Below are 83,324 nucleotides of genomic sequence, written 5' to 3'. Positions count from 1 at the left end.
CTCCAGCTAATTTCAACTCATCATCGATCCGGGAACGTTTAACGGGGAATTCTCCTGTTAAAACAGCCGGATCACCCCAAATGCTCAGTTCTAGTGCAAATTAACGGGAAAATTTCCAGTTATTTGGTTGAAATCCTGGCTGATGCTAACGAATAACTTGAGTTTCTCCAGTTATTCCAGCATCAAGGGAAATCTTCCTACTAATCCAAGTAATCCAGGACGCAGCGGAGAAAGGTACCGGTTGATTATCGGAAAGTGCTATGTAAAGAATAGCAAACCCGGGAACTCGTGCTGCAAACAGCAACCGCAAACTAGCCGTATTTTTTCACAAGATGTGCGTACATTTGGCAAAGTAATCCTGATAAGCTTGATCCAATAAGCCAAAGGAGGAATTTGCATGCTGAAGGTAGCTATTATCGGGTCGGGGGCGATTTCGAACGCGCATATCGAAGCGTATTTACAATTTCCGGATCGCTGCCAAATTGTGGCGATTAGCGATATTTATGTGGAGAAGGCTCAGGAGAGAATTGACCATTACGGGCTGAATGCCAAAGCTGTAAAAGATTATAAAGAGCTGCTCACGGAGGAGATCGATCTCATTTCCATCTGTACGCCGCCGTATACCCATGCCTCGTTGGCGGTTGAATGCATGGAGGCAAACATGCATGTGATGGTGGAAAAGCCGATGGCGTCTTCGCTCGAAGAATGCGATTTGATGAATGAAGCTGCGCGGCGCACGGGGAAACTGTTGTCCATCGTAGCGCAAAACCGCTTCAAAACGCCGATGATGAAAATGAAATCGGTTCTGGAAAGCGGGCTCATCGGGAACATCCTGCATGTGCAGGTCGATTCGTTCTGGTGGCGAGGCCATTCGTACTATGATCTATGGTGGCGCGGTACGTGGGAAAAAGAAGGGGGAGGCCCGACGCTGAACCATGCGGTGCATCATATCGATGCTTTGCTGTGGATGATGGGCAGTCCGAGCGAAGTACAGGCATTGATGAGCAATGTCGCTCACGATAATGCCGAGGTTGAAGATATTTCGATCGGAATTCTGCGCTATCCGAACGGATCGCTGGGTCAACTGACCTCTTCTGTCGTTCATCATGGGGAAGAGCAGCAGTTGATTTTCCAAGGCGCCAAAGCGCGCGTGTCCGCACCGTGGAAGGTGAAGGCCTCGCTTTCCAAAGCGAATGGCTTCCCTGAGCCTAATCCGGAGCTGGAGTCGCAGCTGCAAAATTACTATGACGCGCTGCCGGAAGTCGCGTATGAAGGTCATGCGGGCCAAATTGACAATGTGCTTACAGCGATTGAAACAGGTTCGCCGCTCTTGATCGATGGCATTAGCGGCCGACAAACGCTTGAACTAATTACCGCCATCTATAAATCGGCGAGTACGGGACAAACGGTGAAGTTCCCGATCGGTCCGGAGGATGCCTTCTATACACGAGCAGGCGTGCAAGCGAATGCGACCCATTTCTATGAAAAAAAGAAGTCGATCGAAAACTTCGAAGCGGCGGCCATTACGACTGGAAGCACTTACAAATAGGGACGTCGAGGCAGACCAAGTCAACGCTGTTTCTGCCACTGCAGACGGAATTGATGAGGCGTGCTGCCCATTCGGCTTTTGAACATTTTGCAGAAGTAGGAACAGTTCGTAATCCCGATCGTTTCGCCGATTTGGGCAATCGACTGTTCGCTTGAAGTAAGCAGCAAGACCGCCTGCTGCATTCTGCGTGCTGTCACATAATCGGAAATAGAGCTTCCTGTGCATTCTGTGAACAAGTGAGACAGATGGTAGGGAGACAGGTGAAGTTCGCTGGCCATATGCTCAAGGCGAAGTGGCTCCGTGTAATGTGCTTCCAGCCAGCGCATGATGCGCTCTGCCTGATGCTTGTGGCGGGTGGGTCCGGAGTCGAACTGCACTTCGCTGCGTTCCCAAATTTGCCGAAAAGCCCGAAAAAAAGCAACCAGAAATAAGGAGAACTCCTCGACATAATCTTTCTTGGAGAGGCTCGGTATTTTCTCGTCCAAGCTTGGAAAGAGGGAAAGCAGCGACTCCGGCTCGCCGATATTGTAAATGCATGGCGCAGGCAGCTTGCTATTGTGCATTTGCTTAAAGAAAGCGAGCAGACTCGGCCATCTTTCAAAATAAGGCTCATATAAAAACGGCTCAAAATGCACAATCGAGCGGATGAACGGCGTATCCGGATTCACCTGAATATGGTGAAGCTGATAAGGCTGGAAGACGCACAGCATACCTGCTTTTACTTCATAGCTCTTCTGATCGACGATCAGCGTGCCGTGTCCTTCATGCACGAAGAGAATTTCAACGCCTTGATGAGCGTGAAAGGTGCCGTGAAACTGTTCGTTGCCGATCGTTTGGCGGCGATAGGCAAAGTAGAGCGGGCTGTCGCTGAAGCTAAGATTTTCAATGTATGCCATAGGAAACACGTCCCTCTGCTGCTCCGGCAGCGTTAAAAGAGCTTAATCCCAGCATAAGCATGCTGACGGATTAAGCTTTTTTGAATGAGGCAAGGCGGGTTACTCCGCCGTTACCTTTTGTAATTTAGCAGGATTGTTGATCTTGTACGGTACAGGATGCTTACTAAGCTTCTTGGCTACAATTTTGCATTCGAAGGTGACCGTATCACCGATTGTGAGCTCCAGCTTTTTCAGTGTGTTGCTGTGGCTGGACCAAGCTGTGCCGATCTCCATCGCGGGATCCGTAATGGAAACTGCCTCATAGATGACAACTTCATCGTCATTGTCGGAGAAATTGTTCGGTACGGTCGTAAATTCCTGAACCGTCGCAATCATTTTCACTTTATCCTCAGGCAGCTCAAGCTTAGGGGCTTTTTCTTTTTTCGTTTTTTCTTTCGGCTGTTTGGTTTTCGGTGCTTTAGCTTCCTCGGCTTCTTGTACGGCAGGGAGGTGGTCTTCTGTAGCGGATTCCACGGCTGCCGGAGCTTCGATGTCTGACCCTGCGGCCTCGGCTCCAGCAGTATCGTCATCCGTTGCTGCCGTAAGTCTTTGGCTGTAATTGGCCGCCTGCATCTCTTTCAAATAGGAAGGATGAATGCAGTGCAGCTGCTTATTGTCGAATTCAATGACAGCGGTCATTTTATCTACGAAGCCGACGATGCCGCACGGCAGATTCATGCCGTTTCCTTTATAGAAAAATGCTTTTGTTTTGGCCGCTTTCTCGGAAAGCAAGCCCCATTCCTTACACTGTTCCAGCTGCTCGGTTTCATCTTCGAAGCTGGTATACGTTTGGGGCTGAATAGTGAATGCATGAACCATGTTCGGTGCCGCCTTTCTATGTATTTATGTCATAAAATGCAATTATTCTTCTAACCGGTAGTCATCGGTTTTCTCGCCGTCTTCCCAAATCTCCACGAATAGAGCTTCGCAGTTATCGAAGTCGGCTGGCTTTAGCGACAGCGCTTTTTCCTCGTCCGGTCCTACATAAACATTTTCCATTTCTTCGCCGTCGAAAGAGAGGATGACGTATATTTTCATGTCAAATTGCCTCCAAATAAGTTGATATGGATCATTATAACACAATCGCAGAAATGTTCGTATGCGGCGACTTCTCTCCTCATATACATCAATACAAGCCGGATTTCCGATGAATAAACGGGGATTTCAATCATAGCGATAGAGGAGGTTTCTGGGATGGTGATTGCGATGATTTGCGTAATCGGGTGTCTCTCCGGTTTTGTGCTGTTTAGGAAAAATGTCCTCCGAGCAGGTTATGTGCCAGGAGCGGATAAAGTCAAGGTGTCCGTCATTATTCCGGCGAGGAATGAAGCATGCAATTTGCCGCATCTGCTCCATGCGCTCAAGATACAAACCCTGGAACCGTATGAAATTATCGTGGTGGATGATTTTTCGGAGGATGACACGAAGGAGATTGCGGAAAGTTACGGGGTCACGGTCATTTCCAATCCCAGTCTTCCCCCAGGCTGGACAGGGAAAAATTGGGCCGTATGGAACGGCTATTTGCATGCCACCGGGGATATGATCGCTTTTCTTGATGCTGACATCCGAATGGTGCCGAGAGCGCTTGAGTCGCTGATCAAAGCACGGCATCAAGCAGGGGGCGTTATCTCCGTCGTACCTTATCACTACACGGTGAAGTTTACGGAAAGGCTTGCTCTTATTTTTAATTTCCTGGGGGTATTTGCTTTCACGTCCCCTTTTGAGAAAAATAACCCCAATAAGGGGCTTTACGGCTCCTGTATTTTAACGACTAGAGAAGATTACGAGAAAATTAAGGGACATGAAAGTATTAAAGCGGAGATGCTGGACGACCTGAATCTCGGAGCCGCCTTCCGTAAAGCGGGTATCGAAGTAACGAATTTCATCGGCTATGGGCTTGTTTCCTTTCGCATGTATGCGCAGGGGATCAAGAGCCAAATTCAAGGCTTCGGCAAAGGAGCCGTGCTGGGCACATCCAAGATGAAGAGCGGGACCATCCTCCTTATTGCTTGTTGGGTTGTCGGCTTGATTGTATCGGAAACATTCTTTTTCTTTATCCATACATCCTGGTGGCTGCCGTTGTTCATGGGCTATTTGATTTACATGCTTCAACTCTTTTACTTTGTCAGGTATGTAGGTGTATTTGGATTCATTATGCCTGTGCTGCATATATGCTCGACGTTATTTTTTATCATTGTTATGCTGTACTCGGTTTATCAGGTTGTGTTTCTGGGCCATGTGGCATGGAAGGGAAGGCAGGTCAAGGTAGGAAGCAGGCGGGAGCTATGACCATCCTTTGGACGGCTTGCGCTTTTTTGTCCGGTTCTTTGATGTTTTCCTATTGGCTTGGACGCATGGGCAGGCACAACCTCAAATACGTTGGAGATGGAAATCCGGGTGCCTTAAATTTGTGGAAAGCAGCGGGGTATCAACTAGGGCTTGCAGGCATAATTCTTGACTTTTTAAAAGGATATCTGATTCTCGGTTGGATCTTCGGATTTAACTTGGAACATACCCGTGTTCAGGGCTATGCAATCATTCCCATTGCTCTGGCGCCTGTATTCGGGCATGCGTTCTCGCCATTTCTAAAGGGAAAGGGCGGCAAAGCAATCGCGGTCACGTTCGGTGTTTGGAGCGCGCTGACGCGTTTCGAGGCTTCGCTCGCATTGGCGATTATCTTGGCTGTAGGCATGGCGGCCGCGAAGCTACTGGCCAGAGGCCGGCCCACATCCCCTGAAGCAGACGGTTTGCAGGTGGCGTTCGGCATGCTGCTTTTAGGCATATATTTGTACTTGGGCGGATATCGAAATGCGATTCTGTGGGTATGGCTAGGGAATTTTGCGTTGATATCGTTTAAGCATCGAAAAGAGCTCGCCTTCTTTCTCAAAAAGAAGCACGCTGAGCCCGGCGGCGAATAACGAACGAAGGCCGTGGCCTCAGCCGCAAACATAAGGGGTCGCTTCGATCTGATTACATACTAGTCCCGACCAAGGGAAAAACTAGGGATAATCAGAAAGGAGTGACCCCTTCGCATGGATAACAGCCTTCACTTAAAAGAGGAACGGTTAAATGCCTTGAGCCATGGAATCGGTGCGGCGCTCAGCGCTTTCGGACTCGTACTGCTGCTTCAGCGCGCCGCCATGTTTGGCGATATTGCTTATACGTTAAGCAATACGATTTACGGCCTATCCTTTTGCATGGTGTATTTATCATCGACACTCCTGCATTGTTCCCGCTCGCGCAAGTGGGGAGCGCGCTTTGAGGTGCTGGATCATGCCGCAATTTTTATCGCCATTGCCGGCTCATACACGCCTTTCCTTATGATTACGCTGCAAGGAACATTGGGTTACTCCATGCTGCTGCTGATCTGGGCGCTCGCTTCGGTGGGCGTTCGCTATATTCATTTTATTATTCGGCGTTTTATCCCTTGGGGACTGTGTCTGTATTTGCTGCTTGCAGGATTGATGGCTTCGTTAATTGCACCACTGCAGGAAAGGCTTCCTGTGATTGCTATCCAATGGATCGTAGCCGGCGTCATTTTGTACAGCATAGGACTCTTGTTTTTTCTATGGCGGAAATTACGCTATCATCATGCCATTTGGCATGTGTTCGTCGTTGCCGGCAGCGGCTGCCATTTTATCGTCGTATACGCGTACGTGATGCCGGCTGTCCTTTAATCTATAAGCTCGGTCCGATCCGGTTAATGCTGAATTCTTGATGGCCGAGAATTTCCGATTTCGTCAGTTTGCCTTCTGCCACATCGTAGATTTCCTGCCAAATGCGGGCTCCGGCTTGCTCTAACTGCAAGGTGCCGGCAAGCATTTCGCTCACATCCACATCCATATTATCTTCCATGTTCGAATAAGTGAATTTGTTCGCTGTAATTTTGACCACCGGGACGACGGCTGCGCCCGTAGGCGTTCCACGGCCCGTCGTGAAACAGACGATGTGCGCGCCGCCGGCCGCCATACCGGATACGCATTCAATGTCGTTGCCCGGCGAGTCCATAAAATACAATCCGTGCTCGGGGATTTGCTCCGCATAGCCGATCACGTCCTCGATCGGGTGCGTCCCGCATTTGCTGATGCAGCCAAGCGATTTCTCCTCGATCGTGGAGAGTCCTCCGGCGATATTGCCAGGGCTTGGATTGCCTCCGCGCATATCTGCTCCCATCCGTTCAATCTCCCGTTCAAAGCGCTCGATCGCATGGTAAAGCTTATCGCTCGTCGCTTTGGACGAGCACCTGCCGGCCAGGATGTGCTCGGCGCCGATAATTTCCGTTGTTTCCCCGATCACGACGCTGCCTCCGGCATCCATCAACTTATCTGCAGCGACACCTAAAGCAGGGTTGGAGGCCAAGCCCGAAGTGGCATCCGAGCCGCCGCATTTCACAGCTACTTTCAATTTATTGAGCGGTACCGGAGATTTGGGCTGCTGAGCCAACTGAGCCAGCATGCGTTTGGCCAGTTCCGTGCCATGCTGTATCGCTTTGACAGAACCCCCGACGGATTGAATATCAAACACCTCTACCGGTTTGCCAGTCGCCCCGATGGCTTCGGCCAATGCAGCAGGGTCGATGACCTCGCAGCCCAAACTGATAATGATGGCTGCGCCCACATTCGGGTTTTTCCCGGTTCCGGCCAGCACCTCAAAGGTTCTGTTTTTGTCGTCCCCAATTTGGCTGCATCCGTGTTGATGCGGAATAACAACAGCGCCTGGAATCATTTGCGCGATCCGATTACACACATGATTGGCGCAAATCACCGTCGGGATAATGATTAAATGATTGCGGATGCCGATATCGCCATTCGCTCTTGGATAACCCATGATTGTCGTCATTTCGCACGCTCCTTGACCTGTTTAAGAAACATCCGCTCTCGCCATATCGCCGCGGCCGCGCGTGCCCTCGATATTATGAACATGAACATGCTCACCTGCTTGAATATCGCGGGTTGCTCTGCCAATGATTTCTCCATATTTATATACCTCGGTGCCTTGCTTAATGAGACGGATGGCCACTTTATGCCCGAAGGGGACGGAGTCCTTCAATGGCAGCGTTTGCAAGTCGGTATCCTTTAAAAAATGAATGGACTCGCCGCGGCTGACATCGCGGAGCACGGTTGCGACATCGTCTTTTTCGTTCATTACCAGACTATCTGTTCCTTGACTAAAGTCATGCGCCATAGTGAGCCTCCTTCTAGCCTTGAATCTCTGTACAACTTTCAGTTTAAGGAACGGGATAGCCTTAGATAAGTACTTTTCTCATGCATGTTAGCACAAGATTAAGATGATTGCCTCGTTAAAAATGTTGGCATGATGTTATCTTAGTTTTGTGCTAGCTCTGATTAAGAATGTCTATTAAGTATCTTCATCGTCTTTTTTATAATAGGGGTATGTTACAGCATTCCATACACGCCACAAGGAGGCAGAAAATATGCAGGAGCAACAACCTTTATTATTGACTGACGAGCAAATGAGAGAGTTTATTACAAACGGGTGTCTCATTCTTAAAACCGATTTTTCCCGTGCGTTTCACGCCAATCTGCTTGAGCAATTAAACACGGTGTACGCGGAAGAGGGGAATCCCGGCAACAATTTATTACCCCGCATCCGGGAACTGCAAAAAGTATTCGATCATCCCGTTGTTACCGGTGCGTTAACCAGCGTATTAGGTCCGAACTATATGATGCATGCGCATAGACATGGACATTTCAATGCGCTGCCTACTGCGGGCGGTTGGCATAAAGATAGCTATTGGGGATATGACCGCGTGCGCAATCATCACCCGAACTGGGCTATGATTATGTATTTCCCGCAGGATACGCCTGTGGACTTGGGGCCGACGGGGATCATGCCGGGTACGCAAAATCATCAGAAACGGGCATTCGAATCGAATGAGCACCCGGGGGAGGTTTTGGCGAGCGGAGAGGCCGGCACGTTCGCGCTGATCCATTACGATATTTGGCACCGTTCTACGCCGAACATTTTGGGAGAGCCGCGCTACATGCTGAAGTTCGAGTTCATGCGAACCGAGATGCCGAAGCAGCCGAGCTGGAACAATCAAGAACGCGAATGGAAGCGGCCTGCCAACTTGCTCGCTCCGCTTGCTGAGCACGATCTCATGTGGGAAGAGACATGGAACTGGTTATTCGGGGAAGTCGGCAGCCTGACCGGAAAAGCGGCGTCAGATCCGCAGCAAATTCAGGAATTGGCGGGCAAACTGGGCGGTCCTGAGCCTGTTGCCATCAATGCCGCCTATGATCTCGCGCGCAGAGGGCAGTCCGGCGTCCATGCTTTGCTGGAAGGGCTGCTTAGCGATGATGCGAATGTATCCCGAATATCCGCTTACGGCCTGTCGGTTTCAGGAAGCGAGGCGGTCGATGGATTGATGGCTGCGCTGAACCATGAGAATGCCGATACGGTAACGCATGCGGTTTTTGCGCTGGGCGAATTGAGAGAGAGCGCCGCCAAAGCGGTTCCTTCGTTAACGAGGCTGCTCGATCATCCCGAGGATAAAATCCGCTGCGCCGTGGTGGACTCGCTCGGATTTATGACCTCACCGCTAGATAGCGTAGTCTCCAGTTTGGCCCGAGGCCTTCAGGATGCCAACGCGCAGGTTCGCTTCATGGCCAGCTTGTCTTTGTCCCGCTTAGGAGCTGAGGCTGAGGCTGCCGTACCGCAATTGGAAATCGCGCTGGACGACGAGAACCGGTATGTCCGCGCGCATGCTGCGGAATCATTGAACTACATTGGCACGGAGCGGGCTAAAAAGTCGCTTATCAGGTTCCTGTTAAACAACCGCTGGTGCTCCACAACGACGAAGGCTAACGCTTTTTATCCGTAAAATCATCTTTGCAACCGGCAAACGCAAGGATACGAAAGAGACCGTCTCTCAGCCATTCTTCATGGCTTGGAGACGGCCTTATTTTTTTATAAGGACTCGTTCATTTCAATGGTTTTTGGCTTCAAATCACGGAATGCCGTTGGTTTAAAACCGGTTTGCTCCCGGAACATGCGGGAAAAATACGACAATTCCATCCCGAGCGCATCGGCGATTTGCGAAACGTTCATTTCCGTCGTCATGAGCAAATCTTTGGCTTTTTCGGAACGCAGATGATTCATGTATTGAATGGGCGAATAGCCCGTAAACTGCTTGAAGGCGTTAATGAAATAATTGGGATGATAATGCGCAAGCCGGGATAGCGTGTCCACGGACACATTATCGGCAATATGCTCCTCCATGTAGAGCAGAACTTTGTTCATTTTCTCAAACGTAGGCGTGGAGGTCAGGTTTAGCTTGACAGATGGATTCTGCTCGATAAAATCCGCAATAAAAGTCATCAGAATCGAGTAGGCCCGGAATTCGGAGGTTAAACTGTCGCTCTGGCTGTAAGCGATCAACTGTTCAAAAGTTTGCTCCAATTCGTCCGGATTTTGAACTTTCATGCAAGGAGAAGTTTGCAAGAGCTGGAACAGATCCAAATCCCCGATTTTTGCCGTAAAATGGCACCAGTATTTCCCAAAGGTATGATCGCTTACTGTCCCATAGGCTTGGTCGCTGCCGGCTGGAAGCAGGTACAGCTCTCCCGGTTTCGGATAATAAGTGGTATTCCCGATCTTCACATAACCTTCACCCTCGCGTATAAAATAAAGCCGGTTAAACGGACAAGTGGGGTTCTCGTCCTGCCATGACTTTTGGACTTTGGTGTAAGCCGCGTAGGACAAATCCAGCTTCGCCTTGGCGAGATATTTCTTCCAGAATGTGCGCTCGCTTGCGTTCATGCCTGTCTTCATGCTTTATATTCCTTTCACGAAAATCCGGCAAATGCCCTCAGCAAACTGCTCCTTCGTATAGCCCAGAACTTCTCTGTGATATAAGTAATTATCCGGAATGAGGGAAGTTAGAATTGTATTGACGGTCAATGTCACATCGATAGGCTGAATTTCTCCTTGCTCGACAGCCAGGTTTAGCAAAGGAGCGAGAAGACTGCGCAGCCTCACAAAAAGCGGTTTTTTATGCAGACTGAAGCTGCGTTTATCCGTGTGCATCGAAACGATCGTCGCAAGCAGGGAGGCCTTATCATCGACAAAATCGATCATTTGATAAATAAAATCGGACAGTTGTTTCATAGCGGTCACATCAGGTTTGGGTTCAGCCAATTCCGCTTCAAGAGCAGCAAGGAACTGGGTTGTGGTGGAACGCATCAAATCACTGCATACATCCCCGATATGAGCGTAGCGGCGGTACAGCGTGCCTTGGCCAACGCCGGCCTCTTTTGCAATTTGATGCATGGTGACGTTTTCAATATTATGGGTTTTAAAAAGGGTGCGAGCTGACGAAAGGATGCGCTGGCGATATTCCGAATCGCGCTCCTCGCGTCGTCCGCAAATTGGATTTGCCTCTATGTTGTCTTCATTTAACGAGTTTTCATGGTCTTCCGGATGCTTCATGCCTACTCCTCCTGAACAAACGATTCTTCTTCATAAAAGAAACATTTGACTTTGCGGACAATTGTCCGTATTATGATGTAGCGGACAATTGTCCCGTTTATAATTGTAACACGATTATGTGTTATTGTCGAAGGAGGAGCTAGTCATGAGTCAACCATCAATATCCGGTGCAGCGGAGCCGGTATTTAAGATTACAAGCATTTTAGTTCCACTCATCGCCATCATCTCAGGTATTTTCATGGTCATCCTTGATTCGACGGCGATGAACGTCGCATTATCGAAGCTTGTGATCGATTTTAAAACCGATTTGCCGACGATTCAGTGGACCGTCACAGGCTACATGCTGGCAACTGCTGCGGTTATTCCGCTTGCCGGATGGTTATCCGACCGATTTGGCGCAAAACAGGTGTTTTTGACTTCCGTCGTTCTGTTCACAGTGGCTTCCGTCCTCTGCGCAACACCGAACAGCGCGGAAATGCTGATTGTATTCCGTATTTTGCAAGGCTTGGGCGGCGGTTTCGTGATGCCTGTCGCTATGGCGTACGTCTTCCGTTTGAGCCCTCCGAATAAAATCGGGCAAGTGATGGGGATGCTCGGCGTGCCGATTTTGCTTGCCCCTGCGATTGGCCCGATCCTCGCAGGTTGGCTCGTTGAGTATCATTCGTGGCATTGGATTTTCCTAATTAATTTGCCTGTCGGTATTTTCAGTTTCATCTTTGGATTATGGAAGCTTCCATCCGTTGGACGCAAAGCAGTTCCCGGTTTCGATTTGCCCGGTATGATCCTCGGGCCGATCGCTTTCGCCGCGCTATCCTATGGGATTACCCAAGGCGCGGAGAGCTGGACGTCAGAGAAAGCGCTGGGCGGAATGATCATCGGCGCAGTCGCATTGATTGCTTTTATCATTGTTGAGCTGAAAGCCAAAACTCCTTTGCTGGAGCTGCGAGTTTTCAAATCTGTGGATTTCTCCTTTAGTATTTTCGTGCAGTGGGTGCTGCAATTCAGCTTGTTCGGAGCGATCTTCCTGCTGCCGCAATTTCTGCAGCAAGCCCGCGGATACGGGGCGTTTGATACAGGACTGACACTGTTCCCGCAAGCGATTGCCTCCGGGATCATGATGCCGATCGGCGGTTACTTGTTCGATAAAATCGGTGTCCGTTGGTTGGTGGTTGTCGGGCTTACGCTGGTTTCAGGCGCGATCTATCAATATTCGCATGTCGATTTAACGACAGAAGGCAAGGACCTGCTTCTGCCGCTGATTATGGCTGGTGCCGGTATGGGGTTAATGATGATGCCGCTCAATTCGCATTTGATCAAGAAAGCCCCGCAAGATTTGGTAAGCCGCGTTACTTCTCTTACTAGCGCGATGCAGCAGGTTATCAACTCATTTGCTGTGGCTACGCTGGTTACGGTTCTCTCTTCACGCGTTACGACGCTGATCAGTGAACAGAAAATTGCGATCAACGGTCCTGCCGATATGCAAAAAGCGATGCTGGCCGTGGCCCCTGAAGCGTTCGGCTACACGTTCCGCGTCATGCTTTTCATCGCTGTCGGCGGCATTTTCCTCGGCCTGTTCCTGCGGCGCGGTCAACAGCAGCCGGATGCTAAGGAAGGCAAACGCGAAGTTGCTTTAGAAGCTTTGCACTAATCAAAAAAAGCTGCCTCGTGTCTCTTGAGACAACGGGGCAGCCTTTTTGTTTATTACCACTCCTTGCGCAGAGCAAATAAATCATGAAGCTCTTCGTTCGAGAGTTCGGTGATCCACGCTTCCGATGTGGAAATAACGTTTTCGCTCAGACTCATTTTGCTCTCCAGCATTTCGTCGATTTTCTCCTCTAAAGTGCCCAAAGAGATAAATTTGTGCACCTGCACATTCCTTTTTTGCCCCATCCGGTAGGCGCGGTCTGTGGCTTGGTTTTCCACTGCGGGGTTCCACCAACGGTCAAAATGGAACACATGGTTCGCGGCGGTTAAATTGAGACCGACACCGCCTGCTTTCAGCGACAAAATAAAGATCCCGGGTCCGTCTGCAGCCTGGAACGTGTCAATCATTTTGTCGCGTTCTTGTTTAGGCGTGCTGCCGTTCAGGTACAGAACGGGTTCGGCCCGTTCGGCCTGCAAAATCTCAGCCAACAGCTTGCCCATGCTGACATACTGCGTGAAGATCAGGCAGGAGTCGCCTTCATCCCGCAGCTCGCCAACCATGGCAACGAGCCGTTCCAGCTTCGCCGAACGCGTGATGAAAGCTTCCCGGCTGTCTTCGGCGTGCAGACTGTCCTCGGAGAGAGGAGTCTCCTTGGTTAGCAAAACCGGATGGTCGCACAGCTGCTTAAGCTGGGTTAACGCAGACAGGATTGCACCTTTGCGCTCCATGCCCTCCAGCTTTTGCATGCGTTCCATAAGGTGTTTGACCGCTTGCTCGTAGAGTGCTCCTTGCTCCGCGGTCAAGTTCAGGTAGACTTTCGTCTCCAGCTTCTCCGGCAAATCGAGCTGGATCGCAGGATCGTTCTTTTTCCGGCGCAGCATGAAAGGCTTAACGAGCTTCTGGAGCTGAAGCGTTCGCTCTTCGTCCTGATGCTTTTCGATCGGATTTGCGAAACGATGCTGAAAGCCGCGCTGGTTCCCAAGATAGCCGGGGTTCAGGAAATCGTAGATCGACCAAAGCTCTGACAGCCGATTTTCGATTGGCGTACCTGTCAGGGCGATCCGGTGCTTTGCTTTTAGGGAGCGGACAGCTGCGGATTGCTTGTTTTGAGCGTTTTTAATATTTTGCGCTTCATCTAAACAAAGGGAGCTCCATACCGTTTCCTGCAGCGTTTCTTGCTCCATCAATGCGGTCGTATAAGAGGTCAGCACGATATCGGTGTTTTGCAGAACCTCTGCAAGCGCCTCGCCGCTCAACCGCCCTTTTCCGTAGTAGAGCAAGACCTTAAGATCCGGGGCAAAACGCGTCAGCTCTTTCTGCCAGTTGCCCAGTACCGAGGTTGGGCAAATGAGCAGAGCGGGCTGCTCGGATTCCGCTTGGTGATGCAGCAAATACGTAATAAATTGAATGGTTTTGCCAAGGCCCATATCATCCGCTAAACAGGCGCCCAGCCCGAATTTTCGGAGATAGGTCAGCCATGTAAAGCCTTCCTGCTGATAGCTGCGCAGTTCAGCCCGCAATACCGCTGGTACTGGAATTGCCTGCAGTTCCGAGGGTTGTCCGAGCTGTCGCAGGAGCGCCATGAGATGCCCGTTCAACTCAACTTCCAGTTTGATTCGTTCTTCATGTTCAGCATCGTCTTCGGCTGTTTGGCTTCCCTTCGGCGAGTCCGCTTGCTCCGATTCGCTGAGCAGATGGAGTTGGAAAATATCGAGTAAGGACAACCCTTCTTGCGGGTCAACGCTGTCCATCAGCCTGCGAATCTGCTCAAGCAGAGCCGGGTCCAAATAGACCCATTGGCCGCGGAAGCGGATCAGACGCTCGTTGCGCGAAAGCAGCGCGGCGAATTCCGCTTCGGTCAAGTCGGCTTCGCCAATGGCAATCCGCCAGTCGAAGTCGACTAAGGCGTTCAGCCCGAATAGCGACTGGCCCTTGCCTCCCGCCTCGGAGGACACCTTCGCGCGCAGCCGCGGCTTGCGTTTGGAAGCGGCTTCCCACCAGCCGGGCAGCATGACATTCCAGCCGCCGTCAAGTAGGTACCGGCTGTCTGTCGTTAAGAATGTCCAAGCCGCTTCATCGCTTAGTGGCTCAGCCAAAAGCTCTGTGCCGCTGCTTCCGCTAGGCAGAGCTTCGGCCAGCCGTGCCGCCCAGCCGGCAGAGCGTTCCTGCACATAGGGGGTCCAGCTGCTATCCCATGTGCCTGCTGCCGTTCCGTCTGCCGAGAGGCGAATCGGCGTCAGCACGGAATTATCCTGTTTGTCTTGAAGCACTAGGCGGAGACGCCAAGTGTCGTCTTCTTCATCCGGCTCCAGCAGCTGCAGCGCAGGGCGGAAAGGGGCCGTATCCGGCCGCCAGCCAAGGGAGGCGAGCCATTCTTCTTCCGTCAGCGCGGAGGGTGAAGCCGATCTTTGAAACAGAGCGGGATAATCCCGGCGAAGATCGGAGAGCGCGGCCTCGCTTGCATAGTGCTCCGCAGCGACTGCGGCGGAAAACGCCGCTCGAAGGCCGGAAAACCCCTGGCCAAGGGGATCAAGACTCTCGAATGCCGCCCAATCCAATGTTTTCAGCGCTTCTGACTCTGCATCCCAAGTCCACCCGAGAGCTCCTCTGCGGAAATCGTGCAAACTGGGCACATAATGCCCTGCTTTTGCTTCTTGGTAGAGAAGAGGTGCGGCTTCAAGCATAGCTTTCATAGCGGTATTCCCATTATCTAAATGCAGAATGTCCATAAATTCCGGCTCTGCAAAGAAGGGCAGCACCCAATCCGCGGGCAGAACGACTACCGAGATGTCTCCAGCCTGCTGCAGCTCCAGAACGGTACCGTAAAAAGACGGCTCATGCCATGCGAATAAGAGGTTTCGCAACTTGTCGCCAGGCACTTCCCGCTCGTCAAGCTCCCCCCAGAATAAAGCGTCGCCGCTTTCTGTAAGTGTCATATTTACTGTTAAATCATGCAATATAGCGTTCATCCGAGCAGCTTTCCTTTCCTGAGTTCCTCTTGCAGAGCACGCAGTCTGCTGTGCCGTTCTACAAAACCGGCCAAAAATGTATCCCAATGGCCCGGCTGCTTCATTTTTTTGTACACTTTTTCCAATCTTTTGAGCAGCCGGACAGCGGCCTTGTAGTCTTGGCGGTTTTTTAGACCTACGTAATGGTTCACGGCTTGATGGTAATAGGGCAGGAGCAGCTGCGGCGCTTCTTTCTCAATGGGCTGCAGCACGCTGACCCGGTGAAAGAGGGGATCGTGTCCTAAAACAATTTGCATCTCCAACCATGCCTTCCATTTGCCCTGCTTATAGAGAACATCTTCGATGAGATAGTAAGAGCGGGGGAGAAGCTGCTCGAATGTTTTCCACATGAGCTCCTCCGCTTCCGGCAGGTGAGCAATAGCTTTCTGCCAATAAGTCGCGTAGGTGTCAAGCTCCCGTGTTCGCGGATTATTGAAGAAAATCAAGGTTTTGTTCAACCAATTTACGAGTTCCTCCCATTGAAGGGTATTCTGCAAATAGTCAAAGAAAGCGATGAAAAAATAGGCCGGCGTTTCTTTGAAGGATGGGCCGTCTTCCAATGCCGCCCAAGCTTCTTTTGGTTTTGACAGGATGAGGAGCAAGTAAGCTTTAGCCGCAGAGAGAGAAGGCGTTAACTTATCGTTATCCTGTGTGTCTTGCTTTATGGCTTCAATTTCTCTCGTGGCGTAAGACTTGGCTGCTGTCTCGTCTTCAGCTATCCATTCCGTCCAGAGTGCCGAATATACGCCAAAATCATGATAACTGTGCCCTTGTTGCTGAGTCATCTGGCCTCTGAGATAAGCGAAGGTCGTCTCAAGGCGCTCGCTGGACTCGGGATGAACGAATTGTGAAGCATGCTCCTTCAATAAGCTCAAAATATCATCGTAAATTTTGTAAGTGGCGGAAGACGTAAAGTAGCCGGTACTGCTTTGCGCCTTCTGTTCTTGTATTTTTCGCTGGAGAAAGAGTTCCTGATGCAAGTTAAAAAAGGCCCGGTCCTGATCGGAAAAAGGGATAGCATAGTTGTTCAGCCTTCTTAGTTGACTGCGCAGCTCCTGAACGTACACGCCATGGTCGTACGTCGGTGTAACCGGGGAAGTAAATTGGTCCAGAACCGAGTGCCACTCAAGGACGGATATCGTTGCCAGTTGAAGAATGGCAGAGACGGAAGTAGGAAGTGAAGCTGCGCGTTTGAGCTGCATTTTCGCATTCATAATTTGGGTTGCCGGGTATCCAAGACGATCCGCAAGCTCCATCATGACCGCGGCCTGGTGCTTGCAAGTGCTGTGAACCGGGCATGTGCAGCTGCCATCTTTAAGTTTGTTCAGGTTGAGCGAAACACGATAAGAATCTGACCCATTCACTTTTGCTTGGACCAGACGGGCGTCAGTAATGTTTAGAGAGACGACTTGTCCCTGTTTAAAATAAGTAAACCCTCGGCTGAGAGTTACATCCGTGTAAGATTCAGCAACATATTTGAGCAGCTTTAACCACTCTTCATCATTTAAAACGGTGGAAGAACTCATAGGCTGGCTCCTTGCTCATAAATAAAGTATCTAATAACCTTATTAGTATAAATAGTGATGGGCATATTGTAAATTTTGTTTGTTGAATAAATGAGAAAAAGAATAGTTATAATTGGAATAGAGCCGCATTGACAAATGATACTGTAATAATTATAATTACAGTATAGCAAGTGAATAAAATGACGCTAAAGGCGGTGCTGGATGATGAACTATCAAATTAGTGATTGGGTTACGGCCACTACGAATCAAGATGAAATGTTGCATGGGTATGTAGAATCCATGGATGTACTGGGAGGTTTGACTCGTATTTACGTAATTGCATCCGACCGTGAATCAGCGATCGGTAAAGTTATGGAAGTCAGCAACCAGGATGTCAGGAAATTGCCGGTTAGCTCGCTCGATATAGAAGAACAAGTAAAAAGCTTGATCGATGTTGCCCTAGCTGTACGAGATGAGATGTGGTTCCTTGAGTTGACAGGAAAACTGCTTGCTATTCAGCAAAGTGAATCAAGACGCAGCGAGCGGAACGTCCTTCCGACGCTAGCTTTCAGAAACCGCTTAGGCGTTGATCAGATATAAGGAAAGCCAATCCTACAAGACATGATGGCCATGTCGAGTGGATTGGCTTTTTTTTGATGCGTTAAGACGTTCGGGCCGCCGCCGCGCTTTACTGCGCAGGTTCTTTTTTCACAACCTGCGGCCCCTTGGCCATCTCGGCTTCAAACAGAGCTTGCAGCTCTGTGATTTTTCTTGGATCGGTGAGCGCCATTTTATCCGTAAAATACTTCTCGACAATGAGCTCCCACGTAGGGACGATTTTCTGCGCCGTTATAGAGCGGATAGCTGTCTTTAGCAGTCGTCTTTCCTTAGCGTTGCTATACACGTCTACATATTGTTGTGTCCGATCGAAATCGAGCTCATGGAAGATGGCTTTAAACACGAGCGCCGTCATCCGCGCATCGTCCAATGCCCTGTGGGCGGAGCCTTCCGCTTCGATTTGCAGATCGAGCAGGGCCGCCTCGACACTGACATCATTCGTTACATTTTTGTACCGGATAAAGCCCTTCAACAAATCAAAATAGTTGGCATTCATCCAGTACGCATCCTCTAATTTATGCATCCGCGTATCGAAGACAATGCGCTTCAAATCCTCGCCGCCCCACGTTACGAGCAGAAAAGCCTCGCTCCGGTTCAGCCAGCTGATGAAGTTCGCAATCACACTGCGAAAGCCAGCGGCGGCATCGATATCCTCTTGGGGAATCCCAGTTTTCTTCTTTATAAATCCGTTCAATTTGGAGAAATAAACCGGCTTGATCAATGATGAGAACTCATCGACAGGCTGGAGCGAGTCATTGAGACGCACAGCCCCGATCTCAATAACCTCCATGGGCAAATCACTCGCAAATTTACGGCCGTTAAATTCAATATCCAAAATAATGTAGTCCATGATGGGACCCCCGTTCTTTCTATTCCTTTCATTGTAACAAATCATGCTTAGGCGGCCATCTTCTTTTTTCCATAGATTGCGCTAAGTACCAGACTGAATATCAGCCCGATAAAGGACATGATGGAAATCCAGAAGTATAGCGTTTTTCCGCCAAAGCTTTCATAGAACCATCCGCCCAGATAAGAGGCAACAATGCCGGACACCCCGAAAAACAGCAGGGCAAGCACGGTCTGACCGGTCGCTCTCCACTCTTCTGGTACGATGCGGTATAGATATTGGATCGCTGCGGAATAAAAGATCGGAAAAGTGAAAGTTTGGAGCAGCTGCAAGTAGACCAGCGCATGTGGCTCCGTGATCCATGAGGACAGGATAAACCGGATGAAATAAAAGAATGACGAGAAAGCAATGATGGCAAGCTCTTTCCCTTTTCGCAGCCACCAAAAGCTTAAGGCGAAAACGAGAATTTCACTTCCTGCGGCCAGAAACCACGCTTGCCCGACGAGCTCGGGACTACCGCCCAATTTGCGTAGGTAAACGCCTAAAAAGGTATCATTAATTCTTTGGGGAACGGCAACAATAAAGATTAACGCCATAAACCAAATTGTTTCTTTATTTCCTAGGAAATTACGCAAACTTTTTAATGTAATGGGTTTCCCTGTGACGGGAGCATCCGGCAGTGCTAAACAGATCAGGAAGCTAATCGCGCCGATTCCCCCGAAAAGAAAGCCCAAGCTGTTGAGGCCTAAATACTGTATCGCATAGCCGACTGCCAGCGACATAACGGCATAGCCAACCGCGCCAAATGTCCGAATGGAACCATAGCTGACTCGATTGGCCTCCGCTGTCTGGAAGTTCAGACTTTCCGTCAATGGATCAAGCGGCATTAAGAAAAAGTACAAAAACATCGTAAACAGAAGCAGCACAATGAAGCTGTTGGATGTGTACAACAAATACCCAACAACGCTTGAACACGCCAATAGGAGCAGCATAACCTTTTTAATGGTTTTGGTTTTGTCGCTAATCATGCCCCACAAGGGCTGTGAGAAGATGGTAATGATTCCTCCAGTACCGATGATCAGGCCAATCTTGGTCGCAGGAAGTCCTTGGGCATCTAAATAAACAGGCAGAAATGAAACGAACATGGCAAGCATGGCAAAATACAAGAAATTAAACGAACGTAAAAAATTTGCTGCGCGCATAATGACCTTAACCTTCCTAAGTAAAATAAAAGCTATTTGCTGTAAAACTACATTCTATCACGATGTACGAAAGATTCCAAAAAGAAAATAGTTCTAGAACGGAAGATGACACTCGAAATCAATCGTGCTTGTCTTCTTTTCCGTGGAAAGGATTGATTTCATGCCAATATGCGTTTAAAATGCTCAGTAATCTGTTGGTGAGGTGTTCGCAATGCGCAAAGTGCTCGAACGTTCTTGGAAACGCTTTTTTCAGCATAAAACGTTTTTTCGCAATATGGTGACCTTAGCTTTATTCGCGACAATCGTCCCCGTGCTTGCCGTGGGCTTCGGAAGTTATTTATTTTCAGCATCGGCGATGCAAAAGGAAGTCAATCAATCGAATGTCCGGATATTGAATAACGTGTCCTCCAGCATCGATTCGACGCTGGACCGGATACAAAACAACGCCATTCAAATGATGCTCGGCAGTTTTTTTAGCTCGAATTTGACAGAATTAAAGAATACGAACTATACCGGCTTTTATTCAAGCATGTCAAGAGAAATGTCTGCCCTGCAAAACGGGAACAAAGAAGTCAGCGATGTTGCGATGTACGTCCCGGACGAAGGCTATTTGATCTCTTCATTTTACGGCGGCAGAAGAATAGAAAGTGACCAACAACGAGAGTCTTTGCGGAAAGAGATTGATTCCGAGGATCAGATCAAATGGGTCACCGGTCCTTACCCGAATTTGCCTGGTTACAACGTAAACGGCGTTACATTCATCAGTAAAGTGCCGCTGCTGGCCAAAGAGCCGGCAGGACTTTTATTTATTCATATTGACGAAGCGCTATTTAAAGATATTATGGAGCGATTCGTAAGTTACAATGGTGAGCAAATGTATATCCTCAATGCGCAGGGAGATCTCATTACTTCAACAGGCGGAGAGCTTGTTCCGGAAGGGTTGTTAGATCTCGTCGCGCAGAAACGGTCGGAGCCGCGTTTTACATTCGAAGTAAATGGTACCGATTACATGATTACGCCGATCACCTCCGCTTATAACAAGTGGCAGTATATAAACCTTGTACCCGTGAAGGAATTGAGTGCCAAATCAAACGGTATCGCACTCATTACGCTGGTCATTGTCGCCATCTGTCTCGTTCTCGGTTCTCTCATCGCATTCTGGGGAACACGGCGTGTCTACCGCCCGATCCAGAATCTCGTCTCTCAAGTAAAAGCCGGACAAGTCTATGACACGGAAACGGATGAAGTTGGTTTTATGCGCAGGCGTTGGATGGAGCTCAGCAGTGAGGCGAGTGAATTGCAGCAGCAATTGAGAGATCAACTGCCGTTAATTCGGGAGATTTTTGCTCTGCAACTCCTGCAGGGAAGGTTTCTTCATTACTCCGAGGAGCAGTTGGACGTTATGCTGCGGAGATACGACGTGCCTGCGGGATTAGAGAACTGTATCTTTGTACTTGCTTACGATTTACAGCCGGAGCGTCCTGCGCGCTTTCAGGAAAGTGATCATGACTTAATTGTTTTCGCTGTGAAAAATATTGTGGATGATTTGCTCCGGTCTCATAACAGAAAAGGGATTATCATCAATTTGCTCAACGACCAAGTTGCCGTTTGGCTGTTCTATGAACAAGAGTCTGCAGAATCCGGATCGTCTGGCGTCAAAGCTTTCATTGAACGGCTTCGCGGGCTCGTGTCCGATTATTTGCATCTTCCGGTGACGATTGGGATGAGCGGACAAAGCGATCTTATTTCGGATGTGCCTGAACTTTATGAAGAAGCGGTAATGGCCGTCCGTTCCCGTATTCTTGTGGGGGATAATCAGGTGATCGCACATACGGGCGGCAGCGAATCGGAACTTCATTACCGTTATCCGCTCGAAATCGAGACGCATTTTGAAAATTCCTTGCAAATTGGTGATAAACAAGAAGCGGAGCGCATGCTGGACGAGTTCGCTAGATCGATGCAGGAAGCCGTTCACAAGCCTGAACTTATTCAAATTTCGTATTACAGGCTGCTGACAGCCGCGATTCGCACAGCCTACTTGCTCGGAGCCGATTCGGCGAGATTGCTTGATGAAGCGGAATCCGATCCTTACACGCAGATCCGCAAGATCAGCACAATTCGCGAATTGAATGAATGGTTCAAAGCGGAGCTGGTAACGCCGATCACAACGTATGTGCTCGGCAAGCAGCATCAGGAGCATGAGCTGTTAATCCATAAAGTTGTCCGGTTTATCGAGGACAATTATCATTTCGATTTGTCGCTCGATCAATGCGCGCAGATATGCGGGTTAAGTCCCCACTATTTAAGCAAACAGTTTAAGAAGACTATGGATGTCTCCTTTATTGAATTTTTGACGAAGCTTCGAATCGACAAGGCGATCGACCTGCTGCGGACCACGAATCTGTCCGTCTCGGACGTTGCCGAGAAAGTCGGCTACCAACCCAAAAATTTCATCCGTGTATTTAAAAAGCATACGGGAGTTACGCCGGGGCAATTCCGGGGGACCGATATCGCAAATTAAGATGCCCATATTTTGTTCCGCGTTTCGCAAACTGACAAGAAAAGAGCATGATTCCAGGGAGAAGCCCGATAGATCAGGGGTTTCTCTTTTTTTGTGTATGGCTTTTTTCGAGCACAAGAATTGTTCATTGTTCATCAAACCACGCTCAGGTACGATCTGTTCAGGAGCAAGCGATCAAGATGCCAATGACATGAAGAGGGTGAGGAAGATGTTTCAGGGTCAAGCGGAGCGGCTGCATCATACGGAGCCAACCGAAATCAAACAGGAAAAAGGTGCCTCTAACAAATGGGTACAAGAATGGAAGACTGCGATCAAGCGTGATAAATATTTGTATCTCATGGCGGCGCCGGGTTTATTGTTTTTTCTTATCTTCAAATATTTCCCCTTGTGGGGATTGCTGCTTGCTTTTCAGAATTATTCCCCGTACTTAGGGTTTTGGGACAGCGAGTGGGTCGGATTCAAATATTTCCACGAATTTTTTACGAATCCTGATTTTATGCTGCTTTTTCGCAATACGATGGCAATCTCGTTGCTGAATATTGCGTTTTTCTTCCCGATTCCCATTATTGTGGCGCTGCTGCTGAATGAAGTGAGAAGTCTGCTTTTCAAAAAAATTGTGCAAACGGTCGTGTATTTACCGCATTTCCTTTCATGGGTCATTATCGTCGGCATATGTTTTCTGATCTTTGGGCAAGCGAGCGGCGTTATTAATCAGCTCATCGTTCAGTTCGGTGGCGAGAAGATCGAATTCCTGACGGAGCCAAACTATTTCTGGGCGATGCTGACGGCGCAGAGCATTTGGAAGGAAGCGGGCTGGGGCACCATTATTTTTCTCGCCGCTCTCGCAGGCATCAATTCCGAGCAGTACGAAGCCGCGCAAATTGACGGTGCGAACCGTTGGCAGCAAATGATGAACGTTACCTTGCCCGGCATCCGGGGCACGATTATTGTGCTGCTCATCCTCCGGCTGGGACAAGTGATGGATGTCGGCTTTGAGCAAATTTACTTGATGAGCAGCGGACCTGTTGCACATTTGGCTGACGTGTTTGATACGTACGCTTATCGGGTTGGGATTCAGCAGGGAAGATTCGGCTACGCGACGGTTGCGGGTCTGTTCAAATCCGTTGTTGGCCTTATCCTCGTGGTGACAGCCAACCGCGTGACCAAAAAATTCGGCGAGGAGGGGCTCTACTGAAATGAACAACAGCTTGGGATCGAAAATGTTCAATGCGCTGAACTATGCGGTTTTAACCGTATTCGGGCTTGTCACACTGCTGCCGTTTATCTACGTTGTCATTATTTCCTTTACAGATCCATCGGAATACTTAGCCAAACCGCTCATTTTAATTCCTGACAATTGGAGCCTTTCGGCTTATGAATTTATTTTTTCGACGAATGCTTTCGTGAATGCCATGGGCGTCAGCGGGTTTCTGGCGGTTGTTGGCACGCTGATGAGCCTTCTGATTACTAGTGCGCTTGCCTATGTGCTATCCAGAAAAAGGCTGAAAGGAAAGAAATTTTTCCTTGTCGCGATATTGATGACCATGCTCTTTAATCCAGGCATGATCCCGAACTATTTGCTCGTGGACAGTCTCGGCTTAATGGATTCGGTGTGGGCGCTTATTTTACCCGCCTTAACAAGCGCTTGGTATGTCTTCTTAATGAAAAACTTTTATCAAGATATCCCGGATGAGCTGGAGGAAGCTGCCAAAATTGACGGCTGCTCCGATATCGGCGTCTTTATCCGGATCATGCTGCCCATCTCCGTCTCAGCGCTTGCGGCATTTGGCTTATTTTACGCTGTAGCCTATTGGAATACGTACTTTAGCGGTGTTCTTTATATCAACAGGGATGCGCTGAGACCTTTGCAAGTGCTGCTTCAAATGATGTTAATCTCTGCTTCGCAAATGGGCGATCCCTCTGTTGCCGCAATGCTGGAAAGTGAGCGGACTGTGCCTCCGCAGGTGATCAAAATGGCTGCCGTCGTCGTTTCATCGCTGCCCATCGTGGTCGTCTATCCGTTCCTGCAAAAATATTTTGTCAAAGGCATGATGGTTGGCTCCGTGAAAGGGTAATCTTGGCCTTGCAGCCTTGAAAGGGGTGATGCGATTTCTAAACGCTTGGCCGAACAAGTTTTCCTTCTAAAAACAGGGATGATAAGATTGGGAATAATAAACGGGAGGTCTTTCTATGAAAACGATGGTAAAAAAATTCACAGTTCTGATGACGGCCGCAGCACTTACAGCAACCTTGGCAGCTTGCGGAAACAATTCGACTGAAGGTCAAAAGGGAACGAACGCGGCCAGCAGCAAGCCTGCTGCGCCTACAGATATTTCGGTCACGACGCTTGCCTTTGCAGCAGCTCCGACGGGGGAACTGGAAGCTGTCAAAAAGCTAAACGAGAAATTCAATATGAATCTGAAACTGAGCTGGATTCCTTCCGCTCAAATCACTGAAAAGTTGAACGCACTGCTTGCTTCCAGAGATTTGCCGGACGTTCTCTTCGTGGAAGACTTTAATTATACGCCTGCTTTTCTGAATGCCATTGATCAAGGTGCATTTTGGGATTTGACGACTTATGTGAAAAACTATCCGAATTTGGCTAAATATCCTGAAAACGTATTCAAAAACGCATCCGTGAAAGGGAAGCTGTACTCGATCCCGCGCGTCAGACCACTCGACGGTCACGAGGCCATGCTGATTCGCAAGGATTGGCTCGATACGCTAGGCATGCAGCCGCCCAAAACAATGGATGAACTTTATAATGTCATGGAGGCATTTACGAAAAAAGATCCTGACGGCAATGGCAAAGCCGATACTTATGGCGCTGTGTTGGCTGGATCGCCAGGACCGGCAAGCTATTTGTTGTCCATGTTCGGAACGGGAACAAAGTGGAAGGACGAGAACGGCAGTCTGATTCCGTATTGGTGGACACCGCAGGCTAAAGAGGCGCTTGCCTATTGGAATAAAGCGTTCAAAGCCGGAGGCATTATGCCTGACTTCCCTGTGCTGAAGACCGCTCAATTCAAGGATATGCTTGTTGCTGGGAAAGCGGGTATTGCGTTCGCGAACGTCGTAGATGCCTACAAATACAATCTTGAGCTGCAAAAAGCGAACCTGAAAGCGAATTTGATTGCCGTGGAGCTTCCGAAAGCGCCGGATGGCAAGGCATATTATGAACAAGCCAGTGGTTTCTACGGTCAATTTTTGATCAATAAAAAATCAGTAGATGAAGCTAAGTTGAAGAAAATACTAGAAGTTTTTGATTATACATCGACAGTAGACGGTTACAATCTGGCTGTTTATGGGATGCAGGACGTGGATTACAAAGTAAAACCGGACGGCTTTGTTGAGCAGACCGAGGAAGGCAAGAAAAAAGGATATTCCGGCGATACGACAGGGCAATGGGTGACAGGTTATTTTGATAAATATTCCAGAGCCAAGACAACGGGCATTCCGAGCGACGTTTTTGAGGCAAACAAGAAAATCATTGATGCGATCAGCTCCATTCCGGACCCGACGTACGGATTAACCAAAACGACACCTTTTCAGGAAAAAGGCGCAGATTGGGACAAGAAACTTAACGATATGCTAGTTAACGTAATCATTGGCAAAAACTCACTGGACGATTGGGACAAATTTGTCAAAACGTTTAAAGACGATCCGAGCTTCCAGCAGCATGTGAAAGAAACGAATGATGCGTATAAGGAAAAAATGAAGAAGTAATCGTCGTTGCAGGCAGAGGGGAACTACAGGCCGCTATTTTGCCACTTTGACACATATTTGGACGATGGAGGCTGAATAAGACCCTATAGTTCCCCTTTGGCTCACGAAATACTGCTTTTTGATTGAATAAGGGAACGGAGTTTCCTTTCCTTGCTCAAACGTAAGGGTTTAGATAACGCAGGCTAGGTCTTTCCTGCAATAGGCTTTTTTTGCCTAGTCGGCTTTTTTTATCCTAACGAATCGCCTTTTTTTATCGGGCACGATGCAAGAATTGAAGATTGCCCATACGAATAAGTCTCTTTTATGATAGGAAAGCAAGTTGAAAAGAAAGGACGGATGACATGCAATCATCGCCGAAGGTAATTCCCACTTCCAAACAGCTTGCTTTTCAAGACTGGGAATTTGGATTGTTTTTGCATTTCGGACTGCGCACCTTTTATGAAGGGTATATCGATTTCGATGAGAGACCGATGTCTCTTTCAGCTTTCCGGCCCTCAGGTCTGGATTGCGAACAGTGGATACGGACAGCCAAGGAAGCGGGGATGAATTACGCGGTATTGACGGCCAAGCACCACGACGGTTTTTCGAATTGGCCGACGGGGTATTCGGACTTCTCGGTTGCGGGAACGCCCTGGAAAGAGGGCAAAGGAGATGTCGTTCAGGAATTTGTAAGCGCATGCCGCAAGTATGACGTAAAGCCCGGTTTGTATTATTCGCCTTTTGACGGCTCGGCTGACTTTTACACACAGGATGCAAAGGCGTATGACGATTATTTTGTCAATCAGATTACCGAGCTTTTAACGAACTATGGCGACATCGACATTCTTTGGTTCGACGGCTGCGGCTCCGAGGGTCATGACTATGACTGGAAGCGCATTATCGGCGAGATCCGGCGGATGCAGCCGAACATTCTCATTTTTAACATGGGAGACCCTGACTTTCGTTGGGTTGGCAATGAAGATGGCATAGCACCGATACCGTGTTGGAATGTCGTAGATTCTACGGAATTTTCGATCTTAACGGAGACAAAGGAGCAATTGGACGGGCAGCTTTGGCTTCCGGCGGAGTGCGATGTCCAGCTGCGGGCGAATTGGTTTTACAGTGATTCCGATGAGCATCTGATAAAAAGCACTGAAGAACTGATGGGGCTCTACTATCACTCCGTTGGACGGGGAGCCAATTTGCTGCTTAATGTCGGACCCGATCGGGAAGGATTATTTCCCGTGAAGGATGCGCAGCGGCTTTTGGAATTCGGTTCGGAAATTCAACGCCGTTTTGGCAGCCCGATCGGTACTATGGCGCAGTGCATGAGAAGGAACAATACTTGGATCTATGAGCCAACAAAGCCGCATTTACTTGATCATATTGTGATTCAAGAAGATCTGACGAATGGCGAGCATGTAAGAAGCTTCACAGTAACGATCATCACAAAGAAGAGCGGAAGGGCTGTGACTGTTTATGAAGGAAGAAACATCGGTCATAAAGCGATCGTCCGAATTCCAGCTGTCTGCGTGAGTGGCGTGATGCTTGAAATTACGGATAGCGATGGGGAGGCTGCTCTGAAAGATTTGAGTTTTCATCATAGCGGACAGTAAACAGGAGGGAGTCATCTCCCTCTGAGAACGATTCGCTAACCTTTTAAGAAAATATGTCGATGAGGTGATCGTTATGGGAAAAATGAGCAAGCTATTATCGGTCAGTATGATTTCAAGTCTTCTGGTCTCTTTCATCCCCTTTTATGAAAGCGCTTATCCTAAGGCGGCGGCCGCAGCTGTCAATCTGATGAACAATGGCGGCTTCGAGCAGACGACAACGACGCCGGATTCGAGTTGGAACGGGATTACGAGTCCGGCTCCGGCCGGGTGGGGATTATGGATTCCAACCGGTAGCGGGAAAGCGCCGAATCAAACGGCGAATGTATCTTTGGACTCGACAACTTATCATGAAGGGAGCAAATCCATTTTGTTTGATGCTTTTGCAACAAGCCGGATTTCTGTCAATCAGAGCGTGCTGACGGTGGCAGCCGGCAAATCCTACCGGCTTAAAATGTGGGTGAAAACGGAGAATGTGACGGGGACTGGGGCGTATTTTCGAACGCAATTTTATAACACGAGCAAAGTAGGAGACGGACCGGCATCCGCTAAATTGCTGGGAACCAGGGATTGGACGCTGCAGCAAGTATTCATGACGATTCCGGCCAATGTAACGAAGCTGGTCATCGAGCCGTTCCTTGAAACCGGCAAGGGAAAAGTGTGGTTTGATGATATAAGCTTGGAGGAATACAACGGAGTCACGGGGATTACGTTGGATCAAACGGCATTTTCCATGGCTCAAGGGGCAACGGCAGCGCTAACTCCGACGTTTGTTCCAGCGAATGCGGCGGACAAAACGGTCGTTTGGAGCTCGACGAATCCAAGCGTAGCAACCGTTGACAGCAGCGGAAACATAACGGGGACAGGTCTCGGTTCCGCTACGATTACGGTGTCGACGCCGGATGGCACGATCAAAGCGCAGTGCGTCGTAAACGTTGAATCTGCGGAGCTGTTTCAATCGTACGCTCAGCTTCGGGCAAAATGGTTCAGCAAGCTGACAGGCGGCACCGGCTACGATCCTTCCGATGCTGACATTTCCGCCAACCTGACGAAAATCGCGGACAGCGTCACGAGCGCAAATGGAACCGGCTTATGGGATACGCTCAACAAATCGGCGAACCGCACACTGGTCTGGGATGACCTTGCCAGCACGACGGATTCGGCGCAAGTTACGACGGCGTACAGCCGGTTGAGGACAATGGCGCTCGCCTATTCGCACAAGGGCTCAAGCTTATATCACAATGCGGCTCTGAAGAGCGATATCTTAAGCACGCTTGATTGGCTGAACGCTAACCGCTACAACGAATCCCAAACCGAGTACGGCAACTGGTGGGATTGGGAGATCGGTGCGCCGCAACTTATGAACGATATCCTCGTGCTTATGTACGAGTACTTGACGCCAACACAGATCACGAAGCATATGAAAGCACTCGATCGATTTGTCCCTGATCCCAAAAAACGAACGCTCAATAACGTTGTAGAAACCGGCGCTAATTTGCTGGATAAAGCTCTGGTTGTTACGATGCGCGGCGTGATCGGCAACAACAGCGCCAAAATTACGCAAGGGCGCGATGCCATCGGTCCGGAATTCATCTATACCACTAGCGGAGACGGTGTTTACAGGGACGGTTCGCTTGTGCAGCATACAAATATTGCATACACAGCGGGGTATGGTGCCGTATGGTTAAACCGAGCGGCGGATATGACTTACGAGCTGAACGGTTCTCCGTGGCCGGTAACGGATCCGAACGTCAACAATGTGTACAAATGGGTTTCTGATACGTTCGAACCCGTGATTTATAAAGGACTTTACATGGATATGGTCAACGGCAGAGGCATTTCCAGACAAGCTACGGGCAGCGCCAGAAGCACGATTACAACCTTGCTGCGCTTAGCGGAAGGAGCGCCGGCGGATGTCGCGTTATCGATTAAGCGGATGGCGAAGGAATGGATTTTGACGGATACAACGTATGCCAACTATATGGATGGGCTTCCGATCTATGAACTGACGCTGATTAAAGAGCTGATGAACAATCCTTCGATCCAACCAAGAGGCGAATTGAAGCTCAATCAAGTATTTGCAGGCATGGACAGGGTCGTTCACTTGCGTGACGGTTATGGCTTTGGACTCAGTCTTTTCTCGAACCGGATTTCAGCTTTTGAAAAAGGAAACAACGAAAATTTGAAAGGCTGGTACACGGGAATCGGGATGACCTTTCTGTACGATCAAGACCTTACCCAGTACCGCAATGATTTCTGGCCTACCGTGGACTCTTTCCGGTTGCCGGGCACAACGACGGATCAATCCGGCAAAGGCGTGACTCCGGGCGAGTGGACATCGTATATGAACTCGAAAAATTGGGTCGGCGGCTCCTCCATCGATGGCCTTTACGGTGCGGCAGGCATGGATTTCTCAATGGATAAAGTAACGGGAAGCAATCTGCAGGGCAAGAAGTCGTGGTTCATGTTCGATGATGAAATCGTTGCCTTAGGAGCAGGAATTTCCAAAAGCTCAGCAGGAACTTCACCCGTTGAGACGATCATCGATAATCGTAAGCTGAATGATGCCGGAGACAATGCGCTAACGATCAACGGCTCTGTGCAATCGAGCGCTCTTGGCTGGTCGGGAACGGTAAACAACGTGAGCTGGGCTCATTTGGCCGGCAATGTGCCGGGTTCCGATATCGGTTATTATTTCCCAGGGTCTTCAAACGTGTATGCCTTGCGCGAAGCAAGAACCGGCAGTTGGAAAGAGATTAACAGCGGTCAGTCGGATATGCCGGTTACGCGAAATTACGTGAGCTTGGCGTTCGAGCACGGGCAAACCACTTCGAATGCATCGTATGCCTATGTCATGCTGCCTCATAAAGATGCCGCAGCAACGGAAGCCTACAGCCACGCGCCGAATGTTGAGATCGTTAGCAATACGGTGGATGTGCATGCAGTGAAAGAGAAGCAGCTTGGAATTACGGCAGCTAATTTCTGGAACCCGGGTTCAGCAGCAGGTATCACCGCCTACAATCCGGCCTCTGTCATGGTCAAGGAATCAGACACAGAGCTGAAAATTGCCGTCTCCGATCCAACGCAAGCGCAAAGCGCGATTTCACTTGAGCTAGGCAAGGCGGGGTTAACGTTCGTTAGCGGGGACGACACGATCTCGGTACAGCAAACTTCGCCGACGTTAAAGCTGGGCGTTCAAGTTGCCAATTCCTTCGGCAGGACGCATATCATCACTTTCAAAAAGGATGTCGCAGCCCCTGTAACGACAGATGATGCCAAAATCGGTTGGCAGCGCACGGCACAGACAGTGACATTGACAGCAAGCGACGCTGGCAGCGGCGTGCAAAAAACGCTATACAGCTTGGATAACGGTACCTTTACTGAGGGCAGCACGGTGACGGTTTCCGGGGATGGCGTTCATCAGCTGCGTTACTACAGCGTCGATCAAGCCGGCAATCAAGAGGCGGTCAAAACCGTTGAAGTCAAAATCGATACAAAGGGACCTGTCATCACACCTACTGTCTCCTTGAATGTTTATTGGACAGATAGCGGAAGTCTAAGCTTCAACATGAGCGATGAGGGAAGCGGGGTAGTCGCCAATTCTTTGAAACTGGACGGTGTCAGCGTTAGCCTTCCTTATTCGTTCAAACCGTTCTCGCTGCGTATAGGCGACCATCAGGTGCTGGCGAAGGCACAGGATGCAGCAGGGAATGAGACGACCGAGACCTATGTGCTGAAGGTGCACATGGATGTCGTGCATTTAGATGAAGCGATTCGCTATGGTTACCAACAAGGTTGGATTACGAACCACGGTATTTATAACAGCCTTCTGTCGATGACCGATGCTTTGCAGAAGCATGCGAATGAGCAAGGAGTCAAAAATGAGCTGAATGCCCTGGAACAGCATGTTCGGGCTCAATCCGGCAAAAAAATCGATGCCGATTTTGCAGCGCTTTTGCTCAGTGCCATCTCGTTTTTAAAATCATAATTTTCTGAAAGGGGCTTTCCAAAAGGCATGCATGTGGCCGGGGGAAAGCCCTTTCTTTTTTTGCCGAAAGACGTTCCTGCTTCTTCCAATTGGCGAGAGGACGATTTACAATTAGGAAGAGGAGTTGATACCAAATGGGTTCAAAAAACGTGCAGCTTGTCTTGGACGCCAAAGCCATTTTGGGAGAAGGTCCATGCTGGAACGAGGATCAGAAAGCGCTGTATTGGGTTGATATTTTAGGTGAAAAGTTTTGCAGGTTTTACCCGGAGACAGGTCAAAATGAATCCTTCCTTATTGGGGAATACGTAGGAGCAGTTGTTTGTGCCGGGAATGATGAAGTTGTGCTCGCGACACAATCCGGTTTTCAATCTTATCACATGGGGCAGCGAACGCTGACGCCTCTCGTTGATCCTGAAGCACATTTGCCGGCAAACCGATTTAACGATGGAAAATGTGATGGACAAGGCCGATTTTGGGCGGGAACGATGGAAATTATCGAAAAAGAGGCTGCGGGCTCCCTCTATGTGCTTGAAACAGACTATAGCTATCGCAAAGTTTACGAAGGTGTCGGAGTATCCAATGGGATTGCCTGGAGCCTTGACGAGAAAGAGATGTACTATATTGATTCAATGAAAAAGCTGGTGCTGGCCTTCGATTTTGATGCTGAAAAAGGAGAAATCAGCCGTTCCAGGACGTTGATCGATTTTGCCGGCGAACAAGGGTTTCCAGACGGCATGACGATCGACGAGGAAGGCATGCTGTGGATCGCCCACTGGGATGGTTGGCAGGTGTCGCGCTGGGACCCCCGGAGTGGCATCAAGCTGGAAAGCATTGAGGTCCCTGCAGCGAAAGCGACTTCTTGCATTTTTGGCGGGGAGGGGTTAGACACCCTGTATATAACGACGGCCCGAAAAGGGCTGGAGACGGATCAAGCGGGGAATCAACCGCATGCCGGGGGCATTTTTGCCGTAAAGCCCGGTGTTAAAGGAACGAAGACGCATGCATTCGGTGCGTCATATACGACTAAGAAGAAGGAGTAATTTTATGTTATTTGAGCCTAATCAACTAACGATTCAGTATATCGGACAAGTTGGCGTTATTTTGCGCAAAAACGACGTGGCCATCGCGATCGATCCGTATTTGACAAATTCTGTCGACCAGCTTTCCGGATTCCCGGAAGGGTTCTGGGCGAGACGGTACGCACCGCCGATGCAGCCTGAGACATTGACGGATTTGGACCTTGTTCTATGTACGCACGATCATATGGATCATATGGATCCGGGCACGCTGCGCACCATCGCGGATGCATCTCCCGGCTGCCGGTTCGGTGCTCCTAAAGTTTGTTTGCCAGCGCTGGAGGCTCTGGGCATTGCTCCTGACCGGCTGCAGGCGCTTGGCGTTCATGAAGCATGGCAGTTTGCTGACCAGCTGCGTATTCATCCGATTCCGGCATGGCATGAAGCGCGTGTTCAGGATGAAGAGGGCTGGGATCATTATTTAGGCTACGTGTTACAATGGGACGGCCTATGCCTTTATCATGCGGGCGATACGCTTTTGACGGAGGGACTGGTTGAAGCGCTGTCGGGCTTCTCCATCGATGTTGGTTTTCTGCCGATTAACGGCCGGGATATGTTCCGCAACAGACTTGGCGTCGTTGGCAATATGAACGCGATGGAAGCAGCGGATCTGGCGGCTTATCTCAGGTTTGATACCGTGGTGCCCGTTCACTTTGATCTGTATCCCAATAACAGCGAAGGCATTTCGCCGTTTGTGGACAGGCTGTATCAGAAGCATCCGGGGCAGAAGTTTCATATTTTTCAGCCTGGAGAGACATTGTTGTACGGGAAAGCCAAATAGGGGAGTTGCAAGACCATTCGACACGTACGCCCTATGAAAATAAGCTATTAGGACCATTGTAATTAAGCACATCTTCATCTAACGAATTCAAATGTGATGTGATATGCTGGTGAGGCTGGTACTTACACAAACAGCTGCTAACATGACCATTATGAATGGAGTGTTGTTCAGATGAAAATGTACCAATCCGTTGACTTTATCCAGCAGGCTGAGAAGATTGCGCTTTACAAGCTTCATCAACAGGTGAATGAACCGGAGCACACGCACAATTTTATCGAATTGGTCTATATTTGGCAGGGAGCCGGCTATCAGCAAGTGAATGGGAAGTCGTTTGCCGTACAGCGCGGGGATTTTTTGTTTATGAATGTCGGGGATCGGCACGCTTTCGAAATTCAGAAGGATATGCAGTATATGAATATTTTGTTCGATACAGAGTTTCTGAACAATCATCTGCAATCTACTGAAACCGCTTCCGAGTTTCTCCCGCTCAAGTTGTTTCAGGAATTTAAGGACTCGCTTGCCAACCCTTCGCCGCATATCACCTTCAGAGGAAAAAGCATGATTGAGGTCGAGCAGCTGCTCGAAACGATGTATGCGGAGTACAGCGCGAAAAAGAGCGGCTACCTGGCCATGCTTCATGGCTACGCGACGCTTTTACTGACGCGGATGTTCAGATCGATGCAAGAAAACTTGCATAACTCGGAATTGCGTACGGCCTATCACATGCTGCCTCAGTTGTTGTCCTATATCGAGGAGCATTATGCGGGCCATATTACGCTGAATGACTTAGCGCGAGAAAGTTTTTATTCCCCGTACTATTTGAGCAAAATGTTCAAAGAGTGCCTGGGGTTCACCTTCACGGAATACGTTCACGATGTCAGGCTGCGGGAAGCGAAGCGAATGCTGCTGGAAACGAAGGATTCTGTCGAATCCATCGGACGCAGTGTCGGTTATGAGGACAAGACGCAGTTTTTCCGGCTGTTTAAGCAATCCTTGGGCATGACGCCTCAGCAGCTTAGAAAGCAGATGTGAAGATGAGCTTGGGGAATAGATGTGAATAGGATGAATAGGCACCGTGGAGGCACGGTTCTTTGGTGGATAGCCTGCTCCGTTTCTGGAGCGGGCTTTTTGAGTTAGCTGCGATGGGGCGGGATTCAGGAAATCCCGTGAAGGATAAGCTAGTTTTCAGTGCTAAGCGATCGGTTGGGAGCTAGAAGCACACATTTGCGTAGAAAGATCAGTTGGGGAGAGCACTTTATGAGAGATTATTGACTAGTGGGAGACCCAGTGCCGAGCCCTCGTTGGATGAAATCCAATATAAAGCCCGATTTACAGCTAAAATTGTTCGTTTCATTGGACGAAATCCAGTGAGACCTAAATATTCAGCTTAATTTCGGCCATTTTCAACTATCTCATTGGAAATCATCCAATGAAATGGTAAATCACTCCCTCAAATCGGTTGTTTCATTGGAATTCATCCAATGAACCCGCCCCAAGCATCACTTCACACTTGCTCGAACCCTCGCTCCCAGCACCAATTCGCACTAGACTAAACAGTCCGCCCCCAACATCACATCGCACTAGTCCGCCCCCCGCACAAGCCCTCAAAACCTTGCCCAAAACCAAAAATCACCCCACCTGCGGTTTGTGACTTTGTGGGACTTTCTTTACGTTTGTTTGACGCATCCTGTGAGTCAGGCATTCCGCTGCAAATTGTCTGCACTTCGAGACAGCAGATATCATATTTTCATGGCCGCAAACGATGTCGAGTGCCTCTTGGTAGCGATTACATTTTATGCATGAACAGCCGATTCGGTCTTATCTTGTCGGATCTTAACGATGAGTAGTGAGTTTAGTGAACATATCGAATTTTCAGATAATTAAGTTGATAAATTGGTACATTCCCCATAAGAATGAGGATGAGTCCACAAACTCAAAAACATTTTAGGAAATCGGAGGGTTGCAAATGAAGTCAAGGAGGAAGTCGATTATTTTACTCCTGGTTTCAGCACTCATGTTGACGCTTGTTCTTGGGGGGTGTCAAGATAGTCCGGCATCGACAACACCAGCGCCAACGGCTGCTGCCGTACAAGCAACGAAAGCGCCGGAAGCAACAAAAGCACCTGACGGTGGCGGCGGACAGCCTGCGCAATTGACAGACTTTAAGGATTCTCCGTTTTTAGCATCAAAGGGGCTGCCGCCTGTGAAAGATCGCTTGCCAAGCGATTATAAATTCACGAATGAAATACCGGAGAGTCAAATGAAGTATGAAATCGGTACGTACGGCGGTGTTTTGAGAACGGTTACATCCGCGCCGAACTGGGATGCTGACGTTTTCGTTATGAGCAATGAACCGCTGTTGAACACGCCTGGTATTTTAGGTGACACGATCACTGGCAACGTGCTGAAAGACTACAAAGTCAGCGATGATCAAAAAACGTTCACATTCTCGATGCGCAAAGGTTTGAAATGGTCCGACGGCCAGCCGGTTACAACGGAAGACGTCCGGTTTACGGTTGAGGATATTTTAAATGATCCTGAGCTGACGCCGATCTTCCCGGTTTGGCTGCGTGGCGGCGGGGAGGCCGATGCGGCTCCAATGAAGCTGGAAGTTATCGACGATCTGAACTTCAAGCTGGTGTTTGACCGTCCGTACGGAGGCATCTTGATCCGCTTCGCGATTCAAGGCTGGCGCGGTTATACAGAGCTTATTCGTCCGGCGCACTTCCTCAAACAGTTCCACAAAAAATACACGCCGAAGGAAAAACTCGAGCCTCTGATTAAGGAAGCCGGCTTCCAGCCTGGCGAATGGTTCAATCTTTTCAACGATAAAGATATCACGAACTGGGAACTTGCGAATAAGAAGGCAGTCGGTTTCCCTGTGCTTTATCCATGGATGATGACCAAATCGACGGAAACGCTAACTACGTATGAACGCAACCCTTATTACTTCAAGGTAGATACTGCCGGCAATCAATTGCCTTATATCGACACCATTCAAAGTACGCTCGTACAGGATATTGAGATGGTTGGTTTGAAAACAATTTCGGGTGAAGTCGACTTCTCCAGGGAGTCAGCAGCTCTGATCAAAATGCCGCTTTACCGTGAAAACGAGAAAAACGGCTACAAAGCATTGCTGGCCAACATGCACGTAACGCCAACCGATATTTTCTTAAATCAAACGTTCAACGATCCGAACTGGCAAAAAGTCGTTCAGGATGCACGCTTCCGCAAGGCGCTTAATCTGGCGCTGAACCGCAAAGAGATCATCGACACGATCTACTATGGCTTCGCGAAGCCGGGCAGCATTGAAGATCCGACATTCGATGTCGCACAGGCGAACAAACTGCTGGATGAGATGGGCCTCGCCAAAGGGGCTGACGGCAAGCGCCTCGGACCGGATGGCAAAGTGTTTACAATTCCGTTCGAAGTCGGAGCGCAAGCGCCGGATATCGTACCGTTAACGCAATTGATCGTAGAGATGTGGAAGCAGCTCGGTTTGAACGTGACGATGAAAACGATCGATCAGACGCTTTGGACGACGCGGAATACGAACAATGAGATTCAAGCTACGATGATTTGGACGCATACACCGCTCTGGTATATGGGCGATTGGGGCACACAATACTGGGGAGCTCAATGGGATCTCTGGCGTACTTCAGGCGGTAAGAACGGCCAAGAGCCGCCAGCGGACGTGAAGAATCTGTACAAAATGATCAACGATGCCGCAGCTGCCAATCCGGAAGATGCGAAGAAGAAAGTGGCTGAAATTAAACAAGTGATGAAGGACCAAGTGTACTACTTCATTCCGATTTCGGAAGTGAAGCAGCCTCTGATCGTCAATGCGAAGCTGCATAACATCCCGAATGACACGAGCTTCGCGATCGGCGCGAACTTCAGCGGTGAGCAGTTCTTCTTTGGAAAATAAGCGAACAGGAGCCAATGCGAGCCCGGACGGCGGCAGGTCGTTTGATCCGGGCTCATGGTTCGTTCTGAGACAGGGCACATTTTTGGAAGGAGGAATCACATGCTGAATTATATCTCTTACCGGCTTTTGCAGCTTATTCCGCTGCTTATCGCTATCAGTATTATCGTGTTTGTGATTATTCAGCTTCCACCCGGTGACTTTCTGACACAGTATGTTGCGACATTAAAGCAGTCGGGAACAGCGGTTTCGGAAAGTACGATCATCAACCTTCAGCAGCTTTATGGGTTAGATAAGTCGTTGATTGTTCAGTACATCATTTGGATCAAAAATATTATACTTCACGGTGACTTGGGTCGTTCTTTTCAATGGAATCAGCCTGTGACAGAAGTCATTGGTCCAAGACTGGCGCTGACAGTTATCATATCGCTCATTTGCCTGATCTTTGTGTGGTTGATTGCGATTCCGATCGGGATTTACTCAGCTACCCATCAATATTCGGCACTTGACTATGTGTTTACGTTTATAGGCTTTATCGGTCTGGCAATGCCGGGATTTCTTATTGCTTTGATTATTGTGTATGTCATTTTCGCGCAGACAGGCGTTTCGATTACAGGGTTATTCTCAGCTCAATATGTAGACGCCCCTTGGAGTATGGACAAAATTATGAATATGCTGCCAAGGCTTATCATTCCTGTCGTGGTCATCGGGATGTCCGGAACGGCATCGCTCATTCGTATTACACGGGGGATGCTGCTGGATGAGTTGTCGAAGCAGTATGTGATCACCGCAAGAGCCAAGGGCGTACCGGAAGGCAAGCTGCTGTTCAAATACCCTGTGCGCTTGGCGATCAACCCGCTGATTTCGACGATCGGCTGGACGCTGCCGGCACTGATTTCCGGTGAAGCGATCGTCTCGATCGTACTTAACTTGCAAACCACAGGTCCGATGCTTCTCAAAGCTTTGATGTTTCAGGACGTTTACTTAACGGGAAGCTTCTTGTTGATTCTTAGCGTCATGACGGTCATCGGGACGTTGCTATCGGATATTTTGCTTGCATTCGTTGACCCGAGAATACGCTTCGGGGGTGTTGCAGAATGAGTGCCATGACGACGATTGCGAATCGGTTGCGAAGGACCAAAGTGAAGAACCGGAACCGAATCGGAGCCGACAATCAATACGAGGTCGCTTCCCAGTGGCAGCTGATGTGGTGGAAATTCATCAAGCACAAAATGGCGGTTTTCTCTGCGGCCGTGCTGATCTTGTTTTATCTGGTCGCTGTTTTCTGTGAGTTTCTGGCGCCTACGCTGCAGGATGCAAGGTATTCCGACTATAAGAATGCCGCTCCGCAGAAAATTCATTTTGTCGATCCGAACAAAGGCTTTCAACTCAGGCCGTTCGTCTACGGAATGAGCGAGAAAGTCGATCCGAATACGTTTAAACGCACATTCTCCGAGGACCCGGCTAAAAAGTTTGAGATTTATTTCTTCACCAAAGGCGAGCCGTATAAACTGTGGGGATTAATTCCGATGGAACGTCACTTGTTCGGACTGAAAAATCCGAAAGATGCGCTCATCCTGATGGGGACGGATAAGCTGGGGCACGATCTGCTGTCCAGAATCATTTACGGCGCCCGAATCTCGCTATCGTTCGGACTTCTGGGCATTATCGTGACGCTCATTTTGGGATTAGTGCTGGGTGGGATATCCGGCTACTTGGGCGGTGTGACAGACACCATCATTCAGCGAACGATAGATTTGCTCATTTGCATTCCGACCATTCCGCTTTGGATGGCGCTAACAGCGGCATTACCGAGGGATTGGTCAGCGCTGCAAACTTATTTTGGATTGATTCTGATCTTCTCCATCATCGGCTGGACAGGACTTGCCCGTGTCGTACGCGGGAAAATTTTGTCCCTCCGCGAGGAGGATTTCACCATGGCGGCCAGACTTGCCGGAGCGAGCGATTTCCGCATCATTCGCAAGCATCTGCTGCCATCTTTCGCCAGTTACATTATCGTGAATGTAACTCTTTCGATTCCCGGTACGATTCTCGGCGAAACGGCATTAAGCTTTCTCGGGATCGGACTCCAAGCGCCTGTTGTAAGCTGGGGCGTGCTGCTGCAGGATGCGCAAAACCTGGAAACGCTAGCCCATCATCCCTGGCTGCTGTGGCCGGCGGCATTCATTATTGTGACGGTTTTAATGTTTAATTTCCTTGGAGACGGACTTCGCGATGCGGCAGATCCTTACAAATAGGAGGTGGAGTGAATGGCAAACAGGGATAACGTTATTTTGGAAATGAAGGACGTCAAAGTTCACTTCCATTTGGACGAAGGCGTGTTGAAGGCCGTAGACGGCGTCGATCTGCAAATCAAACGCGGCATGACGCTCGGCATTGTCGGCGAAAGCGGCTGCGGCAAAAGCGTCACCTCGCAAGCGCTGCTGCGCATCGTGCCCAAACCGGGCGAAGTGGAGGGCGAAATTAGACTGCAACGAAGCGGGGCAGGGCGTAATGAATCAGTGGATCTGGTGAAGCTGGACCCGCGAGGGAAGGAAATTCGGGATATCCGGGGCGACGAGATTGCGATGATTTTTCAGGAGCCAATGAAGGCGTTTTCCCCTATTCATACCGTTGGCAATCAAATTATGGAAGCGATATTGCTGCATGTGACAGAAGATAAAAAGGAAGCTTACCGGCTGGCGGTGGATATTTTGCGCAAGGTAGGCATGTCAAATCCCGAGCAGCGGCTTAGCGAATATCCGCACCAGCTTTCGGGCGGGATGCGGCAGCGGGCCATGATCGCAATGGCGCTGTCCTGCAATCCCTCGATTCTTATTGCGGATGAGCCGACGACCGCCTTGGATGTTACGGTCCAAGCGCAAGTGCTGCAGCTGATTAACGATCTAAAAGCGAATCATGATACGTCCGTTATTTTTATTACGCATGATCTTGGCGTCATTGCCGAAATGTCGGATGAAGTAGCGGTTATGTATCTTGGGAAGGTAGTCGAGTATACGGATGTCGACTCCTTATTTCATAATCCGAAGCATCCGTACACAAAGGCGCTGCTGAATTCGATTCCGGCTATAGGAAGAGAGAACAAAAGGTTGGAGTCGATCGAAGGGACCGTTCCTTTCCCGATGAATTTACCGAAGGGCTGCGGCTTCTATTCCCGCTGCAAACTGGCGATCGATGGCGTTTGCAACATAGCGGACGTTCCGCTCGTCGAGGTCAGCAAAGATCATAAAGTTCGCTGCTTGCTGGTAGAAACGGAGCTTAAAGAAGCCGAGGTGATCTCATGAGCGTACAAACGGACGAACTCATTCTGGATGTCCGCTATATGCGGAAATATTTCCCGATCAAAAAAGGGTTCTTGCAAAAAAACGTCGGTTATGTCAAAGCGGTTGACGATGTCCGGTTTCATATCCGCCCCGGCGAAACGTTCGGTCTAGTCGGCGAATCCGGCTGCGGCAAAACGACACTCGGACGCTGCATTCTTCGCGCGATCGAACCGACGGCAGGATCGGTGCTTTTCCGGGACCGTCAAGGTCACATGCAAGAAGTGCTGCAGCTTGATCCTAAGGGATTGCGAGCCATACGGCGCGATATGCAGCTGATCTTCCAAGATCCGTACTCCTCTCTCAATCCCCGGATGACTGTGCTCAACATCATTGCCGAGCCGCTCGTCTGCAACGGCATGGCGCACGGCGCAGAGCTGAAAGAGCGCGTGGCCGAGCTCATGGAGATGGTCGGCCTGAACAGCCGCCATCTGGAGCGTTATCCGCATGCTTTCAGCGGAGGGCAGCGGCAACGGATTGGCATTGCCCGAGCTTTGGCGACGAACCCGAAGTTCATCGTTTGCGATGAAGCCGTATCGGCTTTGGACGTGTCCGTGCAGGCGCAAATTATTAACCTGCTGCAGGATCTGCAGGAGAAATTGAACTTGTCCTACCTGTTTATTTCTCATGATCTTGGTGTGATCCAGCATATATCTAACCGAGTCGGCGTTATGTATGTCGGCAAAATGGTGGAGACTGCGGCAACGAAGGATGTATTCGCTTCGCCTAAGCATCCATACACGGAGGCGCTGCTCTCTGCGAAGCCTGTGCCCGATCCGCGCAAGAAGTCGAACCGCATTATTTTGCAAGGCGAAGTCGCGAATCCGGCGAATCCGCCATCCGGCTGCTATTTTCATCCGAGATGCGCATACGCCAAAGATATTTGCAAAAAGCAGGCTCCTGAATTGAAGCAGGTAGGGGACGGACATTTCGCAGCATGCCATTTTGCAGGGGAGCTTGACCTGAGGGGGGCGACGTTGGTATGACGTATATTTTACTTACTCTTCTTGCGTTCTTCGTCGGTCTTAGCCTTATTATGCTCGGTTCGTTATGGTATATGAGAGTGCTGCTCGAGAAAATGGTCGGAGGCAAGCTGCGCGACTTAGAGACCGTTACAGCGACAGGCTCGATCCCCGAAACATGGTCGGCCAAGTACAACCTCCGCATGATTCAACATCAAAAGCTGGGCAATAGTAAGCAAGTGAACCGAATTGAAAGAAGGGCGCGAAAGTCATATTTGAACAAAATCGGTAAGCTTACAGCCTTTGTCAAGAGATCAACCCTGGTGGAAAACGAAGAAGCGCGAAAAGCCACGCTGCGCATCCTGCATAGAGTAGAAAGGGAATGGAGGGACGCTGGCACGTATGGATCCTTTTCTTGAGATGAAACAGCGAGATCCGTCGGCAGGGTATAAATCCGTGGGAATAACGGTGATCACCTCGGCGCTGGGCATTATCAATTGGTTCGAGCTGCGGGGTCTGCTGCTGGTTTTGCTAACCTTTTTTGGCGTCAAACGTGATTCCTGGCAAGGGATTGATAATTTTTCGTTTCTGCTCATGGGCGTGGCATGGCTCGCTTACGTCTTTTACTGCCAATATGATTTAAAAAAGAAGGCGGAGGCGGGGCAGGTGCTGCAAGCTTCGGCCATGCTGCTGGCGATACAACTGGGGCTATTATTTGTATGTAATTTCCTTTCGCATGTTTTGCTCGGCGTGCCTTTTGAAGCGCATATGATGCTTTTTTTAATCGTTGAAGGCGCTTTAACTCTCTTGCTAGGCTGGTTTGCTATAAGTGCGGCTCGCAGGCGGGCCTTGCGATAATTTTCAAGTAAAGGTGGGTTAGTCCGTATGGATATGGGTGTCGTTTCACGCAGCTTTCCTCAGTTATCGAACGAAGAGGTGGCAGCGCTGCTGGCTGAGCGCGGATTCAGGTGGACAGAGCTGTGCTTCTCGCAAACGGATTCCAACTATTGGCGCTACAACGGACGGAGTGATCTCAGCGATTTAACGGATAAAAGAAGCCAAGAAATCGTAGACACCTACCGCAAGCATGGCGTTGAAGTCGCCTCGATTGGCGTGTTTACGAATTTATTGGAAACAGATGAAAGGGAAATGGAGGAAAATTTGCGTTATTTTGAACGGCATATGCAGATTGCTGCGGGCACCGGTGTGCCGGTCGTTGCGACAGAGTGCGGATTCATCCCGGGAAAACGGGGAATTCAGGCCGATTCGTACGAGCAGGATTTCGACCGGCTGAAACAGCAGATTAGCTGGCTTGGAGAGCGTGCGGGACATTACGGCATTAAGCTGGCGCTTGAGCCATGTGTGCTGGATGTTGTGCCGAGTGCCAAACGAACGGCTGATTTGTTGGCGCAGGTGGGGTCGCCGCACGTCCAAGTGCTGCTGGATCCGGCGAATTTAATTGCGAATAATTCGGAAGAGGAGATGTTCCGGTATTTAGCGCCGCATCTGGCTTACTTTCACGGGAAAGACCGCAAAGTTAATGACACCTACGGCCGCTGCGTCGGGGACGGGGGTATCGACTGGGTGAAGCTGCTGAATTTGTATCATGAGCAAGCCGAGGGTGTTCCTTTTATTTTGGAATATGTCAATATCCACAATTTCTGCGAAATTCGCGACCGGGTGATCGCGTTTGACCAAGCCCGCTAATTGTAGCTATCACTCGAAACGGAAATCTGAGGCTCAGGGAGGTGTTTGATGATGCTGGTCGCGGAAAGGGTTCAGCACATTCTACGGCTGGTTAACGAGCGGGGAAGCATGCGCGTCACCGAACTCAGCCAAATATGCCGGGTTACCGAAGAAACGATCCGCCGGGACTTGGACCGCCTAGAAAGCGAAGGACGATTGCTGCGCAGCTATGGCGGAGCGATCCGCCTGCAGCCGCAAACGTCCGAAACGTCATACGAGCTTCGAGAAACGGTGCATGTGACGGAAAAGCAGCGTATTTCGGCCCAAGCTGTTAACTACGTGGAGCCGCACGATCGCATCGTCCTCGATGCGAGCTCCACGACATGGCATTTGGCGGCTCAGCTGCCCGATATTCCTCTCACCGTCATCACCAACTCCTTGAAGGTCGCTTTGGTTCTAAGCGATAAAAAGAATGTCAGCGTCATCAGCACAGGAGGCATCCTTGTGCCCAATTCACTTTCCTTCGTAGGGCCGCTGACGGAGCAGGCTTTGGAGGAGTATCATGTAAATAAAGCGTTCGTTTCCTGCAAAGGCGTACATATGGAACGGGGCATCAGCGAGTCGAATGAAATGCAAGCACGGGTGAAACGGAAAATGATCGGCATGGCGGAGCAAGTATTTGTCCTTGCGGATTACAGTAAATTCGATATGCAGGCCTTTACGATGATCGGCGCTTGGAACCAGATTCATTATTTGATTACCGATGAACAAACGCCTGTTGATCATGTTCAGCTGCTGCAGCGCAAATTTATTCATGTCATTCAAGTATAGAACGGATTGAAATGGCGCAATCCCCTTGTAAGATGGCTGAAACCGCAATGAAAACATGAGCTGCAAGCCTTATGATGAAGACAGAAGCAGAGGAAGGATTTGTACATATGGTATATCTACTGAGACAGAGTCAATTTATGAAAGACAAGCAAATTCCGTTTTGGATTAACCGCTGCATTCATAATCAGCACAATATCCCGACGGCGCATGCGCACGATTTTATCGAGCTGGTTTATGTTGTCAGCGGCCAAGCGGAGCATGTGTTTGAAGGCGAATCTTACCGGATTCAAGCGGGCGATGTCTTTATTATCAATCCCGGGGAAGTTCATACGTATCGTACGAAACCGGGGGAAGGTATCGAAATTATTAACTGCCTGTTTACGCCGGAGCTGATTCATGAATCTCTGCTGAAGGAATTGGGCGTGTCACAGTCCATGGATTACTACTATGTGCATCCTTTTTTAAATCCTAGAGAGCGCTTCCACCATAGATTGAATCTGATGGGGCAGGCAGCAAATACGGTGCTTACTTTGTTTGAAACGATGATGACAGAATGGGAGCATCACCGGCCGGGCTATTTAACGATCATTAAGCTGCAACTGCTGCAACTGCTTATTTTGTTGTCTCGCTGCTACGCGGATTCCGAAACCAAGGAAAAGAAGAGCTCACGCTCTGCGAATCACTCGATACTCGTTCGCCGGATCACTGGATTTCTGGAGCGCCATTTTGATAAAAAAATGACCATCCCCGACTTGTGCGAGCTGTTTAATTTGAGCAGCAGGCAGCTAAACCGGGTGTTTAAGCAGGAAACCAATCAGACCGTTACGGAGCGGATTCATGAGATCCGGATTGACCGGGCGAAGCAGTATTTGGCGGAAAGCGATGAGAAAGTGATTCATGTTGCACAGCGTGTAGGCTATGAGGACCCGGCCTTTTTCACGCAATTGTTTCGGCGCAAGGTTGGCTGCTCGCCTGGGCAGTACCGTGATTTGCACGGGGAGGTTCTTGGTGGCGCGCAAGAAGTTCATTAGAAACGGGAGGAATGGCGATGACATTAAAGGTTGGAGTTGTCGGGGTAGGCAATATCGGTTCGATCCATGCCAATGTGTATCATGAACATGCGAAAACAGAGCTTGTTGCTGTGTGTGACATTATTCAAGAGAAAGCGGATGCGGCAGCGGCCAAATTCGGCTGCAGAGCTTTTTATAGCGTACAGGATATGCTGGCTAGCGGCATTCATTTGGATGCTTGCTCGATGGCGACCAAAGGCGAAGAGAACGGCGGAGAGCATTATCTGCCAACGATGGAGCTTCTGGCGGCAGGCATTCCTGTTCTGGGGGAAAAGCCGATTTCCAATCGGATTGACGAAGGGGAGCGGATGGTGGCGCTGGCCAAAGAGAAACGACTGCCATTTGCCGTTAACCTGAATCATCGGTTTACACCGGCGGCGGTTCGCGCGAAAGAATGGGTGGAGGAAGGCCGCCTCGGTCAATTGCACATGATTAATATGAAAATGTGGATCAACAATCCGGTAGAAACGTCGCCTTGGTTCCATCTGCGTGCGCTTCATCCGCACTCCTTCGATGTGATTCGCTATTTCTGCGGGGATGTGAAGCGGGTAGCCGCCTTCATGATGAAAGGCGAAAACCGCAAAATTTGGTCCAATGCGCAGATTATGCTGGAATTTGAAAACGGGGCGATCGGGAATCTGGTCGGCAGCTACGATGCAGGAGCCAGCTACGGCTTGGAGCGCTGTGAAGTTGTCGGCTCCAAAGGACGTTTCGTGCTGGACGATGCTTGCGAGCATTTAACCTTCTATCCACGCCATGGCATTGCTACGGAAAGCTATAGCTATCTGGGCGGTATGCGCCATTTCAACGAAACGTTTAAAAGCCGCATCAGCGATTGGATTGAACAGTTGGACGCTAAGGTGCCTTACGATCAAATCAATGGCTCGGGAGAAGAAGCGCTGAAGGCGCAGACGATTATTGAAGCGGCTATTCGTTCATTTGAAACTTCAAGCATTATTGAACTTTAACTGGGGGGGCTGTAAGCTATGATGCAATTAGGGATAAATTCCGTACTCTTTAAAGATTTCGATTTCAAAACGGCAGCGCAGCATATCAAGCTTTGCGGCTATGACGGCGTGGAGCTGTCAGCGATCAAAGGGATGTGCGAACACATCGAGCTTGACCGGTGGCGGGAGCAGGCTTCCGAGATTAGGAGCATTGCAGAGGAGCTTGGCTTAAAGCTCTTGTCGATGGAGGTGGCGGAGCTAAGCGAGACCCGGCTTCCGCTTGCTTTTGAAGCTGCGGCTGAACTCGGCATCCCGGTTGTCAATGTGGGTCCGGGCGGAAAGTCGGACGTGAAAGAAGATTTGCAATTCACGATTGAGAAGCTGACCCGAATGTCAAAGCTTGCGAGTGAGTACGGGGTGACGCTTTGCGTGAAAGCGCATGTGGGCGGCTCCATCTACAACACGCCAACTTCGTTAAGAGCGATTGAGGCTATCGCTGATCCGGCTTTCGGCATCGATATGGATCCGAGCCATATTTATCGCGCCGGCGAGAACCCGGAAGCTGCGCTGCCGGCAGTGATTTCGCGCGTGAAGCATATTCATATCCGGGACTGCAGCGGCAGGCAGGCAGGTCCGGGATCGATCGATAAGCAAGTTTGCGGGCGCGGCGACATTGATCTGATCGGCTACTGCAAAGTGCTTGCGGATAACGGTTATGAGGGTCCTGTCTGCCTCGAAGTCATCGGCGCGAGTGGACACTCTCTCGCGCAGGTATCCATTGTAGCTGCTGAAAGCTATGGCTATTTGAATGCTGTGCTGCGTTCTTTTGGAGCGAGATAAGCCTATTATAAACGGAGAAGGAGTAGTTCCCATGACAACGAAACTGCCGAATTTACTGCTGCTTGGTATAGATAGCTTGCGTAGGGACCATATGAGCGGATATGGGTATCATCGTCTAACGACGCCGCATATTGATCGGTACAGCGAGGGAGGCGTGCTGTTTGAGCAGCATTTTTCGCCCAGCATTCCGACGACCCCGGGTTATGCCTCCATGCTTACGGGGATGGACTGCTTCGGAACGGACGTTGTCGCGCTGCGGCACGATGGACCTGTAGGCGAGCACGTCAAGATCCTTTCCGAGCTGCTGGAGGAGAACGGCTACAATACGACTTGTATCGGATTCACAGGCAACCCATCGGCACGCGGCTTTCAGAAGTATATAGACTTCGAGGGCTGGGGAGCCGACGAGACCGGCCGAAGTCCGAAGGCAGATAACTTGAACCGTGTTGCGATCCCTGAGATGAAGCGCCTGAAAGAGGAAGGCAAACCATTTTTCCTCTTTTTGCGCCACATGGATCCGCATTCGCCTTATTTGCCGCCAAAACCGTTTGAACGGATGTTTTACGAAGGCGATGAGTGCGATCCGGGTAATCAATCCTTGGATGAGCTTTATGCGTTTAAACCGTTTGCCGATTACTTCAGCTCCTGGTTCCCGGAAGGCTGTACGGACAGCAAGTATATCGATGCGCAGTATGATGGCGCAATTGCCTATATGGATGCGGGCATTCAGTCGATTTTTACGGCGCTTGAAGCGCTGGGCATCGAAGATGAAACGCTCGTAGTCATCACCTCCGATCATGGCGAGACATTGAATGAACATGACTGCTATTATGACCATCATGGCCTTTATGAAACAAATTTGCGAATTCCATTGATCCTGCGCTATCCGAGCAAACTGCCGGCAGGGAAGCGCGTAGCCGGTTCCTCGCAAATTAAAGATGTGATGCCGACCATTGTCGAGCTTCTGGGCATTCCGTGCGACATCGCTTTCGACGGCCGCAGCTTGATTCCGCTCGTCAATGGCGGGGAGCGGGTGCCGGAAAGCGAAATGTACATTACGGAATGCACATGGATGCGCAAACATGGATGGCGGACGCCGGAATGGAAGCTGATCGTAGCGCTCGAGCCGGATTTGCATTTCAAACCTCCGGTGGAGCTGTATAATTTGGTCCGCGATCCAGAGGAGTTGCATAACTTTATTGACGAGGAGCCGGAAGTAGCGTCATTGCTCATGAATCGGTTACATGCGCATATCGCGAAGCGGGAACAAGAGACAGGGCGCGAGAATCCGATCTATACGAACCTGAATTGGCATGGCTTGGGCTGCGGCCCGTTCAAAACTTCGCAGCAGGCGTTTGATTCCATGCACATCGGTTCGCCGAGAACGGCACGATCGCTGCAGACGAAAGAGGCAGAGACCGCAGCTGAGGGAGAAGCCGAAGAAGTGGAAGCCGATTCGACATGCTGAAGGTAGCGGTTGTCGGGGTCAATCACATCGGACGTATACATTGCCGCTGCTATAAGGAGCATCCGGACAGCGAGCTTGTCGCGATTTGCGATTTGAACCAAGTCCTGGCAGATTCGGTTGCTGCGCAGTTTGGCGTGAAAGCTTATTATGACTTGGATACAATGCTAGAAACCGAAAAGCTCGATATCGTAAGCGTAGCTACCGGCGGATTCGAGAATGGCTCTCATCATCGAGAGCCTGTTATGAAATCCATTGCGGCTGGGAAAGACGTTCTCGTGGAGAAGCCGATTTCGAATTCGTTGGAAGAAGCCAGACAAATGGTGCGGTTTGCCAAGGAGAAAGGCATTCGTCTCGCCTGCAATCTCAATCACCGTTTTACGCCTGCTGCGAAGAAGGCGAAGCAATGGATGGCGAACGGAGATATCGGCCAGCCGCTTTTTGTAAACATGAAGCTGACTATCGGCAATCCGAACGAAACCAGTCCTTGGATACATCTGCGCGCGCTGCACCCGCATTCGCTCGATGTGATGCGCTATTTTGCAGGTGAAGTACGCCGTGTTCAAGCTTTTCTGACGAAGGCTCCTGGCCGCACTGTCTGGTCAACGGCTTCTATTAACTTAGAATTTGCCTCCGGCGCGGTAGGGCATTTGCTCGGAAGCTACGATATGTTCGGCATTCACCCGATTGAAGCTTGCGAGGTGGCAGGCGATCAGGGCAGATTTGTGCTGGATAATGTGTACGAATCGCTTACGTATTATCCTCACCGTCAGGAAGACTTGCGGGTGTACCGAAATTCAATCATGGGCGGCATGCGGGGGTTCGATGATACGTTTCGTCTGCGTCTCGATGCTTTTATCCAGGAAGTGAAGGAGGGAGTCCCTCCGGACCGGATTGCAGCCTCCGGCGAGGACGCCCTTGCTGTCCAAGAAATTATTGAAGCGGCTATCCGCTCCCATCTGGCGAATGGCGCTGTTGTTCCTATTTCCTAAAGACCGATCCGAAGGAGGAAGGTAATGAGTAAACATGGAGAGGTGCTGTGGTTCACCGGTCTCTCAGGCTCAGGCAAATCAACGACGGCTCGTGCCTTGGTTGAGCCACTTCGCGAAAGCGGCAGGAAAGTAGAACTGCTCGATGGAGATGAGCTTAGGCAAACCATTTCCCATGGATTGGGGTTTAGCCGGGAGGACCGGCTCACGAATATTAAGCGGATCGTCTTTCTTTGCAAGCTACTGTCACGCAACGGTGTTACGGTCATCGTATCTGCGATCACGCCATATGAAGAGATGAGAGAGCATGCCCGAGCCGAGCTGCTGGGTTATGTCGAGATTTTCGTGGACTGCCCGCTTGAAGAGTGTGAACGCCGCGATGTGAAAGGATTGTATGCTAAGGCCAGAAACGCCGAAATCAAGCAGTTTACAGGAATTGGAGACCCGTATGAGATACCGGAAACGCCCGACATCGTCATTCGCACGCAAATGGACGAAGTGGAGAACAATGTCGCTTTAATCATGGATTACATGACGACCAAAACGGGACGGAGTGAAGCCGTATGAACATCGTTTTTATCTCGCTGGACACCATGCGCGCCTCTCGTCTCGGCTGTTATGGCTATGAGAAGCCGACTTCGCCCTATATGGATCGAATCGCGAGCCAAGGCGTCCTATTCGAACGGGCTTATGCGGCGGACATACCGACGGAAGTGGCTCATACGGGCATTTTTACAGGTAAAGTGGGCCTGCGAACAGGCGTTGTTTCCCACGGTTCACCGCTCACACAGCTGCCGAAAAAAGAGTCATGGCTGCCGTCGCTTCTGCAAAACCACGGGTTCACGACGGCAGCCGTCGATAATTTATATCAATTAAAGGAATGGTTCGCCAGAGGCTACCGGTATTACATCAATTCGGTTCAAAAGTCGCGGAGCATCGATGGAAAGTCCGTCAATGAGCTGGCTTTCAAGTGGATTCGCGAGCATAAAGAGGATGATTTCTTTCTGTTCCTGCATTACTGGGACCCGCATACGCCTTATCAGCCGCCGGCCAGCTATGTGCCCGCTTTCTACGATCAGAGTCGCGATCCTTACGATCCCGCGAATCGCAGCATGCAAGCCGCATATAATCATGCGGCTTATCCGTTTTTTAAACACCATCATTATGACCTGCTGGGCCCTGTTACGGATGCTGCTTACGTCAATGCCCTCTATGATGCAGAGGTCCGTTATCTCGATGATCGCCTTCGCGAGCTCGATGAGCTTCTTATTGCGGAGGGGCTTTACGAGGACACCCTGCTGATTTTGTTCGGCGATCATGGGGAAAGCTTGACGGAGCATGAGATCTATTGGGATCATTGCGGTTTATACGAAGCCTCGGTTCAAGTCCCGATGATCATGAGGTGGCCGGGAAGAATTCCCGAAGGACGAAGAGTCCAAGGCTTAGTTCAGCAGGTTGACATGCTGCCGACGATTTTGGAAGCAGCCGACATTTTGACCCCGGCTAACATCGACGGCCGCAGCTTGTGGTCGAGTATTCGGGGGGAGGCGGATGGGACGCATGACGCGGTTTATTTAAGCGAGTGCGCTTGGCAGGCCAGCAGAGGGATCGTGACGAAGGATTATAAATTTATTCGTACGCTTGATGCGGGGCCGTTTGTCCGTCCGCCGAGAGAATTATACGATTTGCGTGTTGATCCGGACGAAACGGTTAATCTCGCAGAAAGCCATCCGGCTATTGCCGATGAGCTTGAATATCAGTTGGATGCGTGGATAGAGAAGATGCTGGGTGGGCGGGGAGATCCGATGCAGACACAGATCGAAGCGGGACTTCCGTTTCGCAATCGGATTCATGAGATCTTGCTGCAATACGGCTTAACTTGGGACGAGTGGATGAAAGATCCTAGGAGGGACCGATTCGATGAAGCCTCCGCAGCCAGGCATGCAGGGAGGTAAACAGGGTGACTGAGATGGCTTCCAAGCCTAATATGCTTATCATCATGGTCGATCAGCTGCGGTATGACTGTCTCGGCTATAGCAGGCAGGCGCCTGTACTTACGCCTCATCTCGATAAGCTTGCTTCCGAAGGCATGTGGTTCGAGCGTGCATACAATCATATCCCCGTGTGCGGTCCGGCGAGGCAATCTTTCGTTTGCGGCAGGCGGGCTGAATCTTTCGGGGGATTGTGGAACTTTTCGTTGGGGATGCAGGTTGGTGCGCTAGAGCCTGCGAGCTACTCGTGGGCTCGTACTTTGCAAGAGGCGGGATACGTGAACGGCTATATCGGAAAATGGGATGTGCATCCGACCTATGATCCGACGCACTATGGATACGATGTATTTGTGTCCAGCGACGAGAAATATCGGGAGTGGCTGAAGGAGCGTCATCCGGACCTTGCCTATGCGAATGGTTACTTTGGCGAAACGGACCCGTTGCCGCTCGCGGATACCCGCACTCATCAGACGGCAGACATGGCGGGGAGACTGATGAGGCGGCTGTGTGAGGAAAGCGCGGGATCCCCTTGGCAGCTTCGGGTCAATTTCCAAGAGCCGCATCTGCCGTGCCGACCGGCTGCCGAATTTGCCGGGATGTATGCTCCTGCGTGCATTCCCGAATGGGGAAGCTTTCGTGAAACGTTCGCGAATAAGCCTTATATCCAGGAGCAGCAGCTCCGAAATTGGCATATCGAGAATTATGACTGGACGGAGTGGGCGCCTATTGTCGCTCGTTATTATGAGATCGTCTCGCAGTTGGATGATGCGATCGGCAAGCTGCTGGCGGAGTTGGACGCTTTGGGGAGAAGTGAGGATACGGTTGTCATTTTTACAACCGATCACGGCGACATGTGCGGCGGGCACCGGATGCTGGATAAACATTATGTCCTCTACGAGGATGTCGTGAAGGTCCCGCTGATCATTCGGTGGCCCGGTGTTATAGCCGCCGGCAGCCGCTGCGACCAGTTCGTGCAGTCCTTGCTGGATCTGCCTCCGACCCTGCTGGCGATCGGCGGTTCGGCTCCTTCCGCAGATGCTCGGCTGCACGGGGAATCGCTGCTGCCGCTGCTTCGCGGCACGGAGCCTGCCAAGTGGCGGGATGAAGTTGTCGCCTCCTACAACGGCGGGCAGTTCGGCCTTTACACGCAGCGGATGATTCGCACCCGGGAGTGGAAATACGTCTGGAATTGTACGGACGTTGATGAGCTATACGATATGCGTGATGATCCCCATGAGCTTCATAACGCGATTCATCATCCGGCCAACAAGCGGATTGTCGCCGAGCTGCGCAAGCGCTTGTATGATATTTTGCATGAGGCGGGCGATGGCATCGTGCAAAATACGTGGATGCGCGAGCAACTGCTGGCGGGGCGGAAGGGGTAGCTGGTGGGTATGGACTTTTGATTTGCTTTGTTTGATTTGACTTGACTTGATGTAAAAAGTGCAGCAAATTCTGTTTTTTCGATTTATGGAGATAATCATGTATTTAGTACAGTAAATTCAAGGAAAATAGCTCTAAACGAGACTTCCACGCTGAATTTGATGTACTTTTTGCATGATCAGCCGGAAATGATGCACTTCTACTCGAAGCACAGAGATAAATAGTAAATGACGCACATCCTACTTTCAAGCATAGAAGGAAATGGCAGGAGTGTGCGCCAAGCCAAAAAAACAGGAGCCAACAGGCTCCTGTTTTTTACCGCTGCCTCACCAGCTTCGTCACCCGGCCGTCGGAAATCCATTCGGCCAAATAAACGTTGCCTTGGGAATCGACACATACCCCGTGCGGAGAGCTGAATCGGTCCGGGCGGTAATAGCTTTTGGGAAGATTAGGCCAGCCCATCTGTTTATAAGCTTGTTGATCCTCGCCTAAGTGTGTGATCAGACGGTCATTTTTGTCCAAAATCGTCACCCGGCTGTGGAGATCAGGGAGATAGACTTCATCGCCGAAGAAGTAAAAGGAACAAGGTAGATCCAGATTATGCTCAACGAAACGAAGGTGCTCGCCCTCCAAAGTAAAGACTTGAATCCGGTTATTATTGCGGTCAGCTATGTATAATTCCGGCACTTCTCCGCGAAGGTTGACGGATATGCCATGGGGCTGGGATAGTTTTCCCGGCTCTGAGCCCGGTCCGCCCCAGGAACGGATATAAGTTCCTTCTGCATCGTAATGATGCACATAAGATTGACCATAGCCATCTGCCACGTAAATGTCCCCGTTAGGTGCTACACAAACATCAGTCGGCACATATTTGCGCTCAGCATTGTACAGATCAGGCCGGTCCGGCGGTGTAATCCGCAGCAGCACCTCTCCCGATAATGTCGTCTTAACGATCATTGCGCGATTGGTATCTGCAAAATAAAGATACTGTTGTCCATCCGGATCGCGATGTAAATAAAAACCGTGCGCTCCGCCTTCAAACTCGCTTCCCCACGATGTCAGGAAATTGCCGTCTTTGTCAAATACAATGACAGAATCTTTGCCGGTGTGATGGACATAAACACGATCTTCATCGTCTACACATATCCCATGTGTGTAACCGTATTGGATGCCTTCCGGCAGTGGGCCCCAACCTTCTTGCACGGCATAAAGATGTGACGCATTTCCAATGATAAGCTGCTCAGACATATGAAACCTCCTTAGTGTGTGACAAGCTTCCTTAACATCATACACCATGCTTCCGCAAAATAGGCCGGATAATTTCCAGAGCTCTATTTTTCTGTGAAAAGTGCAAGATTAGATTGGAAATATCTAACGACGGCATAGCGCGCCGACCGTACAATAAGGATATACCAAGCGAGGAGGAATCAACCATGCTGTCACAAGAGAGTATCAAACAATTCGATGAATTGGGATTTCTAAAAGGCGACGTTGTTTTATCCGATGAAGAAGTGGAATCACTCCGTGAGGAACTGGAAAACGTGATGGAAGGAAAATCTGTCAAAAAGCCAATTCTTAACCGGAATATGCTTGATAATTCCCATTACGGGATGACGATAACGAAGAAGGAAACGGTCGTTCAGATCGTAAATATTTGGATGGCAAGCGACGTCTATTTACAGCATGCGGCCAACAGGAGAATATGCGAAGAAGTTGCGCAGCTGTGCCGGACAGATACGCTTCGGATCTGGCACGATCAGATTCAATACAAACCGCCTGTCATGGGAGGGCCGACGCATTGGCATCAGGACCACCCGCTATGGCCCGTTATTCAGCCGGCAGATTTGGTCAGTGCGTGGGTTGCGTTGGATGATGCGGTAATCGAAAACGGCTGCATGTGGATGGTGCCCGGCAGTCATAAATGGGGCAATCATCAAAAATATTTAAGCTCCAACGACGAATTCATGCCGGTTCACAAACAGCCGGATTTGCTGCCTGACGGGGCGAGAGTGGAAGCGGTTCCTTTTGAAATCAAAAAAGGCCAGGTCGGCTACCACCACAGTTTGACATGGCATGGCAGTCCGAACAACCGTTCAGAATTAAAACGCAGGGCGATTGCGGTTCACTATATGCCGGGCCATACGTACTATGCTCCGACTGGCGGTCACCCGATGGAGCCCCATATTCATGTAGCCGCAGGTGAATTGATGTCCGGGGAGAGCTTCCCGGTTGTTTACCAGATATAGCCCTTCGTTAAGAAAGGGGATATCCCGATACAGAACCCAAGTCCTACTCCTTTTCCAGATATAAATGAGATGTTAGATCAACTGTTGATTGGGGTCAAAGATGTTCTTGCGCGGGACGTTGTCGGCGTGTATGTCCACGGTTCTTTGGCACTGGGAGACTTCAATCCCGAAACGAGCGATGTCGATTTTCTTGTCGTTACCCGGCAAGAGCTGCTTGCGGAACGGCTTCCCGCCTTAGATCGGTTGCATGCCGAGCTGCGAAATCAAGGTTTCAAATGGGCCGTCAACATGGAAGGATCTTATATTTCACGTGCTTCGCTAAGACGCTATGATCCTCATAAGTGTCGGCATCCCGCATTGCGATGTGATGGAAGCTTCGGGGTTGACGGACATGCGAGCGATTGGATCATTCAGCGCGCCATCATTCGTGAGCATGGCATCATTCTGAGCGGTCCTCCCCCGACTGGGCTGATTGATCCAGTTGAACCCGCTGGGCTCAAGAAGGCTGCTCAAGGGATTTTAAAAGAATGGTGGGCACCCTTGTTGGAAGATGCGTCACGACTTGCTACGAGTGAATATCAAGCGTATGCCGTTCTTACGATGTGCAGGTGCTTATATACGATCGAGAAGGGGCTTGTCGCTTCTAAGCCCGCTGCTGCTATGTGGATGATAAACACTCGCGGGAACGAGTGGGAGACGCTGATCCGCCAAGCCATGGCATGGCGCAGGGGAGATGAGTTGAACGCAATCGATGAAACGCTGGCCTTTGTCACTTACACCCTTGAGCACGCCGGAAAATAAGAAAAGTCCCTCTTCCATACCGATATGGAAGGGGGACTTTTGCTTTGCTTTTTCTTTTACTCCATGTGAAATTCTTTCATTTTGTTATAAAGCGTGCCGCGGGAGATGCCGAGCAGCTTTGCAGCTGCGCTTTTGTTTCCTGCTGTTTTGGCCAGCGCTTCTTCAATCAGCGTAATTTCTTCCTCGTCCGTTACTTTCGCTTTCAGCAAAATCGCGGCGGAATCCCCCTCCGTAGAGGATAGACTGAGAAGCCCCTCCTGCAGAGCGGACGGCAAGTGCTCTAGCAGGATCATGTCTTCATCGCTGAGAATGACGCAGCGCTCGATGACATTTTTTAATTCTTGTATATTTCCGGGCCATGCATAATTCGTGAGTGCCAAAATGACCTCAGGCGAAAGCGCAGGAACCGGCTTCTGATACTGCAGAGAGAACTGCTTCAGATACATTTGAACCATAGCCGGAATGTCTTCCGTTCGATCGCGCAAAGGCGGGATTCGGATGGATATGACATTGAGCGCATAGTACAGATCGGAACGGAACTCATGAGTTGCCAGCTTAGCGGCCAAATCCTGCCTAGTCGCAATAATAATCCGTGTGCGTACACGAATAGGCTGGCTTCCGCCTGAGCGGGTAATCGTTTGCTGCGTGATATAGTGGTAGAGCTTGGCTTGAACCTCTAATGGAAGCTTTTCCACTTCATTAATGAATAAAGTGCCGTCTTTCGCTTGCTCCAGCTTTCCGGCCTGCCCTGTTTCGCTACCTGTAAAAGCCCCGCCTTGATAGCCGAACAATTCAGCCTCCAGCAACCCGGAAGGAACAATACCGCAATTGACTGTCAAAAATGGATGCTCGGATCGCGAGCTTGATTGATGAATAATATGAGCCAGCTGCTCTTTTCCCACACCCGATTCTCCGATTAAGAGGACGGGTGTTTCTGTTGCTGCAACTTTTTTGGCCCATTGAATCACTTTGCCGATCGCTGGACCTTTGCCTTTGATTAAAGTAAATAAATCGTCCGTTTGCTCTTTATAAGGAAGCCCGAACGAGTCTGCGGCCGTTAATTGCTCATTTAACCGCACTAACTGGGTAATATCCTGCTCAGTCGCAATACCGCCAATGATATGCCCCTCGGCATCGCGGATCGGCGAAGCGTTAATGAGGACATGCGTGTCTGGCCGCGGGCGGTGATACGTATTCCGAATCAGACGGCCTTCGTCCAAAATTTTAAGCACCATCAGTGTCTCCACGTCAAAATGCTCACCGATCCGCTTGCCTAAAACGTCAGCGCTTGGAAGCTGATAGAGTTCTTCCGCAACTGAATTCCAGCAGATCACAGCGCCGCCGCGATCAACAACGGTAACAGCATCGGTAACGGTGTCTGCAAGAGCAGTGAAATAGGAGGACCATTTTTGCTGTTCGAACGCGGCGGCACGCAGCAGGGCTGATAAAGGGGAGTATCCCCGAATATTCCCTTCCTTATCCTTGATCAAGAGAGGCCGATTCGTCGTCACCTGCGGCAATTGCGGGAAGACATTGTTATCGTCCAATTGAACAGAAGCCGCTAGGAAGAATGAGCTCTTCTCCAGCAGGGCTTGAATCGTAACAGCTGTTAGTGCCGGCAGTATACTGGCGTCCTCAGGTGTGAACAAACAGCTTTGACCTGCCCAATGGGCAATAACTGCCGTATTTTTATTTAAATGTGAAGCTACTTCTTCAAGTGTTGTTTGTATAGAAACGGTTACGATAGCGGTGTTGAACGGAAAGTGTTCATTATTGAACATAGTCGACCTCATTTGTGTTGCATTGGTTTGCTATAAATTTACCATGAACCTCATGGTGATTCAACACGTTCGGAGAGGGCGGCGAGTATGATACTAGTATAGACAATGCAAAGTGTTCAAACTTATGAAAATTATACACAAAAACAAATAGTGTTCAAAATAGTTGATATAGTGTACAATGAAAATATAAATTAAACACTATTGTACAAATTCCCTTGGAGGAATACACAAATGGAACTTTTGATGAGAAACATGTTTCAGTCTTTAGGGAAGAGCCGTACGGCGAATCGCTTGGCTAAAAAATACGGTTTGCGTTTTGGCGCGGCGCGTTTTGTTGCCGGAGAAACGATTCAGCAATCCATTGATGCGGTGCGCGGACTCAATCAGGATGGCCGTGTTGCCACACTGGATCATTTGGGCGAGTTTGTTTTCAGTGAAGCGGAAGCGTTGGAATCCACAGATATGTGTATACAAACGCTGGATGCAATTGCTAAGTCAGGCGTCACATCCAATCTGTCTCTTAAAATGACCTCACTTGGTCTAGACATAAGCAGAGATTTATGTGTAAGCAACATGAGACGCATTCTTGACCGCGCTCTTATGTATGGCAATTTTGTTCGGATTGATATGGAGGACTACGCGCACTGCCAAATTTCGTTGGACATTTATCGCGAACTTCGGAAAGACTATGATAATGTTGGCATCGTCATTCAAGCGTATTTATTCCGTACGATGCAGGATATGGACGATTTGCACGAGCTTGGCGCGAATCTGCGACTTGTGAAAGGCGCCTACAAGGAATCGCCGCAGGTTGCTTTTCCGGAAAAAAGCGCAGTCGATGACAATTATAAAAAGATCATTCAAAAACATTTGCTAAACGGCCATTATACGGCGATTGCCAGTCATGATGAAGCCATTATCAACTTCACCAAAGATTTTGCTAAGAAAAATGGAATCTCAGGCGAGCAGTTTGAGTTCCAGATGCTGTATGGCATCTGCGAAGAATTGCAAAAACAATTAGTGAAAGAAGGCTACCGGGTTCGCATCTATGTCCCATACGGGGTGGATTGGTTCGGTTATTTCATGAGAAGGCTAGCGGAGCGTCCAGCCAATGTCTGGTTTGTTCTTAAAAATATGTTTAAATAAGCTTCCCATTCGGAGAGGAGAAATGACATGACAACAACATTTACAAAAGTAAGCCCATACGCCAATGAGCCGTTTACGGATTTTAACCTTGAGGAAAATAAAAAGGCTATGCAAGCCGCGATTGCTTCAGTGAAAAATGAACTGGGCCGCGAGTACCCGCTCTATATCGGCTCGGAAAAAGTAACGACAGAAGCTAAGATTACTTCGATTAATCCCGGAAATGTAGATGAGATTATTGGTTATGTGAGTAAAGCGGATCAAGCGCTGGCAGAAAAAGCGATGGGCGTTGCCCTCGAAACGTTTGAGACTTGGAAAAAGGTTCCGGCAAGAGAGCGTGCGGAATATTTGTTCAAAGCGGCAGCTTTGATGCGTGCCCGCAAGCATGAATTTTCAGCGTTAATGCTGCTCGAATCAGGCAAAAACTACGTCGAAGCTGATGTTGATACCGCAGAAGCGATTGATTTCATCGAGTTCTACGCACGTGAGATGATTCGTTTGAGCGAGATTAACGAGACGCAGCCATTAGCGAAAATTCCGGGAGAAAACAACCAGCTTACGTATATCCCGCTGGGCGTTGGCGTTATTATTCCACCATGGAATTTCCCACTTGCCATCTGCGTTGGGATGACGATGGCGGCTGTCGTTTCCGGCAACACCGTCTTGCTTAAGCCTGCATCGACGACTCCGGTAATTGCACACAAATTCGTAGCGTTGATGGAAGAAGTGGGTCTGCCTGCAGGCGTCATCAACTTCATTCCAGGCAGCGGTGCGGAAGTAGGCGACTATTTAACTACTCATCCAAAAACGCGTTTTATCTCTTTCACAGGGTCCAAAGAGGTCGGTTTGCGAATTAACAAGCTTGCGGCGGATACTGTTCCGGGTCAAATTTGGATTAAGCGCGTCGTAGCTGAAATGGGCGGAAAAGACGGCATCGTGGTGGACGAAACGGCTGATCTTCAAGCGGCTGCCGCGGCTATCGTGGCTTCTGCCTTCGGCTTCCAAGGGCAAAAATGCTCCGCAGGTTCCCGTGCGATCATCGTTGAATCTGTGTATGACGAAGTAGTAGAAAAAGTTGTCGCCCTGACGAACCAAATACAAAGCGGTTTGCCTGAGCTTAACTATGCTGCGGGTCCCGTTATCGATAAAACTTCTTATGAGCGAATTCTTGACTACATTGAAGTCGGCAAAAGCGAAGGAACGCTTCTTGCGGGCGGCGGAAAAGCAGAAGGCAACGGCTACTACATTCAGCCTACCGTATTCGGCGACGTGAGTGGCAAAGCGCGCATCATGCAGGAAGAAATTTTCGGGCCGGTTCTGGCCATCGCCAAAGCGAAAGATTGGAATGAAGCGATCGCGATGTACAACGATACGGAATTCGGTTTGACAGGTTCGTACTTCTCTACGGATGAAGAGCGCATCTCCGAAGCTTTGGACACTGTACATTGCGGCAACTTGTACATTAACCGCAAATGCACAGGCGCATTGGTCGGCGTACACCCATTCGGCGGCTTCAATATGTCGGGAACGGATTCCAAAGCGGGCGGATACGACTATCTGCTGCTGTTCACACAAGCGAAGCTGACATCGCGCAAGGTGTAATTGTTTTGAAGAGAGGCGGACGAAATTGTCCGTCTTTTTTGCGTTGACTAACTCTCAACCCATCCAAGGTTGCTGTAAGCACGCTCCTTAACAAGCTAAGCTTTTGAGGGGATATTGACTCAGCAGCCTCAAATGACTGATTTCCCCAACTAATCTGACTCCCTCGTGTGCTGAGGGAACTACAGGGCGCTATTTCTTCGGAAATCGCCATTTTGTCTAAGAATGGGAAACTGTGGTCCTCTATTTCCTTATATTGCTCGGATTTCCGCCCAATACGGCGAAATAAAGCCCTGTAGTTCCCCTTCCCCCGCGAAATCCCCGCTTATCGCCAAAATAGCGGACTGTAGTTCCTCTTAGGCGGCTGGGCAGCATGGATAACTTGTAGTACAGATGTCGATCCACTCTCCAATGTAGCTCACTAAATCTGATATTCCCAGCATTAACTACGCTCAACTCGTACAAAGTCGCTAATCGCACGTTCCTAAACTAGCTAATCTGATTGAGGAGGTATTGACTCAGCAACCTCAAATGACTGATTTCCCCAGCTCGCCGGACCTCCCGGGTGCTGAGGGAACTACATGGCGCTATTTCTTCGGAAATCGCCTTTGAGCCTAAGCATGGGGAACAGTGGTCCTCTATTTCCTCATATTGGTCGAGTTTCCGCCCAATCCGGCGAAATAAAGCCCTGTAGTTCCCCTTCCCCTGCGAAGTCTCCGCTTATCGCCCAAATAGCGGACTGTAGTTCCTCGTAAGGTGTCTGGGCCAGCCGTATTCTACACATTCAACTGATACATACGCGCACGCGCATGCCCGCTCGTTACAACAAGAAGTTGTTTTTCGCACAAGCTCCGCAATACCTTTCTAGCGTATTTGGTGCTCACTTGTAGATGTGATGCGAGGTCTGAAGGGGTGAGGGGGCGCACCATTCTTCTGGCAAAGCGAATGGCTTCGGATTCGACCCAAGAAAGACGCTCCGAAACGTGAGAGGAAATAAATTTGCCGACAAGGGACAGCATAAGCTGCTGACATTGTTTGGGCGACTCCATGATAGATGGGTAGGCGATCGGCATCACCATCCAACCATCCAAAGCAAGATGACAATGCCTCAGGCATAGGTCCTTGAATCGCCAAAGCTCAAGATCCCGCGCATGAGTACTGTAGCCCTGGATTTCAATAGCGCCTTTGGCATCGCCGGGCATATAGGCAAAATCCAAGTAGCGGTAGCCATTTGCGAAATCACGCACCTCCCATTCCGGATACAAGTGCTCAAAATGTCCGGCTGCAGGAAACCATACACTGCGCAGAAATTCCATTTCTGCATGCCCTAAACCTCGCTTCAGCCGTTCTTTTCTGCGGCCATTCGCTTCTGCTGCTATCTGTGAAGCCATGAAGGCTTCAAAGGATTGCTCAAATTTCATCTGTGATTCCCGCTTTCACTAGGTTAATTACTGGAAAAAAACAAAACGCCGCTTTCACCTGTTCGCAGAGGAGATAACTCCATACGAATGAGATGAAAGCGGCGTGTGCTTCACGACCAGCTTGTTTATTTCTTTCAAGTATAACGGAAAAGGGGGACATTTTGCCAGTCCTTTCTTCCGCCTCAGTCTTTATAGGAAATACAGGGCGCTATTTTTTCGAAAAACGCTCCGATGCCCAATGACGGGGAACTATGGTCCGTTATTTATCGAAATCCGCCATAAAATCTCCAAATCCGGCGAAATAAGGCCCTGTAGTTCCCCTTACCCCGCGAAATCCCGGCTTATCGCTAAAATAGCGGACTGTAGTTCCTCCAAACTCCCTGCACCGCCTCTATGCTGCAAATAGGGCCAGCGGAGGAGTTTCATCCTCAGCCCAGTCGCCCCTACAATGGCAAATCCCGCCGACGAAACAGCAAAATGCCTGCCACGAATGCCACGACGCCAATGGCAGTCAAAATCGACCAAGCCAGCCCTACCTCCGCCTCGCCGACGATGATCCCGCTCGGATCGTAGAGCGAGAAGTAGGTCAGGCTGCGCAGCCAATCGATTTTCTCGCTCAGCTTGCCGATAAAATCCAAGGAGAAAAATCCAAACGTCAGCATGGCCGAAAGGCCGAGCGCTTTTTTCTCGTCATTGGCCAGTGACGAGACGAGAAAGGCGATGCCGCCGACAGCGAAGAACAGCAGGAAGGCTGCCAGGTTCATCCGCAGATAGGCCGCGCCATGAAAAGCGCTCAAATTTCCGATGAACAAGGCATACCCCGCAAAACCGCACAGCGTCGTTACGGCCATAATGATCGCCAGCCCTGTCACGAATACAAGGGCCTGCGACACAGCAACTTTGCCGCGGGTGACAGGCGTTGCAAGCAAATAGGCCATCGCACCTTGGTCTACAAGCTTCGCCATCAGCTGTGTGGAGAACAGGATGCAGAAGATGGCGACAATCAGTACGAGCAGTAGGCCGTAGTACTCGCCTGATATGAATCCTTCCACTGTTCCGAAACCGCTGCCCAGGTTGAAAGCATTGGTAACACTGGCCGGCAGAGACTTAATCAACTCATCCAGCGCTGCATTATTCCCCGCGAAGCTTGGAAACAACCAGAACATGAGCAGGATGTAGAAAGCCGAACCGAACGCATAGTTCATCATCCCTTTGATGTGAATCTTCATCATATGTTTATACAGCGCGGCATTCATTGTAAGGACCCCTTCCGGTCGTAATAGTTCATGAACACGTCTTCGAGGCTTTGCGTGAACACGTCGAGGTTCCGAATCGCATACTTCGACGTTTCCGCCAAAAAGAGAGCGTACTCTCCCTGCACAGCTACCCGCACCCGGTTGCCTTCGCGAGATTCGATTCCAAGGCCGGATGTCCTTACAAAGGCTTCCGCATCTGCCTCCTGTCCGAACGTTACTTCGAACAATTTCCGCTGCATCGACTGCAGCTCATGGATGTCTTTGACGGTAAGAATCGCACCGTCTTTAATAATTGCCGCCCGGTCGCATGTCCGCTCGATTTCGGGAAAGCTGTGGGACGACATCAGGAAGGTAGTGCCGCGAGCCTTTTCTTCAAGCACAAGGTTGATAAACACATTCTGCATGAGCGGATCGAGACCGGAAGTCGGCTCATCCAGAATGATAACCTCAGGCCGGTGCATGAAAGCGGCGACGATGCCGACTTTTTGCTTCATGCCTTTTGACATTTTGCGGATCGGGGTCTTGACGTCGAATTGAAAACGGTCGATGAGTTCCTCGCGCCATCCAAAGTGTTTCAAACCTTGCATTTCAGCCATGAAATCCAGAAAGGTTTTTCCGGTCATTCCTTCGATGAAAGCAATTTCGCCAGGTAAATATCCAAGCAATTTATGAACCGAGCCTTGCTGTGTCCACGTGTCCAGACCGTCAACCGTTACCGACCCTTTATCCGGCTTCATGAATCCCATGATATGCCGAATGGTCGTTGATTTGCCGGCCCCGTTCGGACCGAGAAAACCGAAGACCTCGCCTTTTTTGACCGTAAAAGATACATCGAAAATGCCTTTCCCGCTCGGGAATGTTTTGGTCAACTGCTGAACGGTCAACATGCGCGGCCACCTCCGAATATTAAAGTTATGAAATATTTTACCCATATGATTTCAAAACTCATGTTACTCCTCCACGAACGCTCCGTCAATACTTTTGAAATATATTTGTGCTATAATTTCATTATTCCAAATTACGGGTGATGTATATGAACGGTTTTGAAAAAAGAGCTCAGCAAAAAAAAGAAAACATTATGCAGGCAACTCTGCGCTTGCTCGAAACGACCGATCCCAAAAAACTGCGGATTGCCGATATAGCCGGAGAAGCCGATGTATCCCAAGTAACGATTTATAACTATTACGGCAGTAAAGATGTGTTGGTACGGGAAGTAATTATGGACTATATCCGCTTGAAGATCAGGGAGTTCGAGGAGTTTCTCGCAGACAGCCATACGTTGAAGGAGAAAATCGAGTACATTATTTTTCAAAAAAAGCAATCGTCGAAGACGTTCGGGCTGAAGGTGATCAAGCAGATTTGGCAGACTGATCCCGAGCTAGCACGTTTCGTTAGAGAAGAATACATGGCGAAAGGCATTCCTCTTGTGATCCGGCTTATTGAAGACGGCAAGAGAAACGGGGAGATTACCGAGATGCTTTCTACGTCAACGATCATCATGTATATGCAAATGCTGACCAACCAAGCGGACACGATGCTCGATCATGCGGAACAGCATGGGAATATGGACGCGCTGATCGAGGAGATGGTGCATTTGTTTTTCTATGGAATCGGGACTGTCCCGCAGCCGCCGGTTGTATCCTAAACGCATCATATGTTGCTCCTGAGAATCGGATTTGAGATAATGCACGTAGGAAATTGAAAAATAGGGGATGATTATTTTGCCTAAGCACCATAAAACATTAGCATTCATAGGTTCCTATGCGGATTCCGGCAATCCTGGCGTGTACACCTGTCAATATGGAGAAAGCAATGGAAGTCTGGAAGTCATTCATGAGATCAGTGGCTTGCAAAATCCAACGTTTCTTTCCGTCGATCAGGAAAATTGGAGGCTATTTGCCTTATCGGAAGGGATTGGCGCAGACGGTCAACGCTGCGGTGCGGCTGTCTCTTATGATATCGATAAGACATCGGGGAAATTAGCTCTTTTGAACAGTGAGATCACGCTTCCAATGACAACTTGCCATATCCAGCTCGATCACACGAATCAAGTGATCATGGTTTCTAGTTATCACGGCGGCATGGTAGGGTTGTCTCCTGTATTAGCGGACGGCCGTATCGGTCAAAGCGCTGACATCCAGCAGCATCAAGGAGCAAGCGTTTTGGAGGTGCAGGATAGACCGCGGGCTCATTCCGTTTTCTTGGATCGTACGAACACGTATGTCGGCGTTTGTGATTTAGGGTTGGATAAAATTAAGCTGTACAAGCTTGATCTTGCTGCCCAAAAGCTGCATCCTCATGGCGAGGTGTCTGTTGCTCCAGGGTCGGGCCCGCGGCATTTTGCTTTCCACCCGACCTATAAGTACGGCTATGTGATCAATGAATTAGGCTCCACGGTAACGGCATTCAGCTACGATGAGGAGCAGGGATCGCTGGCTGAGATTCAAACGGTCTCCACGCTGCCTGATGCATATGAAGGCGAAAATGCCTGCGCGGATATTCACGTATCTCCTGACGGCAAGTACCTCTACGGCTCCAATCGCGGTCATGACAGCATTGTCGTATATGCTATCGATGCCGGGACAGGTAAACTGGCCCCTGTAGAGTATGCGCCAACGCTCGGGAAGCATCCGCGTAATTTTGCGATTTCGCCGGACGGATCTCACCTCTTGGTAGCAAACAAAGATTCTGATAACATTGTATCGTTCGCAAGAAACGCTGAAACAGGAAAACTTGTGCCTACAGGAAGCGTATTGACGCTGTCTAAACCGGTGTGCATCAAGTTTGCTGTCGTAGAATGACACCGTACACCGAGCGGGTTATCGAGATTATCCGGGCCATTCCTGAAGGTAAAGTAATGACCTACGGTCAGGTTGCAAAGCTTGCGGGAAGCCCGAGAAGCGCGCGGCAGGTGGTGCGGATTTTGCATACCATGAGCAAAAAGCATAAACTTCCTTGGCACCGGGTCGTCAACGCGAAAGGTGAAATTGCGATCGCAGATGATGAAGGAGCGGAGCTGCAAAGCTTCCTTTTGCAAGCGGAAGGGGTCCGGCTAACGGACGATCGTTTGATCTCCCTGGAGCGTTATCAAGCCGCAATGGATGAAAGTACATAGTCGTGACATAATCAGAGGCTGTCCCCAGTCATTTATATGGCTTGTGGGACAGCTTTTTGTGTGCAGTTGCCCAAAAAAACGGAAAAACAAGCAAAAGAGTTACAAAGTCCTTCTGTCAAGAATAGACTACTGTATCAATTGGCCATAGGACAGGAGGCATTTCTATGAATGAAAGAACCTTATATCTATTCGATGGCATAAATAAAAGCTCTGTGAAAACCATTGTGGAGCAAATCATTAAAATTAATCAATTTGACGATGACAAAGATAAGAAAGAAAAAGATTTTAAACGCGTGCCCATCGACGTTATTATCAATAGCAACGGAGGGAGCGTCTATGATGGCCTGGGACTGATTAATGTGATTGAAAACAGTAAGACGCCGGTGCATACCTACGTGTATGGACTAGCTGCCAGCATGAGCTTGCTGATCGCTGTAAGTGGTCACAAGAGATATGCAGGCAGGCTGAGCACATTTATGTACCACGCGGTTTCCACTCATATTGACGGGCATTTGGAATATTTGAAGAACCGGGTGGATGAAACGCAGAGGCTGCAAAACATTTATGACGAATATCTCTTATCGAAAACGAAGCTAACTCTCGAAGAGATTCTTCGTGTTCAAGAGCATCAGCGCAATTGGTACATGAGTCCTGACGAAGCGTTAACCAACGGTGTGATTGATGAAATTGTATAGGCCATAAGGAGAGAAGCCCGGGGGATTCTCTTTTTCTTTGTTTTTTCTCTCTTTTTGGTGTTTAATGAGAGAAAGAGAGTAGGCTGGCAGCAACAGCTGCCGCCAAGTACAAAGGAGAACCAACTGTGTATAAAATTGTGTTTTTTGATATCGACGGTACGCTTGTCAATGAGGAAAAGCAGGTTCCTGCTTCCACGGTAACAGCCATTCATCAATTAAAACAGCAAGGCATTGAACCCGTCATTGCTACGGGACGAGCCCCTTACTTCATTAAGCCTTTGGCCGAACAGCTTGGGATCGATTCCTATGTCTGTATGAACGGAGGATATGCCGTTTACCGGGGGGAGCCGCTCTACAGACGCATCATCGCCAAAAGCAGCATCGAAGCACTGGTGAAGTTAGCCGCGAAGCACAAACATTCCCTCGTTTTTGAAGGGGAGCATCAGTTTTTCACGGATACCGAAGATCATCCTTTTGTGACAGGATCGGTTTCGTCATTGAAGGTGGATTTGCCTGGCTACGACCCGGATTTTTGGAAAACGAACGATATTTATCAAATATTCCTGCACTGCGAAGATGCGGATGAGCATTTGTATGAAGAGATTCAATCCGAGTTTAAGCTCATTCGCTGGCACCAGCATGCGATCGATGTTTTGCCGGCCGGCGGATCGAAAGCCCAAGGAATTGCCGCGCTGCTGGAGCTTGTAGGCTTGAAACCGGAAGATGCGGTAGCATTTGGCGATGGTTTGAATGATATGGAAATGCTTTCCTATGTGGGAATGGGGATCGCGATGGGCAACTCGCACAAGGATTTGCTTCCTTATGCAGATCATGTAACAACCCATGTGGATGAAGACGGCGTGCGCAATGGACTTATAACAGCAGGATTGCTCTAGCACCGATAGAATAAGATCAGGGTGAAAACATATGAGAATAGCTTTTTTTGATTCAGGGTTAGGCGGAATTTCCGTCTTGCACGAAGCCATGAAGCAGTTGCCTCAGGAGGATTTTCTTTATTTCGCGGATACGCTTCATGTCCCATACGGGACGAAACCGAAGGACGAGGTTCTTGGTTTTGTGAAAAAAGCGGTAGAAACCATCAGCAAGGAAGAGGTTAGCGCGCTTGTTATTGCTTGCAATACGGCCACGAGCATAGCGATATCCGAGCTGCGAGGCATGTATGAAATGCCGATCATCGGCATGGAGCCAGCAGTGAAGCCGGCGCTTGCAATGAACCGTTCATCAGGCAAAAGAGTGCTGGTGTTTGCTACGCCGTTAACGCTCAAACAATCCAAATACCGGGATCTTGTTTCTCGTATCGATGATATGGGTATGGTGGATTCGCTGCCGATGCCGGAATTAGTAGAGTTCTGTGAACAGTTGAATGTGAATAGCCGGCAAGTTATCGATTATTTTCATTCCATGCTAGAGCCATTCGATCTAAGCTTGTACGGCACGGTTGTTCTTGGATGCACGCATTATCCCTTTTTCCGAAGCGCATTAAGGGAAGTACTGCCTGCACATATCCAAATCGTGGATGGGAGCGCCGGGACGGTGAACCGGTTGACACAGCTGTTGAGCGACCGGGACCTGCTGTCCGGCAAAGGGCGTTCCGATCTCAAATGGCTGTGTTCCAACAACGATCCGGTTTATTTGGCCAAGATGGCGAAGGCGCTGGAGCTTTTTGGAGTCGTTGGGGTATAAAAAAGGGCTGTCCTCAAGTAGAGGGACAGCCCTTTTGCTATTGCTGCGTATGGTTCCCTTATGAGCAGGGACTATACACGGATTTCAAGCAGCTCGTACGTGATGACGCCCATAGGGGCATTTACGCTAATCGTATCGCCAACCGATTTGCCCATGAGGGAGGCGCCCAGCGGGCTCTCATAGGAAATTTTATTTTCATTGACATTCGCTTCGGAACTACCGACGACTTTGTACTCAATTTTTTCGGCAAATTCAACATCGTTCAGCACGACGATGGAACCTACTTGGACTTTGGATGTATCAAGGTTCGTGACCACACGTGCTTTCTTCAGCATTCTCTCGATCGTCAAAACTCTCGTTTCCATGAAACCTTGCTCTTCTTTGGCGGAATGGTATTCGCTGTTTTCTTTCAAGTCCCCGTAGCTGATGGCTGTCTTAATACGGCTTGCCAATTCTTTGCGTTTAACGGTTTTAAGTTCTTCAAGCTCTAGTTCTAAACTGCGTAATCCTTCGGGAGTTAGAATGATTTCATCATTGGACATTTTTACAGCTCCTCATTATTCGATACTTGTTATAGTACTAAAGTAGAGGGGGCAAGTAAAGTAATCCCGTCCTAGCAACTTTCGGGGCAGGTTTCGCGTCTACATAATGGATGGTTTTTCCTTAATATGGATGCGGGATGTGATTCGTTCAGTATGATGAAAATAAAGCTGTTCACCCTCACGATGTTTGCAGCAGCATTGGGCTTTGGCGGCTTGGTGCCGCAGGCGGGTGCGGAAACGATTTACGGAGGCTCTTACGCCCCTGAAGGGCTGCGCTTTCCTGCAGTGATCGAGCTGCTGGCCGATACGCCTTATTATGCGGAGGCGGATACGTACAACGCGAAACCGGAAGGCACGTTCGCACCTCAAGAGGTGCATGTGCTGGAAGCGCAAAGCGCTTGGTCGACCGGCGAGTCGACTTGGAAAATCGATACGATGTTCGGGCCAAGGTGGATCAGGCCGAAGCCCTGGGAAATCGATATCGCGCCGCCGGAACGCATCATGCTTTTAGAGGAGACGTCCTTGTATCGCACTAAGAGCACCAAAGGCGGGGCGGTTGCCGCTTTATCTCCTCAGGAAGTTGAAGTGACGGACGCCCAAAAACAATGGTTCTATACCAACGATCCCGGCAGCAAAGCATGGATTCGAGTACATACGACCTGGCTAGGCGATCTTTGGGCGCATATTCCGGTGAATCAAATCGGTACGGTTCAAAAGGTTCAGCGCAAAGCGCATTATTATAATTTGCCATCAAAAAGCGAGCTTGGAGCGGCCATGGGAGTGGGCCAGCAGCAAGACTGGTCGAACGCGAAGGACGGCGATTTCCCCATTGTGGCTGAATTTACCACGATTTATGATCGTGCCTTCGAAGTGCAGACGGATCAAGGGACCAGCTGGACGCGCGACAAAGGAGTTGCTATTCTTCCGGCGGATGAGACGTTGAAGATTGTGCGTGAAACACCGCTTTTCCCTACTGTGTTCGGGGGATTGCCGAAGGAAAGTGCCGTGCTTAAAGATGAAACCGTCACGGTGTTTGAGAAAATTGTAGAGCCTTTATGGTCGGGGAGAGGCCCTTATGAAATTTGGCACAACAGCACGTGGTACCATGTACGTACATCGAAAGGAACGGGATGGATCAACAAGCTGGTCGGAGAGCCGGAGTCCGCGGTGCCTGTACATTGGAAGGTAGCGATTAAGGATCAGAAGGAACTGCAGCATTATCCGGAAGTGCCGTTTAACGACACAACGCTGCTGCTGCGCAATCAGACAGTAGAAGTAACGGAGGCTTGGAATCAGCCCAACAGCGGGGTTATGTGGTTGAGAGTCAACGTCGATAACCGGTCCGGATGGATCTCTTACTGGAGCAATACGTTGGATAAAGTAGAAGATCAAGATACGCCAACAGTCGCTTACATTGCAAAGGCAGGAACGAATGGTGTCGGCATCGCACCGGCTGCCAAAGACGGATTACAGCTTTACACAGGTGAGCGAATCGGGTACACAGAGAAGGGTAAGTCGTATCTGGACGCAGCCCAATTGGCCCAAAAGCTGCAATATGAAGTTAGTTATTTGCGGGATAAGGATACGGTTATGCTGACCAAAGGGGATTACTCCATTGAGTTGCAAGTAGGCCAAAGCCATGCACAGGTGCATTGGCAGGGTGGCAAAGGTGAAGGCTTTCAGCTATCGGAGCCTGCGCAATATAAAGGCGATCTGTTTTATTTGAATCTAAAAGATGTAATAGCCCTTTTTGGACTTACACAGGTATATGCAGGAAATGAGTATACGTTATTCGAGAAGTATTATAACGTCACGTGGAATGATGTCCCGATGCAAGTGAACAAAGGGCGTCTGGAGATGCAGGCATTCGCGGAAGACTGGACCAGCAGGGAAGATTATGAAGCCGGGCAAATGCCGCTGCAAATGACGATTGAAGAGAACGGTGACCGTGGTGGTATATCCGAGAACAAAGCAATCGTGAATCAGCCGGATCATAGCGCAGCAGTTTTGCTGTTTAGCTTGAAAGCCTCCCGTCCGTTTGCTGCCGGAACCCATCAAGTGAACGTTACCGTTCGAATTGGCGAAAGAATCATTATGAAAAAAAGCATAGAGGTGACCGCCCGGTAAATAAAAATGCAGCCCGATTCCTCTGAGGAAACGGACTGCATTTTCTTATGCATTAATTGATAGACAATGCTTTCCTATCCTACTATACTACTGAAAGAGGCAATAAGTTTTCGCTTTGTGTCCAAAACCAAGTTGTGTATAATCTCAACTTTGTAATATTCACTTTACACCACATAGAAAGTGTGAACATCTTCATGAGAATAAACAGCAAAGTCATTTACATCACCTTTATTATTGTCATCCTGCTGCTGGTGACGAACAATACTTCTTATTACTGGTATACGAAGTCATTGTTAACGCAAGCCTTGTCGGCGAGGATGGAATCTACGGCTAATCAAATTCGTACTTCAATTGAACTGTCAGAGGAAGGCTCCTTCTTCGTGGAAGATTTAGTCGGTGAAAATTTGCGCTCTGTCGCACTTTTTGCCGCGAGTAAGCTGGACCCGGATATTGATAAGATATCCAACGAACAGCTGGTGCAGCTTGCCAAGCAAGCGGGCGTCGATGGTTTCTCGTTGATGAAGCGCAGCGGCAAAGGGAACGATATTATGGTAGGCAAGTCATCAGAACCCAAAGAACTTCAAATTAAGAGCACGATCCCTTTCGGCTACTGGTTTACGGCATTCGATCAACTGATGACGAATCACGAGGTCACGATACCTGAAGGACAAAAGCTGCATAATTTCTGGTCAGGCATCTATGAGGTTCCGGCTTCAGGCTCAAGCAATGTCAGTAAATTCGGGTATTATTATAATGGTTCAACCAATTATATTATTTGTGTATTTGTGAACGCCGGCAAAATTCAGAGATTCAAAGAGATCGTCGGCGCGGATACAGTCGTGAAGAAAACGCTTGCAGCTAATCCGGATATTTTGGAAATCTCAGGTCTGCACGGAACTACGTTCGGAACGAAGCCAATTGAGTACAAAGGCAGTGACGGCTCGACGTTTATTTCGGTCTATGACCGGCCGCTGCTGTTCGGTACGTACAACATACCGAGCGATAAAGATTTGGTGCATTACAAGGAAGCTATTGCAACTTGCAAGCCGGTTAGCGTCGTCGAAAACTGGAAGGGGAAACCTATCCTGAAAACGTTCGTCTACGTTCCTGTCAAGAACAAAGTGACCGAAGTGCAAAGGGAAGTTCCCTATGTCATTTCAATCACATCGGACTATCAATCGATTCAGCAAACTTTAAACAAGCAGCTTGTTCAGCTCCTGCTTATCGTTATCTTGTTCACACTTTTCAGCTGCGTATTTATTTATTTTGTATTCCGGTTTATGACGAAAAGTCGTGAAACGGCCGTTCAAAACACCCAAGAACTATACATTCAAAATGTGGACTTGATGTTTGCCACGATACGCAGCCAGCGGCATGATTTCCTGAATCATGTGCAAACGATGTATGCGCTGCTGGCGAACGGCAAAAAAGCAGACCAAATGAAATATATGAAAGAATTACTTGAAGAAATCAATGAAGTAAACGATATTATTCGAATTGGCCATCCGGCGATCGCGGCATTGATTCAAGCGAAGTTTGCGCTAGCGATGCGAACCAAAATTGACTTTCATTATGAATTTACAGGCTTGGATGGGCTATCCTTAGGTGTGAAATCCGTTGATATCGTGAAAATCATCGGGAATTTGATCGATAACGCTTTTGACGAGGTGAACAAATTCCCGCCTGGCGAACGTGAGGTCATCGTGAACGGATGGTCGGAGTCGAATCAAGTGACCTTCTCCGTATCCAATCCGGTTCAGCCAGATTTTAAAGCTGAGGATTATAGCCAAATGTTCACCATCGGGTACAGCACCAAAGTGGACGGTGAGCATCAAGGATTAGGTTTATCCGTTGTAAAAGAACGGATCGAACACTATAAAGGGACGATCGAAGTGTCTGTGGAAGATGGCTGGATCTGTTTTCAAATATCGGTTCCCATGCAGTAATCCCAGTGCCCCTTCCTTTCTGTTGAAACAGAGAAGGAGGGGTTCTTTTTTTAGCGGAGGGTCGGGTACACATAAATCATAAAAGGTATTGCTAAGCTGACTCCCAAAAGCAGCCAGCGGAATCCGGTTTCACTTGCGGAACCTGTATCAATCGCGATGAATTTAGGCAGCAAGCGTATTTTCATTGGGAGCGGCCAAAACAATTGAATGCCCCGCTCATTGAGCAAATCGATCAGGGGATGTGAGGCATAAGCCAGGATGAAAACCCAGAAGTACAAGGGTGTCATTGGCAGTGAGATCATCATCAGAAGCAGAATGAAGACGAACGAATGAGTGAGCGTTCGATGGCGCACTTTCAGGATGCGAAGCAGCGCAGATAACGGGAACAGAACCTTAGCCATTGTAGAGCCCGGTTTGTCGACATCGGCTAAGGTGCCTGCCAAGCAGCCAAGCAAGAGCGCGCCCGCGGTGTCCCACGAAAAAAAGCTTACCTCTTGATAAGCGAGTACGAGTTCTGCCGTAATGAATCCGGCTATACTATGTGTTTTTTGCAGCATGATGTAACCCCTGTGTTTGATTTTTTTTAGAAACTGTACAGAATTCGGAGCAGACTCGGCTTTTGAGTCCGAATTGGCCTGAATCTAGGATCAGGTACCTATTATATGACACTTTGGGGGCTATTCAATAGTCTTTGAGCACTTTTTGATTATGCGTTTATACGTTATAATAGATTTATAGTTGAAATAGAGAAGGAGCTAACTCCGATGCCAGTCTTTAATGCCATGGAAACGATCGTTGTCAATATGTTTGAAGAGTTTCAGAAAAGCTACGAATTGAAATGTGGCTGCGGTAAATGTAAAGATGATATGCTTGCATTGGTCTTAAACAAAATTCCGCCAAGATACACGTCTAGTGAGAAGGGCGCTTTATTTGTAAAAGGCTTGTACATTAATTCGCAGCTGCAGTCCGATGTCATGCGTGAATTGATGGAAGCTGCCAATATTGTTGCCGACCATCAGCATCATGAGGTATAGCATTCTGTAACAATGAAAGCTGGTCTCCATTTGGGGAGGCCGGCTTTTTTTATAGCATGTCACCTGACAATATAGTATAATGATCGACATGATTCCGTATATTTCGAACTAAAATTGTCAGATAATGTCGAACAAAAAAATATTTTGACTAAATCCGAGTTCTTTAGTAGGATATATAGAAGAGACGTTTCATAAAAATACATATTTAACAGGGGAGAGAAACACATATGAAAAAAGCGTTAATTTCCATGTTTGCCGTTACTGTGCTATTAACAGGCTGCGCAACTGCAAAAACAGACACAGCAGCTCCAAATGCTGAAGCAACGAAAGCAGCAACAGCTAAGTCCGATAAGAAAGTCATCCTGATTACGCCGGAGAAAATTGGTTTGAATCCATTTTTCGCTCAAGAGGATGAAGGCGTTAAAAAAGCAGGGAAAGAGTTTGGCATCACAGTCAAAACGGTAGAATCCACAGATGCAAGCGCAATTGAGCAAAATCTACGCGCAGCCGTTGCTGATAATTATGATCTAATCATTACAAGTTCCTTCGAGTCCGAAGATGCGCTGAAGAAAGTAGCCGCTGAAAATCCGAAGAAATCTTTTGCTATTATCGATACAGTCGTTGATCTTCCGAACGTTCGCAGCGTTGTTTTCCGTGAGCATGAAGCTTCCTACTTGCTGGGCGCTGCTGCCGGTCTGGCGACGAAGAAGAACGTGGTTGGTATGGTTGCAGCTCTCGATATCCCGCTCATTAAGAAGTATACGGTCGGTTTCCAAGAAGGCTTGAAAGCAACGAACCCGAACGCTAAGTTCATCGTTAACTACGTTGGCAGCTTCACAGACCCGGCCAAAGCGAAAGAATTGGCGTTAACGCAATTTGCGCAAGGAGCAGATTTCATTGCTGCGGCTTCCGCAGTTAGCGATCTGGGCGTGTTCGAAGCCGCGAAAGAAAAAGGCTTCTATACATCCGGCCAAGATATTGACCGTACGGTAACAGATCCGGAGCATATTGTTCTTTCTCAATTAAAAGGAACAGATGCGGTTGCGTACCAAACGGTGAAAGATTTCGTAGAAGGCACGTTTAAATTTGGTTCTGTCGATTACGGTTTGAAAGAAGATGGCGTCGGTCTTACTTTTGTAACGAAAGAAAGCAAGTCTGCACTTAGTCCTTTTATTGGACCAGATGTCATTACTAAAGTGAAGGCAATTCGCGACGATATCGTTTCCGGCAAAGTGAAAGTAGAGAACCCGGTCAAATAATTCATTTTATATCCACCTTGGAAACTGTTTACGGCGACGTAAGCAGTTTCCTCATGTCTAGAAGAGGAGCGATAAACCGTTATGCTGCTTCAAATGCGTCAAATAACGAAAACATATGGCAATTTAACAGCGAACTCCAACGTCGATTTCTCGCTGCGTCAAGGTGAAATTCATGCATTAGTCGGTGAAAATGGAGCGGGAAAAACAACGCTGATGCGCATCTTGTACGGCATGGAGCAGCCTACGGCAGGACGTATACTTTTGGATGGCAAAGAGGTTGTTTTCACCAATCCTACGGATGCGATTCGTCACCGAATCGGGATGGTGCATCAACACTTCATGCTGTTTCCCTCTTTTACGGTGGCTGAAAACATCGTGATCGGCAACGAACCCAAATCTGGGGTGAAATTCGATCGGAAAAAGGCCGCCATGCAAGTGGAGGCATTGTGTGCCAAATATCGTTTGCCGATTGATCCTTACAAGAAAGTGGCCGATTGTCCGCTTGGCATGCAGCAGCGCGTTGAAATTTTGAAAGTATTGTACCAGGGAGCAGACATTATTATTTTGGACGAGCCCACAGGGGTGCTGACTCCGCTTGAAGCGCAAGAGCTCCTGGTCATTATGCGAAGCTTGGCCAAGCAGGGCAAAAGCTTTATCATCATTACGCACAAGCTTCATGAGGTGATGGAAATTGCCGACCGGGTTACGGTTCTGCGTGACGGGAAAGTAACCGGACAGTTGAATGCGGAAGATACGAACGTAGAGCAATTATCGAAGCTGATGGTGGGCAGGGATCTGCTGCCGACAAACAGAAGCAAAGCAGTATTAGGGGAGAACGTCTTGCAGGTGAAAGATGTCTCGATCCTCGGAAACAAAGGAAAGCCCATACTGGACCAGGTTTGTTTGCAGGTAAGGGCTGGAGAGATCGTTGGCATCGCTGGCATTTCCGGCAACGGTCAGTCCGAGCTCATTCAAGCAATTTCAGGATTGCAAGACATTGATCGCGGAGAAATTCGACTGCTCGACCAAAGCATCAAAGGGCGCTCCGTTCGGGAAATCAGAAATATCGGACTCTCGCACGTTCCTGAGGACCGCTACCAATGGGGTGCGGCGAAAGAGGGAACTGTGCTGGATAACGGAACGATGGGTCATCACAGAACCCGAAGCCGCAAAGGTTTCCTGCAAGGGAAGGAGCTGCGCCAAATGGTGAACGGCTTCATTCAGCAGTTTCAAATTAAAGCAGGCTCACAGGAAACGAAGGTCAAATATCTCTCCGGCGGTAATTTGCAAAAGCTGATCGTAGCTAGGGAAATTGCGCAGAAACAGCCTTTTCTCATTGCAGCGGAGCCCACACGCGGCGTAGATATCGGGGCCATGGAGCTCATTCACGAAGAATTGCTTCGGAAGCGGGAGGAGCAGGGAGCTATTTTATTGGTTTCCTCTGAATTGACAGAAATTCTTAAGCTCTCGGATCGTATTCTTGTCATGTATGAAGGACGAATAGCCGGAGAGATTTCTGCCGAGAACGCAACGGAGGAGCAGATTAGTTTATGGATGGCGGGAGGGGTTACTCATGCTTAAAAATCGTTTCCCACTAAGCGCTTTGGTTCAACCGCTCCTTGCCGTCGTCATCGGCTTGTTGGGCGGCGCGATCGCCATTTCATTGATCGGCGGCTCCATTATCGATACGTACGCACAGATGTGGAAAGGCGCTTTTGGCAATTTCTATTTCATTACGAATACGCTGACTCGTGCGACTCCGCTTATTTTGGTAGGTTTAGGCGTATCGGTCGCTTTCCGTGCAGGTTTTTTCAATATGGGCTCAGAGGGGCAAATGATATTGGGCGCGCTATCCAGTGCAATGATCGCTCTTTATTTGCCAGGGCCTCCGCTGTTTAAACTGTTCGCTGCTATTCTTGGCGGCATTGCGGCCGGGGGTATTTGGTCGGCTTTTGCAGGGTGGCTGGATGCCAGGTTCAGAATGAACTTGATCATTACAACGCTGCTGCTGAACTACATTGCTGCGCTATTTGCCGGCTATATGGTTGCCTATCCTTTTAAGGATAAAACGGGCTCTGCCGCACTTGCTCAAACGATGATGATTGACAAAGGGATCTGGCTGCCCAAATTGTTTCAAGGGATGAGCATCCACGGCGGTTTCATTATTGCCATCGCGCTAGCTGTGTTCCTATATTTGTTTATCAAATATACAACGGCCGGCTATGAAATTCGTATGCTTGGGTACAATCCGCTGTTTGCCGGTTACGGTGGCGTGAACAGAGGGAAAGTGATGCTGGCAAGCATGTTTGCCAGTGGCGGTTTTGCCGGGCTTGCCGGAGCTGTCGAGGTTCTGGGCATGCAGTACAGGTATACCGATGGCATGATAACGAATCCAGGCTATGCCTGGTCTGGGATTATGGCGACGCTGCTATCCGGCGCGCATCCTTTAGGTACGGCTGTTGCGGCTGTGCTGCTCGCTGCTTTGCAAACCGGTGGTATGGGCGTTGAGCGAAATACGAACATTCCATTGGAGATTTCCAGTGTCATTCAGTCCTTGCTCATCTTATTCGTTACAGCGAAGTTCAGTTATACGTTATGGAAACGACGGAAAGGAGGCAAGGGCGATGCAGCATCTTCTTGATGTGTCTTTATTCAATTCGATGATTCGGATGGTGGCCCCGATCTTGCTTGCGGCATTGGGCGGCGCCATCTGCTCCAGAGTCGGCTTGTTTAATGTGGGTTTGGAAGGTTTCGTGTTAGTCGGTGCTTTTTCAGCGATTGTCGGCAATTTTTACACAGGCAACGTTGTATTGGCTGTCCTTATCGCTGTGGCGGTAACGATGCTGTTTTCGCTGATATTTGCTTATATCAGCATTCATTTGCAAGCGAATGTCATCGTAGTCGGCATTTCCTTTAATTTTCTGGCTTTAGGATTGACGGCATTTTGCTTGCGGGCTATTTTCCATGTCAAAGGCGCTTTCTATGATAAAAATATGATAGGATTGCCCAAATGGAACATCCCGGTCATTAAGGATATTCCTGTGATTGGCGAGATTATTTCGGGCCATTCTCCGCTTGTTTATTTGGCTTTTATTCTTGTATTCGTTCTGCAGTATTTTCTATTCAAATCTGTACTTGGCTTCAGGCTCATTGCTGTCGGCGAAAATCCGATTGCCAGCAAAAGTTTGGGCATCAAAGTAAACCGAATGCAGTATTTGGCTGTACTCATCTGCGGACTGCTTTGCGGGCTGGCAGGCGCACAGCTTTCACTGGGTCAGGTGACGATGTTCACAGAGGGGATGACGGCTGGAAGAGGCTTCATTGCACTTGTTGCCACGATGCTGGGTCAAGCCAATCCGATCGGCGTGATGGCTTCGAGCTTGCTCTTCGGTCTAATGGATGCTTTCAGCATCCGCTTGCAGGGATTCTCGCTGCCTACACATTTTACACAAATGCTGCCTTACGTAGTCACGCTGCTGGCAATGCTTTTCTTCCGGAAAAGTAATTATTTGGCCGATGCGCAGAAGGCGAATGGCAGTTCCCGTTAAGGAGGATGACAGCATGCATAAAGACAGCAAAGCGGAACGCATCAAGCGTATGCAAATTCCCGCAGTAGAAGTTCCACAAGAGCTTGCGGGCCGGGTTCCTCCGGGTCAGGCGGTAACGGACCGATTCCCGATTTTGCACGAAGGGGAAGTGCCGAAGTACGATATGGGCGAGTGGTCGCTTCGCGTGTTCGGGGAAGTTGCCGAGGAGAAATCGTTTAGCTACGAGCAATTGCTCGCGTTGCCGCGTACGCAAATCGTTTGCGATATTCATTGTGTAACGCGTTGGTCAAAGTTGGATACCGTCTGGGAAGGGATACGTTTTCGGGACTTCTTAAGTCTCTTAGACGTTAAGCCGGAAGGTAAATATGTCATGCTGCATGCAGACAATGATTATGAAACGAACGTTCCATTGGAAGATCTAATGGGAGATGACATTTTGCTGGCCATGAGCTATGACGGCAAACCGCTTACACCTAAGCACGGCTGGCCGCTTCGTCTCCTTGTCCCGCATTTATATTTCTGGAAAAGCGCCAAATGGATTCGGGGTATTGAATTTATGAAGGAAGACCGTGAAGGGTTCTGGGAACGCAATGGTTTCCATAATGTGGCGGATCCTTTTGAGGAACAGCGTTTCTCTGGAGAAGCCATTCCAATTCCTGAGGATGAGTGGGTCAGAAAGGAGTTCGATTAATTTGAAGTTATCCATTTTACAAGTAAATTCGGAAGATCTGAGCCCTTACGCCATCGTGTGCGGAGATCCGTTCCGGGCGGAAGCTATTGCAAGCAAGTTGGACAACGTACGTGAGCTGGCTTTTAGCCGGGAATACCGGACTTTTGTCGGAGAATCGCGTGGCGTAGCTATAACCGTTGTCAGTCATGGCGTCGGATCGCCGGGAGCCGCTGTTTGTTTTGAAGAGTTGATTAAAGGCGGGGTAAAGACGTTGATCCGTGTAGGTACGGCAGGCTCCTACTCCGCTGAAGTTCCGCCCGGCAGTCTGGTTGTGAGTACGGCTGCGGTTCGCGAAGAAGGCTTGACCCGACAGTTGGTTCCGTTAGGATTCCCGGCTGTAGCGGATTCGGATGTCGTTCGTGCATTGTTTGAAGCTGCAAGCGAGACCGAGGGTTTGGTGAAAAAAGGGATAACCGTGACTTTGGATGCTTTCTTCCAAGGGGTTGAGGAATTCCCTCATAACAAATACAAGCGGGCAGGAGCGCTCGCTGTCGAGATGGAAATCTCTGCGTTATACGTCATCGCTTCGCTTCGCGGTGTGCGTGCGGGTGCAATAGTCGCCTTGGATGGCTATGCCGATGCTGATCTGAGGGAAGTCTATGATCCGCATACGGATGTCGTTTCAGGTGCCGTAGAGCGTGAGATTGAAGCTGCAATCCGAGCCATCGTAAAATTGAATCAGTAGAACAAAATACGAAAGGCCTGTTCTTAAGTAGAGTATGCTACTTTCAGGACAGGCCTCTCTTTGTATGCCATGATTATCTGCGGTTCACATCAAAAATGTGCTTGAACTGATTAAACTTATCTACCGCTTGCGCCCGGGATTTAACGCCTAATTTCTCATAAATTTTGCGAACGTAGTTATCGACGGTGCGCTTGCTCATATGCACTTCGTCGGCCATTTGCTCATTCGTTAACCCTTGAACAATCATCGTCATCATATTCACTTCATCGTCGTCCAATAAATCCGTCTGATGTAAATTTCCGCTGGATACTCGCATTTTTTGAAACACAGGAACAGGCACCACCGTAAAATTCTCCAACAAGAGAGTTACTAAACTCTTAATGAGCGTACCGCTGGATTCCTTAGAGATTACCGCGCTAACCTCGAGTCCGATCAAATGATTGTAAAGGTGCGATAATTCAATGCCGGAAAAGATGACAAGGTGAGTTGCAGGGTATTTCCCTTTAATAATTTTGGCAACTTCGTCACCGTATTGATCCGGTAAATTAAAATCAAGAAATACGATATCGGGCACATGCAGGTCCATCAGTTCGAGACATTGTTTGGCTGTAGCCGCAATGCCAACAATTTGCACGCCGTCAATCTGTTTTAAAGTACTTGAAGTCGCCTCAGCCATTAAAGGGTGATCATCTACGATTAAGATCTTTGATTGCTTATTCATGAAGTACTTCCTTCCTGAGTAGGTATGGGAATCCGAATGGTGAGTTCAACGCCGCTTCCTTTATCTGAAAGCAGTTCCAGATGTCCATTCAAATGTAAGACACGGCTTTTCATCTGTTCTAAACCGAAGCCGGAATTCGCGATTGTGCGAAGTCTTTTATCTTTGGCAAGCGCTTGAGGATCTAAGCCTACGCCATTATCCTTGTAAAATAAACACATGTAGTTATCGATGACAGTCAGTTTAATCATGACTTTAGACGCTTTGGAATGCTTCTTGGCATTATGCATAAGCTCTTGGAAGATACGGAAAATGTGTTTCTTGATGTCCATATCCAGGCTTTCTATGATCAAGGACCCCTCGACGTAGAAATGGGTTTCATATTCATTTAACCCAATATCGAGATCCAGCGTTGCTTGAATGGTTTGAATGAGTCCAATGTTTTGAAGCAGATGCGGATTTAATTCAAAGCAGCTTTGGCGCAAGCTTTCATTGACTAAATCGAGATGCTTGATCGCTTGGACGACCTGCTGCTGATCCTCGTTATTCTCGATAAACGAAAGCAGCCTTCTGCGAACCAATAAAATGTCCTGCATGGTCGTATCATGAAGATCCGTAGCAATTCGGTACCGTTCTTGTTCCTGCAATTCGAATAGCGATTTACGGAGCCAAACGACGTCTTGGGCGGCTTCCCCATTCGGGATCTGAGAGGCTAACTCATGCAGTTTCACCGTTAGCTTGCGAATCAAGTAAATATTTTCCAAGCTGACGGCCAAATAAGAAATGATCAGACTCAGCCATTGGCGTTCCTCTAAGCTTAGCATCGTGTTCGTTTTCTTCCTTGCTGTGACGAGATAACAAGCATACTCCTCGTTCTGATTAATGACAAAAATGGAGTACTTCGAGTCATCCAACCGATTTTCACGAAGATATTGTTCGATCTCTTCTAGATTCAAATCGCCCTCGCCAATGGTTTCCATCGAATGGGGATATTGAAACACGATAGCTCCGCCGTATACATTCAGCGTATTCACAATATCGACCAGAATAATATCTTTTAGTTCGCGAAAACTTGTGATGGTGCGCAAATTTCTCGCTATCTTTTTTAGCGCTAGCTGCAAGTAAAACTTTTTAGGAAACATGATGGAATCCAGCTTTGTAACAAAGTACTCAAGCACGTACAGCAAGAAAGAGATTGTTGTTAAAATGAATAAGAAGCTCACCGACAAGGTCTCAATACTGGCTTCCTTGCTGAAAATAAAGGCGATCATGAGCACGATGAGCGTGCTTGGTACCATCGAGATGAGTGTGGTATAGATAATGCGGCGAAGCAGAATATGAATGTCGAACAGCTGCTTTGACACGATCATATACGTGAACGATAAAGGAAATAGTACGACAAAGTAACCCGTGTACAGCGGTGTAACGAGCGGCTCCCCCCTGAACAGTATCGGGAAAAATGACAGCAAAGCGAGCGGTGTTGTCGATATGAACAGGGCGAACCAGACCAGCTTGATAATGGCTTGAATGGACGAATTCTCACGTCGATATTTAAAAAATACATAGCAAAGAATTCCGACATTCAGAACGAAACCGCACAAGAAAAACAGGAGAACGCAGCGATAGTCTACGATATAAAAATGGTAGGTATCCAGCGGAGTGAAATAAATGCATCTCCCGATAAAAGTAATAAGCATTACGCCATACACGTACCTAAAGTATGTAACCGGGAGTGAAATTCCACTTTTCTCTTTGAAAAACTGTGTAAGAAAATGTGCAAAGACAAACGCCAGTATCATCATAAGATCACTGATCATGACCTTTGCGAGGCTATCGCCGCGAGCCGAAGGCGGAATGCACATGAAAATGATGCCTATCATGAGAAACACGAGCGCTAAAAGCCGAGCCGATTTGGAATGCGGAATTTTCCACAGGATCATGAATGAAATGCAAAGAGATAGAATTTCTCCGAACAAAGAAATATAATCAAAGGCCGGTTGAACGATCTCGTTTAAACTAACGGTTAGTTCCTTGCCATCCCTGGAGACGGTAACGGAATCGGCTTGTTCGATCGTGGCCCATTTTCGTACAATTTTATTT

72 protein-coding genes (1 of these 72 only partly in view) are annotated in these 83,324 nt (G+C 49.1%); 52 read left to right on the top strand and 20 right to left on the bottom strand.

Annotation, left to right across the window (positions count from 1 at the left end):
• Positions 1 to 397 precede the first annotated feature (397 nt).
• Positions 398 to 1,549, top strand: coding sequence for a Gfo/Idh/MocA family protein (locus tag GC097_RS32655; protein WP_171687437.1), 1,152 nt, complete (start codon positions 398 to 400; stop codon positions 1,547 to 1,549).
• 20 nt (positions 1,550 to 1,569) lie between these two features.
• Here GC097_RS32655 and GC097_RS32650 read toward each other — a convergent pair whose 3' ends face one another.
• The 3 genes from GC097_RS32650 to GC097_RS32640 all read right to left on the bottom strand — a co-directional run bounded on the left by GC097_RS32650 (position 1,570) and on the right by GC097_RS32640 (position 3,522).
• Positions 1,570 to 2,445, bottom strand: a complete 876-nt coding sequence (locus tag GC097_RS32650; RefSeq protein WP_171687436.1) for a helix-turn-helix domain-containing protein — start codon at positions 2,443 to 2,445, stop codon at positions 1,570 to 1,572.
• A 99-nt stretch (positions 2,446 to 2,544) separates the two neighbouring features.
• Positions 2,545 to 3,303 (bottom strand): hypothetical protein, encoded by a 759-nt coding sequence (locus GC097_RS32645; protein ID WP_171687435.1) that lies wholly within the window; start codon positions 3,301 to 3,303, stop codon positions 2,545 to 2,547.
• A 42-nt stretch (positions 3,304 to 3,345) separates the two neighbouring features.
• Positions 3,346 to 3,522, bottom strand: coding sequence for a hypothetical protein (locus tag GC097_RS32640; RefSeq protein WP_171687434.1), 177 nt, complete (start codon positions 3,520 to 3,522; stop codon positions 3,346 to 3,348).
• Positions 3,523 to 3,678: 156 nt separating this feature from the next.
• Here GC097_RS32640 and GC097_RS32635 point away from each other — a divergent pair, with 156 nt between their 5' ends.
• The 3 genes from GC097_RS32635 to trhA all read left to right on the top strand — a co-directional run bounded on the left by GC097_RS32635 (position 3,679) and on the right by trhA (position 6,161).
• Positions 3,679 to 4,773 carry a glycosyltransferase family 2 protein gene (locus GC097_RS32635; protein ID WP_171687433.1) on the top strand — a complete coding sequence of 365 codons (1,095 nt, stop codon included), beginning with the start codon at positions 3,679 to 3,681 and terminating at the stop codon, positions 4,771 to 4,773.
• Positions 4,770 to 5,402, top strand: a complete 633-nt coding sequence (locus tag GC097_RS32630) for a glycerol-3-phosphate acyltransferase (RefSeq protein ID WP_171687432.1) — start codon at positions 4,770 to 4,772, stop codon at positions 5,400 to 5,402. The genes GC097_RS32635 and GC097_RS32630 overlap by 4 nt, the downstream gene beginning before the upstream one ends.
• Positions 5,403 to 5,516: 114 nt before the next feature.
• The gene (trhA, locus tag GC097_RS32625; RefSeq protein ID WP_171687431.1) at positions 5,517 to 6,161 is read left to right on the top strand and encodes a PAQR family membrane homeostasis protein TrhA; all 645 of its coding nucleotides are present in this window, start codon (positions 5,517 to 5,519) and stop codon (positions 6,159 to 6,161) included.
• Position 6,162: 1 nt separating this feature from the next.
• Here the strand turns inward: trhA and GC097_RS32620 are convergent, their stop codons facing one another.
• Positions 6,163 to 7,323: a UxaA family hydrolase gene (locus GC097_RS32620; protein WP_171687430.1), complete on the bottom strand. Its 1,161-nt coding sequence runs from the start codon at positions 7,321 to 7,323 to the stop codon at positions 6,163 to 6,165.
• 21 nt (positions 7,324 to 7,344) lie between these two features.
• Positions 7,345 to 7,668, bottom strand: a complete 324-nt coding sequence (locus GC097_RS32615) for a UxaA family hydrolase (RefSeq protein WP_171687429.1) — start codon at positions 7,666 to 7,668, stop codon at positions 7,345 to 7,347.
• Positions 7,669 to 7,918: 250 nt separating this feature from the next.
• Here GC097_RS32615 and GC097_RS32610 point away from each other — a divergent pair, with 250 nt between their 5' ends.
• Entirely contained in the window at positions 7,919 to 9,328 is a 1,410-nt protein-coding gene (locus GC097_RS32610) for a HEAT repeat domain-containing protein (protein WP_171687428.1), read from the top strand.
• Between the two features lie 86 nt (positions 9,329 to 9,414).
• Here GC097_RS32610 and GC097_RS32605 read toward each other — a convergent pair whose 3' ends face one another.
• Entirely contained in the window at positions 9,415 to 10,278 is an 864-nt protein-coding gene (locus tag GC097_RS32605) for an AraC family transcriptional regulator (protein WP_171687427.1), read from the bottom strand.
• 3 nt (positions 10,279 to 10,281) lie between these two features.
• Complete coding sequence (locus GC097_RS32600; RefSeq protein ID WP_171687426.1) at positions 10,282 to 10,935, bottom strand: TetR/AcrR family transcriptional regulator; 654 nt, start codon at positions 10,933 to 10,935, stop codon at positions 10,282 to 10,284.
• 145 nt (positions 10,936 to 11,080) lie between these two features.
• Between GC097_RS32600 and GC097_RS32595 the strand changes: the two genes are divergently transcribed.
• Complete coding sequence (locus GC097_RS32595) at positions 11,081 to 12,583, top strand: DHA2 family efflux MFS transporter permease subunit (RefSeq protein WP_171687425.1); 1,503 nt, start codon at positions 11,081 to 11,083, stop codon at positions 12,581 to 12,583.
• Between the two features lie 53 nt (positions 12,584 to 12,636).
• On the opposite strand, the gene GC097_RS32590 is transcribed toward GC097_RS32595, so the two are convergent.
• Together GC097_RS32590 and GC097_RS32585 are read right to left on the bottom strand one after the other, a co-directional pair.
• Positions 12,637 to 15,549, bottom strand: a complete 2,913-nt coding sequence (locus GC097_RS32590; RefSeq protein ID WP_171687424.1) for a DEAD/DEAH box helicase — start codon at positions 15,547 to 15,549, stop codon at positions 12,637 to 12,639.
• Positions 15,546 to 17,114, bottom strand: coding sequence for an SWIM zinc finger family protein (locus tag GC097_RS32585; protein ID WP_171687423.1), 1,569 nt, complete (start codon positions 17,112 to 17,114; stop codon positions 15,546 to 15,548). Before GC097_RS32585 ends, GC097_RS32590 begins: the two co-directional genes overlap by 4 nt.
• 201 nt (positions 17,115 to 17,315) lie before the next feature.
• Between GC097_RS32585 and GC097_RS32580 the strand changes: the two genes are divergently transcribed.
• On the top strand, positions 17,316 to 17,693 hold the full coding sequence (locus tag GC097_RS32580) for an IDEAL domain-containing protein (RefSeq protein ID WP_171687422.1): 378 nt from the start codon (positions 17,316 to 17,318) through the stop codon (positions 17,691 to 17,693).
• An 88-nt stretch (positions 17,694 to 17,781) separates the two neighbouring features.
• On the opposite strand, the gene GC097_RS32575 is transcribed toward GC097_RS32580, so the two are convergent.
• Positions 17,782 to 18,561, bottom strand: coding sequence for a 3'-5' exonuclease (locus GC097_RS32575; protein ID WP_171687421.1), 780 nt, complete (start codon positions 18,559 to 18,561; stop codon positions 17,782 to 17,784).
• 47 nt (positions 18,562 to 18,608) lie between these two features.
• On the bottom strand, positions 18,609 to 19,760 hold the full coding sequence (locus GC097_RS32570) for an MFS transporter (protein WP_171687420.1): 1,152 nt from the start codon (positions 19,758 to 19,760) through the stop codon (positions 18,609 to 18,611).
• 211 nt (positions 19,761 to 19,971) lie between these two features.
• Here GC097_RS32570 and GC097_RS32565 point away from each other — a divergent pair, with 211 nt between their 5' ends.
• From GC097_RS32565 to GC097_RS32440, 26 genes are all read left to right on the top strand, one after another.
• On the top strand, positions 19,972 to 22,281 hold the full coding sequence (locus tag GC097_RS32565; RefSeq protein WP_171687419.1) for an AraC family transcriptional regulator: 2,310 nt from the start codon (positions 19,972 to 19,974) through the stop codon (positions 22,279 to 22,281).
• 208 nt (positions 22,282 to 22,489) lie between these two features.
• Positions 22,490 to 23,476 (top strand): ABC transporter permease, encoded by a 987-nt coding sequence (locus GC097_RS32560; protein WP_171687446.1) that lies wholly within the window; start codon positions 22,490 to 22,492, stop codon positions 23,474 to 23,476.
• Between the two features lies 1 nt (position 23,477).
• Complete coding sequence (locus GC097_RS32555; protein ID WP_171687418.1) at positions 23,478 to 24,356, top strand: carbohydrate ABC transporter permease; 879 nt, start codon at positions 23,478 to 23,480, stop codon at positions 24,354 to 24,356.
• Positions 24,357 to 24,471: 115 nt separating this feature from the next.
• Positions 24,472 to 26,007 carry a type 2 periplasmic-binding domain-containing protein gene (locus tag GC097_RS32550; protein WP_246294595.1) on the top strand — a complete coding sequence of 512 codons (1,536 nt, stop codon included), beginning with the start codon at positions 24,472 to 24,474 and terminating at the stop codon, positions 26,005 to 26,007.
• A gap of 341 nt (positions 26,008 to 26,348) precedes the next feature.
• Complete coding sequence (locus GC097_RS32545; RefSeq protein ID WP_171687417.1) at positions 26,349 to 27,602, top strand: alpha-L-fucosidase; 1,254 nt, start codon at positions 26,349 to 26,351, stop codon at positions 27,600 to 27,602.
• An 82-nt stretch (positions 27,603 to 27,684) separates the two neighbouring features.
• Positions 27,685 to 31,587 carry a polysaccharide lyase family 8 super-sandwich domain-containing protein gene (locus tag GC097_RS32540; RefSeq protein ID WP_171687416.1) on the top strand — a complete coding sequence of 1,301 codons (3,903 nt, stop codon included), beginning with the start codon at positions 27,685 to 27,687 and terminating at the stop codon, positions 31,585 to 31,587.
• A gap of 134 nt (positions 31,588 to 31,721) precedes the next feature.
• On the top strand, positions 31,722 to 32,627 hold the full coding sequence (locus GC097_RS32535) for an SMP-30/gluconolactonase/LRE family protein (protein WP_171687415.1): 906 nt from the start codon (positions 31,722 to 31,724) through the stop codon (positions 32,625 to 32,627).
• A 4-nt stretch (positions 32,628 to 32,631) separates the two neighbouring features.
• Positions 32,632 to 33,444, top strand: coding sequence for an MBL fold metallo-hydrolase (locus GC097_RS32530; protein WP_171687414.1), 813 nt, complete (start codon positions 32,632 to 32,634; stop codon positions 33,442 to 33,444).
• A 171-nt stretch (positions 33,445 to 33,615) separates the two neighbouring features.
• Positions 33,616 to 34,476: an AraC family transcriptional regulator gene (locus GC097_RS32525; RefSeq protein ID WP_171687413.1), complete on the top strand. Its 861-nt coding sequence runs from the start codon at positions 33,616 to 33,618 to the stop codon at positions 34,474 to 34,476.
• Between the two features lie 934 nt (positions 34,477 to 35,410).
• Positions 35,411 to 37,372 carry an ABC transporter substrate-binding protein gene (locus GC097_RS32520; protein ID WP_171687412.1) on the top strand — a complete coding sequence of 654 codons (1,962 nt, stop codon included), beginning with the start codon at positions 35,411 to 35,413 and terminating at the stop codon, positions 37,370 to 37,372.
• Between the two features lie 99 nt (positions 37,373 to 37,471).
• Complete coding sequence (locus GC097_RS32515; RefSeq protein WP_171687411.1) at positions 37,472 to 38,470, top strand: ABC transporter permease; 999 nt, start codon at positions 37,472 to 37,474, stop codon at positions 38,468 to 38,470.
• The gene (locus tag GC097_RS32510; RefSeq protein WP_216625969.1) at positions 38,467 to 39,627 is read left to right on the top strand and encodes an ABC transporter permease; all 1,161 of its coding nucleotides are present in this window, start codon (positions 38,467 to 38,469) and stop codon (positions 39,625 to 39,627) included. The genes GC097_RS32515 and GC097_RS32510 overlap by 4 nt, the downstream gene beginning before the upstream one ends.
• Before the next feature lie 12 nt (positions 39,628 to 39,639).
• Positions 39,640 to 40,674: an ABC transporter ATP-binding protein gene (locus GC097_RS32505; RefSeq protein WP_171687410.1), complete on the top strand. Its 1,035-nt coding sequence runs from the start codon at positions 39,640 to 39,642 to the stop codon at positions 40,672 to 40,674.
• A complete protein-coding gene (locus GC097_RS32500; RefSeq protein WP_171687409.1) occupies positions 40,671 to 41,696 on the top strand; it encodes an ABC transporter ATP-binding protein in 1,026 nt (341 codons plus the stop codon). Before GC097_RS32505 ends, GC097_RS32500 begins: the two co-directional genes overlap by 4 nt.
• Complete coding sequence (locus GC097_RS32495) at positions 41,693 to 42,091, top strand: hypothetical protein (protein ID WP_171687408.1); 399 nt, start codon at positions 41,693 to 41,695, stop codon at positions 42,089 to 42,091. The genes GC097_RS32500 and GC097_RS32495 overlap by 4 nt, the downstream gene beginning before the upstream one ends.
• A 1-nt stretch (position 42,092) precedes the next feature.
• Positions 42,093 to 42,530 (top strand): hypothetical protein, encoded by a 438-nt coding sequence (locus GC097_RS32490; protein WP_171687407.1) that lies wholly within the window; start codon positions 42,093 to 42,095, stop codon positions 42,528 to 42,530.
• A gap of 27 nt (positions 42,531 to 42,557) precedes the next feature.
• Positions 42,558 to 43,379: a sugar phosphate isomerase/epimerase family protein gene (locus tag GC097_RS32485; RefSeq protein ID WP_171687406.1), complete on the top strand. Its 822-nt coding sequence runs from the start codon at positions 42,558 to 42,560 to the stop codon at positions 43,377 to 43,379.
• Between the two features lie 51 nt (positions 43,380 to 43,430).
• The gene (locus GC097_RS32480; RefSeq protein ID WP_171687443.1) at positions 43,431 to 44,189 is read left to right on the top strand and encodes a DeoR/GlpR family DNA-binding transcription regulator; all 759 of its coding nucleotides are present in this window, start codon (positions 43,431 to 43,433) and stop codon (positions 44,187 to 44,189) included.
• Between the two features lie 71 nt (positions 44,190 to 44,260).
• A complete protein-coding gene (locus GC097_RS32475; RefSeq protein ID WP_171687405.1) occupies positions 44,261 to 45,220 on the top strand; it encodes an AraC family transcriptional regulator in 960 nt (319 codons plus the stop codon).
• Positions 45,221 to 45,237: 17 nt separating this feature from the next.
• Entirely contained in the window at positions 45,238 to 46,227 is a 990-nt protein-coding gene (locus GC097_RS32470; RefSeq protein WP_171687404.1) for a Gfo/Idh/MocA family protein, read from the top strand.
• An 18-nt stretch (positions 46,228 to 46,245) separates the two neighbouring features.
• On the top strand, positions 46,246 to 47,046 hold the full coding sequence (locus tag GC097_RS32465) for a sugar phosphate isomerase/epimerase family protein (RefSeq protein WP_171687403.1): 801 nt from the start codon (positions 46,246 to 46,248) through the stop codon (positions 47,044 to 47,046).
• A gap of 31 nt (positions 47,047 to 47,077) precedes the next feature.
• Positions 47,078 to 48,514: a sulfatase family protein gene (locus GC097_RS32460; RefSeq protein ID WP_171687402.1), complete on the top strand. Its 1,437-nt coding sequence runs from the start codon at positions 47,078 to 47,080 to the stop codon at positions 48,512 to 48,514.
• Positions 48,508 to 49,503, top strand: a complete 996-nt coding sequence (locus GC097_RS32455; protein ID WP_171687401.1) for a Gfo/Idh/MocA family protein — start codon at positions 48,508 to 48,510, stop codon at positions 49,501 to 49,503. The genes GC097_RS32460 and GC097_RS32455 overlap by 7 nt, the downstream gene beginning before the upstream one ends.
• Before the next feature lie 24 nt (positions 49,504 to 49,527).
• Positions 49,528 to 50,067, top strand: a complete 540-nt coding sequence (gene cysC / locus GC097_RS32450) for an adenylyl-sulfate kinase (protein ID WP_171687400.1) — start codon at positions 49,528 to 49,530, stop codon at positions 50,065 to 50,067.
• Positions 50,064 to 51,455 carry a sulfatase family protein gene (locus GC097_RS32445; protein ID WP_171687399.1) on the top strand — a complete coding sequence of 464 codons (1,392 nt, stop codon included), beginning with the start codon at positions 50,064 to 50,066 and terminating at the stop codon, positions 51,453 to 51,455. Before cysC ends, GC097_RS32445 begins: the two co-directional genes overlap by 4 nt.
• 14 nt (positions 51,456 to 51,469) lie before the next feature.
• Positions 51,470 to 52,876, top strand: a complete 1,407-nt coding sequence (locus GC097_RS32440) for a sulfatase family protein (RefSeq protein WP_246294597.1) — start codon at positions 51,470 to 51,472, stop codon at positions 52,874 to 52,876.
• A gap of 313 nt (positions 52,877 to 53,189) precedes the next feature.
• On the opposite strand, the gene GC097_RS32435 is transcribed toward GC097_RS32440, so the two are convergent.
• The gene (locus GC097_RS32435) at positions 53,190 to 54,122 is read right to left on the bottom strand and encodes an NHL repeat-containing protein (protein WP_171687397.1); all 933 of its coding nucleotides are present in this window, start codon (positions 54,120 to 54,122) and stop codon (positions 53,190 to 53,192) included.
• A gap of 185 nt (positions 54,123 to 54,307) precedes the next feature.
• Between GC097_RS32435 and GC097_RS32430 the strand changes: the two genes are divergently transcribed.
• Both GC097_RS32430 and GC097_RS32425 read left to right on the top strand, forming a co-directional pair.
• Positions 54,308 to 55,120, top strand: a complete 813-nt coding sequence (locus tag GC097_RS32430; RefSeq protein ID WP_171687396.1) for a phytanoyl-CoA dioxygenase family protein — start codon at positions 54,308 to 54,310, stop codon at positions 55,118 to 55,120.
• 69 nt (positions 55,121 to 55,189) lie between these two features.
• A complete protein-coding gene (locus GC097_RS32425) occupies positions 55,190 to 55,921 on the top strand; it encodes an aminoglycoside adenylyltransferase domain-containing protein (RefSeq protein WP_171687395.1) in 732 nt (243 codons plus the stop codon).
• Positions 55,922 to 55,977: 56 nt separating this feature from the next.
• Here GC097_RS32425 and GC097_RS32420 read toward each other — a convergent pair whose 3' ends face one another.
• Positions 55,978 to 57,702, bottom strand: coding sequence for a sigma-54 interaction domain-containing protein (locus tag GC097_RS32420; RefSeq protein WP_171687394.1), 1,725 nt, complete (start codon positions 57,700 to 57,702; stop codon positions 55,978 to 55,980).
• Positions 57,703 to 57,933: 231 nt separating this feature from the next.
• Here GC097_RS32420 and GC097_RS32415 point away from each other — a divergent pair, with 231 nt between their 5' ends.
• On the top strand, positions 57,934 to 58,848 hold the full coding sequence (locus tag GC097_RS32415) for a proline dehydrogenase family protein (protein ID WP_171687393.1): 915 nt from the start codon (positions 57,934 to 57,936) through the stop codon (positions 58,846 to 58,848).
• A gap of 27 nt (positions 58,849 to 58,875) precedes the next feature.
• The gene (gene pruA, locus GC097_RS32410) at positions 58,876 to 60,447 is read left to right on the top strand and encodes an L-glutamate gamma-semialdehyde dehydrogenase (protein WP_171687392.1); all 1,572 of its coding nucleotides are present in this window, start codon (positions 58,876 to 58,878) and stop codon (positions 60,445 to 60,447) included.
• Between the two features lie 773 nt (positions 60,448 to 61,220).
• Here pruA and GC097_RS32405 read toward each other — a convergent pair.
• From GC097_RS32405 to GC097_RS32395, 3 genes are all read right to left on the bottom strand, one after another.
• Entirely contained in the window at positions 61,221 to 61,835 is a 615-nt protein-coding gene (locus GC097_RS32405; RefSeq protein WP_246294594.1) for a transcriptional regulator, read from the bottom strand.
• Between the two features lie 473 nt (positions 61,836 to 62,308).
• Positions 62,309 to 63,097 carry an ABC transporter permease subunit gene (locus tag GC097_RS32400; protein ID WP_246294593.1) on the bottom strand — a complete coding sequence of 263 codons (789 nt, stop codon included), beginning with the start codon at positions 63,095 to 63,097 and terminating at the stop codon, positions 62,309 to 62,311.
• Positions 63,098 to 63,117: 20 nt separating this feature from the next.
• Entirely contained in the window at positions 63,118 to 64,008 is an 891-nt protein-coding gene (locus GC097_RS32395; RefSeq protein WP_171687389.1) for an ABC transporter ATP-binding protein, read from the bottom strand.
• 191 nt (positions 64,009 to 64,199) lie between these two features.
• Here GC097_RS32395 and GC097_RS32390 point away from each other — a divergent pair, with 191 nt between their 5' ends.
• From GC097_RS32390 to murI, 6 genes are all read left to right on the top strand, one after another.
• A complete protein-coding gene (locus GC097_RS32390) occupies positions 64,200 to 64,766 on the top strand; it encodes a TetR/AcrR family transcriptional regulator (protein ID WP_171687388.1) in 567 nt (188 codons plus the stop codon).
• 67 nt (positions 64,767 to 64,833) lie between these two features.
• A complete protein-coding gene (locus GC097_RS32385) occupies positions 64,834 to 65,922 on the top strand; it encodes a lactonase family protein (RefSeq protein WP_171687387.1) in 1,089 nt (362 codons plus the stop codon).
• Positions 65,919 to 66,236, top strand: a complete 318-nt coding sequence (locus tag GC097_RS32380) for an MGMT family protein (RefSeq protein WP_171687386.1) — start codon at positions 65,919 to 65,921, stop codon at positions 66,234 to 66,236. Before GC097_RS32385 ends, GC097_RS32380 begins: the two co-directional genes overlap by 4 nt.
• A gap of 164 nt (positions 66,237 to 66,400) precedes the next feature.
• Positions 66,401 to 66,931: an ATP-dependent Clp protease proteolytic subunit gene (locus tag GC097_RS32375; RefSeq protein WP_171687385.1), complete on the top strand. Its 531-nt coding sequence runs from the start codon at positions 66,401 to 66,403 to the stop codon at positions 66,929 to 66,931.
• Positions 66,932 to 67,056: 125 nt separating this feature from the next.
• Positions 67,057 to 67,827 (top strand): Cof-type HAD-IIB family hydrolase, encoded by a 771-nt coding sequence (locus GC097_RS32370; RefSeq protein ID WP_171687384.1) that lies wholly within the window; start codon positions 67,057 to 67,059, stop codon positions 67,825 to 67,827.
• A 31-nt stretch (positions 67,828 to 67,858) separates the two neighbouring features.
• Positions 67,859 to 68,635, top strand: coding sequence for a glutamate racemase (gene murI, locus GC097_RS32365; RefSeq protein WP_171687383.1), 777 nt, complete (start codon positions 67,859 to 67,861; stop codon positions 68,633 to 68,635).
• A gap of 71 nt (positions 68,636 to 68,706) precedes the next feature.
• Here murI and greA read toward each other — a convergent pair whose 3' ends face one another.
• A complete protein-coding gene (gene greA, locus GC097_RS32360) occupies positions 68,707 to 69,177 on the bottom strand; it encodes a transcription elongation factor GreA (RefSeq protein WP_171687382.1) in 471 nt (156 codons plus the stop codon).
• Between the two features lie 126 nt (positions 69,178 to 69,303).
• Here greA and GC097_RS32355 point away from each other — a divergent pair, with 126 nt between their 5' ends.
• Together GC097_RS32355 and GC097_RS32350 are read left to right on the top strand one after the other, a co-directional pair.
• Complete coding sequence (locus GC097_RS32355) at positions 69,304 to 71,304, top strand: stalk domain-containing protein (RefSeq protein WP_171687381.1); 2,001 nt, start codon at positions 69,304 to 69,306, stop codon at positions 71,302 to 71,304.
• Between the two features lie 194 nt (positions 71,305 to 71,498).
• Positions 71,499 to 73,250 carry a sensor histidine kinase gene (locus GC097_RS32350; protein WP_171687380.1) on the top strand — a complete coding sequence of 584 codons (1,752 nt, stop codon included), beginning with the start codon at positions 71,499 to 71,501 and terminating at the stop codon, positions 73,248 to 73,250.
• A gap of 50 nt (positions 73,251 to 73,300) precedes the next feature.
• On the opposite strand, the gene GC097_RS32345 is transcribed toward GC097_RS32350, so the two are convergent.
• Entirely contained in the window at positions 73,301 to 73,807 is a 507-nt protein-coding gene (locus tag GC097_RS32345; RefSeq protein WP_171687379.1) for a metal-dependent hydrolase, read from the bottom strand.
• Positions 73,808 to 74,014: 207 nt separating this feature from the next.
• Between GC097_RS32345 and GC097_RS32340 the strand changes: the two genes are divergently transcribed.
• The 7 genes from GC097_RS32340 (at position 74,015) to GC097_RS32310 (ending at position 80,506) form a co-directional block, all read left to right on the top strand.
• Positions 74,015 to 74,284 (top strand): late competence development ComFB family protein, encoded by a 270-nt coding sequence (locus GC097_RS32340; protein WP_171687378.1) that lies wholly within the window; start codon positions 74,015 to 74,017, stop codon positions 74,282 to 74,284.
• A gap of 227 nt (positions 74,285 to 74,511) precedes the next feature.
• Positions 74,512 to 75,543 (top strand): BMP family lipoprotein, encoded by a 1,032-nt coding sequence (locus GC097_RS32335; RefSeq protein ID WP_171687377.1) that lies wholly within the window; start codon positions 74,512 to 74,514, stop codon positions 75,541 to 75,543.
• Between the two features lie 81 nt (positions 75,544 to 75,624).
• Positions 75,625 to 77,124, top strand: coding sequence for an ABC transporter ATP-binding protein (locus tag GC097_RS32330; protein ID WP_171687376.1), 1,500 nt, complete (start codon positions 75,625 to 75,627; stop codon positions 77,122 to 77,124).
• Complete coding sequence (locus GC097_RS32325) at positions 77,117 to 78,184, top strand: ABC transporter permease (RefSeq protein ID WP_171687375.1); 1,068 nt, start codon at positions 77,117 to 77,119, stop codon at positions 78,182 to 78,184. Before GC097_RS32330 ends, GC097_RS32325 begins: the two co-directional genes overlap by 8 nt.
• A complete protein-coding gene (locus tag GC097_RS32320; RefSeq protein ID WP_171687374.1) occupies positions 78,168 to 79,091 on the top strand; it encodes an ABC transporter permease in 924 nt (307 codons plus the stop codon). Before GC097_RS32325 ends, GC097_RS32320 begins: the two co-directional genes overlap by 17 nt.
• Positions 79,092 to 79,104: 13 nt before the next feature.
• Positions 79,105 to 79,782, top strand: coding sequence for a sulfite oxidase-like oxidoreductase (locus GC097_RS32315; protein ID WP_171687373.1), 678 nt, complete (start codon positions 79,105 to 79,107; stop codon positions 79,780 to 79,782).
• Position 79,783: 1 nt separating this feature from the next.
• The gene (locus tag GC097_RS32310; RefSeq protein WP_171687372.1) at positions 79,784 to 80,506 is read left to right on the top strand and encodes a nucleoside phosphorylase; all 723 of its coding nucleotides are present in this window, start codon (positions 79,784 to 79,786) and stop codon (positions 80,504 to 80,506) included.
• Between the two features lie 73 nt (positions 80,507 to 80,579).
• Here GC097_RS32310 and GC097_RS32305 read toward each other — a convergent pair whose 3' ends face one another.
• Positions 80,580 to 81,227 (bottom strand): response regulator transcription factor, encoded by a 648-nt coding sequence (locus tag GC097_RS32305; RefSeq protein ID WP_171687371.1) that lies wholly within the window; start codon positions 81,225 to 81,227, stop codon positions 80,580 to 80,582.
• A protein-coding gene (locus GC097_RS32300; protein WP_171687370.1) for a sensor histidine kinase crosses the window boundary here: on the bottom strand, positions 81,224 to 83,324 show its 3' portion. 176 nt of this gene lie beyond the right edge of the window; only the last 2,101 of its 2,277 coding nucleotides appear in the window; the start codon falls outside the window, past its right edge; it ends in the stop codon at positions 81,224 to 81,226. The genes GC097_RS32305 and GC097_RS32300 overlap by 4 nt, the downstream gene beginning before the upstream one ends.

The organism is Paenibacillus planticolens, assembly GCF_013141725.1.
GTDB classification, from domain to species: domain Bacteria; phylum Bacillota; class Bacilli; order Paenibacillales; family NBRC-103111; genus Paenibacillus_E; species Paenibacillus_E planticolens.
Note: the sequence above shows the minus strand (reverse complement) of the source record. Positions and strands in the feature narration are given on the sequence as shown.

Bases quoted from the DNA above. Each gene is read 5' to 3' on its own strand.
- GC097_RS32620 (WP_171687430.1), bottom strand. From the start codon at position 7,323: ATGACGACAATCATGGGTTATCCAAGAGCGAATGGCGATATCGGCATC.
- GC097_RS32640 (WP_171687434.1), bottom strand. From the start codon at position 3,522: ATGAAAATATACGTCATCCTCTCTTTCGACGGCGAAGAAATGGAAAAT.
- GC097_RS32505 (WP_171687410.1), top strand. From the start codon at position 39,640: ATGGCAAACAGGGATAACGTTATTTTGGAAATGAAGGACGTCAAAGTT.
- GC097_RS32615 (WP_171687429.1), bottom strand. From the start codon at position 7,668: ATGGCGCATGACTTTAGTCAAGGAACAGATAGTCTGGTAATGAACGAA.
- GC097_RS32380 (WP_171687386.1), top strand. From the start codon at position 65,919: ATGACACCGTACACCGAGCGGGTTATCGAGATTATCCGGGCCATTCCT.
- GC097_RS32515 (WP_171687411.1), top strand. From the start codon at position 37,472: ATGCTGAATTATATCTCTTACCGGCTTTTGCAGCTTATTCCGCTGCTT.
- murI (WP_171687383.1), top strand. From the start codon at position 67,859: ATGAGAATAGCTTTTTTTGATTCAGGGTTAGGCGGAATTTCCGTCTTG.
- GC097_RS32440 (WP_246294597.1), top strand. From the start codon at position 51,470: ATGGCTTCCAAGCCTAATATGCTTATCATCATGGTCGATCAGCTGCGG.
- GC097_RS32430 (WP_171687396.1), top strand. From the start codon at position 54,308: ATGCTGTCACAAGAGAGTATCAAACAATTCGATGAATTGGGATTTCTA.
- GC097_RS32520 (WP_171687412.1), top strand. From the start codon at position 35,411: ATGAAGTCAAGGAGGAAGTCGATTATTTTACTCCTGGTTTCAGCACTC.
- GC097_RS32325 (WP_171687375.1), top strand. From the start codon at position 77,117: ATGCTTAAAAATCGTTTCCCACTAAGCGCTTTGGTTCAACCGCTCCTT.
- GC097_RS32500 (WP_171687409.1), top strand. From the start codon at position 40,671: ATGAGCGTACAAACGGACGAACTCATTCTGGATGTCCGCTATATGCGG.
- GC097_RS32460 (WP_171687402.1), top strand. From the start codon at position 47,078: ATGACAACGAAACTGCCGAATTTACTGCTGCTTGGTATAGATAGCTTG.
- GC097_RS32630 (WP_171687432.1), top strand. From the start codon at position 4,770: ATGACCATCCTTTGGACGGCTTGCGCTTTTTTGTCCGGTTCTTTGATG.
- GC097_RS32485 (WP_171687406.1), top strand. From the start codon at position 42,558: ATGGATATGGGTGTCGTTTCACGCAGCTTTCCTCAGTTATCGAACGAA.
- GC097_RS32585 (WP_171687423.1), bottom strand. From the start codon at position 17,114: ATGAGTTCTTCCACCGTTTTAAATGATGAAGAGTGGTTAAAGCTGCTC.
- GC097_RS32395 (WP_171687389.1), bottom strand. From the start codon at position 64,008: ATGTTGACCGTTCAGCAGTTGACCAAAACATTCCCGAGCGGGAAAGGC.
- GC097_RS32510 (WP_216625969.1), top strand. From the start codon at position 38,467: ATGAGTGCCATGACGACGATTGCGAATCGGTTGCGAAGGACCAAAGTG.
- GC097_RS32595 (WP_171687425.1), top strand. From the start codon at position 11,081: ATGAGTCAACCATCAATATCCGGTGCAGCGGAGCCGGTATTTAAGATT.
- GC097_RS32650 (WP_171687436.1), bottom strand. From the start codon at position 2,445: ATGGCATACATTGAAAATCTTAGCTTCAGCGACAGCCCGCTCTACTTT.
- GC097_RS32565 (WP_171687419.1), top strand. From the start codon at position 19,972: ATGCGCAAAGTGCTCGAACGTTCTTGGAAACGCTTTTTTCAGCATAAA.
- GC097_RS32490 (WP_171687407.1), top strand. From the start codon at position 42,093: ATGAAACAGCGAGATCCGTCGGCAGGGTATAAATCCGTGGGAATAACG.
- GC097_RS32385 (WP_171687387.1), top strand. From the start codon at position 64,834: ATGATTATTTTGCCTAAGCACCATAAAACATTAGCATTCATAGGTTCC.
- cysC (WP_171687400.1), top strand. From the start codon at position 49,528: ATGAGTAAACATGGAGAGGTGCTGTGGTTCACCGGTCTCTCAGGCTCA.
- GC097_RS32330 (WP_171687376.1), top strand. From the start codon at position 75,625: ATGCTGCTTCAAATGCGTCAAATAACGAAAACATATGGCAATTTAACA.
- GC097_RS32475 (WP_171687405.1), top strand. From the start codon at position 44,261: ATGATGAAGACAGAAGCAGAGGAAGGATTTGTACATATGGTATATCTA.
- GC097_RS32320 (WP_171687374.1), top strand. From the start codon at position 78,168: ATGCAGCATCTTCTTGATGTGTCTTTATTCAATTCGATGATTCGGATG.
- GC097_RS32525 (WP_171687413.1), top strand. From the start codon at position 33,616: ATGAAAATGTACCAATCCGTTGACTTTATCCAGCAGGCTGAGAAGATT.
- GC097_RS32420 (WP_171687394.1), bottom strand. From the start codon at position 57,702: ATGTTCAATAATGAACACTTTCCGTTCAACACCGCTATCGTAACCGTT.
- GC097_RS32580 (WP_171687422.1), top strand. From the start codon at position 17,316: ATGATGAACTATCAAATTAGTGATTGGGTTACGGCCACTACGAATCAA.
- GC097_RS32470 (WP_171687404.1), top strand. From the start codon at position 45,238: ATGACATTAAAGGTTGGAGTTGTCGGGGTAGGCAATATCGGTTCGATC.
- GC097_RS32465 (WP_171687403.1), top strand. From the start codon at position 46,246: ATGATGCAATTAGGGATAAATTCCGTACTCTTTAAAGATTTCGATTTC.
- GC097_RS32350 (WP_171687380.1), top strand. From the start codon at position 71,499: ATGAGAATAAACAGCAAAGTCATTTACATCACCTTTATTATTGTCATC.
- GC097_RS32530 (WP_171687414.1), top strand. From the start codon at position 32,632: ATGTTATTTGAGCCTAATCAACTAACGATTCAGTATATCGGACAAGTT.
- GC097_RS32315 (WP_171687373.1), top strand. From the start codon at position 79,105: ATGCATAAAGACAGCAAAGCGGAACGCATCAAGCGTATGCAAATTCCC.
- GC097_RS32355 (WP_171687381.1), top strand. From the start codon at position 69,304: ATGGATGCGGGATGTGATTCGTTCAGTATGATGAAAATAAAGCTGTTC.
- GC097_RS32340 (WP_171687378.1), top strand. From the start codon at position 74,015: ATGCCAGTCTTTAATGCCATGGAAACGATCGTTGTCAATATGTTTGAA.
- GC097_RS32555 (WP_171687418.1), top strand. From the start codon at position 23,478: ATGAACAACAGCTTGGGATCGAAAATGTTCAATGCGCTGAACTATGCG.
- GC097_RS32480 (WP_171687443.1), top strand. From the start codon at position 43,431: ATGCTGGTCGCGGAAAGGGTTCAGCACATTCTACGGCTGGTTAACGAG.
- GC097_RS32570 (WP_171687420.1), bottom strand. From the start codon at position 19,760: ATGCGCGCAGCAAATTTTTTACGTTCGTTTAATTTCTTGTATTTTGCC.
- GC097_RS32445 (WP_171687399.1), top strand. From the start codon at position 50,064: ATGAACATCGTTTTTATCTCGCTGGACACCATGCGCGCCTCTCGTCTC.
- GC097_RS32335 (WP_171687377.1), top strand. From the start codon at position 74,512: ATGAAAAAAGCGTTAATTTCCATGTTTGCCGTTACTGTGCTATTAACA.
- GC097_RS32545 (WP_171687417.1), top strand. From the start codon at position 26,349: ATGCAATCATCGCCGAAGGTAATTCCCACTTCCAAACAGCTTGCTTTT.
- GC097_RS32375 (WP_171687385.1), top strand. From the start codon at position 66,401: ATGAATGAAAGAACCTTATATCTATTCGATGGCATAAATAAAAGCTCT.
- GC097_RS32390 (WP_171687388.1), top strand. From the start codon at position 64,200: ATGCAGGCAACTCTGCGCTTGCTCGAAACGACCGATCCCAAAAAACTG.
- GC097_RS32495 (WP_171687408.1), top strand. From the start codon at position 41,693: ATGACGTATATTTTACTTACTCTTCTTGCGTTCTTCGTCGGTCTTAGC.
- GC097_RS32535 (WP_171687415.1), top strand. From the start codon at position 31,722: ATGGGTTCAAAAAACGTGCAGCTTGTCTTGGACGCCAAAGCCATTTTG.
- GC097_RS32415 (WP_171687393.1), top strand. From the start codon at position 57,934: ATGGAACTTTTGATGAGAAACATGTTTCAGTCTTTAGGGAAGAGCCGT.
- pruA (WP_171687392.1), top strand. From the start codon at position 58,876: ATGACAACAACATTTACAAAAGTAAGCCCATACGCCAATGAGCCGTTT.
- GC097_RS32645 (WP_171687435.1), bottom strand. From the start codon at position 3,303: ATGGTTCATGCATTCACTATTCAGCCCCAAACGTATACCAGCTTCGAA.
- greA (WP_171687382.1), bottom strand. From the start codon at position 69,177: ATGTCCAATGATGAAATCATTCTAACTCCCGAAGGATTACGCAGTTTA.
- GC097_RS32550 (WP_246294595.1), top strand. From the start codon at position 24,472: ATGAAAACGATGGTAAAAAAATTCACAGTTCTGATGACGGCCGCAGCA.
- GC097_RS32540 (WP_171687416.1), top strand. From the start codon at position 27,685: ATGAGCAAGCTATTATCGGTCAGTATGATTTCAAGTCTTCTGGTCTCT.
- GC097_RS32605 (WP_171687427.1), bottom strand. From the start codon at position 10,278: ATGAAGACAGGCATGAACGCAAGCGAGCGCACATTCTGGAAGAAATAT.
- GC097_RS32635 (WP_171687433.1), top strand. From the start codon at position 3,679: ATGGTGATTGCGATGATTTGCGTAATCGGGTGTCTCTCCGGTTTTGTG.
- GC097_RS32600 (WP_171687426.1), bottom strand. From the start codon at position 10,935: ATGAAGCATCCGGAAGACCATGAAAACTCGTTAAATGAAGACAACATA.
- GC097_RS32455 (WP_171687401.1), top strand. From the start codon at position 48,508: ATGCTGAAGGTAGCGGTTGTCGGGGTCAATCACATCGGACGTATACAT.
- GC097_RS32435 (WP_171687397.1), bottom strand. From the start codon at position 54,122: ATGTCTGAGCAGCTTATCATTGGAAATGCGTCACATCTTTATGCCGTG.
- GC097_RS32560 (WP_171687446.1), top strand. From the start codon at position 22,490: ATGTTTCAGGGTCAAGCGGAGCGGCTGCATCATACGGAGCCAACCGAA.
- GC097_RS32425 (WP_171687395.1), top strand. From the start codon at position 55,190: ATGTTAGATCAACTGTTGATTGGGGTCAAAGATGTTCTTGCGCGGGAC.
- GC097_RS32610 (WP_171687428.1), top strand. From the start codon at position 7,919: ATGCAGGAGCAACAACCTTTATTATTGACTGACGAGCAAATGAGAGAG.
- GC097_RS32575 (WP_171687421.1), bottom strand. From the start codon at position 18,561: ATGGACTACATTATTTTGGATATTGAATTTAACGGCCGTAAATTTGCG.
- GC097_RS32345 (WP_171687379.1), bottom strand. From the start codon at position 73,807: ATGCTGCAAAAAACACATAGTATAGCCGGATTCATTACGGCAGAACTC.
- trhA (WP_171687431.1), top strand. From the start codon at position 5,517: ATGGATAACAGCCTTCACTTAAAAGAGGAACGGTTAAATGCCTTGAGC.
- GC097_RS32590 (WP_171687424.1), bottom strand. From the start codon at position 15,549: ATGAACGCTATATTGCATGATTTAACAGTAAATATGACACTTACAGAA.
- GC097_RS32305 (WP_171687371.1), bottom strand. From the start codon at position 81,227: ATGAATAAGCAATCAAAGATCTTAATCGTAGATGATCACCCTTTAATG.
- GC097_RS32405 (WP_246294594.1), bottom strand. From the start codon at position 61,835: ATGGCTTCACAGATAGCAGCAGAAGCGAATGGCCGCAGAAAAGAACGG.
- GC097_RS32655 (WP_171687437.1), top strand. From the start codon at position 398: ATGCTGAAGGTAGCTATTATCGGGTCGGGGGCGATTTCGAACGCGCAT.
- GC097_RS32400 (WP_246294593.1), bottom strand. From the start codon at position 63,097: ATGATGAAGATTCACATCAAAGGGATGATGAACTATGCGTTCGGTTCG.